The 87,700-nt window shown below is 55.6% G+C and carries 88 protein-coding genes and 4 pseudogenes; 77 read left to right on the top strand and 15 right to left on the bottom strand.

The window, feature by feature from the left end; translation table 11 throughout:
• Window positions 1-16: 16 nt before the first annotated feature.
• The 49 genes and pseudogenes from B3X29_RS21395 (at window position 17) to B3X29_RS21630 (ending at window position 39,142) form a co-directional block, all read left to right on the top strand.
• Window positions 17-250: a transcriptional regulator gene (locus B3X29_RS21395; RefSeq protein ID WP_290567444.1), complete on the top strand. Its 234-nt coding sequence runs from the start codon at window positions 17-19 to the stop codon at window positions 248-250.
• A 105-nt stretch (window positions 251-355) separates the two neighbouring features.
• Complete coding sequence (locus B3X29_RS21400) at window positions 356-895, top strand: toxin YdaT domain-containing protein (protein ID WP_290567446.1); 540 nt, start codon at window positions 356-358, stop codon at window positions 893-895.
• An 88-nt stretch (window positions 896-983) separates the two neighbouring features.
• On the top strand, window positions 984-1,130 hold the full coding sequence (locus B3X29_RS21405; protein ID WP_224213928.1) for a hypothetical protein: 147 nt from the start codon (window positions 984-986) through the stop codon (window positions 1,128-1,130).
• Entirely contained in the window at window positions 1,123-1,977 is an 855-nt protein-coding gene (locus tag B3X29_RS21410) for a replication protein (RefSeq protein WP_290567448.1), read from the top strand. Before B3X29_RS21405 ends, B3X29_RS21410 begins: the two co-directional genes overlap by 8 nt.
• Before the next feature lie 114 nt (window positions 1,978-2,091).
• A complete protein-coding gene (locus tag B3X29_RS21415) occupies window positions 2,092-3,975 on the top strand; it encodes a toprim domain-containing protein (protein WP_290567530.1) in 1,884 nt (627 codons plus the stop codon).
• Window positions 3,972-4,439 (top strand): transcriptional regulator, encoded by a 468-nt coding sequence (locus B3X29_RS21420; RefSeq protein ID WP_290567449.1) that lies wholly within the window; start codon window positions 3,972-3,974, stop codon window positions 4,437-4,439. The genes B3X29_RS21415 and B3X29_RS21420 overlap by 4 nt, the downstream gene beginning before the upstream one ends.
• The gene (locus B3X29_RS21425) at window positions 4,436-4,633 is read left to right on the top strand and encodes a hypothetical protein (protein WP_290567451.1); all 198 of its coding nucleotides are present in this window, start codon (window positions 4,436-4,438) and stop codon (window positions 4,631-4,633) included. Before B3X29_RS21420 ends, B3X29_RS21425 begins: the two co-directional genes overlap by 4 nt.
• Window positions 4,630-5,115, top strand: a complete 486-nt coding sequence (locus B3X29_RS21430; protein WP_290567453.1) for a hypothetical protein — start codon at window positions 4,630-4,632, stop codon at window positions 5,113-5,115. The genes B3X29_RS21425 and B3X29_RS21430 overlap by 4 nt, the downstream gene beginning before the upstream one ends.
• Complete coding sequence (locus B3X29_RS21435) at window positions 5,112-5,516, top strand: ead/Ea22-like family protein (protein WP_290567455.1); 405 nt, start codon at window positions 5,112-5,114, stop codon at window positions 5,514-5,516. The genes B3X29_RS21430 and B3X29_RS21435 overlap by 4 nt, the downstream gene beginning before the upstream one ends.
• A 4-nt stretch (window positions 5,517-5,520) precedes the next feature.
• Window positions 5,521-5,790, top strand: coding sequence for a hypothetical protein (locus B3X29_RS21440; protein WP_290567456.1), 270 nt, complete (start codon window positions 5,521-5,523; stop codon window positions 5,788-5,790).
• The gene (locus B3X29_RS21445; RefSeq protein ID WP_290567458.1) at window positions 5,787-6,581 is read left to right on the top strand and encodes a DUF3850 domain-containing protein; all 795 of its coding nucleotides are present in this window, start codon (window positions 5,787-5,789) and stop codon (window positions 6,579-6,581) included. Before B3X29_RS21440 ends, B3X29_RS21445 begins: the two co-directional genes overlap by 4 nt.
• 181 nt (window positions 6,582-6,762) lie before the next feature.
• The gene (locus B3X29_RS21450) at window positions 6,763-7,215 is read left to right on the top strand and encodes a recombination protein NinB (protein ID WP_250366115.1); all 453 of its coding nucleotides are present in this window, start codon (window positions 6,763-6,765) and stop codon (window positions 7,213-7,215) included.
• Complete coding sequence (locus B3X29_RS21455; RefSeq protein WP_290567460.1) at window positions 7,208-7,807, top strand: recombination protein NinG; 600 nt, start codon at window positions 7,208-7,210, stop codon at window positions 7,805-7,807. The genes B3X29_RS21450 and B3X29_RS21455 overlap by 8 nt, the downstream gene beginning before the upstream one ends.
• On the top strand, window positions 7,804-8,001 hold the full coding sequence (locus B3X29_RS22630) for a Lar family restriction alleviation protein (protein ID WP_261643148.1): 198 nt from the start codon (window positions 7,804-7,806) through the stop codon (window positions 7,999-8,001). The genes B3X29_RS21455 and B3X29_RS22630 overlap by 4 nt, the downstream gene beginning before the upstream one ends.
• Window positions 7,998-8,120 carry a hypothetical protein gene (locus tag B3X29_RS21460; RefSeq protein WP_290567461.1) on the top strand — a complete coding sequence of 41 codons (123 nt, stop codon included), beginning with the start codon at window positions 7,998-8,000 and terminating at the stop codon, window positions 8,118-8,120. Before B3X29_RS22630 ends, B3X29_RS21460 begins: the two co-directional genes overlap by 4 nt.
• On the top strand, window positions 8,117-8,806 hold the full coding sequence (locus tag B3X29_RS21465) for a bacteriophage antitermination protein Q (RefSeq protein ID WP_290567463.1): 690 nt from the start codon (window positions 8,117-8,119) through the stop codon (window positions 8,804-8,806). The genes B3X29_RS21460 and B3X29_RS21465 overlap by 4 nt, the downstream gene beginning before the upstream one ends.
• 279 nt (window positions 8,807-9,085) lie before the next feature.
• On the top strand, window positions 9,086-9,325 hold the full coding sequence (locus B3X29_RS21470) for a phage holin (RefSeq protein WP_277109247.1): 240 nt from the start codon (window positions 9,086-9,088) through the stop codon (window positions 9,323-9,325).
• Complete coding sequence (locus B3X29_RS21475; protein WP_290567467.1) at window positions 9,325-9,828, top strand: lysozyme; 504 nt, start codon at window positions 9,325-9,327, stop codon at window positions 9,826-9,828. Before B3X29_RS21470 ends, B3X29_RS21475 begins: the two co-directional genes overlap by 1 nt.
• Entirely contained in the window at window positions 9,818-10,270 is a 453-nt protein-coding gene (locus B3X29_RS21480; RefSeq protein ID WP_290567468.1) for a lysis protein, read from the top strand. The genes B3X29_RS21475 and B3X29_RS21480 overlap by 11 nt, the downstream gene beginning before the upstream one ends.
• Window positions 10,271-10,535: 265 nt before the next feature.
• Window positions 10,536-11,063 carry a KilA-N domain-containing protein gene (locus B3X29_RS21485; protein ID WP_290567469.1) on the top strand — a complete coding sequence of 176 codons (528 nt, stop codon included), beginning with the start codon at window positions 10,536-10,538 and terminating at the stop codon, window positions 11,061-11,063.
• A 158-nt stretch (window positions 11,064-11,221) separates the two neighbouring features.
• Window positions 11,222-11,500 carry a hypothetical protein gene (locus B3X29_RS21490; RefSeq protein ID WP_290567470.1) on the top strand — a complete coding sequence of 93 codons (279 nt, stop codon included), beginning with the start codon at window positions 11,222-11,224 and terminating at the stop codon, window positions 11,498-11,500.
• A gap of 105 nt (window positions 11,501-11,605) precedes the next feature.
• A complete protein-coding gene (locus B3X29_RS21495) occupies window positions 11,606-12,244 on the top strand; it encodes a putative metallopeptidase (RefSeq protein ID WP_290567471.1) in 639 nt (212 codons plus the stop codon).
• A 32-nt stretch (window positions 12,245-12,276) separates the two neighbouring features.
• Window positions 12,277-12,744 carry a DUF2280 domain-containing protein gene (locus B3X29_RS21500; RefSeq protein WP_290567472.1) on the top strand — a complete coding sequence of 156 codons (468 nt, stop codon included), beginning with the start codon at window positions 12,277-12,279 and terminating at the stop codon, window positions 12,742-12,744.
• Entirely contained in the window at window positions 12,728-14,026 is a 1,299-nt protein-coding gene (locus B3X29_RS21505; protein WP_023294173.1) for a PBSX family phage terminase large subunit, read from the top strand. Before B3X29_RS21500 ends, B3X29_RS21505 begins: the two co-directional genes overlap by 17 nt.
• Window positions 14,027-14,038: 12 nt before the next feature.
• Complete coding sequence (locus B3X29_RS21510; RefSeq protein WP_290567473.1) at window positions 14,039-15,508, top strand: DUF1073 domain-containing protein; 1,470 nt, start codon at window positions 14,039-14,041, stop codon at window positions 15,506-15,508.
• Window positions 15,435-16,436 carry a phage minor head protein gene (locus B3X29_RS21515; RefSeq protein ID WP_290567475.1) on the top strand — a complete coding sequence of 334 codons (1,002 nt, stop codon included), beginning with the start codon at window positions 15,435-15,437 and terminating at the stop codon, window positions 16,434-16,436. Before B3X29_RS21510 ends, B3X29_RS21515 begins: the two co-directional genes overlap by 74 nt.
• A gap of 37 nt (window positions 16,437-16,473) precedes the next feature.
• The gene (locus tag B3X29_RS21520; protein WP_290567477.1) at window positions 16,474-16,800 is read left to right on the top strand and encodes a hypothetical protein; all 327 of its coding nucleotides are present in this window, start codon (window positions 16,474-16,476) and stop codon (window positions 16,798-16,800) included.
• Between the two features lie 71 nt (window positions 16,801-16,871).
• A pseudogene (locus B3X29_RS21525) lies at window positions 16,872-17,931 on the top strand (DUF2213 domain-containing protein); the annotation flags it as partial.
• 350 nt (window positions 17,932-18,281) lie between these two features.
• The gene (locus tag B3X29_RS21530) at window positions 18,282-18,716 is read left to right on the top strand and encodes a hypothetical protein (protein ID WP_045332052.1); all 435 of its coding nucleotides are present in this window, start codon (window positions 18,282-18,284) and stop codon (window positions 18,714-18,716) included.
• A 9-nt stretch (window positions 18,717-18,725) separates the two neighbouring features.
• Window positions 18,726-19,823: a major capsid protein gene (locus B3X29_RS21535; protein WP_290567482.1), complete on the top strand. Its 1,098-nt coding sequence runs from the start codon at window positions 18,726-18,728 to the stop codon at window positions 19,821-19,823.
• A gap of 9 nt (window positions 19,824-19,832) precedes the next feature.
• Window positions 19,833-20,198 (top strand): hypothetical protein, encoded by a 366-nt coding sequence (locus B3X29_RS21540; protein WP_290567483.1) that lies wholly within the window; start codon window positions 19,833-19,835, stop codon window positions 20,196-20,198.
• Between the two features lie 76 nt (window positions 20,199-20,274).
• A complete protein-coding gene (locus tag B3X29_RS21545) occupies window positions 20,275-20,655 on the top strand; it encodes a DUF7370 family protein (protein WP_290567484.1) in 381 nt (126 codons plus the stop codon).
• A complete protein-coding gene (locus tag B3X29_RS21550; protein ID WP_290567485.1) occupies window positions 20,655-20,828 on the top strand; it encodes a hypothetical protein in 174 nt (57 codons plus the stop codon). The genes B3X29_RS21545 and B3X29_RS21550 overlap by 1 nt, the downstream gene beginning before the upstream one ends.
• Entirely contained in the window at window positions 20,828-21,184 is a 357-nt protein-coding gene (locus tag B3X29_RS21555; protein WP_290567486.1) for a hypothetical protein, read from the top strand. The genes B3X29_RS21550 and B3X29_RS21555 overlap by 1 nt, the downstream gene beginning before the upstream one ends.
• 396 nt (window positions 21,185-21,580) lie before the next feature.
• The gene (locus B3X29_RS21560; RefSeq protein WP_097290140.1) at window positions 21,581-22,021 is read left to right on the top strand and encodes a hypothetical protein; all 441 of its coding nucleotides are present in this window, start codon (window positions 21,581-21,583) and stop codon (window positions 22,019-22,021) included.
• Window positions 22,018-22,401, top strand: a complete 384-nt coding sequence (locus B3X29_RS21565; protein ID WP_151394758.1) for a phage tail termination protein — start codon at window positions 22,018-22,020, stop codon at window positions 22,399-22,401. Before B3X29_RS21560 ends, B3X29_RS21565 begins: the two co-directional genes overlap by 4 nt.
• A gap of 65 nt (window positions 22,402-22,466) precedes the next feature.
• Window positions 22,467-23,210: an Ig-like domain-containing protein gene (locus B3X29_RS21570; RefSeq protein ID WP_290567490.1), complete on the top strand. Its 744-nt coding sequence runs from the start codon at window positions 22,467-22,469 to the stop codon at window positions 23,208-23,210.
• A gap of 60 nt (window positions 23,211-23,270) precedes the next feature.
• The gene (locus B3X29_RS21575; RefSeq protein ID WP_290567491.1) at window positions 23,271-23,945 is read left to right on the top strand and encodes a DUF6246 family protein; all 675 of its coding nucleotides are present in this window, start codon (window positions 23,271-23,273) and stop codon (window positions 23,943-23,945) included.
• A gap of 107 nt (window positions 23,946-24,052) precedes the next feature.
• Entirely contained in the window at window positions 24,053-24,523 is a 471-nt protein-coding gene (locus tag B3X29_RS21580) for a hypothetical protein (protein ID WP_290567492.1), read from the top strand.
• A gap of 56 nt (window positions 24,524-24,579) precedes the next feature.
• Window positions 24,580-27,492, top strand: coding sequence for a tail protein (tape measure) (locus B3X29_RS21585; RefSeq protein WP_290567493.1), 2,913 nt, complete (start codon window positions 24,580-24,582; stop codon window positions 27,490-27,492).
• Complete coding sequence (locus B3X29_RS21590; RefSeq protein WP_057107442.1) at window positions 27,492-27,962, top strand: hypothetical protein; 471 nt, start codon at window positions 27,492-27,494, stop codon at window positions 27,960-27,962. The genes B3X29_RS21585 and B3X29_RS21590 overlap by 1 nt, the downstream gene beginning before the upstream one ends.
• Window positions 27,959-28,447 (top strand): DUF1833 family protein, encoded by a 489-nt coding sequence (locus tag B3X29_RS21595; protein ID WP_290567496.1) that lies wholly within the window; start codon window positions 27,959-27,961, stop codon window positions 28,445-28,447. The genes B3X29_RS21590 and B3X29_RS21595 overlap by 4 nt, the downstream gene beginning before the upstream one ends.
• Before the next feature lie 9 nt (window positions 28,448-28,456).
• Complete coding sequence (locus B3X29_RS21600; protein WP_155024038.1) at window positions 28,457-28,837, top strand: nitrite transporter; 381 nt, start codon at window positions 28,457-28,459, stop codon at window positions 28,835-28,837.
• Window positions 28,834-31,917, top strand: a complete 3,084-nt coding sequence (locus tag B3X29_RS21605; protein WP_290567499.1) for a host specificity factor TipJ family phage tail protein — start codon at window positions 28,834-28,836, stop codon at window positions 31,915-31,917. Before B3X29_RS21600 ends, B3X29_RS21605 begins: the two co-directional genes overlap by 4 nt.
• A gap of 57 nt (window positions 31,918-31,974) precedes the next feature.
• Window positions 31,975-34,593: a tail fiber domain-containing protein gene (locus tag B3X29_RS21610; RefSeq protein WP_290567500.1), complete on the top strand. Its 2,619-nt coding sequence runs from the start codon at window positions 31,975-31,977 to the stop codon at window positions 34,591-34,593.
• Between the two features lie 262 nt (window positions 34,594-34,855).
• A complete protein-coding gene (locus B3X29_RS21615; protein ID WP_290567501.1) occupies window positions 34,856-36,685 on the top strand; it encodes an asparagine synthase-related protein in 1,830 nt (609 codons plus the stop codon).
• A 91-nt stretch (window positions 36,686-36,776) separates the two neighbouring features.
• Entirely contained in the window at window positions 36,777-37,016 is a 240-nt protein-coding gene (locus B3X29_RS21620; RefSeq protein WP_148569313.1) for a hypothetical protein, read from the top strand.
• Entirely contained in the window at window positions 37,016-37,333 is a 318-nt protein-coding gene (locus tag B3X29_RS21625) for a hypothetical protein (RefSeq protein ID WP_290567504.1), read from the top strand. The genes B3X29_RS21620 and B3X29_RS21625 overlap by 1 nt, the downstream gene beginning before the upstream one ends.
• A gap of 360 nt (window positions 37,334-37,693) precedes the next feature.
• Complete coding sequence (locus B3X29_RS21630) at window positions 37,694-39,142, top strand: flagellin (protein ID WP_159339356.1); 1,449 nt, start codon at window positions 37,694-37,696, stop codon at window positions 39,140-39,142.
• Window positions 39,143-39,161: 19 nt separating this feature from the next.
• On the opposite strand, the gene B3X29_RS21635 is transcribed toward B3X29_RS21630, so the two are convergent.
• The 3 genes from B3X29_RS21635 to B3X29_RS21645 are packed head-to-tail and all read right to left on the bottom strand — an operon-like array spanning window position 39,162 to window position 40,054.
• Complete coding sequence (locus B3X29_RS21635) at window positions 39,162-39,344, bottom strand: DUF1869 domain-containing protein (RefSeq protein WP_159339355.1); 183 nt, start codon at window positions 39,342-39,344, stop codon at window positions 39,162-39,164.
• A 4-nt stretch (window positions 39,345-39,348) separates the two neighbouring features.
• Entirely contained in the window at window positions 39,349-39,702 is a 354-nt protein-coding gene (locus tag B3X29_RS21640; protein ID WP_103822051.1) for a DUF1971 domain-containing protein, read from the bottom strand.
• 10 nt (window positions 39,703-39,712) lie between these two features.
• Complete coding sequence (locus B3X29_RS21645) at window positions 39,713-40,054, bottom strand: DUF1971 domain-containing protein (RefSeq protein ID WP_159339354.1); 342 nt, start codon at window positions 40,052-40,054, stop codon at window positions 39,713-39,715.
• Between the two features lie 418 nt (window positions 40,055-40,472).
• Between B3X29_RS21645 and B3X29_RS21650 the strand changes: the two genes are divergently transcribed.
• Together B3X29_RS21650 and B3X29_RS21655 are read left to right on the top strand one after the other, a co-directional pair.
• Window positions 40,473-40,646, top strand: a complete 174-nt coding sequence (locus B3X29_RS21650) for a GhoT/OrtT family toxin (protein ID WP_032610845.1) — start codon at window positions 40,473-40,475, stop codon at window positions 40,644-40,646.
• Window positions 40,647-40,730: 84 nt separating this feature from the next.
• A pseudogene (locus B3X29_RS21655) lies at window positions 40,731-41,489 on the top strand (alpha/beta fold hydrolase).
• Window positions 41,490-41,995: 506 nt separating this feature from the next.
• On the opposite strand, the gene B3X29_RS21660 reads toward B3X29_RS21655, so the two are convergent.
• From B3X29_RS21660 to B3X29_RS21670, 3 genes are read right to left on the bottom strand one after another with little or no spacing between them, the layout of a single operon-like run.
• On the bottom strand, window positions 41,996-44,158 hold the full coding sequence (locus B3X29_RS21660) for a virulence factor SrfC family protein (protein WP_159339353.1): 2,163 nt from the start codon (window positions 44,156-44,158) through the stop codon (window positions 41,996-41,998).
• On the bottom strand, window positions 44,155-47,136 hold the full coding sequence (locus B3X29_RS21665; RefSeq protein ID WP_156655481.1) for a virulence factor SrfB: 2,982 nt from the start codon (window positions 47,134-47,136) through the stop codon (window positions 44,155-44,157). Before B3X29_RS21665 ends, B3X29_RS21660 begins: the two co-directional genes overlap by 4 nt.
• Before the next feature lie 4 nt (window positions 47,137-47,140).
• Window positions 47,141-48,487, bottom strand: coding sequence for an SrfA family protein (locus B3X29_RS21670; protein ID WP_159339352.1), 1,347 nt, complete (start codon window positions 48,485-48,487; stop codon window positions 47,141-47,143).
• 281 nt (window positions 48,488-48,768) lie between these two features.
• Here B3X29_RS21670 and B3X29_RS21675 point away from each other — a divergent pair, with 281 nt between their 5' ends.
• Both B3X29_RS21675 and B3X29_RS21680 read left to right on the top strand, forming a co-directional pair.
• Window positions 48,769-50,367 (top strand): ABC transporter substrate-binding protein, encoded by a 1,599-nt coding sequence (locus B3X29_RS21675; RefSeq protein ID WP_159339351.1) that lies wholly within the window; start codon window positions 48,769-48,771, stop codon window positions 50,365-50,367.
• A 98-nt stretch (window positions 50,368-50,465) separates the two neighbouring features.
• Window positions 50,466-50,699 carry a YdcY family protein gene (locus B3X29_RS21680; protein WP_156238843.1) on the top strand — a complete coding sequence of 78 codons (234 nt, stop codon included), beginning with the start codon at window positions 50,466-50,468 and terminating at the stop codon, window positions 50,697-50,699.
• Between the two features lies 1 nt (window position 50,700).
• Here the strand turns inward: B3X29_RS21680 and B3X29_RS21685 are convergent, their stop codons facing one another.
• Window positions 50,701-51,150, bottom strand: a complete 450-nt coding sequence (locus B3X29_RS21685; protein ID WP_103822045.1) for a DMT family transporter — start codon at window positions 51,148-51,150, stop codon at window positions 50,701-50,703.
• Window positions 51,147-51,665, bottom strand: a complete 519-nt coding sequence (locus tag B3X29_RS21690; protein ID WP_103179695.1) for a GNAT family N-acetyltransferase — start codon at window positions 51,663-51,665, stop codon at window positions 51,147-51,149. Before B3X29_RS21690 ends, B3X29_RS21685 begins: the two co-directional genes overlap by 4 nt.
• A 150-nt stretch (window positions 51,666-51,815) precedes the next feature.
• On the opposite strand from B3X29_RS21690, the gene B3X29_RS21695 reads away from it, so the two are divergent.
• The 4 genes from B3X29_RS21695 to B3X29_RS21710 all read left to right on the top strand — a co-directional run bounded on the left by B3X29_RS21695 (window position 51,816) and on the right by B3X29_RS21710 (window position 56,141).
• Window positions 51,816-52,391, top strand: a complete 576-nt coding sequence (locus tag B3X29_RS21695; protein WP_103822044.1) for a helix-turn-helix domain-containing protein — start codon at window positions 51,816-51,818, stop codon at window positions 52,389-52,391.
• 65 nt (window positions 52,392-52,456) lie between these two features.
• Entirely contained in the window at window positions 52,457-53,497 is a 1,041-nt protein-coding gene (locus B3X29_RS21700; RefSeq protein ID WP_103179693.1) for an NADP-dependent oxidoreductase, read from the top strand.
• A gap of 255 nt (window positions 53,498-53,752) precedes the next feature.
• Window positions 53,753-54,421, top strand: coding sequence for a GntR family transcriptional regulator (locus B3X29_RS21705; protein WP_103179692.1), 669 nt, complete (start codon window positions 53,753-53,755; stop codon window positions 54,419-54,421).
• A 181-nt stretch (window positions 54,422-54,602) separates the two neighbouring features.
• The gene (locus B3X29_RS21710) at window positions 54,603-56,141 is read left to right on the top strand and encodes a methyl-accepting chemotaxis protein (protein WP_159339350.1); all 1,539 of its coding nucleotides are present in this window, start codon (window positions 54,603-54,605) and stop codon (window positions 56,139-56,141) included.
• Window positions 56,142-56,174: 33 nt separating this feature from the next.
• Here B3X29_RS21710 and pqqU read toward each other — a convergent pair whose 3' ends face one another.
• Entirely contained in the window at window positions 56,175-58,289 is a 2,115-nt protein-coding gene (gene pqqU / locus B3X29_RS21715) for a TonB-dependent receptor PqqU (RefSeq protein WP_159339349.1), read from the bottom strand.
• Between the two features lie 264 nt (window positions 58,290-58,553).
• Here pqqU and B3X29_RS21720 point away from each other — a divergent pair, with 264 nt between their 5' ends.
• Entirely contained in the window at window positions 58,554-59,615 is a 1,062-nt protein-coding gene (locus B3X29_RS21720) for a YncE family protein (RefSeq protein WP_114314888.1), read from the top strand.
• A gap of 419 nt (window positions 59,616-60,034) precedes the next feature.
• On the opposite strand, the gene B3X29_RS21725 is transcribed toward B3X29_RS21720, so the two are convergent.
• Window positions 60,035-60,634, bottom strand: a complete 600-nt coding sequence (locus B3X29_RS21725; protein WP_156654544.1) for a TetR/AcrR family transcriptional regulator — start codon at window positions 60,632-60,634, stop codon at window positions 60,035-60,037.
• A 127-nt stretch (window positions 60,635-60,761) separates the two neighbouring features.
• Between B3X29_RS21725 and B3X29_RS21730 the strand changes: the two genes are divergently transcribed.
• Window positions 60,762-61,163 carry a RidA family protein gene (locus B3X29_RS21730; RefSeq protein WP_103179686.1) on the top strand — a complete coding sequence of 134 codons (402 nt, stop codon included), beginning with the start codon at window positions 60,762-60,764 and terminating at the stop codon, window positions 61,161-61,163.
• Between the two features lie 54 nt (window positions 61,164-61,217).
• On the opposite strand, the gene ansP is transcribed toward B3X29_RS21730, so the two are convergent.
• Window positions 61,218-62,714 carry an L-asparagine permease gene (gene ansP, locus B3X29_RS21735; RefSeq protein WP_159339348.1) on the bottom strand — a complete coding sequence of 499 codons (1,497 nt, stop codon included), beginning with the start codon at window positions 62,712-62,714 and terminating at the stop codon, window positions 61,218-61,220.
• Window positions 62,715-63,004: 290 nt separating this feature from the next.
• Between ansP and B3X29_RS21740 the strand changes: the two are divergent.
• A pseudogene (locus B3X29_RS21740) lies at window positions 63,005-63,103 on the top strand (cupin domain-containing protein); the annotation flags it as partial.
• Here the strand turns inward: B3X29_RS21740 and B3X29_RS21745 are convergent.
• The 4 genes from B3X29_RS21745 to B3X29_RS21760 form a co-directional block, all read right to left on the bottom strand.
• Entirely contained in the window at window positions 63,075-64,361 is a 1,287-nt protein-coding gene (locus B3X29_RS21745) for an HdeD family acid-resistance protein (protein WP_290567516.1), read from the bottom strand. The pseudogene B3X29_RS21740 and the gene B3X29_RS21745 sit on opposite strands and share 29 nt — an antisense overlap.
• Before the next feature lie 2 nt (window positions 64,362-64,363).
• Window positions 64,364-65,611 carry an MASE1 domain-containing protein gene (locus tag B3X29_RS21750; protein WP_159339347.1) on the bottom strand — a complete coding sequence of 416 codons (1,248 nt, stop codon included), beginning with the start codon at window positions 65,609-65,611 and terminating at the stop codon, window positions 64,364-64,366.
• 136 nt (window positions 65,612-65,747) lie between these two features.
• A complete protein-coding gene (locus B3X29_RS21755) occupies window positions 65,748-66,992 on the bottom strand; it encodes an MFS transporter (protein WP_159339346.1) in 1,245 nt (414 codons plus the stop codon).
• 147 nt (window positions 66,993-67,139) lie between these two features.
• Window positions 67,140-68,675, bottom strand: coding sequence for a methyl-accepting chemotaxis protein (locus B3X29_RS21760; protein WP_159339345.1), 1,536 nt, complete (start codon window positions 68,673-68,675; stop codon window positions 67,140-67,142).
• Between the two features lie 346 nt (window positions 68,676-69,021).
• Between B3X29_RS21760 and B3X29_RS21765 the strand changes: the two genes are divergently transcribed.
• The 17 genes and pseudogenes from B3X29_RS21765 to B3X29_RS21845 form a co-directional block, all read left to right on the top strand.
• Entirely contained in the window at window positions 69,022-69,561 is a 540-nt protein-coding gene (locus tag B3X29_RS21765; RefSeq protein ID WP_159339344.1) for an adenylate kinase, read from the top strand.
• A gap of 110 nt (window positions 69,562-69,671) precedes the next feature.
• Entirely contained in the window at window positions 69,672-70,667 is a 996-nt protein-coding gene (locus tag B3X29_RS21770) for an LLM class flavin-dependent oxidoreductase (RefSeq protein ID WP_159339343.1), read from the top strand.
• Window positions 70,664-71,785: an amidohydrolase gene (locus B3X29_RS21775; protein WP_103179679.1), complete on the top strand. Its 1,122-nt coding sequence runs from the start codon at window positions 70,664-70,666 to the stop codon at window positions 71,783-71,785. The genes B3X29_RS21770 and B3X29_RS21775 overlap by 4 nt, the downstream gene beginning before the upstream one ends.
• A 15-nt stretch (window positions 71,786-71,800) precedes the next feature.
• Window positions 71,801-74,061 (top strand): annotated as a pseudogene (locus B3X29_RS21780) (NtaA/DmoA family FMN-dependent monooxygenase).
• Between the two features lie 9 nt (window positions 74,062-74,070).
• On the top strand, window positions 74,071-74,580 hold the full coding sequence (locus B3X29_RS21785; protein WP_159339341.1) for a GNAT family N-acetyltransferase: 510 nt from the start codon (window positions 74,071-74,073) through the stop codon (window positions 74,578-74,580).
• Window positions 74,581-74,589: 9 nt separating this feature from the next.
• Window positions 74,590-75,513 carry an amino acid ABC transporter permease gene (locus B3X29_RS21790; protein ID WP_159339340.1) on the top strand — a complete coding sequence of 308 codons (924 nt, stop codon included), beginning with the start codon at window positions 74,590-74,592 and terminating at the stop codon, window positions 75,511-75,513.
• Window positions 75,497-76,270, top strand: a complete 774-nt coding sequence (locus B3X29_RS21795) for an amino acid ABC transporter ATP-binding protein (protein ID WP_290567520.1) — start codon at window positions 75,497-75,499, stop codon at window positions 76,268-76,270. The genes B3X29_RS21790 and B3X29_RS21795 overlap by 17 nt, the downstream gene beginning before the upstream one ends.
• A 9-nt stretch (window positions 76,271-76,279) precedes the next feature.
• Window positions 76,280-77,167, top strand: a complete 888-nt coding sequence (locus tag B3X29_RS21800) for a transporter substrate-binding domain-containing protein (RefSeq protein ID WP_159339339.1) — start codon at window positions 76,280-76,282, stop codon at window positions 77,165-77,167.
• A 43-nt stretch (window positions 77,168-77,210) separates the two neighbouring features.
• On the top strand, window positions 77,211-77,831 hold the full coding sequence (locus B3X29_RS21805; RefSeq protein ID WP_103179672.1) for a glutathione S-transferase family protein: 621 nt from the start codon (window positions 77,211-77,213) through the stop codon (window positions 77,829-77,831).
• 32 nt (window positions 77,832-77,863) lie between these two features.
• Complete coding sequence (gene pptA, locus B3X29_RS21810; RefSeq protein WP_156654533.1) at window positions 77,864-78,094, top strand: tautomerase PptA; 231 nt, start codon at window positions 77,864-77,866, stop codon at window positions 78,092-78,094.
• 300 nt (window positions 78,095-78,394) lie between these two features.
• Window positions 78,395-78,673, top strand: coding sequence for a hypothetical protein (locus tag B3X29_RS21815; RefSeq protein WP_231736635.1), 279 nt, complete (start codon window positions 78,395-78,397; stop codon window positions 78,671-78,673).
• Window positions 78,670-80,805, top strand: a complete 2,136-nt coding sequence (locus tag B3X29_RS21820) for a T6SS effector phospholipase Tle3 domain-containing protein (protein WP_414672019.1) — start codon at window positions 78,670-78,672, stop codon at window positions 80,803-80,805. Before B3X29_RS21815 ends, B3X29_RS21820 begins: the two co-directional genes overlap by 4 nt.
• A 9-nt stretch (window positions 80,806-80,814) precedes the next feature.
• Window positions 80,815-81,522 (top strand): T6SS immunity protein Tli3 family protein, encoded by a 708-nt coding sequence (locus B3X29_RS21825; protein WP_156654529.1) that lies wholly within the window; start codon window positions 80,815-80,817, stop codon window positions 81,520-81,522.
• Between the two features lie 3 nt (window positions 81,523-81,525).
• Entirely contained in the window at window positions 81,526-82,233 is a 708-nt protein-coding gene (locus B3X29_RS21830) for a T6SS immunity protein Tli3 family protein (RefSeq protein ID WP_156655480.1), read from the top strand.
• A gap of 323 nt (window positions 82,234-82,556) precedes the next feature.
• Window positions 82,557-85,067 carry a DUF2345 domain-containing protein gene (locus B3X29_RS21835; protein ID WP_290567525.1) on the top strand — a complete coding sequence of 837 codons (2,511 nt, stop codon included), beginning with the start codon at window positions 82,557-82,559 and terminating at the stop codon, window positions 85,065-85,067.
• On the top strand, window positions 85,064-87,199 hold the full coding sequence (locus B3X29_RS21840; protein ID WP_414672020.1) for a T6SS effector phospholipase Tle3 domain-containing protein: 2,136 nt from the start codon (window positions 85,064-85,066) through the stop codon (window positions 87,197-87,199). The genes B3X29_RS21835 and B3X29_RS21840 overlap by 4 nt, the downstream gene beginning before the upstream one ends.
• Window positions 87,200-87,208: 9 nt before the next feature.
• Window positions 87,209-87,700 (top strand): T6SS immunity protein Tli3 family protein (locus B3X29_RS21845; protein WP_290567528.1); only part of this gene is annotated, 492 nt, incomplete at its 3' end.

The raw sequence follows: 87,700 nt of genomic DNA on the forward strand, positions 1-87,700 counted from the left end.
TAACCCGGAGCATCCCATGAATAACGAATTACTCCGCTGGCGCAAAGGCGCAACAACTGAAGAGTGGTCACAGCTCGCTTTGCTAGCCAATACAACGGCGGGCTACTTAGACCAGATCGCCTACGGAAACCGCCGAGCATCACCAGAAAAGGCCAAGGCCATTGAGGATGCCAGCAAAAGGTTTAAGCGACAGAAACCTGTAACGAAAGAAAGTCTGGTTTTTGCAGTGATCCGTAACAACGCCGCATAAGCACCACCGCTCTTTAACAATGCGCTCGCCAGCCTGTTTCGGGATGGCAACAACATTTACGCATCCAACGATGCGCGCTAGTTAATTCAATTAAGGAGACTGCACATGCAATCACTTACTTATCAACAGAGTATCGGATTTTCTCCGGGCGTGATGATAAATCGCGCTCAGCAAAAACAGGAAGATAACCACGACGCGATCCGCAATGCGATCCGCTCATGGGCAGCTTCTCAGGGTCAGGACGTAGTGACGATGCTGATCGTCAATGAGTATCGGGAGCAGGGCGGGGTGGATATCACTTTCCCGAAAGATGTAAGCCGTCAGCGCCAGAAGCTGTTCCGCTTCCTGGATAACCGCTTCGACTCCGATCAGTACCGCGAGAACGTGCGCCAGCTGACACCGGCAATCATGGCCGTTCTGCCGATTGAGTACCGCACAAAGCTGGTTGGCGCTGACTGCAAGCTGGTCAGGCTTGCAGAAGCTGAGAAGGAAGTATCGGAAGCGAAGCAGGCCGTCATGCTGGACGCACCAGAGCATCAGAAGCTGAAAGAGGTTAGCGAGGGTATAGCTGCCATGTTCCGCCTCATGCCGGACCAGGTAGGCCCACTGATGACGATGGTGACTTCAATGCTGGGAGTTATGTGATGGGAGCTACCAAAAAAGCGAAAGCCCTTGAAGCGGTCACTTCAAAGGCCTTCTCAACACTGTGTTACGCCAAGTAACGGGAGTAATTATGCCAAAAAAACCTCGGTTGTACCAGGCGGCAGTACACAAAAATATTGCTCGTGACCGGTTCATCAAATCCTGTAACCCGGCTGTTGGCGTAAAGCTGAGAGCCATCATTGAAGAACTAAAGCGGAAGGAGAACGGTCATGAGTAGCCCTGCAACAGTAACACCAATCAGGCCGTCTCTGGCGGTCGTGGAGCGTCGTGTGGCAGAACTCGATGATGGGTACGCCAGGCTGTCAAATATGCTCCTTGAAGCTTATTCAGGCGCTGATCTGACCAAGCGACACTTCAAAGTGCTGCTCGCTATTCTGCGTAAAACCTACGGGTGGAATAAGCCGATGGACAGGATCAGCGATTCTCAGCTTAGCGAGATCACAAAGTTGCCGGTAAAGCGGTGCAATGAAGCGAAGTTAGAGCTCGTCAGAATGAACGTCATCAAGCAGCAAGGTGGCATGTTCGGGCCTAACAAAAACATCGATGAATGGTGCATCCCTCAAAACGAGGGGAAATCCCTCAAAACAGGGGATAAAACATCCCTCAAATTGAGGGAGTCGAATCCCTCAAAACAGGGGGACACAAAAGACACTAATACAAAAGACAATAAAGACATTAAAAACACTCTGCCCGAACAAGTTCGAGCGGAGGACGAAAAACCACCTCAGCCTTCAAACAAACACCAGGCAACCGATGAGGCATTCGAGAAGATTTTCTGGATTGCAGGAATGCGGAAAGACGGCAAGAAAAATGCAGCCTCAGCATTCAGAACTCAGTTCAAGGAATGGCGAGCCGTCACCAAAGGTACGGCAGAGCAATTCGCTTCCATGCTGGCAGAAGATATCGCGTGTCGGTTAGGAAAGCAGTTCGGGTTTGATCGCCTGCTTCCATCCAGTTACCTAAATGGGCAGCGATGGAATGACCAGAAGCCAGCTGCAGGACCAGAATCATCCGGCCAGAAGCCAGCCGTGACCGTCAGCAATAGCGGATACGTTTTCTTCTGAGGTGACGATGAAATCACGGTTCAAGGCATTGCTGATTGCCGGTTACAACCACGGCTTACTGAGCGATGGGTTTGTCCGGTACTGGTTCAACAAGTTTGATTTGAGGGCATCATGATGACGCCGAGCCAACTTAGTGACCTGCTATGGAATCAGGTCGAAAGGGTAGCGAAATACCTGCTGCCCAACGGTAAGCGAGAGAGCCACGAGTGGGTGGCCGGAAGTATTAACGGGGAGTCAGGTAAGAGCCTCAAGGTTAATCTGGCAGGGAAGAAAGTCTGGTCTGATTTTGCAGAGGGAACCGCTGGCGATCTGCTGGACCTCTGGGTAGCCGTCAGGGATTGCGGGTTACACCAGGCGATGACCGAAGCCAAAGAGTTTCTGGGCATCAAGGACGACGACCACCACTTCGCAGCAAAGCAGCAAAAGAAATTCTCCCGGCCAGATCGCAAGAAAATCTCCCGTTATCTCACCAAAACCGAAAAGCACATCGAATATCTTGCCACTCGCGGTATCTCCGCAGAGACGGCGAAGTTGTACGAGGTTGCCGCGGCTAAGGTCTGGAACGGAGAGAGAGAGCTGGATGCGCTGGCATTCCCCTACAAGCGTGACGGTGAGCTGTTGCAGGTTAAGCGCATCAGCACCGAACGGCCTGACGGGAAGAAGGTCATCATGGCTGAGGGTGATTGCGAGCCGTGTCTGTATGGCTGGCAGGCCATCCCAAAGAACATGCGGATCGTCATCCTGTGCGAAGGTGAAATCGACTGCATGAGTTACTACCAGTACGGTTTCCCGGCACTGTCCGTGCCGTTCGGTGGAGGGAAGGGAGCCAAGCAGCAGTGGATCGAGTTCGAGTATCACAACCTGGACCGGTTCGATGAAATCTGGATCAGCATGGACAGCGATGAAGTAGGCCAGACCGCCGCCAGAGAGATCGCAACCCGACTCGGTGAGCATCGCTGCCGCCTGGTAAAACTCCCTCACAAAGACATCAACGAATGCCTGATGGCTGGCATCTCTTCCGATGACATCGTTGGATATCTGGAGCGAGCGTCGTTCTTCGATCCGGAGGAGCTTTACAGCGCCAGGGAGTTTTATCAGGACACCATCAACGCCTTTTACGGCAAAGAACAAAGCCTGTTCTACAGCCCATGGGAATGCCTGAATCACAACTTCGCGTTCCGCCAGGCCGAGCTGACGCTGGTCAACGGTGTCAACGGCCACGGCAAGACCGAAGTGGTAGGGCATATGGCACTGGAAGCCATGCGACAGGGGGTAAAGACCTGCGTCGCCTCGCTGGAGATTAAGCCAGGCATCCTGCTGAAACGCCTGACCCGGCAATCAACCTGCCTGAAACTGCCGCCGCAGCTTGAAATCGAATCGGCCTTCAAGTTTTACGATGACCGGCTATGGCTATTCGGCCTGACGGGTACCGCCAAAGCTGATCGGCTGATCGAAATCTTCACCTACGCCTGGAAGCGCTACGGCATCGAGCTGTTCATCATCGATAGCCTGATGAAATGCGGAATAGGGGATGACGACTACAACGGCCAGAAAGCGTTCGTAGACGCGCTGTGTGACTTCAAGAACAAAACCAATACTCACGTCCTGCTCGTCACTCATAGCCGCAAGGGAGACAGCGAGGAGAAGCCTACCGGCAAGATGGACGTTAAGGGTTCAGGTTCGATCACCGACCTCACCGACAACCTGTTCATCATCTGGCGCAACAAGGTTCGTGAGAAGGCCATTCAGAAAGACCAGCAGGGTGAGGAACTGGACGACAAGGAACGCAAGGCGCTGGCCGCTCCCGCATCTGTCCTGATGCTTGAGAAACAGCGTAACGGCGAGGGCTGGGAAGGCGGGATCCCGCTTTACCTCGATGCAAACTCGCACCAGTTCTTACCCACCGAAACAGCATCCCCGTACAACTACATCGCCAACATGCCGGTCTCTGAATACAACGAGGTCTGGGCAGGCGATAACGTGAGGCAAGGCACATGAACACCCGAGAAAAAATACTTCACCACCTTGAAACCAACAAACCTACATCACCCAGAGAATTCCACACTTTAACCGGCGCACCAAAATCCCGCATTACCCAACTCCTCCGGGAACTCACAGAATCAGGCCAACTTGAAATCTACAGCGCCCATAACGGCATCAAGCGTTATCGGTTGACCGAGCTTCATGCGAACCGGCGTAAAGCGGTACTGGACTATCTGGAGGCTGGAAACGAAGGAGCTTCATCGGCTATTGCAGCCGCGACAGGTCTTGAGATGCAAGTCACCTCGCAGATTCTTGCATCACTAAGCAAGCAGGGTGAGGTGCACCGGCAATGGCTGGGCCGAGCGAAAGTGTGGCACTACAGCAAGAGCGCACCGTACATCTTTGGCATGGCCAACCCTCTTAACAACCTATTCAATCAGTGCCTGGCTTCAGTCAGGGGCGGGAGAGCATCAGTATGAAACTCGACGACGTACAGAACCTGGCAATGTTCTTCAACATCGACGGCAACACGCTGGCTTTGAAGATGACCGCCGAGCAGAAGAGAATCATCACTCTCTTCGCATTAAGCACTGTCGGTGAGTCCGTAAAAATGGTTGTGGTGCCACACATGACATTGCCGGCAGACCCGGCCATGAAGGAGCAATCAGTATGAGCAGAGAACAATTCGAAGCATGGTGGGAAATTAATTATCACAACGGAAAACCTCCAAGATTCGGCTGGGCGGCCTGGCGCGATGGCGATGGCTACAAGATTGACGATGACGAATCGGAGCTTGATGGCATGTGGAATGCATGGCAGGCGGCTACTAACGCACTCGAAGCCAAGTGCTCGGCGCTGGCTGCTGAGAATGCGAGGCTGAAAGATGCCATTAGCAGCCATGCCGCTGGATTTACTGTCTGCGAAGCTTGTGGGGAGGAAAACATATCCGGAAATGATGATGTCTGTCGTGCCCTGAATGAAACCCCGGCCACCGATGCCTTCCTGGCTGAAGTGCGGGCTCAGGGGGCAGAGGGTTTCATCGATTTCTGCGGTGAAGAAAACTCTGTGTTTGTTGAGTCAAAAGCTTATTACCGCTCGTTGTCGGATGCTGTTGCAGAGTTCGCCGCCCAGCTTCGCCAGGAGGCGGCCCAATGAGCAACATCGACAAACAGGCGCTGCGTGAAGCGGCGGAGAAGGCTAACCCAGAACAGTATGGATATTACCTGATTGACGCATTCACTGACCTGGCAACCCCCGCCACCGTGCTGGCGCTGCTGGATGAGTTGGAAGCCGCAGATGCGCTGAATAAACATTTGGAGTTAGCAATCCGAAAGGCTGAGGGTTGTAGCGAGGCGTTAAGGCGAGAAACAGAAGCCGCAGAGAGGCATATCGCTGAACTGGAGGCGCGGGAGGTTGTGCTGCCGAGTACGCAAGATGTTCACCCATTAGGGCCGCAGTCGGCGAAGATTTTTTGTGAGTTTCACAGAAATATCATCAACAGATGCGCCGATGAGATTCGCAAAGTTGGCGTTAACGTCATCATCAAGGGGGAGTAGGGATATGGCTGAATTTACGAAAGAGCAGCTTATTTCGCGGGCGAGGATAATGATTCGCAAGCACAGGGAGATGCTGGCAATCAATCCTGACTATGACGGCATCGCGCGTGACGTTGAACTGTTCGAAATCGCACTGGCAGCGCTGACGGCTGAGCCAGAGGCGTATGTAGTCGGCAGTTACAGCTTGCTGCATTACCAAAGCCCTAAACTTGATGAATACATCGGAAAGTCAACTCCACTCTACCGCCTGCCACTGCTGGAGGGATTGAAATGATCCATCACCTGAAGATTTACCCTGAACACTTCAGCGCTGTTTGCACGGGAATTAAGCGCGCAGAGCTGCGTAAAAATGACCGAGATTTTAAGGTTGGCGACACCCTTCACCTGATGGAAACGCCCAAAGTTAGCTGCAACCCCACAGGAGAATTCATCAACGCAGTCGTCACCCACATCGCTGATGTGGGAGAGTGGTTGCCTGGCTATGTCATGCTGAGCATTGAGCGAGAGTCTGGCTACGCAGCACCACAGTTACCGCAGCCATCAGTGGTGCCGTCAAACGAATTACTTTCCGCGATAGAGGAGGTGCTGCGCATATCCGATCGCGACCATGAGGCATGGCATCGGGCAAGAAAAGTGATTGCGGATTTCCGCGCCGTCATGCTTCAGGGTGCCGAACCTGTAAGTCAGCGTGAGGAGTTGCCTATGGACTATCTGCAGGGCCACAAAGACGGTCTGGAGTGGGCTGCACGACTGGCAGAAGCTAATCACCCACAAACCGGCGACTGGCTTTACGATGACCCGCTGGAGTTGGCTAAGGCGATCCGCAAAGGGCCAGATATGCCAACTGCGCCTGTGCAGGGCTGGATTCCGTGCAGCGAGCGGATGCCGGAAGAAATCGGGCGCTACTGGTGCTACGTCGAAGAGCAGAACAGCTTGGGCAAATCACACTACCAGTGGAACTGCTCATGGAATGGCGACCGGTGGTGGGTTGAAAGTGAAAATGGCGGTCGCGTAACCCACTGGATGCCGCTTCAAGAACCCCCGAAGCAAACCGCTGAAAGTTGATAATCATTTCTCAAAACTAGTGGTATAATCACTGTGCCGCCGGAGTTGAACGCCCGGAGGTACCCCTGCGCATATAATGGGGACGTTATATGCGACCACAATCTGAACATCTTCACCTGTCACCGATGCTTTCCGGCACCGGCGATTTTCTGCATTCTGCGTTACCTCTCGGAGGTGGCGTATGAAGGCCCAGCAATTCCACCTCGTTAACGACACCGTTAAGCAGAACGCCATCAACTTCATCCGTGAGTTGCCGGTCGATGCTAAGCGCCCGCTGATTCTCGATATCAAAGAGATGACCCGCACGCTTCAGCAGAATCGGAAGCTTTGGCCGTTGCTGAAAGACCTCTCCGACCAGGTTCTCTGGTTCGGCAACAAATACGATTCTGATGACTGGAAAGACCTGATCACCGCCATGGTCGCCAAATCCAAAAAACAGGAGCAGCGAATGGCTCCCGGAATTGATGGCGGCATTGTGATGTTCGGGCAGCGGACCAGCAAGATGACTGTGCGCCAGATGGTTGAAGTCATCGAGGCTATCTACTGGTTCGGCACTCAGCAGAACGTCAAATTCAGCGACAAATCCCGCCTCGAAATTGAGTGGGCCAAGCAGTGGGGTGAGCGCAATGCGTAAGCTATCCCACCCCAAGTGCAAAGTATGCGGAGAAAAGTTCATCCCTCAATACGACAACATCCGTTGGTGCTGTCCGGAACACGGCGCTATCTACGCGCTGGAGCTGCGAGCCAAGGAGAAGATTAAGGCTGAGGCTAAGCGCATCAGGGAGAAGCATCAGGCCGAGAAAGAGAGCAGGGATCGCCAGGCCAAAAAACGCCTTGAGGTTAAGCCGCTAAGTTACTTCGCAAAGCAGGCACAGCAGGCTTTCAACGAGTTTATCCGGTACCGGGATCGGCATCAGCCATGCATCAGCTGCGGTCGCTACCATGACGGGCAATACCACGCAGGACACTTCCGCACGACCGGCGCTAACCCGGAGTTGCGCTTTAACGAAGACAACTGCCATCGCCAGTGTGCCCCCTGTAATAACCACCTTTCAGGCAACCTGATCGCCTATCGGCCAGCGCTTATCGCCAAGATCGGCCAAGCCCGCTTTGATGCCCTGATGGGGCCGCACGAATTACCGAAATGGAAACGCGACGACTACATCCGGATCCGAGATGAGTACCGCGCCAAGCTCAAAGAACTGAAACAGCAGGAGGCAGCATGATTTACGACCTCAAACTGCCGCACTGGGCATCGCTGCTCAACTGCCCATTCTGCGGCGGTGAAGCGGAATTAGTATCTGATGGTGATGGTGTCTATGCGGGATGCGCGAACAAGCCATGCCTGATTAAGCCGATAACAGACACCTACCCAACTAAGCGAGATGCAATCCGCGCATGGAACCGGAGGCCAGCATGACCCGCGACCAGATAGCCCGATACCAGGCCGAAAGCGTTATGCGCGCAAAGATGCCGCCAGTAGCAAAGCACAGCCAGAACCAGACCAAAACCAAACAGCCAGAGAGGGCCGCAGCGTGAATACACAATACCTGGAATATGTACGCCAGCAGCTGATCGTTGCGACTGCCGATCTGAGTGGTGCAACTAAAGGCCAACTGGTCGCCTTTGCTGAAAACGCCATGTTCACTACTACCCCGCGCAGCTGTTCCCGCGTGAAGGTGATTAACCCGGCAAACGGGAAACTGGTTAACCCGAGCAACCCTCCGATCCCCGGGCAGCAGTCGCGCGCTAAAGGGTCGCATATCCCTCTGGTTCAGCCGGTCGAATACTCCACCGCGTCGTGGCGCCGGGCGGTCATGTCTCTCGATGAGCACCAGAAAGCATGGCTACTCTGGAATTACAGCGAGAACGTGCGCTGGGAGAACCAGGTGTCGATTACTCAGTGGGCATGGGCTGAGTTCAGGGCGCAGCTGGGCGTGAAGAAGGTGGCCGGCAAAACGATGGAGCGGCTGAGGGCGCTAATCTGGCTGGCGGCGCAGGATGTGAAAGCTGAACTGGCCGGTCGGGAGGCATACGAGTATAAGCAGCTGGCTGAACTGGTTGGCGTGACAGCAAAGAACTGGTCAGAGACGTTTACCGATCGCTGGGTGGAGATGAAACGCATCTTCCTGCGCCTGGATAGCGGCGCTTTATTGCAGGTAACGCGATCACGTTCACAACAAAAGGCAGCAAATTACGACATAAGTCTTGCAAAACTGGATTGAAACGCATATATTTCATGTAAATCTGATATCGTCGCCATAGCTTTGGTTGTCGACCGAATCACACAAAAGAGCCCGAGGTTAACACCTTGGGCTTTTTCGTGTCTGGAATACCCTACCTGGGACTATAAGCGCATAGCGCAACGCAGCACCCATCGATTGGCGGACCAGAACCCGCCTTTTTTACTCGCGCCCATCCATACAGCCAACCACTTACCCTCTAACGCCGTGGGTGAGGCGCACCCTACACACAGCACCCGCATAAAACGCGAGGTGAGAGAAATGTCCAATATGAGCAAATTAGCTTCTGGCGCTGCCTATGGCGCATCAGCCGGGACGGTAGCTAATGGCGTACTGACCCGGCTAAGCCCTGATGAATGGAGTGCCATTGGCGTAATTGCCGGTATTGTTGTGGCGCTTCTGACATTCGGGATCAACTGGTATTACAAGCGCAAAACCACGCTGGCGCAGATAGAAGCTTTCCAGCGCTGGCCTAACCCGCAAGCCTTCAAGGAGGAGTGATGCCATTCTCAACTCCTTTGCGAAGAAAGCTGATCGGGGCGGCAGGGGCTGGTGCCCTCGCTATAGCAACCATTTTCCTTGGTGGCCGTGATGGCGTGGAAGGCCGGAAGTATGAGGCCTACAAGGATGTCGCCGGGGTATGGACGGTTTGTGATGGTCATACAGGTCGGGACATTGTCATCGGGAAGAAATACACCGATCGCGAATGTGATGCTTTGCTCTGGAAAGACCTTCAGCCAGCGAAGAAGCAGGTAGACAGGCTGGTAAATGTGCCTCTCAACGAATACCAACGCGCAGCCCTCTACAGTTTCGTGTTCAACGTCGGAACGGATGCATTCTCCAAATCAACCCTTCTCCGCAAGCTGAATAAAGGCGACCAGGCCGGGGCATGTGAAGAGATGCGCCGGTGGGTATATGCAGGCGGCATGAAGTGGAAAGGCTTGCAGAATCGCCGGGAGATGGAGCGCTCTATGTGTCTGGCGGAGAGTAAAAATGACCTCTAAAGCCTGGCTGATAATCGGCATCGAGCTGATTTTATCCCTCCTGGTTATTTACGTTCTGCTCGGTCAGGTAAGCGATGCCAAGAAACGCGCTGATGACGCTGAGCAAAGCCTGTCACTGGCAAAAGCCACCATCACCGACATGCAAACCCGTCAGCGTGATGTAGCTGCACTGGATGCCAAATACACGAAGGAGTTAGCTAATGCGCAAGCTGAGAATGACAGGCTTCGTGCTGATGTTGTCGCTGGTAAACGTCGGCTGCAAATCGCCGCCACCTGCTCCAGAGACGAAACCACCGGAGCCACCGGCCTGGTTGATGGCTCAAGCCCTCGACTTACAGCAGATGCTGAACTCAATTATTGGCGTCTCAGAGACGGGATTGCCACCGTCACAAAGCAACTGACCGGCCTGCAGGCGTATGTGCGTGAGCAGTGCCTCAAATAATACGGAGGTGAGCATGTATTCGTATGGCGAAAGACCGCCTACGCATTCCCCACTGCAATGCCGGGGTCATGCATCCGTTACCACATGAATAATCAAGCCTCGCAATAGCGGGGCTTTTTATGCCTACAGCAAACCCGCGCATCTCACGCGCACTTCACAACGAGAGCCTTTCAGTAAGCGAGCCTGAGAAAAGCCGTTATAGGTGGCGACCTCTCTCGGGCGGCTTTTCTGTGAGACAGGCTCACTTTCTAAAAGGTAAATCGCAATGACATACCCAACAGTTGCAGTAAACGGCGTATCCGTTCGAGTAGATGACGATGGCCGTTATAACCTCAACGACCTGCATGCAGCAGCGGTCTCCAATGGAGAGGCCACTGAATCACAGCGTCCAAGTAACTTCATCAAAAGCGCGCAGATAAGACGCTTTGCTGACGAACTGACCGAAGCTACGAAAATAGCTTCGACTCGGGTAGTTAAGGGCGGCACTGAATCAGGCGTTTGGGGCCTCGAGTTGCTCGCGATTCGATATGCGGCGTGGCTGAGTCCGAAATTTGAAATCCGGGTATACAACACCTTCCGGGAAGCGGTACTCAGCGGCATCACCAATATGTCTCGCCTCAATCGGCTTGACCTTCTGATCGCCAATGAGACCAAAGAAGTCAGCTCCTGCGCCCGGGCAATGAATAAGTGGGGCGTCGGCGGTCGCAAGAAGCTTCTCAACTGCGCTCGTGAGCGGATCGTCAGCCAGATGGATCCTGACATGGTCACGCTGATGGAAGCGAAAGCAGGTTAGCCAACGCAGAATTGCGTCGGCGGAGTAGCCATTCCAAAGCGTCCTATCCCGGGCGCTTGATAATGGTGACAAATATCTCAATTTTTATTGTGGTTGACATAAAATCCTTTATTTTCATTGTGATATAATCATCAGGCATCAATGAAAAGGAGGTGCATATGTTTGAGGTGATAATGTTTGGCGGCGGGGAAAACGGTAACATTACGCATACAGAAAAGATTGAACGCGTAATTAAATTGTCCGACCCACGCTTTCAACACCACCCGATTGTAAATGGTGTAGCTACCGCTCCAGAGATCGAATACCGAGTTGTCGAGTTCCTGCTTGATGGCTCAATATATCTGGTTGGCTACCATGGGAATAAGCCAAGCGATGCTGTTATTAGTTCTCACATCAGGCATAGCGATCCCAAGCTCAAGCCATACAAAACACTGTAACCGCCTCCGGGCGGTTTTTATTGCCATCACCATGGGCAGACTCATCGTAATGGCTATAACGGTTAAATCGTAGTTAAGCCCCGTAGGGGATAAATGGAGCACCCCATGTCAATCGATGATGAGCGCAGGCCATATCCACCGGTTAACTTCATCAGCACCGATAACTGGCAGCCCTACACCAGACTGATCCCCGCAAACGAAGTGCATGAGTGGATAAACCGCCAAATCGTGAGCGATACCGGCAGCATCCATAATCCCGACCATGGGCACCTGTTAGAGGCTGACCTCTGCTTTATGTGGGCATCTGACTCATTCGCGAAGAAAGGGCGCTACGTTCTCGGCCAGGCTGAACAGTTAATGCTCCGCGCAGGTGGTTGGCAGAAAGCCAGAATGGAACAGCAGATGCATGAATGGTTCGGGCGCATCCCGAAGTTCATCATCACGCTGGCGGCCGATTACTGTTCACAGTGCAGTGACCTCGAATTCTGCGCATTGGTAGAGCATGAGCTTTACCACATCGCCCAGGCCACCGATGATTTCGGTGCGCCGAAGTTCAACAAAGAGACCGGGCAGCCAGTGCTAACACTGCGCGGCCACGACGTCGAAGAGTTCGTTGGTGTCGTACGCCGGTACGGTGCCAGCAAAGAGGTGCAGGAACTGGTGGACGCGGCCAATGCGCCAGCGGAAGTGGCTCAAATCGATATCGCCAGATCATGCGGAACGTGCATGCTGAAACTGGCTTAACTTTATGACTGATTATGACAGGCAGGTGATTTATGGCGGCACTGAAAGGTGAGGTCAAAGCCTTCATCGTTCAGTCTCTTGCCTGCTTTGATACCCCCTCTCAAGTGGTTGAGTCAGTCAAAAAAGAATTTGGCCTGGCGATACCCCGTCAGCAGGTCGAATCCCACGACCCGACAAAAGCAAACGGCAAAGGACTGGCGCAAAAATGGGTGGACATGTTCAACGCCACCCGCGAACGCTTCCAGACAGAATTAAGCGATATCCCGATCGCCAACAAAGCCTATCGTCTCCGTGCGCTTGATCGGATGATGACCCGCGCTGAAGGAATGAAAAACATGGCGCTGGCTGCCTCGCTGATGGAGCAGGCCGCCAAAGAGGTTGGCGACGCGTACAGCAACAAACAGAAGGTCGAGCACACCAGCCCGGACGGCAGCATGTCACCTAGACCGACGACAATTCGCCTGGTAGGAGTTGACCCAGCCAATGGAAAGCCAAGTTGACCTCCAGATACCCGCCAAATTAGTACCCGTATTCGCGACAGAAGGCATTCGTTATCGTGGGGCTCATGGTGGGCGCGGTTCCGCAAAGACGCGCACGTTTGCACTAATGACCGCCGTTAAAGCGTACCAGGCTGCAGAGGCCAATATCAGCGGCGTGATCCTCTGTGCACGCGAATACATGAACTCGCTTGAAGAGTCCTCCATGGAGGAGGTGAAGCAGGCCATTCGCTCCGTTCCATGGCTTGATGATTACTTCGACATCGGCGAGAAATACATCCGGACGAAGAACCGCAGAGTCAGCTACGTATTCTGTGGTCTTCGCCATAACCTAGACAGCATCAAATCCAAAGCGCGAATTCTTGTAGCCTGGGTTGATGAGGCCGAATCGGTATCCGCTACTGCATGGAAAAAGCTTCGCCCGACAGTTCGAGAAGAAGGCTCAGAGATTTGGGTCACCTGGAACCCGGAGAAGGACGGCAGCGCCACCGATAAGCTCTTCAGAAAGAACCCGCCAAAAAGCTCGATGATTGTCGAGATGAACTATGTGGACAATCCATGGTTCCCTGCGGTGCTCGAGGAGGAGAGGCAGGAAGACCTGGCAAACCTCGATTACGCAGACTATGCGTGGATCTGGGAAGGCGCTTACCTCGAAAACTCCGACAAGCAGGTGCTGGCAAACAAATACGTCGTGCAGAGCTTCGAAGACGATCTCTGGCAGAAATCAGAGCGCTTGTTGTTCGGCGCCGACTTCGGATTCGCAAAAGATCCCAGCACGCTTATTCGCATGTTTATCCTGGATAACAACCTCTACATCGAATACGAGGCTTACGGAAACGGCGTTGAGCTCGACGACATGTGGAAGTTCTACGCTGGGAAAACCGACGCCACGCCGAAGCAAATTGCCGATTGGAAGGTTACAGATGAGGCTAAATTCCCTGGCATCCCTGAAGCGCGTAAATGGCCTATCAAAGCCGACAACTCCCGCCCTGAGACCATCAGCCACATAAAAGGGCAGGGGTTCAATATCTCCGCCGCTCAGAAGTGGCAGGGTAGCGTAGAGGACGGCATCACCTGCCTGCGTGGGTTTAAGAAGATCATCATCCATCCTCGCTGCAAAGAAACAGCGAAAGAGGCGCGGCTTTACTCGTACAAAACAGACCGGATCACTGGTGAAGTTCTGCCGGTTATTGAAGACAAAAATAACCACTGCTGGGATGGCGTCCGGTACGGCCTCGATGGGTATATCAAGCACAAAGCGCAAGTCGGCGCAGTATTCTTCTAAGGAGCATCGCCAGTGAGCGAACAAGATAACGGCCTTAAACTGGCTGTGAACAACCTCGCCACTGAAATGAGGCGAGCGAATTACCTGAATGCCATCGGTATCGGTGGCGGAAATACGAAGCGCCCGACGCTTTACCAGGAATTTGGCTATCCGCGCACGATCACCTTCACCGACTTCTACAACATGTACCGCCGCAATGCCGCCGGGTTCGCTGTTGTGCACCGTCTGTTGGATGGGTGCTGGCAGGATTACCCGGTCATCATCGACGGTGACGAAGCGGAAGAGGCGAAAGAGACCAATCCGTGGGAAAAGAAAGTCACCAAATTCATGAAAAAGCTGTGGTCGAAGGTTAAAGACGCTGACCGCCGCAATATGGTGGGCCGTTATTCCGCGTTACTGCTGCAGGTGAAAGACAATAAACCCTGGAGCGAGCCAGTCGACATCAAGCTGGTGAAGTCCCTCGGTGAGTCTGCACTGGTGAAGCTGATCCCCGTATGGGAGCCGCAACTAACCGTCGCTGACTGGGATAACGACCGCCTCTCGGCCACCTTCGGCCAGCCGTTGATGTTCAACTTCAATGAGCAGCCGGTGGGCGATGAGCAATTTGTCGGGCCCATGCGCGGTGAGCCGGTGCACCCAAGCCGGGTGATCCTGTTCTGTGAAGGTTCAGAGGATGAAAATGTCCTGTCTGGCATCCCGCTGCTTGAGGCTGGCTATAACAAAGGCTTGGACCTCGAGAAAGTATCGGGTGGCGGTGCCGAAGGCTTCCTGAAGAATGCCAGTCGCCAGATTGCCGTTGAGTTCAGCAAAGAAACCGACATGGCTACGCTGGCTGACCAAGCTAAAGCAGCTGGCTATAGCGATCTCGGCGAGGCGATGGGTGATAAGGTCAACAAACTGAACCGCGGTACCGACGCAGCAGCCGTAATGCAGGCCGGGCAGATGCACGTTCTCAGCGTTACGCCTGGCGACCCGGGGCCGACGTGGGAAGTTACCGCGAACGAACTGGCCGCATCCGTGCAGATCCCGTTCACCATCCTGTTCGGGCAGCAGACCGGACGCCTGGCGAGCGACGAGGACAAAACCGACTGGGCCATTCGCCGCAACACGCGTCGCAACACTTTCCTGACCGACCGCATCACCGCGCTACTCGAGCGCTTCTGGACGCTGGGCATCATTGACCCGCCCATCAATGGCGAGGTCACTATCCAGTGGAGCGATCTGCTGGCGCCAGGCGAAAAAGAGAAAATCGAGAACATGTCAAAGCTGGCCGATGTGGTTCAGAAAACAACGGGCATGTATGGCGGTGAAGCACCGGTCACCATCAACGAACTGCGGCAGGTGGTCGGGCTTGAACCGCTGCCTGAGCCAAAAGAGCCGCCGAAACCGGACGATAAGGTAACAACCGATGATCCACTGGCCGATGACACCAGAACAGAAGGAGAAGGTGGGCCTGCCGATAGTTCCGCGCAGCAAAGTTGACCCGACGCGATCGGCAAAGCTGGTCACCGCGATGTTCCGGGATATCGAAGAGCGGTATCTCGGCATCAAGCGCGCGCTGAAAGCGCTGTTTGACCAGCGTCTGACCGGGCGTGAGCGCGAGGTTAACAGCCACACCTGGCACTTCCTGTGCCACGTCAACGGTGATGACCAGAGGCTCTACCAGGTCAATGCCGGGAAGTTCATCTACGACATGACCCCGCAGGAGCTGGCGGAGCTGCTCGAGGCTGTGCAGGGTATCCTGGATGACTACCTGCTGGACGGTGGCGAGAACAACCAGTGGGCGATGGATTACATCGTCGCTGAGGCGCAGCGCGGCACGCTGGAGGCGTTCAATAACCTCTCGCAGCAATCGCCTTACTACGCCAGCCAGACAACGCTACAGCAGCTTTTGAGCAGCCCCGGTTATCAAAACCAGATTGCCTCCGCCAGGCTGGCAACGTTCAGCGACTGGAAGGCGATCAGCGATGCCGCCCGGGCAGACCTGACAGGCATCATAACCGATGCGGTGGCGCGCGGGGTCAATCCGCGGGAAACGGCCAGCGTCATCAGCAAGCGCCTCGATGTGTCGATGAGCCGGGCCAAGGCGATTGCCCAGACCGAACAGGTCGGCGCGCTGCGGCGGGCGCAATGGAACGAAACGGACTGGGCCGCCGACCGGCTGGGGCTTAACACCGGCCTGCTGTGGCTATCAGCACTCAAGCCCACTACGCGCAGCTGGCACGCCAGCCGTCACGGCAGGGTCTACACCACCGAAGAGGTGCGCGACTTTTACGCTGTGAACGGGAACCGGTACAACTGCTACTGCAGCCAGATCCCGGTGCTGCTTAACGACGACGGCAGCATCTTCAATGAAGGGCTGGCGGGTAAGTTGGCGAAAGAACGCAAGCAGTGGTCCGTAACTTCATGATATAAAAAACATGAGCATTAACTAACAAGGAGAGCTCATGTTCTTTAATACTAATTTGCACCTTGGCGTCGAGGGAACTCGCAACCCGCAAGATGGCTCATGCCTCGGTATTATCACAGCATTTAAATCAGAAGAAACGGAAGATGGGAAGACCTTATCTTTCACTGCTAAATGGCATGAAGATGAAAATGCAGCAAAACTTTGCGTGGATTACCTTCGCCGCAACTTAGGTAAAACGTTCGTTTGCTGGCTGGGTGAATCTGAGGCATCAGCTTTCTCTGGCGTGCTTATTGGCCTCAAAACTCACTCAGATCTTCTGAACAATATTTACTTCAGCCAGATCGAAGTTGTTTTTAAAGTTTGACTGTAATTTTTTTCTAAAGGTCGCTTCGGCGGCCTTTTTTATTGCCTGAACCCCACCAATGAGGACCCAGCATGAAACGCAACCGCGTTAACGTGCTGACCGTCGTCAACTCCGCTTCAAACATCACCACTGAAACCATCGACGGCAAGCCACATATCGTGGTTCGCGGCATCACGCCTGTCGTGGACGATATCGTGATGAACCGGAAGTTGTACCCGGCAGCAGAAATCGAAAAGGCCTACAACACGCTCGAGCGTAACCCGATGCCGCTGGGTCACCCGAAAGTGGACGGCAGGCATGTGTCGGCGCGCGATGTCCGGGCGGTGAACGAGTACCACGTCGGGGCCTGGCTGCAGAACGTCAGCCATAAAGACGGGAAGGTGACGGGCGACATGTACGTTAATCGCCAGTACGCCGAATCCAGCGAGAAGGGCAAGCGCCTGATTAACCGCCTGGATGAGATGCTGGCTGGCACCAACGCCGACCCGATCCACATCTCCACCGGGCTGCTGTATTCCGGCATCGCCGCCAACGGCGAGTCGAAGGGCAAAAAGTACAACGAGATCGCCACCAACATGATGTTCGACCATGTTGCGGTCTTGCTCGATGAGCCTGGTGCTGGAACGCCGGATGAAGGTGTGGGCATCTTCGTGAATGCCGAAGGGGATGAGACTGAAATTGAAGTCTGTAACCTGCAAGACGCGATCGTCAGCGATAACCGCAAAGACGGTTGGCTGAACAAAATCAAATTCTTCGTGGCTAATGACGGCGGGATGTCTTTCGACGAGATCGCTGCATCACTGCGTGAGGCTATTCGCTCAAACACCTCAGATTCATGGCGTTACGTCGTCAGCATTTACCCGGACTATCTGATTTTCGAAGAAGAGAAGAAGAACACCTCTGGCCGGGCCCTATTCAAACAGAAGTACCTCATCTCTGACGGGGCCGTATCGCTCGTCGGCGAACCTGTAGAAGTCGTGCGCAAACCAACTGAGTACGAGATTAAAACCAACGGAGAGAACGATCCGATGAAAGAACTGATTATCAATGCGCTGCAAGCCGCTGGTAAGCCGACCGAAGGCAAGTCCGACGCCGAGCTGATGGACGCATACAACCAGCTGGCAGCAGAGAAGGCGGCCGCCAAAACCGAAACGCCTGAAGAGAAGGCTACTCGCGAAAAGGCAGAGAAAGAAGAGCGTGAGCGCGCCAACAACCAGGCGGAAGCCCCGGCATGGTTTAAGCCATTCGCCGACGATCTCGCCGCGGTTAAATCTGGCCTGACCGTTAACGCCGACAAAGAGAAGTCAGAGCAGCGAGCAGCGGTGAAAGCCAAGTTCCGCATGACCGATGTCGCAGTGAACGCGCTGGACGGCGAGCCGCTGAAAGAGCTGTTTGCTCAGTGCCAGACCTCAACCGGCCTGAATGGTACATTCCGCCAGGCTACCAATAACCAGTCAGTCAGCGAAATGCCGGAGTAAAAAATGGCTAAAGACGGAAAGCATATCATCCACGCCGGTGGCGTATTCCCTAATCCGCTGCTTAACCGTGAAGGCGCGGCCGCGGCATCTACTCCACCGGGCACCATTGGCTTCTTCAGCGCAACGGATAAATTCACTGCCTCTGTTGATGGCAATGAGGCTGCAATTCTCTACGTGGCCAACAAAGACTATCTGCGCTGCCTGTCTGTAGACGACGCTATTCCTGCTGGCGAGCTTGTCGTAGGTATTCAACCTCTGCCGGGCATGTTCCTTAACGTTCGCGCCGCAGCCGGTACCTACACCAAGGGACAGGCGCTCTCTATTGCAAACGGTCGAGTCAAAGTGGCTGCTGGCGATGAGTCAGTGCGCTGCTACGTCGAGGAAGACAAATCATACACAGCGGCAGCAGGCGATCTGCTTCGTGTCGTAATCAAATAAGGAACAGATATGTTTGTATTCTCCAAGTCTGTCGGTGAAAAGACCGGTAATCTCGCGGTAAACCAGGCGCAATGGCGCGCCCTTGAAATTGAACGAAACGCCAGTGCTCAGGCAGCAGCGGATTTTCTAGCGCGCACTCAGTTCCGTGGCGATGCAGAAAACGCTCCTTATCTCGACGCGGTGAACGCAGTTGACGATATCCGCCGCCTGTATCGCGCTTTCGACACAACTGTACTTCAGCAGTTCGAGCCGAATACCGAGTTCACCCTTCTGAACGATCTGATGCCGCTCTCTCGCTCAGTGCGAATTGAGCAGTCTCGTTATGATTACGCGCGTACTGGCGGCCGCGGCTGGGCTCATACTTCTATGTCTGGGCAGGTCGGCGCGGCGCTGGATGCTCGCAGCTATACCTTCGATGGCACCATGGTTCCTATCCACGATTCGGGCTTTAAGTTCGAATGGCGTGATCCAATCTTCAACAGCCCGCAGGCATTACAATCACAGTCGGATGCGCAGCGTGGTTCGGTTGAAGACGTTCGGCGGCGTTACGTTGACTACATCTTCAACGGCTTCCGCGACAAAGCTGGAAACTTTGCTGTGTTCGACGGTCTGACCTGGAAAGGGCTGCGTGACGATGAGCGCGTAGCGCAGATCGACCTTGGCGCTTCAGGTCTGAACATCGATTTTACCTCTGGCACCGCAACGTCTCAGGCTATCCGCGACGGGGCAATCGCGCTGCGTGATCAGATGCGTCGCGTGAACAACCAGTATGCGGAGCAGACCTGGTATGTATCCGGCGAAATCATCTCCAACCTGGAGCGCTACTTCTCCGACAATTTCCAGTCCGGCACGATCATGGATGAAATCCTGAAGCTGACCGGCGTTGCGGCGATTAAAGAAGACAGCCAGCTGTCAGGTAACGAAATCGTCATCGTTCCGCTGTCTGCTGGCGTCATTGCTCCAATCGTCGGCCAGGCTATCGGTACCGTTGCATCTCCGCGTCCGGAGTACAACAGCGACTACATCTGGCGCACATGGGGTGCGATGGGGTTGATGGTCAAGCAGGACATCAACAACAAATACTCCGTAATTCACGCATCAAGCTAAGGATAAATCATGGCACTGGTAGAAATCGTGGCAAGTAACCTGCACGCCGGTGCCAACCTCCGCAAACTGGAGGTTGGTTCGGTGGTGGATGTGGACGATGCAACAGCTGAGCGCTGGATCAGCACAGGCAAGGCGAAGGATACCGACAAGAAGAAAGGCGAGAAGCTTACCTTCGAAGTGGCTACTCCTTCCGCGCCTGCGGCAGATCTGACAGCTCTTCAAAAGCAACTCGCTGACGCTCTGGAGCAGAACCAAAAGCTAATCGCCGATGGTGAAGCAAAAGATAAGGCTCACGCCGACGCTCTGGCGGCAGAAACAAAACGCGCTGACGAAGCAGAAGCGGCGCTGATAGAAGCAACCAAGAAGGCGAAATAACCATGGCGCTTCGTGAGTTCGATAACCCATCTAAATCCCGCGACGAGCTGGATGAGCAGATCAAAGGTAAATAACCATGGCTGACCCAATCACGGCGGCAGACGTGCAGGCGTTCCTCGGTGAATTGGGTTACTCCATCCCGACGGTGCTGCTGGACCCGATCCTCTGCGTGGTGAACAAAATCATCCCGTGCCTCGACGGGGCCGGGTATGACGACTGCACCGCGAAGCTCATCCTGATGTACGCTGCCGCGCTGATGGCGACGTCGTCCGGCGCGCGCCGCATCAAATCGCAGGGTGCGCCGTCTGGCGCGTCACGCTCGTTTGAGTACGGCGACGACAGTATCACCTGGCTGCGCGATTCACTGGGCCGACTCGATACCAGCGGTTGCACCGGGGAGTTGCCAATCAGCGCCGGTAACAGCGTCGGAATGTTCATGGTTGTTGGGGGCTGCTGATGACGTGGACACCTGTAAGCGTCCGCCTGCCGCGTTCATTCACCCGCGTCTGGGTGCTGACTGATACCGGGCGGGAGACTACCGGCTACGTTAAATCGGACGGCGAGTGGTTCATCAACTGCCCGCGGATTCGCGCTACGGGCGCGATGGTGCTGCGCTGGAGGGAGGACTGATGTCATCAGCTGCAAACTGGTCCTACACTGCAAAAGCAACCATCTGGCGCAAAGGTGCAGGCGGCAGAGATGAGAACGGCGATCCCATAAACGGCTATGACGCGCCGGTAGTCATTATGGTCGATTATGAGGGTGGGCTGTCTAAGCGCATTGGTAACCTGGGCACTGAAATCGTCGTGAAGAATACCGTCTGGACGGAGTACGCGCTGGCTGACGCTGGTGATTACCTGCTGATTGGTGAATCTACCGACGCCGATCCGGTTGCTGCTGGCGCTGACGAGGTGCGGCAGGTTATCCGCTACGCCGACACTTTCGATCGAGTGGCGGATGATTTCGCCATCCTGACTGGAATTTGATAAACCTGTGTAATAATGGACCAAAGTATCAATGGGATGACAGGTAATGGGGTTTCAGTACTGGTTCACCGTATGCGCGGTCTTTTTGGTTGGTCCAATATCCTTGGCTCAATCATTTATCTACTGTCGTAGGGGCGTTTATACCAAAACATTCAAAGGAACGAGCCGAAAAGAGTACATTCACGTTGATGAAAAACCTATTGAATTTTGGTTCAGCATTATCTTTCACATGGTAATGGGCATGGCGATGATTATTTTAGGTTTCTGGCTCCTAGAGGACATCCCCGTGGTTAATCATTGGTATGCTGAAATCCGCGCAATGCTCCCTTTTTGATTAACCTATTGAATGTTACCAAACCTCGCAAATGCGGGGTTTTTTATTGCCTGGAGAAAACCATGGGCATCAAAGTTAAGGGCATCAGCCAGGCGAAAAAGCACCTCAACGACATCATCAACGACGTTCAGGGCCGGAAAGCTGTCCGCGCCATCCAGTCAGCGTTGATTCTTATTGGGGCCCGGGCCGCTTATTACACCCCCATCGATACCTCTACGCTGGTGAACAGCCAGTTTCGGGAAATTGATGCGGGTGGCGTGATTATTACCGGGCGCGTCGGCTATTCTGCCAACTACGCGGCGTATGTCCACGAGGCGTCCGGCAAGTTGAAAGGCCAGCCGCGTGCGCACTTCGGTACCACTCGGGCAGGGCAGGAGTTTGGCGGCGGAACCGGGACGGGGAACTATTGGGATCCGCACGGTGAACCTCAGTTCCTGACCAAAGGCGCAAACGAAGAGCGCGATGCTATCGATGCAGTGATGCGCAAGGAGCTTTCGCTATGACACCAATGATGCATGAGCGGGTGCGCAATATGTTCGGTGATGCTGGCCTGACAGCCGGATTCACGGTGCAGAAGTTGATGTACGACGACCCGGAAGATCTGACCCAGGCCGTGATGGTATTCCGGCCAAACGGTGGTTCGAACATCCGTCACGACCTTGGCTCTGAACATCACGTCCTCGTCGATGTGATCGGCGCGAAGGATAAGCGCGGCGACGCCGCCAATGCCGTTCAGCGCATCGTCGATTATGTTCAGGCCAATCCTATGGCCGATGAGTGTGTCGGCTACATCCAGAACATGGGCGCAATCCCTGCGCCAGTGCTTACGGCAGAAGGTCGGATAGTCTTTCGACTCCAGTTCGCCTGCACCTATGGCGAATAGCCATACCAACCAAATAGACCCGCTCCGGCGGGTTTTCTTTTTTTTACGTCAAAGAGGAAGTTTCTATGGCTAATTGCCAGAACTCGAACGAACGCCTGTTCGGTGGGGCTGTTGTTTTGGAAGTGAGTGACGGCTGCCCGGATGTCAAACCACTCGAAGCTGAGTGGAAGGCGCTGGCGGCCGGTACGTCGAAAGGCTTCGACTTTAACCCGAACTCGGTAACCTCAGATGCGGATGACGGCGGCGGCTATGTCGAAACCATCATCACCAACAGTGATTTTACCCTGAGCTTCGAGGGCGAGGTCCGCAAGAAGGATAAACTGGATCAGTACGGTGTCGGCAAATTCATCAAGTATTTCGCTGACGAGTTGAAGGCCAAGCGCCAGCCCGGTATCTGGGTGCGTATGGACTACGGCCCGGTAGAATTTATCGGCTACATGAACATCACGGCGCTGAGTTCTGACGGCGGTACCAACGATATCGTCACGTTCTCTACCGAGTTCAAAGTGGGCGATGCCAGCACCATCGAAGTTAACGAAGTGACGGCAGTGGCGGTGACCGGCGTAACGGTTACCCCAGCTACCAGCACCGGCGCGGCAGGCGGCACCAGCACCTTTACGGTGAACATCGCCCCGACCGACGCAACCAACAAAGACTTCACCGTAGCATCAACCGATCCAACCAAAGCCACTGCTACCGCCTCCGGTACCACTGTCACAGTGAACCGCGTCGCCGCCGGCAGCGCGCAGATCGTCATCAACACCGAAGACGGCAATTTTGTCGCAACCCATACCGTTACTGTCAGCTAACGGCCATTCCAAAGGGCGGCTGCGGCTGCCCTTGATAATGTTCGTTACCCGGGAAGGACCATGACAGCATTAATCGACATTGGCGAGTTTTCTGTCAGTGATGGCCGTGAAGGCGGAAAAGACTACCTGCTGCGACCGTCACTGATGGCTATGACGCGGATCGGCACTCCATCGGAGATTGTGCAGGCGTATGCCACGGTGCACGGTAGTGATGTTGCTGCCGTCATCCAGTTCTGCACTGACACGCTCGGCCGCTTTCCGGACTGGCTGTCGCCATCCATGAATCGCATCGCAGAACGGCTGCTATCGCTGAGCATGCACATCATGCAGGCCTGCTGTGATGACGACCTCACCCCGATGATAGGTGAATGGAAAGGCTGGAGCCGATACGTCGTTTACCGGCCCGGGCAGATGCCGAGGAACGACATCATCGTGCTGGCTCAGCACCTGATGCAGCATGGCATCGTAGGTAAGGCCAGCGTGCGCCGCCTGCAGCGGCATGAGTCAGGCGAAACGACGAACGAGTTTAAGGCCTTCGACTACATCAGCGCGGCGCGTAGCCACTTCGGCATGAACCGGGATGAAGCGGCGGCGCTGACCATGACCGAGTTCCAGTTGATGCTGGCGCAAAAATACCCTGACCAGAAGGGCTTCACACGGGAAGAATACGACGCGGTTGCTGACGATTACCTGGCGAAGCAGGCGGCGCGACGTGCGAAGGCGAATCAGAAGTAACCGGCATTCACTCCGGGCATCTATTGAGATCAATAAATCAGCAGTTGCCGTTGCGCCTGTGCTATTCCTGGGTAGGATGTTCATTTTTACCAATGGGGAATAGGGATATGAAGAAGTTATTATCGGCAGCGATTCTTATTTTTGCTGCGCCTAGTTTTGCAAATACTGACGCTGCTATTACATCAGCTAAAGCTGCGGTAACAAAGAAGTTAGAAGCTCGCTACAAGCCCGGCGAATGCGATAAATGGAAAGTAATGGCATCAGGCGGATCTATTGCGAAAGAGAATGCTATCGCAAAATGTGATAATGACTTCAATCCTGCGCATGGTCTTGAGTTTAGTTCATTAAATGTCAAAGGAGATGCTGAAGCAGAGACTGTTTGCGGCATTGTTAGCGGAAGAACGGACATCAGTAGGATCGGGGCACGATTTGTTTACGAAGTTAAATCAGGCTACGTAACACTAAAAACTTCCAAATACCCCTTAGCCTCACTTGCATCATCAGGTGAATTTGGTAAAAACCAAATTAAGATAGAAAATAAGCAATATGAATTATTGTCTAATTCTCATTGCAAGTAATTAATCAATATAAAAAACCTCGCTTCGGCGGGGTTTTTTATTGCCCGGAGATAGCAATGGCAAAAGAACAAAATGCTGGCAGCGTCGTCTATACGGTAAGCGCTGAGATCGAGCCCCTACTGATTGCTGGCAAGCAGGCCATTGATGTTCTGGATAAGCTGGATGCAGCCGCTCATCAATCTGGCAAGGGAATGGATAACCTGGACCAGAGTGCATCCCATACCGGATCAGCTTTCACCGAACTGGCTGGATATGCCAATTCAATGGATAACCAACTGCGCAAGCTGAATACCAATGTGAGCGGCATAGCTCGGGCAATGGAGGAAGCCCGGAGCGGTACTGAGGGATCTAACAGCGAGTTCAATCGCGCAGAATCCATCATCGAGGCACTGGGTAACCAGCTCGCAGTACTGGACGAGGCGCAAGAGAATGGTGCCCGTAGTGCCGCCGTCCTTGCTGCCCAGTTGCGTGCCGGGTCGAAAGCAACCGATGAAGAAAAGCAGAAGATCGGAGAACTAACCGGGCGACTGTATGACATGAAGACCGGCGCTGAAAATGGCGCAAAAGGCACTGGCAACTGGAAGTCCAGCATGCAGCAGGCAGGTTATCAGGTTCAGGACTTTATTATCCAGGTGCAGGGCGGGCAATCTGCTTTGGTAGCGTTCGCGCAGCAGGGGTCACAACTTGCTGGCGCATTCGGTCCTGGCGGTGCGATTGTGGGTTCTATCATTGCGCTGGGCTCGGTTCTCGCTGGCGTTCTGATCACTTCCCTTAATGGCGGCAAGAACGCCATGGATGCTTTGAAAGATGCGGCCGAGGCGATGGATAAAGTAATTACCATCTCTCAGAATGGTGTAGCTGCACTGTCAGATAAGTACGCGAACCTGGCAAGAACAAACGCCGAGGCAGCAACAATCCTGAGAAATCAGGCAATGATTGAGTACAACGCTGCCATAGCGAAGATCCCCAAATCAATCAACGATGCGTCAAGCTCTATTGTTGGTTTCACCGATAAACTGAAGACTTCATTTGTAGGCGGTATCGCCTCTATTGATGAATTCAACAAAAACCTTTCAACCGTCGGCGTAACAGCTGACACTTACTCAGTAGCCATGGAGCAGGCAAGGAACGCAGGGGCCAGGTTCACCGTTAACGCTAACGCGATCCAGAACACTGTAACCACGCTTGCGGATAAATTTGGCCTATCGGAACAGCGTGCATTCGAGCTAAGCAAGCAACTCTCTGATGTGGCTAACAACCCAACGCCTGAAGCGCTGCAAAGGCTGGTTCTTGAACTCCAGAGCACCGAGAGTTCGACAAAGTCAGGCGCTGATGCAATCAGGACCTTCCTCGGGCCACTTACGGAGCTTGTGCGAGTTGCTGGCGAGGCTCAGATCAATCTCTCCGGAATGAAAAAAGAGGTCGACAATCTCACCGCTGGCCAGAAAAACCTTATCAAGCAGACAGAACGCAACTTGGCACTGTCAAAATTGCAGGGTGAGGAGCGAGCGCGACTGCAGGCGCAATATGCAGCAGAGGATGCGGGATTTGCAAAAGATGATCCGCATGCCAAGCGCATGGAAGATGATGCCGCTGCCACGTACCGCAATACGCAGGCGCAAAAGACGCTTCAATCCGAGCAGAAGAAGGGCGCATCACAGGCTGAGTCCATTGCTCAGAAACTGGAAAATCTGAAACAGCAGGCAGAACTGGCCGCCGGTTCTGCGCAACAACTGAGCCGCGAACAGGCCATCCTCACTGCCCAGCAATCCCTGGGTGCAGCAGCAACTCAAAATGATCTCGAGCTTGCTGGTCAGTATGCCGCTGCAAAATGGGATACCGCAAACGCTCTCAAGGCTCAGGCCGCCGCTGAGAAACTCCTGCCGGAAGCGCGCGAAAACGCCAGCTATAAGCAGGATGTAGCGGATCTGAATACCGCTCTTGCTGCGAAGAAAATCAGTCAGGAGCAGTACAACGAGACCGCAGAACGCCTGGAGGCTACGCACCAGAATAACCTCGCCAAAATCCGTGCTCAGCAGGCAGTTACGCCCCAGCAGGAAGCGGCTGGCACTGTTGACCCGGTGCAGCAACTGGCAAACGAGAACGCGCGTAAGCTGGCGCTGATACAGCAATACGAGCAACAAGGCGTGTTAACCCATCAGAATGCGCTGGCGCTGCGAGCGGCCGCTGATACAGAGTACGAGCAGGCGCGTATCGCCGCCCAGTGGGAGATTTACCGTAATCAGAGCACTGCTAATGAACTGCTGGCTACCTCGCTGGAAGGCCTGCAGAGCGGGGCAACCAATGCCCTCACGGGATTAATCAACGGCACCCAGAGCCTGCAGGAGGCAATGGCTAACGTCGGCTCGACCATCATCAACAGCGTGATCGGAAGCCTCGTTGAAATGGGTATGCAGTGGGTTAAAAATCAGGTTATGGGGCAGGCAGCGGCGGCAGCCTCTCTGGCATCTACCATGGCGCAGGCAACTGCTGCAGCATCAGCCTGGGCGCCGGCAGCAATGAGTGCGTCGATCGCCACGTACGGCAGCGCCGCTGCTGTTGGTGAATCGGCCTACGCCGCTTCTCTTCTTTCCGCTAAGGGGTTAGCTGTCGCCGGTGCCCGCGAACACGGCGGCCCGGTATCGGCCAGCTCCATGTACCGTGTGGGCGAGGGCGGAAAGCCTGAGATTTTCAAAGCCAGCAATGGCAGCCAGTACATGATCCCCGGCGATAACGGTCGCGTCATCAGTAACCGGGATATGGGCGGTGGTGGTGGCGGGTTCAATTACAGCCCAACTATCCAGATCAACGGTAATCCGGATGAAAAAACCATTGCCCTGGTAGAAGCGGCAGTGGCTCGCGGTGGTAAGCAGGTATACCAGCAAATAAGCGGGGACCTTGCCTCAGGGAAAGGAAACGTTTCTAAAGGCCTGCAAAGCGGCTGGACCGCTAAAAGGAGGATCGGTTAATGGGTAAGCAAACCGACATCAATTACCCCCACGAGTACCTGCCAATGCCCCAACGCCCCGGGCATGGCTTCACCCCCGTCAGCCCCCTGCAGCGATCCACCATGACATCCGGCCGCACGCGCCAGCGTCGCAAATACACCTCTGTACCGACAGCGGCAAGTGTTTCGTGGGTGTTCACTGATGCCCAGGCGCAGCTGTTTGAGGTGTGGTATCGGGATGTTATTACGGACGGTGCCGCCTGGTTCAACATGCGCATACGCACGCCGCTGGGTGTTGGTGACTACGTGTGCCGGTTCGATGATATTTACGACGGACCGTTACTTTATGCGCTGGGATACTGGAAATTCACGGCAACACTCGAGCTGTGGGAACGTCCAATTCTGCCGCCTGGCTGGGGTAATTTCCCTGAGTTCATAGTCGGGCAGAGCATTATTGATTACGCGCTCAACAAGGAGTGGCCGGAAGCATGACAAGCCCAACACTCAACAGGCTGTATGCCAGCGGCGGCAGTGAGATCCTCTTCAACACGCTGCAAATTACCGTCGGCGGCCAGACTTACTGGCTGGTTGAGAACTTCGAGGATATCACTGCTGTAACGGAAACTGGCACATCGGTGAAGTTCGAAGCCGCGGCTATGGCCGTCGCGCTGCCAGCCAGAAATAAGGATGGCACGCAGGATCTGCAGTTCGTCATCAGCAACATTGACGGCATCGTTTCCACTGCAATACGTAACGCCCTGGCAAACCTCGATAGCGGCACGCTGATAATGCGGCAGTACATCTCAACCGATTTGAGCTTCCCTTCGGCACCGCCATTGGTATTCCAGATTAAAGACGGATACTGGAAAGCGACGGAGGTACAGATCAAAGCCGGTTTCCTGAATATTCTCGACACTGCATGGCCGCGCTACCGTTACACGCTCCCTGTCTTCCCGGGCCTCCGCTACCTCCAGTAGGAAATCACCATGTTCAATCCAGATAAATACCGTTCTGTCGAGTGGCAGAAGGGCGGGCGCGCTTACCCCGCGCTGGACTGCTTTGGCATCGTCAACGAAATCAGGCGCGATCTGGGTCTGGCTCCGTGGCCTGATTTCGCCGGAGTCACGAAGGATGATAACGGCCTTGACCGGGAGGCGCGCGGGCTGATGGCTGGCCTGACTCGATGTGAACCGGTCCCGGGCGCGGGTATTGCCTGTTATTCCGGTTCAGTGGTGACACACGTTGCCATCGTGGTCGAGATTGACGGCCAGCTGCGTGCCGCAGAGTGCAATCCCCGCACCAACGTAACTTTTCTGCCGCTGGCGCGGTTTGCGCGCCGCTTTGTCCGCGTGGAGTATTACCAGTGACGATCCGAATCTATCCGTCCCGCCTGCCGGGCGAACCGCTGGAAAAGCACGAACATGAAACGATGACCCTCAGCGCCTGGTTTGCGCAGAACGTGAAGGGCTGGACGCCGGATCAGCAGCACCCGGTCGCGGTTGAAATCGACGGCGTAACCGTCCCGGTGTCAGAGTGGCCACTGTGCGTTATCAAGCGAGAGACCGACGTCAGGATGTATCCGGTGCCCTACGGTACCGGCGCAGAAATCGCTATCTGGGTTGCCGTCAGCGTAGCCGTCGCCTCTGCTGCGTACAGCATCTACATGATGAGTACTATGTCGCAGGCAGGCGGCGGCGGTTCCCAGGCGGCCAGCGGTGACCAGATTGACCTCAACCCGGCCAAAGCCAACGCTGCGAAACTGGGTGATCCCATCCGGGAAATCTTCGGCAAGTATCGCGTCTGGCCTGATTATGTCGTGCAGCCGGTGAGCCGGTTCGTAAACGAGACCAGCATGGAAACCAGCATGTTCCTGTGCGTGGGTGTCGGCGACATGGTGATTAACCAGTCCGATATCCGGATCGGGAATACACCGATCTCCGCGTTTGGTACCGACGTTCGCTACACCCTCTACCCGCCTGGCGCCACGGTATCCGGCGACACGCGTACCGAAAACTGGTTCAACTCACCAGAGGTCGGGAATACGGGTTCCGGTACCGCCGGGCTGGATCTGGGCTCAAGCGGCCCCGAGACGGTCAGTATTATCGCTGATGCGCTGGTCGTGTCCGGGAACTCCATTACGCTCGTTGACGTATCGTCGTCTGGCGATGAGGAAATCCCGCCGTCTTGGACTGTCGGAACGGTGATAACCGTGCTGGCACCAAACTCCTATACGGTCGTTTCGTCCGGCGGTTACAGCGTGATTTATGGCGGGGTAGAGGAACTGGCTCCTTCCGTCGGTCTGCCGGTATCCCTCAACTATAACGGCAATGACTACGACCTGGTGATCGCCAGCTACGCCCCGGGCGTTCCGGCGGTGCCGGGCGTGGGCGGCAGTTCCGCGACTATTACCGCGAGCGCCGCGCCGACCACTTATGATTTCAGTGGGACGCCGGTGACATTCAGCCTGAGTTGGCAGGGCACGACTTACCCGGTATCGCTGGTGACCAACTACGTGACCATGTCGGGTCTGGTTTCCTCGATCACCTCCCAGCTCTCCGGCTCCGGACTGGTCGCGCGCGATAACAGCGGTCGGCTTGAAATCGGTGAGGCCAGCAGCCCGTTTGCTGGCGGGTCCATCACCAACAGCCCGTTGCCCGTTGCTGTGTTCGGTGATGCTCCGGTCAATACGGCTGGCGTGAAATCTACGGGCGGCACGGCGGAAGTCAGGGCACACATCACCCTGGCCTACAACAGCTCCACCGGCACGCCGTTTACCGGGCTGCCGGAAGGCATTCAGCGCTTTTCCCTGGGGCTGGCCGGGAATCAGTTCCGGATCACTGATGTGGACAGCCAGACAGTAACCGTTGAGCGGCTTACCGTCACCACCGGCCCGGGTGGTGAGACCATCACCACGCCGGATCCATCGTGGCCTGGATTCACTGAGCGTACGCTGCTGGATGCGACCGTGACGGGTGTCAGCGACGATTACGAATGGGTTGGACCGTTCCTGGCCTGCCCCGACGGTGAGACCTTGGACGCATTCGAGGTGAACATCAACTTTCAGAGCGGTCTGGTGCGTTACACCGACCAGGGGAATAAGCGCTCCATGCCGGTACGCCTGGTGATCCAGTATCGCAAAGTCGGCACCACTGCCTGGCAGCAGCAGTCTCCGTTTTATTCACGCAGCACCGAAAACCAGATCGGGTTTACGCATCGCTACAGCGTGTCGCCCGGTCAGTATGAGATCCGGATGCGCCGCACCGAACCGGTTAAGGGTGGCAGCACACGCGACCAGGTGTTTTGGCAGGCGCTGCGCTCACGGCTCAGCAAGCGCCCCACGAAGTACGACGGCGTCACCACCATGGCGCTGACCGTGCGCACAGGGAATCGCCTGGCGGCCATGTCCGATCGCCGGGTAAGCGTCACGCCAACCCGGATTTACAGCGGCGGCAGAACGGCGCGCAGCATCAGCGGGGCGCTTTACCATGTGCTCGAGTCGCTGGGGTTCACGGCCAGCCGGATTGATACGGCGGCGATTGATGCGCTGGAACAAACCTACTGGACGCCACGCGGTGAGAAGTTCGACTGGGCGAGCGGTGAGAGCAAATCAGCGCTCGAGGTGCTGCAGAAAATCACCAACGCCGGGATGGGCTATTTCCTGCTGTCTGATGGACTGGCGTCTGCCGGCAGGGAAGGGATTAAACCCTGGGTAGGCATGATCACCCCTCAGGAAACCACCGAGGAACTGCAGACCGCGTTTAAAGCCCCGTCACAGGACGATTACGACGGCGTGGATGTGACCTATATCAACGGCACCACCTGGGCAGAGGAAACCGTGCAGTGCCGGCAGCCAGGCAATCCAACACCGCTGAAAATCGAGAGCTATACGCTGGATGGTGTTCTGGATGAAGACCGCGCCTACCGCATCGGCATGCGCCGGTTGCTGGGCTACCAGCTGCAACGCCTGCAGCACACCACATCAACGGAAATGGATGCGCTCTGCTACGAGTTCATGGATCGCATTGTGCTGGCCGATGACATCCCCGGCAGCCAGACACTGAGCTGCCTGATTACCGACATGACGTATGACAGCAGCAAAATCACCATGACGCTCAGCGAGCCGCCGGACTGGTCGTTCCAAAGCCCGCGCGTGATTATCCGCCATCAGGATGGCAGAGCATCGCCAATGGTTGTGCCGACACGCATTGACGACTTCACCATCTCGGTGCCGTACAGCGCCGTGCTGGAGCCGGAATTGTGGGCGATGAACGACGCGTACATTGAGCCACCGCGTCTGCTGTTCTGCTCATCAGTTCGTGTGCCATATGACGCGCTGGTGGGGGAAATATCTCCGGGTAATGACGGTATCAGCCAGGTCACTGCCATCCAGTACCACCCAGGGAAGTACGCCTACGACGACGCCACCTACCCCGGCGACGCTGCTTAACACCAAATCAAAATTATCTGACCCGCTTCGGCGGGTTTTTTTATGCCCGGAGCGAGCATGACCACATACGCCACGAATAACCCGCTGGGGTCGATGGATCCGAAGGACCTTTTCGATAACGCCCAGAATCTGGACTTCGCGTTAAATTATATTACCAGGGCAATCTGGAAGGACCGGTTTGGCAGGGACAGAAAGACTTACTGGGGAATGGAGCAGGAGTTTTCAAACCAGCTCCTCACTCAGCAACTGCGTTTTAACCATTTCATCCAGAATTCAGGCTACCAGGTTATTGGCGAATATACCGCCGGGCCTCTGACCGTAACTGACTATAACCAGCTGATTCGCTATCAGAATGAGCTATATAAATTAACGGCCGACACAGCGATTCCATATACGACAACTGGAAATGATGCTGCGTCATGGGCCAATGACTCCTCTCACTTCATCAACGTTGGTGATGCGGCGCTACGCCAGGAGTTATCCCAGCCTGGCGGATCCTCATTAATCGGTGGCATTGAAATCACAGCAGAGTCGTTCGGCGTTGTGAGTGGTTTAGTATCGATCACCGTTGCTAAATCAAATGCCGATAAAATTATGCAGAAGGCCGCTGAAATTTATGCGGCCGGCGGCGGTAAAATCATCTTCACAAAGTCCCTGTATCAGGTGCACATGGATGAAGCTGATTACGATCCATCGAATGAGAACTTCCGCGTCGCCGCTCTGAAAATCCCGTATGACAATGTCATTCTTTGTGGGCAGGGCTGGTTCACCACCACGATTCAGGCCTGGGCCACTAATTCTGCATATGAAGTTATTCAGTGGACAAAATCTCCACTGGAAAATGGCGTAACGAAAGTTACCGGTGTTGGTCTGCACGATATCTGTATTGATGGTAACTATCATGGCGACTACACCCCGGGCAGTTACCTGCGCCAGTGCGCGGCAGTGCGCGGGGCTGGCATTAAGGGGCTGAGCATCTCCAGGCTCAGGGTAATCAATACCTCCCACTACGGAATGGGCCTCCAGAACGGTGGCTATATTGGCTGCGTCATTGATGGATACTTGGCGGAAAACACAGGTGCCGATGGTATTGATATCAAGGATAATGAGGGAGTTAGCCGGGCATTTAAGCTCAACAACATCATCGTGCGCAATTTTGGTCAGCTTGATGAGCCTGAACACCCATGGGCGGGACTGGACGTCATGTCATTCGCGCCGGAAATCTCTAACGTCTATATCTCTGACTTTGGGGATAAGGGTGCCATCGATGCCGGATTCCGCCTTAAAAATGGTACCGAAGGCCAGAGTGGAACCCGCGGCACAGGCGGCATCTTTGCCAATGTGTCAAACATTACGGTCATACAAAACCGTTTCAAAGCCACGCCTTCTGTTACCATTGGCGTGGACATCAGGGCATGTAACGTCAACTACGCCAATATTGTAGTGCGCGGAACGGCGGCAGGTAGAATCGGCGGCGGCATATCCCTGGAGGAGCGTTACTGCCAGGGGGTAAACGTCCAGATATCCAAGGTTATCACCGCGTATTCTGCGACAAATGGTTCCAATGGCAATGATCGTAACTATGGTGATGCAGAGGGCTGTTCAGTCACAAATATGTCGGTAGTTGATGCAACTACTGCCGTTGTAACAACCCGCAAACATCAGCGTTTTACCAGTCTGACCCTGAAAGATTGCACGAACGGGCTGACCAGTAATGGAGCAAACGCCGGGCCGGTCACAGTGATTGGCCTGTATCTCGAAAATGTCACCAACCCATTCGGTGGTCTCGCTACCAATCAGAACGTCATCTCGGGCATTCATGGTCCGGGATCCACAAACTTCCAGGCGGGTTTAGGGACATTCAAGGATAGTTCGGGTAACTGGGCAGCAACCACCGTCCTCAGTAAAAACGGAGTGCGGCTCTATGTTAATTCCACGGAAGTATCCGCCGGCACTGAGATAGCACGGTTTGGGCCCACAAGCAGCAGCATCCTCGCCCCGCTAATAATCACCGGATCAGTAACCCCTGCAGCAGGTAACACTTATAATGTGGGGTCATCTTCCGCTCCATGGGCTGGAGGCTATACCCAGACGACATTTACGGTTACGTCCGACGAGCGGCAAAAATCACGACCAGTGATGCTGGCGAGGGGCTCTCTTGATTTTGTTGTCACATCAGACGAGCGGCTGATGCAGATGCCTTATGCCGATGACATTCTCGATGCTTGGGCGGAAGTTGATTTTGTGCAATTCCAGTTTATCGACAGGATTGAGGCTAAAGGCGATGATGGCGCCCGGTGGCATGTCGGCATTATTGCTCAGCGTGCGCAGGAAGCCTTCATGCGGCACGGACTTGATCCCCGTCGGTTTGCTTTCTTCTGCTATGACCCTGAGGAAACAATTCCTGCAGTGTACGAGTCAGTCGCGCCAGTCTATGAGCGGGTTCCTGCTGTTTATGATGGTGATGGACGGGAAGTTAGTCCTGAACTGTGGCACATAAAGGAACCTGCGCATGAAAAAATGGTTGCAGAGTCGTATGTTGTCGGTGAGCGATATGGCATTCGCTATGAGGAAGCATTGGTGATGGAGGCCGCTCTTCATCGCCGTAATCATCAGAGATTATTAACGCAACTTGAAGCCCTTACTAATCGCGTCGTTGACCTCGAAACAAAGTAGTATTGCAACACCTCGATAGCCTTATTAAGACGAAAAAAGAGGATGCTTTCCATGCATCATTTTCACATCCTTTGCGGCATGGGAGCATCCTCAGTTTCGCATTTAAAAAAGCGTTACTGGTATAAAAATTAGTGGCTCGACCCCAAAACCAAACATAAATCATTGATCCGGCATACCAAGTATTGCACAATCGTAGTTGTTTAGTCTGTTATCAGATGGTTATCAACTTTAAATATTGTCAATTATCTTGCGCGGGAATTAAATGATAAACTTTATTGTTTTAAATGGAAAAAGCGAATCTGTCAAAAAGTTATATGAGACTGCGCAGGAAGCTCTGAAAGGGAATTTAACATTTAAGCCAGCAGAGTCGGTTAATAAAATCTCAGGAGGCGGATCCTGGGCTTATGTTGCTTGTGGTAATGCGGATGGTGAGATATCAAAAAGAATAACATCTAAGCAAAGCGGCGTATGCTTGATAAATGGCCCTGTTTTAAGGATGGGTGATAGCTATGATGTTTCAGATTCCGCACTTGATGCCTCCACAAAAAACGATGCGGAATACATGTTTGACAATATTTCCGGGTCTTACAACTTCGTTTCAATAACCTCCAAGAATGGCCTCCTTGCTTTCGGCGATTTCTCAGGCACCTGTCCTATTTATTACACAATAATTGATGGCGTAACTTGCGTAAGTAACCGGGCATCTGCATTGCATGAACTGCGCGGGAATAGTAAATATAATCTTTCTTCTTTGAGCTGGTTAATTGGGCATGCCAATATATTTGGCAATGAGTCACCTTTTGAAGGCGTGTATTCAATTACAGCGGGTAGCTATTTAAAGTCACCACTTGGTTCAACAACAGTAAACATCAATAAATTTAAGAATCAGATATGGCCTTCAAATGACGATACTCAGTATCTGAATGACCTCTCAGGTGATGATTGGGATTTGATAGTAGATGAGTTGGTGAAAAACTTTAAGGCTGCGAGTGAAAACATTCACGGCGAACTCCGTTTATCACTCACTGGTGGTAAGGACTCTCGCCTTGTCCTTGCGCTGGCATTGGGTGCAGGGTTCAAGGACAGGATCACCACATTTACGAACGGCCCGGAAGGCAGCCCGGAGATAAGCTGCGCACAGAACATCGCCAGCAAAATTGGCGTTAAGCACGTCGCTAACGTCAAGACCCCACAAGTTAAAGCTCAGGATTTTGCTAATTCATGGGAAAAACTGAACTGGCATTCCTACAGAATGGAAAGTTATATTTGCCCATGGGATGGGGCAACAGCTGAGCGCACCATCAAAAATATAACCTCTGACATGACTGGCTTTGGCGGCGAGCTATATCGCGGCCCGGGCGGACACGCCAAGCAGTTTAAGAATCTGTCCTTTATGGATAATAAAGATGTAATTCTTTCTAAGTTCATAAACTACCATCAGAAGATGGATCCATTAAACATCCTCTCCAGTTTGTATAAAAACGCTCAAATAGGTTGGTTCTACGGCTGGCTTGAGGAGAATGTTAAATCTGTAAGGTTTGATGTTTTACCTGAGAAGTTCTTCGTAGAAAACCGTCTTTCCAATTGGAACGGCCCTCTTGCTCAGAACGTCACAGGCAGAATTAAACTTATGCCACTTCTCTCTCCTAAAGTTGCGCGTTTGGTATTCAAGCTCAGCCCGGAGGCCAGGAACAAAGAATTGTTCCACTACAGCGTCATGGCAAAGCTGGCTCCTGAATTAGTTTCTCTGCCATTTTTGAATGCGACATGGGATAAATCATTGCAGGGTAGATTTGGCCTTGATATCGCAGATGCTCCTTATGATAGCGGGGTTAAATTCACGCCAAGGTCTGTGCAAGCATGGCAGGCTCAATTTGTCGAAGGTCAGCGAGAAGAAATCGTGCACTTGCTTGAAAGAGCCGCCGAATATACAAACATCAGAGAAATATTTGACGTCGATAAATTATGCGAGTACGTCCGGGAAAAGGAAGGGATGAACACCATAGAAATCAAAACCATCCTCTCCTCAATTGCTGTTGCCATTACCTTGCTGAATGATCAGGAAAGCGTAGAGGACCTTGGCCAGGTGTAACGCCAGCCGGGATTATTGATAGGTATCGCCTCATTGATCTGCACCCCCTTTAAAACTACTGTATATAAAAACAGTATAAGGAGTGCAGATCATGCCCCGCCGTCACGACATTCACGCCGCATTTGTGGCCGCAATACAGCTAAACCCCAAGGGCTACCGGTGCTTACGCACAGAAGACTTTATCCGCGAACTGGCAAAGGTCCACTGGCATTTCAGCCGGGCCGATGCCAACGAGTGGATAGAGCGCTACCAGCCAGATTTCACGGATAAGACGACCGACGGAACCGACAATCACTACTGGATCCTGCGCAACATGGGGAGGGTGCACTGATGGGCTTTCCTTCACCGGCAGGCGACTACGTAGAGCAGCGGTTAACGCCGGAACGTATCTGCGGCATAGGCATGGACAGCCGCATCCTGGAAACCTCGTCTGGCTTTGCGGTCATCGAGCCGTGCACCAGGTTGGTACAGAATCAGGTTCTGCTGATTTTGTCCGGCGGCCGGACTCAGTTTGCCCGGGTAATGGGTAGGGCATTGATCACAGATGATGGTGAAGCGATCGAGGGTGAGGCGGCGGAAGAGGTGGAAGTGTTGGGGCGGGTGACGTACTTCATTAACAGTGCGATCGAAGACGACAGGGTGGTGTGAATGGGGCATTGGGGCATGGTTGGGGCAAAAAATTAGCGCAAAACAACTCAAAACCGTCGAAGGCCGTGATTCGTCTTGCGCTAATGCTTTGGTTTGTGCCTGCTTTTACCTTACTTCAGCTCAGAACATAAAAAATATCCCGCACATCATGTTTAAGCACTGATCTGTGCCCAGCGCCGGTTACTGCACGGTAACCGGCGCGCAATAATATATTTTATTGAATACATTAACTTAGAAATATATTTTGCTGCCCCTTATCTCAGGGGGAAAATATATCGTTTGGTTTTATAAAATATTTCCTAAATAAAATTTTTAGCGGGCCGATAGAGTAGTCAGACCAGACAAACGGCCCTGTTCATCATGCTTGCAATTAATCATAACGAGATTGCCGGGCTCTCGCTTAAGTCCCGGAAAGCAAACACGACGATGCTTTCTCAAACCATTGAACGCCTGTCATCCGGCTTGCGTATCAATAGCGCGAAGGATGACGCGGCCGGGCAGGCCATTGCCAACCGGATGTTTTCAAATATCAATGCGGATAGCGTTATCTCCCGCGGGCTCGATGACGCCATAAGCCTGGCGCAGACGGCGGAAGGGAGCCTGAGCGATATCGGGAATATGCTGATTAAAGCCAAAAGCCTGGCGATCCAGGCGGCGAACGGCACCCTGTCGCCGTCTGACCGGGAGAGTATCAACCAGGAGTATCAGCAGATCCTGGCGACCATTATCCAGGTCTCGGAGCAGACTGAGATCTTCGGTCAATATCCGCTGGCGACCGATAAGCCGGTATTACCGCCGCAATTAATCGGCGACGTACCGCCGTTAAACAACAAATTCCCGCTAGCCGGAACCGATTATTCATTCAGTTCTGGAATTATTCCGCTGGCCTATATTCCGGCCGGGTCGACGAATATCACCATTACCATTGATTCGCTGGGTCTGGATGACGATCTACAGTTATTTACCCGGGATGGAAAACATCTCGCCGGGACACCTTTATCCGGCCCTGATGCGGATTATACCTGGGTCAGCCGCGGCATCACTGATGGCACCAAAGCCACCGCATCGGTACTGACGGCTAAAAACGGTTTTAGCAGCGGGGCGGTCTATGACGATAGCCAGCTAATTGAGGGCGGCCCGAGCTGGAGCCTCAGCGGGGAATCGCTTAACTATAACGGGATGACCATTACCTACAGCGGCGATGGCGATCGCTATGAAGATAAAGCGATTGGCGCTTGGAACGACGGGGCTAACGGTTCGAACCGCATCGAACGCATGACGCTGGATACCGTCACCGAAGATCTGCTGGTGATGGTAGTGGGGAGCGGCTCCTTTACCAGCAACATTACCTGGGGAACCTTGCCGACGCCGACAATGACCCCGGCGGTTCCGCCGAAGCAGAGCCGTCCCATAGAGGTGGTGACCAGCGCCAATTTTGGGGAGCAGATGCAAACCACCACCATCGAGCCGACCCCGACAGATTTAAAGACGCTGCAGCTGGAAAATAGTGATATGGCCTCCGAGGCGGGCGCCAGAAAATGTATGGGATTACTGGATGCCGCGCTGGAGAAAGTGAGCAGCTATCGTGGGCAGTACGGCGCGATGATGAACCGGTTTGAATCCAGCAAAGCGGTGCTTTCACAGCAGGGTGTGGCGATGCAGGCCGCCCGCAGCCGCATCCAGGATGCCGACTATGCCGCCGAGGCCAGCCAGCTTGCCCGGGCGCAGATCCTGGCGCAGAGCCAGAATGCGGCCCTGAAAATGGCGAATCAGGTGCCGCAAACGGTGCTTGAACTGCTCAAAATGTAAGAAGGGGCGGCGAGGTAATCTACCAGCCGCACACCTCGTGCTCGTTTTCCGTGTCGTAGGCGCGCACGGTGTTCACCAGCTCTTTCACCACGTCGGCAGCGACATCCGGGATGAGCAGCTCCATGGGGGCATCCGTCTCGTAATCCACCGACACCCCATTGCTGTTATTGGTGACGGTAACGGTATACGTTGCTTTGCCCATGACGTTACTCCTTGTGAGTATTAACGACTTTACCCAAGCCTGCGCCATTCAGCGTCACCTCAGGGTCGGCAAAAAAGTCGATATTGAACACGGTGTCCTCGGTCATGAGTTCGATGCGATGCCATTTTTGCGGCGGGGAAATACCGAAACTTCCGGCTTCAATCAACAGCTCCATATCAGGTTCGGTGGCGTCGCCGTCCGGAAATCCAAAATATTTTACGGCGCCCTGCATCACGGAGAGACGGCCATAGACGCCTGCTTTGGTGTTGTGATGGGTGAAAAGCGCGGCAGGTGCAGTCTCTTTAGTCCAGAAGGGAGTAGCACGGGTATGCACAAAATTGGCAGGAATACGTAACATCGTTAGCTCCTCAGGCGTGAGAACGCCCGGCAAATTTTAGAACCTCGGGTTCAACAAAAAAATCGATATTAAAGAGGGTATCGTCACTCATCAGCTCGATGTGATGCCAGCGTTCAGGCGGGAAAACAGCAAAATGGCCGCTTTCAATGATCAATGTGGTGTCCGGATCGGGTGACGTTTCATCGGTATAACCCAGATAACGCACGGCACCCTGCATCACGCTAAGACGCGGATAAACGCCGGGACGGGTGCCGGTATCCAGATGGCGCCTGAAAAGGGCCGGTGGGGCAGTCTCTTTGTTCCAGAACGGTGTGGAACGGGTGTGTATAGAGTGTTGCGGAATACGCAGCATAACGTCCTCCCTGTGGATGAGGTCATTACAGCTCGGGTGATGGCTATTTTGTATCATAAATTGCATTTAAAATGCAACTTTAAAGGGGGGTCTTTTTCCAGGCTATACTTATCTACGCCGAAGGCCACAAAGGAGAGTCTGATGCTACAAGTCGATAAAGACAAATCCCGCAAAGTACCCGATTCGGGTAACAAAAAGCCTCAACCGGTTAAGAAGTAGAACCGGACTTCCAGGGCCGCAAAATGCGGTCCTGGTCAGCGTTTGTCCCGCCAGCTCCCGCCAAAAAGTTGTAGCAAGATATACCTAACTGTTATTACCACGCATAAACTGTGGATAATGTGTAACAAAAATACTTGATCCATATCAACATATGTCGCATATTGCGCGCGGTTATTGAACAGCACATTGGGTATTTGAAATGACGTTGTATCAAAAGATGTTAATGTTTTACGCCGTCATGGCGGCCATCAGCGCGCTTATCACCTGGTTTCTCTCTAAAGATCGCAAACGTATCCGCTTCCTGAGCGCCTTTCTGGTGGGCTCCACCTGGCCGATGAGTTTTCCGGTTGCGCTGCTGATTTCGCTTTTCTGACAACGCCCCCCGTTTTACGTTACGGCGATAGCATTCCTCTTTGATGAGCTGTATAAAAACACAGTCGTCTGAAAAGGAGTGCTTATGAACAGCTTTTATTCGCAACAGGCCCGTTGCCTGGTGCGTTGGCAGGAACTGCCCGGGAAGGGGGAACCGCTGGTCTTCATCCACGGTCTCGGCTGCGCCTCTTCCTACGAGTATCCCCGGATAGTTTGCGACCCTCAGTTCGGCTCCCGCCGGGCTATTCTTATCGATCTCCCCGGTAGTGGTTACAGTGATAAACCGGAAGCTTATACCTATCAGACCTCAGCGCAGGCGCAGGTGGTCATCGAACTGCTCAACCATTTAGCCCTAACCTCATTCTGGTTATATGGCCACAGCATGGGCGGCAGCATAGCAATAGAAACGGCTGAACTGGCCGGGGATCGTCTGTCAGGGTTGATCGTGTCTGAACCCAATTTTCATGCTGGCGGAGGCATGTTCAGCCGGGGTATCGCTGCTCAGACGGGGGAGGAGTTTGTCAGTGCCGGTTATCAGGCCATCCTGTCGGCGGAAACCTCCCCCTGAAAGGGTTGCCTCCAAAGCACTGCCCCCTGGGCAGTGTGGCGCGGAGCAACGAGCCTGGTTAATGGGGTACAGCCCAGCTGGAGCGAGCGCTATTTGCAGCTGAGTTGCCCGATATGGCTGATTTTTGGCGAGCTTTCGCTGCCGGATACCGATCTGGATGAGATGCGCCAGCAGGGTGTCGCAGTGAAAATGATCCCTGATGCTGGACATTCGATGTCGTGGGAGAACCCGTCAGCGCTGGCGAAGGCGTTGTTCGACTGTATGCATCAGGAATAGCGATCCGTCTATGACGAGCCGCAGGGTAGCAGGGTAGCAGGGTAGTTCCATCAAACGTCTGTTTCAGACTAACAAGATCTGCAACGCTCTGCGATCGTCATGGGTAATATCATGCGGCTGCTCTCCCTGACGGGTTAAGCGTGGCGCAGGGCTGTTAACCACTGTTTGTAGGCCGGGCAAACGCAGTGCCGTCCGGCGCAACACTGCCGGGAGGCGGCTTCGCCTTACCCGGCCTACAAAACCGGACCCGAAAGCCTGAAGGAATAAGCTGAGGGCCACCGCGAAGCGGCGATTTTCTTGCCGGGAGCCGGGATTGTTAAGGGGGCGGCGATAGCCCCCTTAACACGTTCACGGGTGACGCGGTTTACAGAGAAGCAAGGAAAGTATGGTGAACGGAACCACCGCCACTGCCGCATATTCCCCTCAGCCCACCGAGAGAATGGTGGATTAGAGGGGTACAGACCGCTCCTGTACCGTGTCTTACCGGCTAAGATGCTTGCACCGTATCAGGCGAGCAAGGCCTGCAACGCTCTGCGATCGTCATGGGTAATATCATGCGGATGCTGATACCCGATGTTATCAATCGCCTGGGTATAGAGCGCCACCAGCCAGTCATAGACATAGGCCGTGGCTGCATGCACCGGCTGCTCTCCCAGACGGGTCAAGCGTGGCGCAGTGCTGTTAACCACAGGCGTGACAAACACCGGCTGCCCTTTGCGGATGCGGCTGGCCGGGCGGGCGGAAGCCGGGGTCTGAGCGTAGCCGACCCATCCCACAAAATTGCCGAGTGCGGCATGCAGCTGTGCAGCGCTGCTTTTATCGGTATCAACAATCTTTTTCAGCTGCGCCAGCAGATTCAGACGATAGCTGGCAATCACCAGCACATCGCCAATCTGCTGCAGGATCGCGGTATCCAGCCCCAGACGGCTGGCGACGGCTTCATCCCGGCTCCACTGGCGCAGATGGTTGATCCACACCTGATGGGCCAGACGCGCTTTGTCCGTCGGCTGCAACATTTCATCGCTATCCTGGGCGCTGTCGGCAAACAGGTCGATGGTATCGGTAAACAGGCCGTTAACCTGCTCTTCGCGCGGCTGCTGCACGGCGAGCAGCGTCTCAAAGGCGCGCAGCGGCGGGAGTAATCCCTCCAGCAGCTCGCCGTGACGGGCGGCGCTCCCCTGCAGGGCACGCACCATCGCTTCGGCGGTGCCGCGCTGGGCGTCAGGATCCTGAGTCAGCGGGGCCAGATACCCCCGCATCAGCTGATGCAGTTCCCGCTGATGCTGCTGGCGTAACCCCTGCAAACGCGTCTCGCGCTGGGCGGGCAGCGTCGCCTGGGATAACCACTCAATCACCCGCTGCATACTGCTGCTGTCCAGCGCCTGCAACGTTCCCCAGTGCTGGCCGGGTTTGCCGAGCAGCTGTTGCACCGCTTCGTCGAGATTGGAACGGCGGGTAAAGCGCGCATCCTGGGGCGTAATCGCCCACACCAGCCCTGGCAGGGCGGCATCGTCGCCCGGCTGGGTCGCTTTCACCCAGTTAAGCAACATTTTCGCGGTGCGGGCGGTCTGGCCGTGATGGGCGGTGGCATTGCAGATCACCAGGACATCTGGCTGCAGCTGCTGGCGATAGTGCTCCAGCAGCCACTGCAGTTTCGCCTGGGCCAGCGGTGAATCGGGCTGCGCTGACGGGGCCGGAATATCAATAATATCCACTCCGGCCAGCGCGCTATTTTCTACCGGCAGGATCAGCTCCCGGGTGAGCAGGGCCAGCACGTCCAGCGGGATGCTGATGGCGTTAAGCAGCTCGCCGTTGTGCAGCGGGTGCAGTACCGCCTGCTGGACCTCCGGCAGGGCGATATCACCCCGGGTGAGGAACCCTTCGGTCGGCAGGCCAAAATTATCCACCAGCAGGCTCAGCGGCGCGGCCAGCGCCTGGGCGTGGCTGGTCTGGTGCAGAATTTGCGCCAGCTTGAGCCACTGCTGGGTCAGCTCCTGCTGTTCGCCCCACAGTAAGGACCAGACGCTTGCGCGGGTACTCAAATCCAGCGACGGCAGCAGCAGGGCAAACTGATGCCACAGGGCATCGTCCATCTGCTGGGCGGCGGCGGGCACCGTGTCGCGCCAGTAGCGGGCGATAGTGCCGACGTCGGCGGCGGTGATCCCCGGTACGCTCTGAGGCTGGCGCAGGGCGCGCCATTTCTCCAGACGCGCCTCGATAACGGATTTATCCACCGCCGGGAGCGTGGCGCGGGCCAGAAACACCTGCACCAGTTCAGCTTCGGTGAGCAGGCTCAGGCGCAGCGGAAACGCGTCATCGGCCACCTCCGTTGCGGTGGGGGTAAAGCGCAACGCCATGTTGGTCAGGGCGTGGCCGGGATTGATGTGCGAAAAGTAGTCAAAGGTTCGCTGGCCGACAATCACGTTCATTCGCTGATTGTCGCTGCCGCACAGGGTGGCGAGCAGGTGGGCTTTCGCCGCCTGGGAGTGACCATATAACCCGATGGTGCTCCCGGCGCTCAGCGCCCGCTGAATAGCCTTTTCCCGCGCGTCGGCAACCGCCAGTCTCGCCAGCAGGGCATCGGCGTCATTGTCGAGGAGCGGGGCGTGCTGACGCGTTGCGTTGATCCACCCGATTAATGCCTGAGTCGTGGTCGTCGTGGCTCTCATTTCAGGTATACGCTCCCGCTGTCGATCCAGTAATGGCTACCGCTGTGTCGGCGATCGGCCAGAGTATTCAGTTTAAAGGTCAGGGCATCGGCCGGGACCGGCGTACCGTCCTGCAGCCAGGCATCGCTCAGCTCAAAGGCTTCCGGACCATCCTGTTTATTGCCGCCGCAGAGCTTCAGGCGCACGTTAAGCACCCCGTCTCCGGCAATGGATTTCGCCAGCTCCGCCGAGTTAATGCTCAGGGTATAGAGCGGGGTGGCAGGCCAGCGGGCGTTCGCCAGCTGACGGAAGCCCAGCGTCACATTGCCGCGCAGCGGGAAGTGCAGGCGTGTATCCAGCTTCGCCCCCGGCTTGTCGAGGTCGATATCCTGATACCAGACGTTCTCCTCGCGCAGGGTATTTACCGTGTTATCCAGTACCCCGAGGTAGCGCACCGTGGAGTAAGCGCCGATATCGGCCGCCTTAAAGTTAAAGCGCGGCAGGCGCAGATCCAGCGCCAGGCTACAGAGCATCGCCCCAACCGCCGCGGTGGATTTCGGATTGCCAATGCGCCCCTGCTGGCTGAACGGATACCACTCATGTACCCGGTATTTGTCCAGCCACACCATCCGGCTGACCGGCACCGGCTGCAGATGGCGGATCAGCGCCTGAACGCCAGGCAGACAGCCAGGACGCCCGGTGATCAGCAGAATATCGCAGGCATAGTGGGAGATCGCCTCTGCCACCGCATGCAGCGGTGCTGCCAGGGTAAAGTGTCCGGCCAGCATCGCGTCCTGCATTTCGCGGAAATTAACGTGCAGCGGGACGGCAAACAGGTCGAACGGTGCCGACCCGGCTGGCAGGGCGTGCTCGATGGCCTGTTGCAGGTAGTTCATCACGTTGCGCGTCGGCTTGCGGGTCAGCAGATCGCCAAAGGTGGCGTGCAGTCCGTCGAGGGGATCGTCAACGTCGCTGGCTTCCCAGGCGGCGAGGATCGCATGACCAATCGGCATAAACAGCTGTAAAGCCGTCTGCTGGCGCAGCACTGCCTGGGTGTCGATGCGCCCGGAGTCGCCAAACAGCGAGGCCATCAGCAGAGACGCGTCGGCAATGCCCGATTTCTGCAGCTGGGTTTGCAGGGCGGGCAGCACGTAGCGCTGGATCACATCCAGCAGCGTGTCATCCCCTGCGATCTTAAAGCCTTCGCGGAACAGCAGCTGCGGGGTGATCTTGACGTTACTGCCCGAACCGTCGTCGAGCTGGTAATGGGTGATGGCCATATCGGTGGTGCCACCGCCGATATCAATCGAGGCGACGCGCAGGGCCCGGCCCGGCTGACAGCCCGGCTCCGGCTCGCGATCCGGGCGGGCAAGGGCGGCGAAAAAGGCTTCGGTCTGACCGTTGTAATGGGAGATGGCCTCGTTATAGAGCCACACTAACTGGCCGCAGCTGGCCTCATCCCACTCCATCTGGATTTCCGGCACCGGCACCACGCTTTTCTCCTGCTGTTTACGGCTGGAGAAGTCCTCATCCTGCGGGTGCCAGCCCATCGCTTTCCAGACGATGGCGATGGCTTCAAACATACGGCGGCGGAAAATCTCGCGCTCCTGCTTCGGCATCGCCGACGGCAGGGTGAGGATCAGGGTGCGCAGCTGGCGCGGTGACGCCGGGAAGCCCAGACGCAGACGGGTGGCGACGCTGTTGATCTGCCCCAGCGCCTGCGCCAGCAGCTCGCAGAGCATGTGGGTCATCAGGGTGCTACGGCTGTACTGCGGGGAGAAGACCGGCAGACGTTCATCCTGCGGCAGGGTGAACAGCGGCTGGCCGTCATCGTTCATCAGGTTCATCAGCGGGAAGGCGGTCGCCAGCGGTTCGCGCTGGGTTTTGCTGTTCATCTGGCTGAAACGCCAGTCCTGTACCACCGGGGTTTCATCCCACAGATAGCGGCGCGGGCTGGAGATACCGCTGTTGCCTTCGGTGCCCAGCCGCTGGGTCGCCAGCTTGCGCGCCTCGTCGCCGACGCGCACGATAGAGGGCCAGACAAAGGCGTCTTCGCGGCCGCTCTCCACCGAGAAGTGCTGCTTGCCGAAGCGGGCTTCGGAAAACTCCAGGCGGCTGGTAAACAGCGGTTCGTTGAGGAACTGCGGCTCGCTTAACGAGCGCACCTGTAGCTCGGCGGTCTGGCGCAGTCCGTCGTTGGCGTCGCCGTGATCTTCAATGATCACCCCGCAGGTATGGGTGTTGCCGACATCGAGGATCAGATCCACCGGGATAGCCGGGGTGCTGAGAGTGTGGGTGACAAATTTGACTTCCGGCACCGTGAGCTGTTCCCCCAGCATCGCCAGAATGTTCAGCCAGTGCGCCTGGTATTCAAAATTGCGCATCGCCAGCTGTAAATCGCGCTCGGCGCGGTTCTCCACGCCGGTGGCGTACTGGGTGAAGGCTTCCCGCAGCCAGCCGTCAATCCAGGTCTGGTCGAGGAAGTTCGCCACCTCGTCGTCGCGCCAGGCCAACGCGAAACGGGTGCCGTTGAGAATGTCGTTCTCCACCGGCGACAGGGCGCTGGTGGCGTGGGCGGCGATCTGGCTGTCCAGCGCCAGGGTCACGCGGTGGCTGTTTCCGGCGTTGTCCGGGGTCTCCAGCTTACGCACCTGCACGCGGGCCCAGTTGTCCGGGCCTTCAACGAAGGTGCGCGGTGGGTTAAAGCGCAGGAACGGCACCGGCAGCCAGACACCGTCGAGCACCGCCAGCGACTGCTGAAGCGGAATGGTGCTTTCGGGTTTCACCACTTCTGGCTGTCCGCCGTTGGTGGCGGGCAGGGTATAGCGGCCATTCACCAGATCAAAATCGAGGCGCAGCAGGGGGCCGTTTGCGGTTTTACGCACAAACCGCCCGCTCTGGGCGGAGTCCTGCGGCGTCAGGCCAAAATCAAGAAACTGTACGCCGCTGTTCGCAATCAGCGTCACGCTCTGTTTGTAGTCGCAAAGGTTTACCAGCATAGGATCACGCACCTGCCTTCCTGAATGTCAATGGAACCACGGTCTTCGCGTCGTAGCGCGCGCTGCATTCCGCCACATCACTGGTGCCGGCCTTACAGGTAATTTCCGGCATCGGGTAGCGCGAGCCGTCAGCGCAGCGGGCATGGCCCCGGGTTTTGATCAGCAGCTCGCCGTTGCTGTGCAGCCCGGAGAAGACCTCCACGCGGCAGACCACGTTGTCGCCGTGCACCACGCGGGCAGTGCCTTTGTTGTTCTGGATTTGATAGCGCAGTGAAGGCGGCTTGCCGGTGATCGGATCGGTGACATCCAGCATGACCCGCCAGCTACCGTTGAGAAAACGGGTTGAACCGGCTTTCACCTGCCCGGCGTCCATGACCAGCGCATCTTTCGGGATGGCGGCAATCACCACCGGTTCCGCAGGGGCTGGCTCTTCGGCTTTAACGGCCACCACTTCAGCCTGATGCAGCGGCAGATTCAGTGGCAGAGGCTCAACCGCGGCAACGGGTTTGGGCTCAATCGCCACCGGGGCAGCAACAGCGGTTTTGACCGGCTCGGCGACAGGTGCCTGTTTCGGCCACAGCAGCGGGGCGGCAACGGCGGCCACCACCACGGCGGCAACCGGCAGCGGCCACAGCGGAACGCGACGTTTTTTCGCCTGCACCACCGGCGCGGCAGGCTCCGGTTTTGGCTCTGGCTCGCTGGCGCTCATTACCGGCGCGGACTGCGCTTCGTAGAGGTCATTGGCGGTGATCTTCACCGTCGCCGGGGCGGCAACCAGCGGTTCATCGGCTTTTTCGAAAACGATGGCCGGGGCCGTTTCAGGCTCGGGGTCGGGCTCAGCCACCGGCGCGGGCATCGGGTCCGGCAGCAGCGAGGCGCGCAGGCAGTCGAGAATATCCTCCCGCGCGTTTTCATTGAGGTTCACAAAACCCCAGAAGGTGATCACCGGCTTGCCATCAACCAGGAAGAGGAAGTTTTCACCGGGGAACTGAAATGCTTTGGAAAGCAGGGAACCAAACAGCTGCTGGGCGGTTTTTGGCGACTGAAGCGATTTTTTGCTCAGGGATTCGACACTCGACAGGGTGCCTTCCAGCAGGCGCAGCGCCCGAAAACGCGCATCTTCATCGGCGGCTTTCCAGCTTTTAACGGCGCCCTCAACCGGTGAGTACCAGTCCACCCGGTCGCCCTCGTCATTGACCTGCGGAATGGCAAGGCAATCGACAATGGCTTGCTGTTTGCGCAGACGCAGCGCCTCACGGATTTGCAATGCTGATTCAAAAACGGCCTGTCCGCCGCCGCCAACGGCCTGAAAATCATCCAGATTGCCGCTGCGTAAAAGGGTTTTTGCCACGATTTGGTCCCATAGACTTTTTCACGCGTCTACTTTACGAAATCTGCCGGCAAACAAACGGCAGAAGAGACGGCAAAAGGGGCGATTTCTTGCAGCATTGCGGCGGTCGAAAGTGCTTGACGTTGAATGTACCTTAAGGCAAATCGCCGTCTGGCGATTGGCGGGAAAATCAGCGGAAATAACTGCTTTAGAATAACCTGATAGTGTTTCGTTATTTGCCTGTGGGCAGGTGCTGTGCTGTTATTATCGTTCTATATAATAAAACCAAACAGGTAATTAACATGTCTACAGGGAAAACTCTTCTTGCGCTGGCGTTAAGCGCATTACTGCCAGCGGGTGCCGCATGGGCGGCCAATAACGATACCATTATCTACTGCTCTGAAGCGTCACCGGAGTCGTTTAACCCGCAGATCGCCAGCTCCGGCCCGAGCTTCGTTGCCAGCTCACAGGTGCTCTATAACCGCCTGATTAACTTCGATCCGGTCAAAAATACCCCGGTGCCTTCACTGGCTGAATCCTGGACCATTTCGCCGGATGGCAAAACCTATACTTTTACCCTGCGCAAAGGGGTGAAGTTCAACAGCAACAAATTCTTTAAACCGACCCGCGATTTTAACGCCGATGACGTTATTTTCTCGGTAATGCGTCAGAAAGACCCTAACCATCCATACCACAACGTCTCTCAGGGCAACTACGAATACTTTAACGACGTCGGCCTGGATAAGCTGATCCAGGAGGTGAAGAAGATCGACGACAACCACGTGCAGTTTGTGCTGAGCGAACCGAACGCCGCCTTCCTCGCCGACTGGGGGATGGACTTCGCCTCGATCCTGTCGGCGGAATATGCCGACGCGATGCTGAAAAAAGGCACCCCGGAAAATGTCGATACCTGGCCGATCGGCACCGGACCGTACGTGCTCCAGCAGTATAAGGTTGACTCCCTTATCCGCTATATCGCCAATCCGAACTACTGGGATGGCGCGGTGCCGACCAAACACCTGATCTTCTCCATCACCCCGAACGTCGAAACCCGCCTCGCCAAGCTGCAAACCAACGAGTGCCAGATTATTCCTGCCCCATCGCCGGTGCAGTTTGAGGTGATCAAGAAGAACAAAGACCTGACCCTGCACAGCGTCGATGCGCTGAACGTCGGCTATCTGGCGTTTAACACCGAGAAAAAACCGTTTGATAACGTGCTGGTGCGCCAGGCCCTGAACTACGCCACCGACAAAAAGGCCATTATCAACGCGGTATTTATGGGCTCCGGCACGGTGGCAAAATCGCCGATCCCGCCGAATATGATGGGCTTTAATAAAGATGTGCAGGACTACAGCTACGATCCGGAAAAAGCGAAAGCGCTGCTGAAACAGGCGGGGCTGGAGCAGGGCGCGGAAGTGACCCTCTGGTCGATGCCGGTACAACGCCCTTACAACCCAAACTCGCGCCGCATTGCGGAGATGATCCAGAGCGACTGGGCGAAGGTGGGTGTTAAAGCGAAAATCGTCTCCTATGAGTGGGGCGAATACCTCTCCGGCATGCGTAAAGGCGAGCACGACAGCGCCCTGTTTGGCTGGATGTCGGATAACGGCGACCCGGATAACTTTGCCGACGTGCTGCTGGGGTGCGACAGCATCAAAACCGGCTCCAATGCTGCACGCTGGTGCGACAAGGGCTATGATGACCTGGTGCAGAAGGCGAAGCTCACCAGCGATCCCGCCGCGCGTGCGAAGCTCTACAACCAGGCGCAGGAGATCTTCTATCAGCAGGCACCGTGGATTGCGCTGGCCAACGGCAAAACCTTCTTTGCTACCCGCAGCAATATTAGCGGATACAGCGTGAGCCTGATGGGAAGTGATTTCTCGAAGGCGAAAGTAAACTGACAGAGCGCCCGGTGGCGGCTGCGCCTTACCCGGCCTGCTTATGGCACCCGTAGGCCCGGCAAGCGTAGCGCCGCCGGGCAAGCTGAGAAGGAGTGACAATGTCACATTTAGAGGATGTTACCGCCCGCGTTGACGCGACGATAGCCGAAAGCGTGATTGCACATATGAATGAACTGCTGATCGAGCTTAGCGAGGATAGCGAGTTAACCCGTGAAGATCGCTATACCCAGCAGCAGCGCCTGCGTAACGCCATCGCTCACCACGGTAAACAGTACAAAGAGGACCAGGAGGCCCGCCATGACAGCCTGACCAAAGGCGGGGTGATCCTCTGATTCAGAACTGGCGTCTGGCCACCAGCCAGGCGCCAACCACCAGCAGCACCGCGCCGCATACCGGGCCGATCAGGGCCTTGAGCGGCACCCCCTGACTGCGCACCACATCCATCACCAGACCCCCGATTAACTGGCTGGCAACCAGCACGGCGATGGTCGTCGCGGCCCCGACATACTGATAGCCGCTGATGCTGGCGAAGACAAAAAATGAGCCCAGCAGGCCGGGAATTAAGGTCCACCAGCGCACGGTGTGAACCAGCTCGCTGAACCCGGCGACGCCGTTTTTAATCAGCAAAATCGAGACAAACAAGACGATCCCCACCAGCGAGTTGAGCAGCATGGCGATAAGAATAGTGCTTGAGGTCTGGGTGATGCGTACCATCAGGGTATTCTGCACCACCAACCCAATGCCCGCCGCCACCAGAAATACCAGCGTCAGGGTCTGGTTCATCCGATGTTATCCGGTTCGCTGCGCTCATCGAGCTGAAGCTGCATAAAGGTCAGATCCAGCCAGCGGCCAAACTTAGTCCCCACCTGCGGCATCTGGCCAGTGGTGACAAAACCTAACGTCTCATGCAGATGAACAGAGGCATGATTCTGCGCTTCGATCCCGGCCACCATCACGTGCTTGCCGATGCGTCGGGCCTCAACAATCAGCTGTTCCATCAGCGCCCGCCCGATGCCTTTGCCCTGATGATCCGGATGCACATACACCGAATGCTCAACCGTATGACGGAACCCGTCAAAGGCGCGCCAGTCGCCGAAAGAGGCATATCCCGTGACCACGCCATCATGCTCGCTGACCAGCACCGGATAGCCCATCAGCTGGCGCGCCTCGAACCAGGCGATGCGGTTATCGGTGTCCACGGTGGTGTCGTTCCAGATGGCGGCGGTATGCAGTACGGCGTGGTTATAGATCTCGCCGATAGCGGCGCAATCCTCTTTAGTGGCGTGACGAATAAGCATCTGAAACCTCGGGGTGTGTTGTTCACTATAGTGGTACGCAGTGTCACAATATTACACAAACAGTCGCTGAAAACGCTACGGCATAACACATATCTTTTCGTTATGAGAAATGCCGGTTGTAATCCATTACTTTGTCTATAGTATGGCGTGATGAATATTCTGTCAGACAATATGAATCAACGGATCAGCGCGCGCATTCGGCTTGAACGCGAGTCGCGCGGATGGTCCCTGAGCGAGCTTGCCGAGCGGGCGGGCGTGTCGCGGGCGATGATCCATAAAATCGAACGCGGCGACAGCAGCCCGACCGCCACCTTGCTGGCCCGTCTCTCTGGCGCGTTTGGCATTAGCATGTCGACCCTTATCGCCCGCGCCGAGATGCAGGAGGGCAAGCTGCTGCGCTTTGAAAGCCAGCCTGTCTGGCGCGACCCACAAACCCACTATCTGCGTCGACACGTCTCGCCGCGTACCGATCTGCCTATCGACCTGGTGCAGGTTGAATTGCCCGGCAACAGCGATGTACCGATGCCCGCCTCCTCTTATGCCCTTGCGCGCCAGCTTATCTGGCTTCAGTCGGGGGAGCTGGTGTTTCAGGAGGGGGATACCCGCCATGAAATGCGGGCCGGAGATTGTCTGGAATTAGGCCCGCCGAACGACTGCCGGTTTATTAACGAAAGCGGCGAGCCGTGCGTCTACCTTGTCGTCAGGCTTAACCAGTCCGGCTCATAATGTTAAAGCGGGCAGGGGAAGATGAGGCTAGGCTCTAAGGACGTTTCTATAAAAAGGAGTGAGGTATGAGTCAATCTTCAACGCAAAATCGTCAATGGGTTCTGGCTTCTCGTCCCCATGGTGCCCCCACCGCTGATAACTTTCGTTTAGAAACCACCGACATCCCTCAGCCCGCCGACGGCCAGCTTCTGCTGCGCACGATGTGGCTCTCTCTTGACCCTTATATGCGTGGCCGCATGAGCGATGCGCCATCTTATTCGCCGCCGGTAGAGATCGGTGCCGTAATGGTGGGCGGCACCGTCAGCCGCGTTGAGGCCTCGAACCACCCTGACTATCAGCCGGGTGAATGGGTGCTCGGCTACAGCGGCTGGCAGGAGTATGAACTCTCCGACGGCAACGGGCTGGTGAAACTGGGTGAGAACCCGGAGCACCCTTCATGGTCGTTAGGTATTCTGGGCATGCCAGGTTTTACCGCCTACATGGGACTGCTGGATATCGGCCAACCGAAAGCGGGTGAGACCCTGGTAGTGGCCGCGGCGACCGGCCCGGTAGGTTCCACCGTTGGGCAGATTGGCAAGCTGAAAGGTTGCCGGGTGGTAGGCGTTGCCGGTGGGGCGGAGAAGTGCCGTCACGCCACCGAGGTGCTGGGCTTCGACCAGTGCCTGGATCATCACGCTGACGACTTTGCCGAACAGCTTAAACAGGCGTGTCCGCAGGGGATTGATATTTACTACGAAAATGTCGGCGGTAAAGTGTTTGACGCGGTGCTGCCGCTGCTAAATACCGCCGCGCGCGTGCCGGTGTGCGGTCTGGTGAGCGGATATAACGCCACCGACCTGCCGCCAGGGCCGGATCGTCTCGGGTTGCTGATGGGCACCATCCTGAAAAAACGCATCCGCATGCAGGGGTTCATCATCAACCAGGATTACGGCCACCGCATCGAAGAGTTTCAGCAGCAGATGGGGCAGTGGGTCAAAGAGGGCAACATCCACTATCGCGAACAGGTGACGGATGGCCTGGAAAATGCGCCCGATGCGCTGATTGGCCTGCTGGAGGGAAAAAACTTCGGTAAAGTCGTGATACGTGTCGCGAACAATAACGAATAGTACCAGGTATGGCGGATTATTCCGCCATACTAAACTGTGCAAATTCCAAAATAACGTCTTTAATTATACAGGCATAGAATAAACGAAACGCGGTATACAAATCGGGGTCTATTATTTTTTCAATCACACAAAGTTATGATTGAAGGTTATCTTTTGACGTAAATCAGGCATGCGATACAGGATATATCAAATACTCAGCGGTCCTTATTTAACCGTCTGTGAAATATAGTTAAGTGTGGGTAACAGGAATAGAACATGCTGGATTTGGATAATTTAGAAAAAGCTCAACGAATGAGTCTGACGATGCAGGTTGAGGTGAGTCTGAAAAGCGCGCTGATTGCCGGCGCGTTAAAGCCAGGCGCACGGCTCGTCACCAAAGATATTGCGGATAAACTCGGTACCAGTATTACTCCTGTTCGTGAAGCGCTGCTGCGGTTGGTCTCCGCGGGCGCGCTGCACGCGACCCCGGCGCAGGCTTTTCTGGTGCCGGAAGTCAGTTTAGAGCGTTATAGCGAAGTCAATGCCATCCGTAAGGAGCTGGAATGCATGGCTGTCGCGGCGGCATGCAATCAAATGTCCGACGAGAAGTTAGAGACGCTGCGCGATCTTTCAGAAAAATTTCACGAGGCGATGAGCAATGGTGAGGTGGAGCGGGCGCTTCACACCAACCGTGCTTTTCGTTTTACGCTCTATCATTATGCCGATATGCCCACGCTGATGTCGCTTATCGAACAGCTTTGGGTGCGCATAGGGCCTTGCTTCAACTGTCTGTACAATCCAGACATTGTGCTGCCGAGCCGCTCCTATCGTTATGATGAACTGCTTGATGCCCTTGCGAAGGGCGATCAGGAGGCCAGCCGTGCGGCGATTGATAAAGTGATCGACGAAGCGAATGAGATATTAATCAGGCAGTTTGTGAACTAACCGCGCCATAAATAAACGAAGCGGTAATTTCACTAAATATGACCTGTTCTTTTTTCCGGCAGACGTGCTGCTGCCGGAAAGTTTATTTATTAGCCTACTGATAAGACCAGCTTAACTATGAAATAACCCTGACCTCTGCCGATAACCTTAAAAGGCACATTCGCCTTTTAAGGAGCCAGGAATGAGTGTCAGTCAACGATTACGTAATATAAAAATGAGCAGAAAGCTCGCGGCGGGTTTTGGTCTGGTACTGCTGCTGGTTGCAGTATCGACCCTGCTCAGCGTGATGCGCTTTAAAGAAATTCGCGACGTTTACCAGCAAACCAACCTGATCTACAACATTAATATCGAAGTCTTCCAGGCCAAGATCAACCGCCTTAAATTCCTCTATACCGGTGATGAAAAATCTGGCCAGCTGATGGCGAATTATGTCAAACACGCCGTGGAACTGACCGAAGAGGCCCGTGAGCTGGAGTGGACGGCGAAAGAGAAGGCCATCGTTGACGCCATTGCCGGGCACCTGGCCCGTTTTGGCAGCAGCGTGACCGAAATGCAGAGCGCGATGATAGCCTGGAACGCCAACAAAAACGACCCGGCGGCCACCGCGGCGCTGAAAGCTGCGGAAGACAAAGTCAAAACCGCTGGCGACGACAGCAGCGCTTCAATCCGCGAGATCATTGCCCTGGTCAAGACCCATAACGATTCGCTGGCCTACAGCTCCAGTACCATCACCGCTATTATTGGCGTGGCGGCGATCCTCTTCGGCATTCTGGTCTCCTGGTGGGTGACCCGCCAGATCACCCGTCCGGTAAAACAGAACCTGCAATTGGCTGAGCGTATCGCCAGCGGCGATCTCAGCTCCGATATCCGCCCGCAGGGAGAAGACGAACTGGGCAAACTGACCGGAGCGATGGGACGGATGAACGATAAACTGCGCTTAATGATTGGCGAGGTGCGCAGCAGCGTGGCGCAGGTGTCGCTGGCCGCCAGCGAAATTGCCGAAGGGAATACCGATCTCTCCTCGCGCACCGAGCAGCAGGCTGCGGCAGTCGTGCAGACCGCCGCCAGCATGGAAGAGCTCACCGCCACGGTGAAGAACAACGCCGATAACGCCCGTCATGCCAGCCAGCTGGCGGCAGAGGCCTCGCAGACTGCGACCCAGGGCGGACGGGTGATGCGTGACGTGGTCAGCACCATGAGCGATATCAACACCAGCTCGCAAAAAATCGCCGATATCACCGCGGTGATCAACAGCATCGCCTTCCAGACCAATATTCTGGCCCTCAACGCAGCCGTGGAAGCGGCGCGGGCGGGAGAACAGGGGCGGGGCTTTGCAGTGGTGGCCAGCGAAGTACGCAGCCTCTCCCAGCGCAGCTCTCAGGCGGCGAAGGATATCGAGCAGCTGATCAGCGAGTCGGTCTCCCGCATCTCTACCGGCAGCGAGCTGGTGGCGAAAGCCGGACAGACCATGGAGCAGGTGGTGGATTCCGTCACCCGCGTAAATGACATCATGGGCGAGATCTCTTCGGCTTCGGAAGAGCAGAGCCGTGGTATTGAGCAGATCTCCCGGGCGGTGATGGAGCTGGATACCACTACCCAGCAGAACGCCTCGCTGGTAGGCGCCTCGTCGACGGCGGCAGGAGCGCTGGAAGATCAGGCCCGTCTGCTGGAGTCGCTGGTGGCGGCGTTCCGTCTGGAACAGCGCGCACAGATGGCGTAAAAAAAACCGGCAGCCTCGGCTGCCGGTTTTTTATCACTCGAAGCGGTACGAGACGGAAAGGCCCACCCCGTAGTTACGCCCCGGTGCCGGTTCGTAGTAACGCCCGTTGGATTCGTTCACAATCACCGAGCCGACATACTCTTTGTCGAACAGGTTATCCACGCGACCAAAGAGGTCCATGCCCCAGTTGCCCATATTCAGCTTATAGCCGGTGTTCAGACCCACAACGGTATAAGAGGGCGCTTTGGCGGTGTTTTCGTCATCGGCTTCGATGTCGCTCATATAGCGTACATCCGATCCCGCATACCACCCCTCGACAGGCTGCCAGCCAAAGGAGGCATAGCCCATGTTGCCGGCAATGCCCGGCATCCGGTTGCCGTTACAGTCGCCATCGCCACAGACGTTGGTGCGGTAGGTGGCATCCAGATAGGTCCACGCCATTTTCAGCTTCCAGTTTTCAGCAAACTGCTGATCCAGAGAGAGCTCCACCCCCTGACGGCGGGTTTTACCGGCGTTCTTGTAGCTGGTGCGGCCGCCCGCGCTGGCGTCAACGACGATCTCATCGTCGGTATCGGTGCGGAACAGCGCCGCGGTGAACAGACCATTGCCGATGCGCGTTTTGCTTCCCACCTCGTAGGTGTTGTTGGTGGATGGCTTGAGACCGAAGTTCAGGCCGCTCTGGTTATCGGAACGGTAGGAGAGCTCGTTGATGGTCGGGGTCTCAAACCCGCGGCCTGCGGCTGCATAGAGGTTCCAGGCGTCGGTCACGCGGTACTTCAGCGCCCCGGCCGGAAGCCATTTGTGGTAGCTGGCCTCGCCGCTGTCGTCGCCGTTAGCGCCCTGCACATAGTGGTCGTTCGAGTCGAACCAGACGGAGCTGTAGCGCACGCCCGCATCGAGAGAGAGCTTCTGCGTCAGCTGCCAGTTAGTTTGCAGATAAGGGTCAACGTTCCACATCAGGTTACGTTCATCGCGGCGTTTCGCCCCTTTGACGCCGTAGTCCGGCACCCCGTTGTTCATCACGAAGTTTTCATATCCGCGACGATCTTCGCTCAGGTTTTCGTAGTTCAGGCCGGTGGTAAAGGTCATCGGCACCAGCAGCTCCCCGCGGTGGGTCCAGCGGGTATCGATGCCCTGGTAGTGACGCTGCATGTCGATCACGCCGCCAGCGTGAGTAGGGCGCAGCTGCGGCTGGTAGGGAATCGACTGGTACTGGGTCATCTCGCGTTCACCGGCGTAGGCCATCACGCTGAGGTCGTCCTGGGCGCTGAGCTGGCGCTCATAGCGCAGGCCGGCCTGGGTCTGCTTGATGGTCTTACGGGTGTTGTACTGATCGCCACGCGGTGACTGGCGCGGGTTGTCCCGCCACTCCTGATAGTCCAGCCCGCCGGGATCGTTGGCTTTCATATCCACGCTGTTGAAAATCAGGCTCAGCTTGCTGACGTCGTCGATGCGCACGCCCAGCTTGGCGTTGGCGAGATTTTTACGCGCCCCGCTGTGGTCGCGATAGCCATGGGTGGTGAAGCGGGTGGTGGAGACGGTGTAATCCACATCCCCCGGCTGGGTGCCGTCGCCCATCGCGCCGGTGGCCTTCAGCCCGTAGCGCCAGCTGCCGTAGCTGCCGTAATAGCTGCTGGCCTCGACGGTGTTCGGCTCACGCCCGGTTTCGGTGGTCATGTTAACCACCCCGCCGGAGGCGTTGCCATAGAGGGCGGAAAACGGCCCGCGCAACACTTCTACGCTCTCAATGCTGTTGAGATCGATATTCGAGGTTTGCCCCTGACCATCCGGCATCGTCGCCGGGATACCGTCCACATAGAGGCGAATGCCGCGCACCCCGAAGGTGGAGCGGGCGCCAAAACCACGGGTTGAAAGCTGCAGATCCTGGGCGTAGTTCTGTCGGTTCTGGATCTGTAATCCCGGCACGCTGCCGAGGGATTCAGAGAGGTTAATCCGCGGGGTCGCATGACGTATATCCTCGCCGTTAACCACGCTGACCGCTGCGGGGGTATCTAACTCAGAGAGCGATTGTGGGGACGCGCTGACGATCATGGTCTGTTCGTCGGCCGCCATCGCCGCGACAGGGGTTAAAACAGCAGGAACCAACAGCAGGGGGAGCGTTGCCCTGCGGGCAGAAAAGATTTTCATGAATTAAAAAACCGCTTAAAAGAGAGACGAACCAAATGGAACATGTGCGGGTATGGTAAATCTTTTGTAAATATTTTGAAAACCAAAACAGCACATAGCGTTAACCCAAGTGTAGGTTAAATCAGCGAATAAGCTTGATGCGATCAAGAATTACTCCACATTGAGATAAATAATGATTACTATTCTCATCCATAATCAGGCGAAGCGATGACTTTGCCAGCCGGAAGCGATGTCAGCGGTACCATTTACTCGAAGGGAGTTGTTATGAATTTACGTCACCTGTGCTCGCCGCGTCTGCGTAGCTCACTGCTGTTGGGGTCTTTGCTGGTAGCCGGTTCTTTTAATGTTCATGCCGCAGAAGAGATGCTGCGTAAAGCGGTGGGCAAAGGCGCATATGAAATGGCCGTCAGCCAGCAGGAAAATGCTCTATGGGTTGCCACCACCCAGAGCCGCAAAATGGATAAAGGTGGGGTGGTCTACCGCCTCGATCCGCTGACGCTGGAAGTGACGCAGGCCATTCATAGCGACCTGAAGCCGTTTGGCGCCACCATCAATAACGCCACCCAGACCCTGTGGTTTGGCAATACCACCAACAGCGCGGTAACGGCTATTGATGCCAAAACCGGTGACGTGAAGGGCCGTCTGGTGCTTGACGATCGTAAGCGCAGCGAGACTGTGAAACCGCTGCAACCGCGTGAGCTGGTGGCGGATGACACCACGAACACTGTCTATATCACCGGTATCGGCAAAGAGAGCGTGATTTGGGTGGTGGACGGCGAAACGCTGAAGCTGAAAGAGACCATTACCGGCACCGGCAAATTCAGCACCGGCCTGGCGCTGGATGCCCAGGCGAAACGTCTCTACACCACCAACGGCGACGGCGAGCTGGTGACCATCGACACCGCGACCCACAAAATCATCGCGCGTAAGAAGCTGCAGGACGACGGGAAAGAGCACTTCTACCTGAACCTGAGCCTGGATGTTAAGGGCCAGCGTGCGTTCATCACCGATTCTAAGCAGCCGGAAGTGCTGGTTGTCTCCCTGAAAGATGGCAGCATCATCAGCAAGGTGGCAGCCCCGGAATCCCTGGCGGTGCTGTTTAACCCGGCCCGGGACGAAGCCTACGTCACCCACCGTGAAGCGGGCAAGGTGAGCGTGATTGACGCCAAAACCTACAAAGTGACCAAAACGCACGACACGCCGACCTTCCCGAACAGCCTGGCGCTCTCCGCCGACGGCAAAACCCTGTACGTGACGGTGAAGCAGAAGTCGACCCGCCAGCAGGAAGCGACCCAGCCGGATGATGTGATCCGTATCGCGCTGTAAGGTTGGTTATGCCGCCCGATGGATGTTAAACCCCAGGCCCGCGCAAGCGCAGCGCCGCCGGTCAACGAGGACGAGTGCGGTCTTTATGCCGGGTGGCGGCTGCGCCTTACCCGGCCTACCAACAGCCAAACCGTAGGCCCGCGCAAGCGCAGCGCCGCCGGGCAACGAGGACGGGTACGGTCTTTATGCCGGGTGGCGGCTGCGCCTTACCCGGCCTACCAACGGCCAAACCGTAGGCCCGCGCAAGCGCAGCGCCGCCGGGCAACGAGGACGGGTGCGGTCTTTATGCCGGGTGGCGGCTGCGCCTTACCCGGCCTACGAATGTATGCGGGTTTTGTAGGCCCGCGCAAGCGCAGCGCCGCCGGGCAACGAGGACGCGTACGGTCTTTATGCCGGGTGGCGGCTGCGCCTTACCCGGCCTACGGAGCAGGACGCTGGCACAGGCCGCTTGCCAGGTGCGTAAACACCTTAATAATGTCCGGCAGCGCCTTCTGCGGGTCCTGGCTGGCGGCGATCCACAGCGCGGCATTCATGGCGGCGCTGTTTAACATATAGGCTGCACTGCCCGCATCCACAGGCTTAATCACGCCGCGTTCGAGCATCTTGAGGATGCTCTGGCGCGTGGATTCAAGGCAGCTCAACTGACCGGGCCACTGGGCGGGATCGCCGAGAAAAGCAGGGCCATCAAGCAGCACGATGCGTCGCACCTCCGGATCAAGCGCCATTTTGATATAGGCGATCCCCTCCGCCAGCAGTCTTTCCCAGTCATCTTCCACCCCGGCGGCCTCAGCCTTCGCACGCTGCGCCATATCTCGATCTATCTGGTCGACAACGGCGGCGAGCAGCCCCTTTTTATCACCAAAATTGTGGTACAGCGCCCCGCGGGTAAGGCCGACGCTTGCGGTTAATTCATCCATGGATGCGGCGGCAAAGCCGTTTTCCGCAAAGGCTTTTCGTGCAGCCATCAGCAGTTTTGCACGGTTCTCTTCCATCGTTTCGCTGCGGCGTCTGGCAACCATAAGCTCTCCAATTTCATTTGACATACGCGGCGTATGTGATATTAATTTGACATACGCCGCGTATATTAAATCATCTTTACGCGCTGCGCGTTGCCTTTTCCAACGTTAATACAATACAGGATACCTTATGATCCAGCGCGAACCGGTTTTCCCCGCCAACCGTCATGCTCTTTATGAAGCACACGGTTATTCTGCCGCCATCCGTTCCGGCGATTTGCTGTTTGTTTCGGGTCAGGTGGGAAGCCGCGCCGATGGCACCCCCGAGCCCGATTTCGCCGCTCAGGTGCAGCTTGCGTTTGATAATCTGAAAGCGACCCTTGCCGCGGCGGGGTGTACCTTTGACGATCTGATTGATGTGACAACCTTCCACACCGATCCTGAGAATCAGTTCCCAACGATCATGCAGGTCAAACAGGCGATTTTCCCGCAGGCCCCTTATCCGAACTGGACCGCCGTTGGTGTCACCTGGCTTGCCGGATTTGATTTCGAAATTAAGGTCATCGCGCGCATTCCTGCTCCGGTTGCGTAGGTTCCGGGGCAAAAAAAAGGGAAGGCATCTGCCTTCCCTTTTTTATTGAAGCGATTAACGCGCGGTCTCTTCCACCAGCGGAGCGTCATGCTTCTCTTCATCCGGGTGCTTTGGCGCGGTGCTGTGGACCGCATGCACGCGCTTGCGCACACCAAACCAGCCCGCAACCAGCAGAACCGCCAGCAGCGGGATGGTGGCGATGGTGTAGGTGCCGTTCGGGTAGTCAAACGCCATCAGCACCAGCACGCTGAACAGGAACAGCAGGGTCAGCCAGGAGGTGACCGGCGCGCCCGGCATTCTGAAGCTTACCGGGGCGGCGGTGCCTTCTTTGATCGCCTTACGCAGACGCATCTGGCACACCACGATGAAGGCCCAGGAGGCGATAATGCCCAGCGCCGCAACGTTTAAGACGATCTCAAAGACCTGGGACGGCACCAGATAGTTCAGGAATACGCCGAAGACGTAGACCACCAGCGTCGCCAGAATGCCCGCATAGGGCACCTGCTGTTTGCTCATTTTCGACATAAACTGCGGCGCAGAGCCGCCCATCGACATGGAGCGCAGAATACGCCCGGTGGAGTAAAGGCCGGAGTTCAGGCTGGAGAGCGCCGCGGTCAGCACCACGATATTCATGATGCTGCCCACGTACGGCACGCCGAGCTTCGAGAAGAAGGTCACGAACGGGCTCTGGCCCGCCTGATAGGCGTTCCATGGCAGGAGCAGAACCAGCAGCACCACGGAGCCGACATAGAAGAGGCCGATACGCCAGATCACGCTGTTGATCGCTTTGGGTACCGTTTTCTCCGGCTCTTTACATTCGCCCGCCGCGGTGCCCACCAGTTCAATGGAGGCAAAGGCGAACACCACGCCCTGGACCAGCACCAGGGCAGGCAGCAGGCCGTGCGGGAAGAAGCCGCCGTTATCGGTGATCAGGTGGAAGCCGGTCATGTTGCCATCCAGCGTTTTACCGCTGCCGAGGAACACGGTGCCCACTACCAGGAAGATGACGATCGCCAGCACTTTTACCAGTGCAAACCAGAACTCCATCTCAGCGAACCACTTCACGCCGATCATGTTCATGGTGCCGACAATCGCCAGCGCGCCAAGGGCAAACACCCACTGCGGCACATCGCCAAACGCGCCCCAGTAGTGCATATAGAGGGCCACGGCGGTGATATCCACGATCCCGGTCATCGCCCAGTTTACAAAGTACATCCAGCCCGCCACGTAAGCGGCTTTCTCACCGAGAAACTCGCGAGCGTAAGAGACAAAGCTGCCGCTGGACGGACGGTGTAACACCAGCTCGCCAAGCGCACGCAGAATAAAGAAGGAGAAGATACCGCACACCAGATAGACCAGTGCCAGAGCCGGGCCAGCCATCTGCAGACGTGCGCCTGCACCTAAAAACAGCCCGGTACCGATAGCGCCGCCGATGGCAATCATCTGCACCTGACGGTTGCCCATCGCCTTGTGATAGCCCTCTTCGTGGGCGTTCAACCAGCGACGTTTCGCAGCGTGATGATCGGCTGCGCTTTTATTGCTTGTTTTCATTGAGTTACCTGTTTGCCTGTCTGAATCAAGAACATCGTGTCCATAACCGGCGCTCGGCAATACAAACGATTGCTCTCGCGCGGAAATATTCTGCCTTTCCAGTCATTCTGCGTATGGATAAGGCAAAACATGGCGAAGCATCCTACCTGCAATTAATAAACGACGCAAAAAATAACGGCGTGAAAGTGATGCAGATGGAATGATTATTTGCGTCCAACTGGATGCGGATTACCTGTTCCTGAACGATAAACGCCCAGGCATACAGACCACATGTGTGGCAGGCGCATAATGAGGCCGCGATGACCCATATCGCCATCGTCGAAGCGGTGAACGGCAGCCCGGTGGACTGGCTGGAGAAAGTCACCGACGAGCACTATCCGCAGATGTAGAAAATCTGTTTTTGATAAAGGCGATCAGCGAAACGCCATTGGGATGCACGATGGCGTGCAGCGCCCGGGTATAGTCCAGCACCAGCCCGGGCGTCCAGGCCATATTGGTGGCGCGTTTGCGCAGCTGCGCGGCGATCCACAGCTCCGGAATGAGCAGCAGCCGCAAAAAACCGCCCCGGGTACAGCGCTCTTTCAACACGCCATCCAGAGCCGCTTCAAGGGCATACGCCACGCTGCTGGAGCAGTTGCGCCAGGTGAGGTTATAGGTTTCGGTCTGGCGGTACTGCGCCCAGAAACTGTTAAGCGACGCCGCATTAAAAATGGAGAAGTGGATTTTGCGGTTAGACTCGCACCAGATCCCCGCCTCATAGCGATAGTCAGGTTGGTATTTCCCCGCCACGGTATTCGCTTCAACCGCTTTGAGCAGATTAAAAAACTCGGAGGGGGAACGGTCGATCTCCGCTGCCGGATAGAGGCTGATGTAGAGGTGGGGAGGGCACTCCAGCGCCGCATGGCCGGTGGATATCACCCCGTTGGCATCCACGGCGGCGATATAGCGGTTAATGACCGGGCGCGGCAGGGGCTGCTGTTTTGCCGATCCTTCCGGGGTCCAGACATGGACAATCAGCTGATTGCCCGGCGTGTTTGTCACGGTGGGGGGCAGCGCCTCGCGCGGGGCGAGAATATCAAACACCGAGCGGCCATGACGGACCTGCCGCATCCGCAGGGAGAGGAGCACCGACTGCACCCCGCCGGTGAGCATGACCATGCCGATAAACTGCGAGACGGTGCCATCATGCTGCGTTGGAAAGGGCAGGAACAGAAAAATGGCGAACAGGATCTGTGCCACCCCGGCGAGCAGCGCTCGCCGCCAGTGGGTAAAGCGCACCACCACGGCAGAGGCGATGGTGAACAGGCCGGTAATGAAGTACGCCAGCCCAAAGACGATGGCCAGCGCCAGCGTGCCGTCGTGGCGTCCGGATAGAATCAACATGGCGATGAGCAGGAACAGGCCGCCCTTGAAGTAAAAGATGCCGCGCTGGGTTCCTTTCGCCGACGACCCCAATGTCAGGGATACCAGACTGTCGAGCAGCAGAAACAGACCAAAGATATGCAGCGGAAAGTGCAGCCCGCCCTGCAAGCCATCGATAAAAATGGCCAGCCCAAGCCCGCCCCAGAGCACGCCTGCCAGCATAAAGTAAGGTGCCGCTTTACGGACAAATGTCGCACCGGCGAGCAAAAAGGCGATCTGCAGCATCGTTAAACCTCCTCCTGCGGCGTGGTCTGGAACAGGCTTCCTCTCTCGCCGGACCAGAAGGCGACAATTACCGGGCGATCCTTATCCGCCATCAGCAGCATATTGCGCTCTGTTATCGATAGCGGTGGGCGGTCCGCCAGCGCCAGGCTGAAACGAAAGGGCTCGGTTACGGGCTGACCCTGCGCCACCGCCTGCCAGCGGGCAACCATCTGTTGCTTCTGCTTTGCATCGGGAACCCGGGCGAGCAGGGCTTCCCGGCTGGTGAGAGGGGCTAATACGGCACTGAGGCGCGGGTCGGCATGAGACTCCCAGACCAGACGACCGCTTTCAGGATCCAAAGAGTACGCCACGCCCTGAAAACGGCCATCCCCTGGACGGTGTGTTTTCTGGGCGCGGATAAAGACCAGCAGCAGGGCGGCCGCGGAAAGGTAGCACTGTGCCAGCAATATCGACTCTTCCGGCATCAGGCGGGCAAAATAGAAGGGACCGGTCTCCCGCCATGAGGCGTAGATAACCACCGCGCTAAAGAGAATGAAGGCCAGCGACGCCAGACGATTACCGCACACCACGGTGGTAGCGGTCAGCAGGATCAACGGCAGGCAGGCGAGGGAGTAAATCAGGGCGATATTGTCGCCGCGATCGGGCACGTCGCTAAAGATGAACAGGGTCGCCAGCAGTATTGCGAACACTAAACAGACCCCGAACAGCGACTCGCGCCGCGCCGCTTTATCCCCCGGGGCCAGCAGGCCCATCAGCGGCGGGGTGACAAACAGCGTGCCGGTGACGTTGGCGCCCCAGGCGAGCCAGAACCAGCTCATCTGAAGGGTGCCGGCAAGAGAAGAGAGCCAGATCGCCCCTGCGAGCGCGTTCAGGGTACTGAAGACGACCGTGGCAATCGTCCAGGTGACGATCTTATGCAGCCGATCGTAATGCCGTGAAAAGTAATGCACCGACCAGGCAATCCCCAGATGGCTGGTCAGTGAAAACGCCCCCAGCGCCAGGGAGACGTGAAAAGTATGGTGAAAGGTGAGCCCCAGCACCAGACGGGCAATAAACAGAACCAGCCACAGCGCGAGCCATTGCTTTTTTGGACTCAGCAGAAAGGCGGTGACGGCAACACCTGAAGGTAGCCAGATAAAAGCCGTCCGGATGTCGGGGCCGTCGAGACAGAGCGACAGCCATCCCAGGAGATAGTAGAGGGCACCCCAGGCGAGTAAGGAATACGCTGACGTCAGTTTCGCTGCTTTCATCCAGGCTCCCGGCGGCGGTTATCGCTTTAAAAAGATATGACCTTTTCGCCGGGTTAGCCATTTTTGCGGTGATCGGTAAGGCGTATTAGTCAAACCCCCGATCTCATGTCATGCACCCGATATTCACGCGTGTTGTTCAAATATCTGAGTGCTGTTCTGCCTTTTTGGGGGATGGGTGTCGGAGAGACAGCAATACGGCAGCTAATGTCAGTAACGGAATACCATGAAAAAGGACAATAACCAGCGCGGGGGTAAACCAGATATAGAATGGCGCGACAATTAACATACCCACGCCAAATCCGGTCATCTGCAGCAGCGTCATCAGGCTAAAAACAGGCAATCGTAATGATTCAGGCTCGCGTTGAATACGCGAGATCAGACTGACGTCCGCCAGACCATCTCCCACTCCGGCCACTGCGATAAACAGCAGTGCCAGCGGAAGGGCTGTCTGTTGAAAGGTAAAGATAAAGCCAAGGGACATAAACGCCACGCCATAAAAAAACAGCCGATCTGTACGCATCTCGCAGCGCACTAACAGGTAGTTTGCCAGACGCGCCCCGGCGAATTTTCCACTGGCCCAGACAGCCAGCAAAAGCCCCATTGTTTTCCCGGCTGATGCGGGTGTAAAAAGCGCAGAAATGATGGGAAAGCCTACGTTATGGGCAGCACTGCCCAGGGTATCGGCCATGGTTACCAGCAACATGCCTGCTAACAGCGGAGCCGTCCGCAGCCCTGTGACCAGATTACGCCACTCTTTACGCTGCTGTGTTGACTCATCAGCAACAGGCTGCACCAAAAAGCGTAACGGCAGTACGCACAAACCCGCCACCAGATAAGTCACAATATTCGCAGCAAACACAATCTCGTAGCCGCTGGTCGCCAGAAGAATACCGGATACAAGGCTTCCCGTCACCGCCCCCGTCGCAGAGGCAGAGGTTAACCAGGCGTTTGTGGATACACGTCGGGACTCATCAATCCACAAGGGCAGCTGACTGTTAAGCCCGATAGCGAACATCGAATTTCCCAGTCCAATACCCAGTGCAATCAAAGGCAAGATATAAAGCTGAGTCGCCGCAGGCAAAATTAACAGCGAGGCTAACAGCGCAGCGCGTATTACATCAAAAGCCACTAAAGGCAGACGGCCATGAAAGCGGCGAAAAAAAGGCACACCGACAGCACTTGCAATGATGCCTCCTGTCACCCGGCAGGCCAGAAAGATACTCACATGCGTTACGCTCTGGCTCAGCAAATAGACATAGGTGGACAGCACCACCATATTCAGGAAAGCACCAAAATCAGAGATAAACCTGGCCGTAATGATTAAGCCGCTATTTCTGGCGGAACGGGTATTCACTCTTTCGTCTGGCAGTCTATCACTCATTCAGGTTGCCCTTGTGGAAAACAGCGACAGGTATCTGTCTGATTATGCATGGTTTAACATATTCTTAACCCAGATGCGCTTTCCATCAAGTCATCTTCAGTTGGCGTGCAACCACCGTCTGTTTTTTATCGTCTTACCCCATCACTTTTAGCCGCCAAACACCGCAATCGCCTGTTGCAGGCGGGTGGTGCGCTGGGTGAGGTGGTTGGCCGCCTGGGTGACATGCTCGACCATCCCGGTATTGTTATGGGTCATTACCCCGATACGGGAGATGGACTCATTAATCAGGCTCAGGGCCTGGGTCTGCTCCTGGGTAGCATGTCCTATCTCCTTAATAAGCGATGACATATTCAGTACGTTGCCAATCATGGTGGTCAGCTGCGCTTCGGTCTGCGCTACCATATCCACCCCGGCATTGACGCTGGCGACGTTTTTCTCGATAAGCGCGGCGATCTCCTTTGCCGCTGACGCCGAGTGCTGGGCCAGATTGCGTACCTCGGCAGCCACCACCGCAAAACCGCGTCCGGCTTCTCCGGCGCGGGCCGCTTCCACCGCAGCATTGAGCGCCAGAATATTGGTCTGGAAGGCGATCCGGTCGATCACTGCGATGATATCGACGATCTGGCGGTTATCCTTTGATACCGACTGCATCACGCCGATGGTTTGCTTCATCACGGCTTCGCCACGGTACGCGCTGGCGCTGGTCTGGTCCGCCATCTGGATAGCCTGTTCTGCCGTATCTGCGGTCTGCTGAACCGCGCTGGCTATCTCTTCCACCGCCGCGGCCGTCTGCTGGAGATCGTCCGCCGTCTCTTCGGATCGCGCCTGCAGGGCATCGCCTTCCTTCGCCACCTGCTGGCTGATAGCGCGGATGCCGCTGATTTGCGTTCCCACATCATCCACCAGCGAATTGAGGTTTAAGCCGGACTGGTTAACCAGCCGCATCATTAAGCCTATTTCGTCGACACGTTCAAAATGGGTAGAGTCCGTTTTGCGCCCGGAAACCACGCACTGCATCTTTTTGACGATGGTTTTTAACGGGCGACAAATCTGGGCATTAAGAAACAACCCCAGCAAAATAAAGAGGAGCCCCAGCGCCGCAATTTGAATTAAGCCGCCGGGGAGAGATAAAGAAACAGCAAAGGCGAGCAGGGCGGTTATCCCAAGGGAGTAATTAATCCGTTTTGCTGTGCTGAGACGTTTGAAAAGCGAGAGAAAGGAAAATAGTCCCCGGCGAACCAGCACCCCTTTATAAAAGCGGTGGCCTTTTACCTGATTATTACGCACCCGCTTATAGAGCGCTTCACTGGCATCAATCTCATGGCGCGCGGGAATATTGCGCACCGAGATATAGCCGGTAAGCATGTCATTCTGATAAACCGGCGTCACGTTGGCGCGCACCCAGTAGTGATCCCCGTTGTGACGGCGGTTCTTCACCAGTCCCGTCCAGCTTTCACCCGCTTGCAGGGTAAACCACATATCGGCAAACGCCTCCGCGGGCATATCCGGATGGCGGATCACATTATGAGGTTCACCAATAAGATGTTCTTCTTTATAACCGCTGGCATCAATAAAGGCCGAGTTCGCGTAAGTAATATGGCTCTGGATATCGGTGGTCGACATTAAGGTCGAGCCTTCGTTAAGCAAATACTCGTTTTGTGTAACGTAATTGTTACGCCTCATAAATTACTCCAGGCTGATGTCTGCGTAAATAAAAGCCACCCGAAAAAGATTCAGGTAAGGTTGTATATTATTTTAAATAGTCCGGACGGCGTATTCTCCACAAATTCCCGATAATTAGAAAGTATCGCCATTAACTATTTTTTATTGGTTATGGGTGGCGCGCGTAATAAAAATGTCATCAACAAGGAGAAAAGGTTGGGGGTGGCGGGGAATAAATTGACTTAAGCTAAATATAAAGAAAGTAATGGATACCTGACCGAAACCGGACTCTTCGAAATAGCGTTTCATTAACAATGATAAAACATTATCATGGTTGACCACGGTTATCCGCTTAACAGGTAAGACGATGAAAATTAATATTATTGGCACCAGCGGCAGCGGCAAGAGCACGCTCGCCCGCCGGATCGCCACTGAACTGGCGCTGCCCTGTATCGAAATGGATACCCTCTACTGGCTCCCGGAGTGGCAGGGCACCCCGGACGATGTTCTCTTTGCGAAACTGGAAGCCGCCCTCAGCGCGACACCTGGCTGGGTGCTGGACGGCAACTATAACCGCACCCGGCCCATAAAATGGCGCGACGTGGATCTGGTGGTATGGGTGGATTACGGTCTGGCCCGCACCCTGCGTCAGGCGGTGACGCGGGCGGTAAAACGCGCCTGGACGCAGCAGGAGCTGTGGCCCGGCACCGGCAACCGGGAGAGCTTTCGCCGCTCCTTTTTCAGCCGCGAGTCGATCCTGCTCTGGACGCTTAAAACCTGGCGCAGCAACCGGGCGCGCTACGAGGCGGATATGCGCAACCCCTCTTATGCCCATATCCGCTTCGTCCGTATTACCACCCGACAACAGGCCGAAGCGCTGCTCGCGGAGCTACGTGCAGCGCGCTAACCCGCCGCGGTATTTCTGAAATATGGCAAACCAAATGTAAATTAATTGTTTCTCAGCGGTGAAATCGCCCCTTAATAATGGCGACATGTTTAGTCAAACGAGATTGCAACATGTCCTGGCGAATCAGCATTCTGGATAAAAGTCCTGTCGCAGAACACGAAACGGCCGCCGATGCGCTGGCCCGCACCCTGAGCCTGGCGCAGCAGGCGGAGACGCTGGGTTATCACCGCTTCTGGATTGCCGAACACCACAACACCCCGCAACTGGCGAGTCCGTCCCCGGAGCTGCTGATTGCCTGGATCCTCGGGCAGACCCGGCGCATTCGCGTCGGCTCCGGCGGGGTCATGCTGCAACACTACAGCCCCTACAAAGTGGCGGAAAACTTCAACCTGCTGGCGGCGATTGCCCCGGGGCGTGTGGATCTGGGCGTCGGCAAGGCGCCCGGCGGGCTGCCGCTCTCGACAAAGGCGCTCCAGCTCGGCCTCAACTCGCAGGAGAAGGGCGATTTCGCCGCACAGCTGGCGCAGCTGGATGGCTGGATCAACCCAGGTTCAGAGGAGGAGGCGGTGCGTGCCACCCCGCGGCCGCAGGTGCCTGCCGCCGGTTTTCTGCTCGGTGCCAGCGTGGAGAGCGCGCGTCTCGCCGCCCGCCTCAACTGGGACTTTGTCTTTGCCGCCCATCTGAATGGTGACCCCGAACTTTTGCGTGAGGTCATTGAGACCTGGCGCGCCCACAGCGCCCGCGAGGTCATTGTCGCGGTGCAGGCCATCGTTGCCCCCACACAGGCGCAGGCCGGGGCGCTGGCAAGCGCAGTAGAGGTGTGGGGCGTTGAGCTGGCCAACGGCCAGCGGGTGACCGTCGCCAGCGAAGAGCAGGCCTACGCCTTTGCCCGCCAGGCGAACAGTGAGCCGCTGCGCATCGCCCGTCGCGCCCAGTCCCTGCTGGTGGGCACTGCGGAGTCGGTGCTGGAACAGCTGGAGGCGTTGCATCAGCAGTGGGGCATTCACGAGTTCATCATTGATACCCCGGTGGCTGACGGCGCTGCGCGGGTGCAGTCCCTGCGTCTGCTGGCCCAGGCCCGACAGCAACGGGAGGTGGCGGTATGAGCCTGGAGCAACAGCTGATCGCCTGGCGCCGCGAGCTGCACCAGAACCCGGAGCTTTCCGGCGAGGAGGTAGAAACCACCGCGCGCCTGCGCCAGTGGCTGGGGGATGCCGGGATCGCCATCCTTCCCTATGACCTGCAAACCGGCGTGGTCGCCGAGGTGGGGAGGGGTGAAAAACAGATTGCCCTGCGCGCGGATATCGACGCCCTGCCGATTGAGGAGCGCAGCGGGGTGGCGTTCACCTCTCAGCGTGCCGGGGTGATGCACGCCTGCGGCCACGACATACACACCAGCGTCATCCTCGGCGCCGCCTTGCAGCTGAAAGCGCGGGAAGAGGCGCTCAATGGCCGGGTGCGGATCCTGTTCCAGCCCGCGGAGGAGAACTTTGGCGGCGCCAAAAGCCTGGTGCGCGCCGGGGCCCTGCGCGACGTCAGCGCCATCTTCGGCATGCATAACGAACCCGGTTTACCGGTCGGACACTTTGCCACCCGCGGCGGCCCGTTTTACGCCAACGTTGATCGCTTCGTGTTGCGCATTACCGGTAAAGGCGCTCACGCCGCCCGTCCTCATGAAGGTCACGACGCCATCGTGACCGCCAGTCAGCTGGTGACGGCCCTGCAAAGCGTTGCCAGCCGCAACGTCAACACCCTCGACTCGGTGGTACTGAGCGTGACGCGCATTACCGGGGGAAATACCTGGAACGTGCTGCCGGAGCACGTCGAGCTGGAAGGAACCCTGCGCACCCATCGCACCGAAGTGCAGCAGAACGTGAAGGCCCGGGTAGCTGAGATCGCCGCCGGATTCGCCAGCGCCTTTAATGCGCAGATCGATATCACCTGGTATGCCGGGCCTACCGCGCTGGTCAACGACGCCACCTGGGCCGAGTTTGCCACCTCGGTGGCGCGGGAAACTGGCTACGAGACGCAGCAGGCGGAGCTACACATGGGCGGGGAGGATTTCGCCGTCTACCTCCAGCAGATCCCCGGCGCCTTCGTCAGCATTGGCAGCGCCAGCCCCTATGGATTGCATCATCCGGCTTTTAACCCGGACGAAGCCCTCATCGCACCCGCCGCGCGCTATTTCGCCCGGCTTGCAGAAAAAGCACTGAATCAACTTTAAGGGGAAGGAGTCACTATGACCGCAACACGACAGCTGCGTCTGGGCACGATATTGCATGGCGCGTCGGGGAATATGTCGGCCTGGCGCCACCCGGCAGCAATCGCCGATGCCAGCATCAATTTTGATTTCGTCAAAGAGACGGCCCTGAAGGCCGAAGCGGGCAAGCTCGACTTTATCTTTGTCGCCGATGGCCTCTACATCAACGAGAAGTCGATCCCGCATTTTCTCAACCGCTTTGAGCCCCTGACCGTGCTGTCGGCGCTGGCGACCGTCACCTCCCGGCTGGGGCTGGTGGGGACATTATCCACCTCCTACAGCGAGCCGTTCACCGTGGCGCGCCAGTTCGCCAGCCTCGATCACCTGAGCCATGGCCGGGCGGGCTGGAATGTGGTCACCTCGCCGCTGGAGGGGTCAGCAAAAAATTTCTCCCGGGATAAGCACCCGGAGCACGCCCTGCGTTACCGGATTGCCGACGAATATCTCGACGTGGTGAAAGGGCTGTGGGACTCCTGGGAGGGCGACGCCTTTGTGCGTAACAAAGAGACCGGGCAGTTCTTCGATCCGCAAAAGCTGCACACCCTCGATCACCACGGGGATTTCTTTAAGGTGGCCGGGCCGCTGAATATTGGCCGCACACCGCAGGGCAGGCCGATTGTCTTCCAGGCCGGCGCCTCGGACGATGGCAAAAGGCTGGCGGCGAAACATGCCGACGCCATCTTTACCCACCATGACACCTTTGATGAGGCCCGGGCGTTCTGGCACGACGTGAAAAGCCAGCTTAAACAGCATGGCCGTCGGGAGGACGAACTGCACATCTTCCAGGGGGTAAGCGTCATCGTCGGGAAAGACAGTGACGATGTGGAGCAGCAGTACCAGACCACCGCCGCGCTGGTCTCCATCAAAGATGCCCTGAACTATCTTGGCCGCTACTTTGAGCATCACGATTTCAGCCAGTATCCGCTGGACGAGGCCTTCCCGGACATTGGCGAGCTGGGTAAAAACAGCTTCCGCAGCACCACCGATGAGATCAAACGCAACGCCCGTGAGCGCAACTTAACCCTGCGTCAGGTGGCGCTGGAAGCCGCCTCGCCGCGCCCGCGTTTTTCCGGCACCCCGGAGCAGGTGGCCGATGGGTTACAGCAGTGGTTTGAAGGCCATGCGGCGGATGGCTTCATTATTCAGGGCGGCACGCCGGACACCTTCCCGCGCTTTGTTGACCAGGTGGTGCCGCTGTTGCAGGCGCGCGGCCTGTTCCGCACTGAATACCCCGGCACCACCCTGCGCGAGAGCCTGGGTTTAGCGCAGCCCGTTAATCAGTTCACAAAACAATAAGAGAACCTGCCATGAAAAAATCATCGCTTATTCTGGCGCTCGCGCTGGCCTTTACCCCTGCCGTCTGGGCAGAGAACGTCACAATTAACGGCACCGGGGTGAGCCTCGAGGCCAATAAAACGCCGATCAACACGGCAAAAAATCCGCAGGCCATCGCCCAGTTGCCCGCCAGTTTTAAACCGGTGGTGCCGGGAAAATTCACCGTAGCGATTGCCGGCCTGAGCCAGCCGCCGCTGACGGTCTTCGCCGATGACAACAAAACCCTGATTGGCAGCGAGGCGGATATCGCCCGTCTGGTGGCCGACAGCCTCGGTCTGGAGCTGAACGTGGTGCCTACCTCCTGGGAAGACTGGCCGCTGGGGGTCTCCTCCGGGAAATACGACGCGGCGATCAGCAACATCACCGTGACTAAAGCGCGCAAAGAGAAGTTCGATTTCGCCACCTACCGGAAAGATTCGCTGGGCTTCTACGTCAAATCCACCAGCCCGATCAAGAAACTTGAGCAGGCTGAGGATATCGCCGGGCTGCGGATCATTGTGGGCTCCGGCACCAACCAGGAGGCGATCCTGCTGGCGTGGGATGCGGAGAACCAGAAGAAGGGGCTGAAGCCGTTCACCCCCATCTACACCAAAGACGAAGCCGCCCAGACCCTGGCGTTACAGTCCGGTCGCGCGGACGCTTACTTTGGCCCGAACGTGATCGGCGCATGGAAAGCGGCCCTGAACGGGAAAACCAAACTCGTGGGCAGCGTGGACGGCGGCTGGCCGAAAGCGGCGCACATCGCCGTCACCCTGAAAAAAGGCAGTGGCCTGGCAGAGCCGGTGCAGACCGCGCTCAACGGCGTGATCAAGAACGGCGACTACGACAAGGTACTGAACCGCTGGGGTGAAGGGGTGGAGCGCATCCCGTACTCCGAAGTTAACCCGGCTGGTCTTGGCGACTAAGGAGATCCTATGAGCGACCTTTTTCGTGACGTTTCACCGGAGGATGCCGATCTTCAGCCCATTATTAACGGGCTGTTCGGTGAATACGCGGCGCGCTACGGGGACTACTTCTCTAAAGATGCCGAGGTGGAACTGACCGAGTGGTATCTGCCGCCCCAGGGTCTGTTTATCGTGCTGGAGCGCGACGGAAAGATTATCGCCACCGGGGCCTACAAGCCTTTCGATGCCCGAACCGCCGAGATCAAACGTATCTGGACCGACAAATCCCTGCGCCAGCAGGGGCTTGCCGCCCGGGTGGTGCAGGAGCTGGAGCGCCGGGCGCGGCTTGCCGGTTACAGCCAGATCTATCTCACCACCGGCTTCCGCCAGCCGGAAGCGGTGCGGCTCTACCTGAGCCAGGGCTACGCGGCGCAGTTCGATCTTAACCGCGACCCGGAAGAGTACAGCCAGCCGCCGTTTGACGGACGGCTGCGCTTCACCAAAACGCTGGTACGCGAAGCGTTCAGCAAATCAGCTTGAGGAACGACGATGAACAACGTTGAAACCATCAAAGTGGTCCCGGCGCGCTATCCGCTGCGCACGGTGGGGGCGATTGTGGCGCTGTTTGTGCTGGCGGTGGTCATTCAGTCGGTGGCCTTTAACCCCCGCTGGGAGTGGAGCGTGTTTGCCCGCTGGTTCTTCGACCCGGTGATCCTCGAGGGCGTTGGGCAGACATTGCTCCTGACGCTGATCGGCACCCTCCTTAGCGTGGTGTTTGGCGGCGTGCTGGCCCTGGCGCGGCTCTCCTCGTCGTGGCTGTTGAGCAGCCTCGCCTGGGGGTACATCTGGCTCTTCCGCTCCCTGCCGCTGATTGTGGTGCTGATCGTTCTCTACAACTTCTCCTATCTCTACGACAGGCTGTCGCTCGGCGTGCCGTTTACCGGCATCACCTGGGGCAGCTTTGAAACTATCAACGTGCTGGGGCAGTTCTCTACGGCGGTGGTCGGGCTGACGCTGGTGCAGAGCGCCTATACCGCGGAGATCATTCGCGGCGGCTTTTTAGGGGTCGATCACGGCCAGTATGAAGCGGCAGCGGCGCTGGGCTTACCGGCCTCACGCCGTACCCTGCGTATCATTCTGCCGCAGGCGCTGCGCACCATTTTGCCTTCCGGGTTCAACGAAATCATCAGCCTCGCCAAGGGCACAGCGATGGTTTATGTCCTGGCGATGCCGGAGCTGTTCTACACCATCCAGATGATCTACAACCGCACCCAGGAGGTGATCCCGCTGCTGATGGTCGGTGCCGTCTGGTATCTGGCGATCACCACCGTGCTGTCTGCCATTCAGCACCTGGTTGAGCGAGGCCTGGCCCGCAGCGAGCGCCGCTCGGCAGTGAACAGCTCCCGCGCCACCCGCACCCGTTCAGTCACCACTCCAACCACACAGGAGCCCATCCATGCCAGCCTCTCCTGAAGGACATATTTCGATTACCGGTGTGAGCAAGTTCTTTGGCCGCCACAAGGCGCTGGATAACGTCTCGCTGGAGATCCCGCCCGGCTCGGTAACGGTGATCCTCGGCCCATCTGGCTCGGGCAAATCGACGCTGCTGCGCACCATTAACCACCTGGAGCGGGTCGATGAGGGCTTTATTCAGATTGACGGGGATTACATCGGCTATCGTCGGGAGGGCAACACGCTGTACGAGCTGAAAGAGAAGGCGATCCTCAAACAGCGGGTCAATGTCGGCTACGTGTTCCAGAACTTCAACCTGTTCCCGCATCTGACGGTGCTGGAGAACCTGATCGAAGCGCCCATCGCCCACAGACAGCTGTGCCGTAAAGAGGCCATCGAGCGGGCTTACGAACTGCTGGACGTGGTGGGGCTGCGGGATAAAGCCGACGCCTGGTCGCGTCATCTTTCTGGCGGGCAGCAGCAGCGCATCGCCATTGCCCGGGCGCTGGCGTTGCGTCCGCGGGTGATCCTGTTTGATGAACCCACCTCGGCGCTGGACCCCGAACTCGTTGGCGAGGTGCTGGATGTGATCAAAAAGCTGGCCCGCTCCGGCACTACGCTGGTGGTGGTGACCCATGAGATCGGCTTCGCCCGGGAAGTGGCGGACCAGGTGGTGTTTATGGTCGACGGCAAAATCGTGGAGCAGGGCAGCAGCGACGAGGTACTGAACCGACCGTCCCACGCCCGAACGCGGCAGTTCCTGTCCAAAGTGCTGTAAGGAGTGAAGATGAAAAAGGGCGTACTGGCGTTACTCATGGTGGCATCCACAAGCCACGCCGCGATTGATTTACAGGCCAACGAACAGCCACTGCCGGTGACGGTGGACAAGCAGGCGGTGGCGAAGATCCCGGCTAACTATAAATTTGTCGAACCGGGCACCCTGACGGTGGCCATTTCGGCGCTCAACTCCCCGCCGCTGGCGCTGCTGGCCAGCGACAACCGCACCCGCATCGGCAGCGACCCGGATATCGCCCGATTGCTGGCGGGCAGCCTCGGGCTGAAATTAAAGCTGGTACCGACGGCGTGGGAGGACTGGCCGCTGGGCATCACCTCCGGGCGTTACGACGTGGCGCTGGTGAACATTGCGGTGACCGAGCAGCGTAAAGAGAAGTTTGATTTTGCCACCTATCGCGTCGATAACCTGGCCTTCTCGGTAAAATTCACCAGCGAGGTGCAATCGATTAAAAGCGCCGCCGATCTCTCAGGCAAAAAGGTGATTGTCGGCTCCGGCACTAACCAGGAGCGCATTCTGCTGGGCTGGAACGAGGAGAACAAAAGCGCCGGGCGAGAGCCTGCGCTGCCGGTCTATCTGACCGACGACGCCTCCGGCAATCTCTATATCCAGTCCGGCAGGGCGGATGTCTTCTTCGGCCCGCAGTCGGTCTCGGCTTACAAAGCGGCGCTGACCGGCAAAACCCGGGTGGTGGGCTTAGGGCCGAAGAAGGCGTATGTGGCGACCACGACTAAAAAGGGGAACGGGCTGGTGTATGCCTTACAGGCCGCCCTCGACGGGGCGATCCAGCGGGGAGAGTACCAGAAAGTGCTGGCGCGCTGGGCGGAGCAGGGCGAAGCGGTAACGCAGTCGGAGGTCAATCCGCCAGGCATCACCTACTGATGCTGCTCTACACTTAGGGTTTTGACCCTGAAGTGGAGCGATCATGATCAAAGTGTATGGCGTACCGGGCTGGGGTTCAGCCATCAGTGAGGTGATGCTGACCCTCGCCGACATTCCGTATCAGTTTATCAACGTCGACGGGTTCGATAAGCCGGGGGCAACCCGTGAGCTGCTGGAAAAACTCAACCCGCTCTGTCAGGTGCCAACCCTCGAGCTGGAAAATGGCGAAATCATAACGGAGACGGCGGCGATTGCGCTGATGATCCTCGATCGTTGCCCGGAACTTGCGCCTCCGGTTGGACGCGCGGAGCGCCAGCAGTTTCAGCGCCTGCTGATCTGGCTGGTAGCCAACGTCTATCCCACCTTTACCTTTGCCGACTACCCGGAGCGCTGGGCACCGGACGCCCCGGAACAGCTACAGCAAAACTGCCGTGAATACCGGAAATCGCTCTACCTGTGGCTGGATAATCACCTCAAAGCCACCCCATACGCCTTTGGCGAGCAAATCACGCTGGTGGACTGCTACCTGTGCGTGATGCGTACCTGGGGACCACGTCCGGACTGGTTCGCTGCCAATACCCCGAAGATCACGGCCATCGCCGATAGCGTGTGCAAGCTCCCGAAACTGCACAAGGTGCTAAAAGACAACACTATTCTCTGCTAGTCTGGAATGCTCATTCAAAAGGAGCCCTGCACATGCCACACGTTGATATCAAATGTTTCCCGCGCGACCTGAACGACGAGCAAAAAACCGCCCTGGCGGCGGATATCGCCGAGGTGATTACCCGTCATCTGAACAGTAAAGATCGCGCCATTTCCGTAGCCCTGAACGAGGTCGCAGAAGCGGACTGGAAAGCGCAGGTCTGGGACAGGGAGATTGAGCCGAAGCTGGATGAGTTGATTAAGAAACCGGGTTATTCGATGTAAATCTTTTGCCCGGCCTGCGTGTACTGTACCCGTGTAGGCCGGGTAAGGCGCAGCCGCCACCGCAACCCGGCAAATAAGGTTGCCGGTTAAAATAACGTATTCGTCATTTTGATATTTAAAACTGGATGAACGGTATTTATTTTATATTTGCGTGGTGATTTTTTAAAGAGTATAGATTTATTTTGTGAATAACCTGATAATTATCATATCTGGTTTCATATAGCCAGGTCATATTTTGATAACGGGTTTGGGTGTGTTATTTAAAAATACACCCACCGTTTATTAAAAGGATGTTTAACTATGCCAGGGAATTCCGCGGCGGTCCAACAACAGGACACCTTGAATCGTTATTTGTTGTATTTTCCCCGAAGTAAAAGCGTTATTCCGGATGTTCACTCGTTTACCGGAACAGAGGGGTTAAGCGAGCCCTGGCTACCAACACAACAGATTAACGGCTCGACTACGCAATTTTCCCGCCTTAAGTCATACGTTGTTGAAGCGCTGTATGAGTGCGTGCTGGAGCATGAGCTGGCACTGCTGGTCAGACGCTATCGTTACAAAAAGGGGCTGATGGAATGAGGGAGACGAAGACAAAACCGTACGCCCCGCGGGTGGTCTCGGATGGCGATATTCCGGTACACAAAAGCCTGGGCGAAGTGGCCCAGACGCGCAACGTGGGCGTGCCGCGCCCGATGCCGTGCATTGTGATTCTGGTCCACGGGGTGAACGACGTGGGTGAGTCCTACCAGAACCAGGAGAAGGGCATTCTTGCAGGATTGGGGAAACGGCTTAACCGGCAGGATTTTTATGCCCATACCTGGAAAGACTACAGGATCACCGCTCCCGGCCGTTCGCCCGTCATCCCGTTTTACTGGGGATATAAACCGGTGACCTGTGACGACTACCGGGCAGACCAGAAGCGCTACCGGGAGGAAGTCAGCAAGCTGAGTGAGAAAGCCCATCTGCCGTATGACGCCTATCAGGAAAATAACGAGAAGAATAAAGCGGCGCTGGGTAATGACGGCAAAGGACCCTTTAAATTCCAGAGCGATAACTTGAAAAACGCGCTTGATATGCATTTTGCCAAAGGAGGCGGAACCTTTGCTAATGCGACGACCACTATTCCCGACATGTTAGGGCCGGGTGCCGGTGGCTTTGGTGTGGCCGCAGCGGGATTTGCTTCTCTGCACCTGAATGGCGGCGATTTCACCCATCCTGTTTATGAAAACCCGCACCGCATTTATCAGTTTTTTGCTGCGCAACGGCTGGCGGATTTGATTATTCAGATTCGAAGTGAGCCTGTCACTGAAAAGGATGTGATTAATGTGGTCGCCCATAGCCAGGGAACTATCATCACCATGCTGGCAAATATGCTGGTCAAACAGGCCGGTTATGACCCGGTTAACTGCGTCATTCTTAACCACTCTCCCTATTCGCTGGAGTCGCGCGCATTTGAAAATATTCAGCCCGGATATCAACAGACCAACGCGGCCAGGCAGAACACCTTCAAAAACTTCTGTCGCCTGATGTACACGCAGTGGAAAGGGGGCGGAAAAATAACAGAGGGTGAACTGCAGGCGATGGAGGCCTCCTGCACCCTGCGTAAACCTTCCGATAATCCGCTGCGGACCGATGACCGGTATTGCCGGAGCAACGACGGCAAGGTGTACAACTACTTTTGTCCGAACGACGGTGTCGTGTCGCTGGAAAATGTGCAGGGGATGGGCTGGCGGGGCATCCCTCAGAAAATAGCCCGTGATATTCCTAATCTGTATCAGCGCGTTTTTTATCAGCACGGCGAGGTAGGGAAAGAGCCGGACGGTGCGCCTTTTACGTTACCGCCGCGAAAGGAGGGAGATGCAGAATATGCCTTCCTGACGAACAGCAGTTATAACTTTCGTGATGTAATCATTAACGGCGAGGAATTACCGGAGCCGTTTATTTTCAAGCTCCAGGGGCAGGATAACCATCCTGATAACGATCCAAAAACCAGTGACAAACCCTATACCTATTATATCGATCCGGAAAGTCCGGACGCTTACATCTCCTATTCCGCCAAAGCCAGCGCTATTAAGCGCACGGACTCTGCAATGTATATGCTCAACAGCTATCAGCGAGTTAGCTGGAAACCAGGGCATGTCTTAACGCGCGATGAACTTGAGATTGAAAGTATTGCCCGGAAACACACAGTCATTGAAGGGAAGGTTACGGGTTCAAAAGAGTACCCGGTACTGTCCATAACCTGGCTGAAAACCCGTGAAGAGCTGGAAGCAGAATGGCAGAAAACGGATCCGGTTGGTTACAGCCAGCACTCTTCCATTGTGATGAGCGAGTTTGCGCCGTCTCAGGCAATGGCCTTTGACCTGGCGATTGGACAGTGTAAATCGTTTGATTTCAAAGCGGGGAAATTCTGGGAAGAGCTATTGCATCGTGCAGACTGGCGGGATCCATTAAATGGTTTTCCTGCTGCTAAAGAATATTATTGTTCCGGAAGATTACCAGCGGGTACGACTAAAAACTTTATGAATAAACCTGACAATGTGCTACCACAAGGTGATTACGGTGTAAAGAATGATTATGCCGGCATCCGACCTCGGTCACGTCATCCGAAAGATATTGATATGGGTATTGTCAGGTTGGAAGACTTCAAGGAAATGAAGTTATTGCAATGGGAAATGCCAAAACCTAAAAGTGACAGCCAGTTGGCTTAAGGACAGAGCATGAAGGGACTTTGTGTTGTTTTCGCATTCGCTACTATTTTACTGACTGCGAATAGTTTGGCGAAAACGCCACCGACGCAGGTTGTTTATCGGTTCGATGACCATCGCTACCTTGAGTTAAAAGGTTGGGATTGCCAGGGGGAACTCTGGTATACGGATATAAAGCGAGGCATTCATTCACAGCCATATTTTCAGTTTTACCGAATATTCACCCGCAAATTTATTCATCCTTCAGAGCGTTATATTTCTATCCCAAACTGGGAGGTGGATGGATTTCTTGTTTCGAAAGATTATGGCGAAACATGGAAGGCTGTTGGCTTTGCTCCCGGGCATAATGAACCTAATGGTGATGACTACGCGCCTGCTGAAGACGTATTATCCTTCACCGTCGTCAACGATCAGGGTTTTTTACAGACCAAACACCGTCTGTATATGTCGTCAAAGCCGTTTGAAGATCCGCGTATTCTGCCTGGTGGCCCAGGCATTGAATTTACCGTGGAGGACGGTATGGGAGGCATAGTTAACGGGAAGCTGGAACCCCGTTCTCCGGGCTGGGCCTGGGGGATGATTTATATGACTAAGCAAGGGCTTGAAAACAGCACTCAACAATTTAAAACGAACTGGCAGGGTTTACCCGACAAAGTCCCCGAAGTGAAGGGGTACACCGGCTGGGATCATATGCGCTGTGACATGGATGCGGGGCGATAAATGATGAAAGGATTATGTACTATTCTCGCAGTCGTCACCGTTGTGCTGGCTTCTGAGTGCCAGGCGAAAGAGTCACCGACACAAGTTATTTATCGGTTTGATGAACATCGTTACCTCGAGTTGAAAGGATGGGATTGTGAAGGAGAACTCTGGTATACGGATACCAAACGGGGTATTCACACAATGCCAGCCAGTCAGTTTTATCGAATTTTTACGCGAAAGTTTATTCACCCCTCTGAGAAATATATAGCAATTACCAACTGGCAAGTGGATGGATTCCTTGTTTCAAAAGATTATGGCGAAACATGGAAGGCTGTTGGCTTTGCTCCCGGGCATAATGAACCTAATGGTGATGACTACGCGCCTGCTGAAGACGTATTATCCTTCACCGTTGTCAACGATCAGGGTTTTCTGCAGACCAGACACCGGCTGTATATGTCGTCAAAGCCGTTTGAAGATCCGCGTATTCTGCCGGGTGGTCCAGGCATTGAATATACCGTCGATGACGGTATGGGAAGCAAAGTAAATGGGAAAATAGAACCCCGTTTCCCAGGGCCAGCCTGGGGGATGGATTACATCACCAAACAAGCACTGAAAGATAATACAGCCCAATTTAAAGCAAACTATCAGGGCTTACCCGACAAGGTACCTGAAGTGAAGGACTATACCGGTTGGGATCGGATGCGCTGTGACATGGATGCGGGGCGATAGGTGATGAAAGGATTATGCCGGGCGGCGCTGCGTTTGCCCGGCCTACAGTTTCCGTGCCCTTCCAGGCCGGGTAAGGCGCAGCCGCCACCCGCAAATGAGGCCGCCGGATAAAAAAACGTGTTCGTCATTTTGTTATTTAAATCTGATTAAAAGGTGTGTGCTTTATATTTGTGTGGTGATTTTTTTTTATGCCTATGAATTTATTTAGTGAATATCCTTGTATCTATAACGCCTGATTTTACATGGCTAAATCATATTTTAATAATAGCGTTGGGTGTATTATTTAAAAGCAGGTCCACCGTTTATTAAAAGGATGTTTATCTATGGCAGGGAACAACGAAGTTGTCCAGCAGGCTACCTTAAATCGTTATTTGTTGTATTTTCCCCGTAGTAAAAACGTTATTCCTGATGTTCACTCGTTTACCGGAACAGAGGGATTAAGTGAGCCCTGGCGCTATACCATTCGTTTTACCAGTCCGGATCAAAACATTGCTATTGATGCTGTCCTTAACCAGATGGCCGAATTTATTCTGCGAGCCCCAAACCCAAAAGCCTCCTGGCAGGGACAAACGCCCTGGCTACCGTTACGACAGATAAACGGTACGATCACAAAATTTTCCCGCCTTAAGTCATCCGGTGATGAAGCCCTGTATGAATGCGTGCTGGAGCATGAGCTGGCGCTGCTTGACAGATACTACCGCTCCGCCGTGTACATGAATATCACAGTACCGGAACTCGTCACGAAGCTGATGAAGGAGAGTAGTCATTTTGATGGCTACAACATCGATTTTGACCAGCTGAGCCACAGCTACCCTCGCCGGGAGATGATTATCCAGTGGAAAGAAACCGATCTGCAGTTCATCCGCCGTTTGCTGGCGGAGGTGGGGATCTGGTTCCGCTTAGAGAATCACGACAAAGTGAAGGCTGAAACCGTCGTTATATTTGGCGATTCTGAACGTCGCTATATCTTCAGCGACAAACCGGTGCCCTATGTGCGCCATTCTGGCATGACCAGTTACGCCGATTACATTACCGATCTGGAGGAACAGCACGATTTAATCCCCCAAAACGCGTTGGTACGCACCTATAACTACCGCGACCCGCACTCGCCTCAGGCCGACAAAACTATCGACATAAGTGATATCCCTCAGGGTGTCACCACAGGACAACATTATCACTATGCCGATCCTTACCTGACTAACGGTGATTATTATGGCGAAGAGGCGGAAACGGCCACGTTTTACGCCCGGCTTCGTTATGAGCGTCTGCTGAACGGCCAGAGTATTCTGGGCGCAACGACCAGCGATCCCGAACTTCAGCCGGGTATCATATTTCACCCCACGGGGCCCATTCCAGACGGTTTTAAACCCGGCTTTCTGATAACGAAAATGACCATCCGCAGCAGTCGCGCGGAACATTACCGCGCCGTGCTGACGGGTATCCCCTACATCCACGGCTACAGCTTCCGCCCTGAATATATACCCCGGCCAGTGATAGCCGGAACCGTGCCTGCAAGAGTGGCGGCTATCGGGGGAGATAAAACTTATGCCGGGCTTGATGCGCACGGGCGCTACCGGGTGAAGTTTGATTTTGACCTGGATGAGAAGCGTGACGGGTTTGAAAGCGCTCTGGTACGTCTTGGAAGAGCCTATGCCGGTGACACCTTTGGCATTCACTTTCCGCTGCTGGACGGCACCGAGGTGGCCATTGGTTTTGAAGGCGGCGATCCGGACCGACCTTTTATTGCCCACGCTATGCATGATGGCAGCCGCCCGGATTTAGTCACCAACCGCAACGATACCCGCAATGTGATCCGCACGGCTGCGTTCAACAAGATTCGTCTTGAGGACCGCCGCGGCCAGGAGCATATCAAGATTTCTACGGAGTACGGCAAGGGGCAATTCAGCGTGGGACATCTGGTCGATGCTGAAGGGAAAAAACGTGGCGAAGGCCTTGAGGCCCGTACCGATGACTGGATGTCACTGCGTGCCGCCAAAGGGGTGATGATCACTACTGAAGCCCAGCCACGCGCCGCAGGGAAACAGCTGGATATGGCAGCAGCCATCGCGCAGCTTGAGAAAGCTTTATCGCTGGCGATGACCCTGCAACAAAGTGCGCTGACGGCGGGGGCCTGTAATGTCGAAACCGACCAGCAGAATGCGCTCAGTCAGGCGTTAAGTCATCTCACGGAACCCGGCATTCTGGCCTATGGCAAAAACGGGATTGCTCAAATCACACCGGACAGTCTGCAACTGTCTGCCGGGAAGGACCTGATCGCCACGGCGGGCAATGATACCAGCGTGAATGTGGTGAAAAAATTCTCACTGGCCGTGGGGGAGAAAATTTCGCTGTTTGCCCGCAAGCTCGGTATTCAGATGATTGCCGGTGCAGGGGATATCACGACCCAGGCGCAGCGCGGTGAAATGCACATGCTGTCACAGCAGGATTTCACGCTGACCAGTACCGCCGGGAAGATGAACGGCAGTGCCAGAGAGGGGATGCAGTTTGTCTGCGGTGGGGGCGGGATCCGCATCAGTCCGAACGGGCTGGTCACCATTTTCTCGCCAACCGGCATTGAGCTTAAAGCACCGAACCTGAAATACGACGGTCCGGAAAGTGCGTCAGTTCAATCGCCATCCTTCGAGAAAGGTGCTTTTAAGCTCCGCTATAAGCTGCACGCGGGCGATGACCCGGAGCAAATTCTGGCAAACAAAAAATTCAGACTGACGAATTCGTCCGGCCAGATTGTAGAAGGCGTGACGGACAGCAATGGTCATTCACCGCTGCTTGATGCTGACGATCTCGATAGTTACAAAATGGAGTTGATGGAATGACGGAGTCGAAGACAAAACCATATGCCCCACGGGTGATCTCTGAAGGCGATATTCCGGTACACAAAAGTCTGGGAGAAGCCGCCCAGACGCGCAACGTGGGCGTGCCGCGCCCGATGCCGGGGATCGTGATCCTGGTCCACGGCGTAAACGACGTGGGTGAGGCCTACCAGAATCAGGAGAAGGGCATTCTTGCAGGACTGGGAAAACGGCTTAACCGGCAGGATTTTTATGCCCATACCTGGAAAGACTACAGGATCACCGCTCCCGGCCGTTCGCCCGTCATCCCGTTTTACTGGGGATATAAACCGGTGACCTGTGACGACTACCGGGCAGACCAGAAGCGCTACCGGGAGGAAGTCAGCAAGCTGAGTGAGAAAGCCCATCTGCCGTATGACGCCTATCAGGAAAATAACGAGAAGAATAAAGCGGCGCTGGGTAATGACGGCAAAGGACCCTTTAAATTCCAGAGCGATAACTTTAAAAACGCGCTTGATATGCATTTTGCCAAAGGGGGCGGAACCTTTGCTAATGCGACGACCACTATTCCCGACATGTTAGGGCCGGGTGCCGGTGGCTTTGGTGTGGCCGCAGCGGGATTTGCCTCATTGCACTTTAATGACGGGGACTATACGCATCCAATATATGAAAATCCTCACCGTATTTATCAATTTTTTGCCGCTCAGCGGCTGGCGGATTTGATTATTCAGGTCAGGGCAGAGGATATAACAAGGAATGATATTATGAACGTGGTAGCTCATAGCCAGGGAACTATCATCACCATGCTGGCAAATATGCTGGTGAAACAGGCTGGATATGCTCCGGTTAACTGCGTCATTCTTAACCACTCCCCGTATTCGCTGGAGTCGCGCGTATTTGAAAATATTCAGCCCGGATATCAACAGACCAACGCGGCCAGACAGAACACCTTCAAAAACTTCTGTCGCCTGATGTACACGCAGTGGAAAGGTGGCAGAAAAATAACAGAGGGTGAACTGCAGGCGATGGAGGCCTCCTGCACCCTGCGTAAACCTTCCGATAATCCGCTGCGAACCGATGACCGGTATTGCCGGAGCAACGACGGCAAGGTGTACAACTACTTTTGTCCTAACGACGGCGTCGTGTCGCTGGAAAATGTACAGGGGATGGGCTGGCGGGGTATCCCTCAGGAAATAGCCCGGGATATTCCTAATCTCTTTCAGCGCGTCTTTTATCAGCACGGCGAGGTAGGGAAAGCGCCGGACGCAAAGCCTTTTGCGTTGCCGCCGCGAAAGGAGGGGGATGCAGAATACGCCTTCCTGACCAACAGCAGCTACAGCTACCGCGATGTGGTGGTGAACGGAGAGGAATTACCGGAGCCGTTTACGTTTAAACTCCAGGGACAGGATAACAGACCTGATGACGATCCAAAAACCAGTGACAAACCCTATACCTATTATATCGATCCCGACAGTCCGGACGCTTACATCTCCTATTCCGCCAAAGCCAGCGCTATCAAGCGCACGGACTCTGCAATGTATATGCTCAACAGCTATCAGCGTATCAGCTGGAAACCGGGGCATGTCTTAACGCGCGATGAACTAGAGATTGAAAGTATTGCCCGGAAACACACAGTCATTGCAGGGAAGGTTACGGGTTCAAAAGAGTACCCGGTACTGTCCATAACCTGGCTGAAAACCCGTGAAGAGCTGGAAGCGGAGTGGCAAAAAATCGATCCGGTTAGTTATAGCCAGCACTCATCTATTGTCATGAGTGAGTTTGCGCCGTCACACGCGATGGCGTTCGATCTGGCTATTGGGCAGTGTAAAGCGTTTGATTATAAGGCAGGAAAGTTCTGGGAGGAGCTGTTACATCGTGCAGACTGGCGCGATCCAATGAATGGTTTTCCTGCTGCTAAAGAATATTATCGTTCCGGACGACTGCCAGATGTCTCGACAAAGAACGTAATGAATAAACCAGATGAAGTGCTGCCTAAGGGTAATTACGGTGTGGATAATGATTATGCCGGTATCCGACCAAATGTTCGTAACCCGAAAAATATCGATATGGGCTTTTTCAAAGCAGAAGACTTTCAGGAAAGGAAGTTATTGCAATGGGAAATGCCAAAACCTAAAAGTGACGGCCAGCTGGCTTAAGGACTGAGCATGAAGGGACTTTGTGTTGTTTTCGCATTCGCCACTATTTTACTGACTGCGAATAGTTTGGCGAATGAGCCGCCGACGCAGGTGATTTATCGGTTTGATGATCATCGATTTCTGGAGCTTAAAGGCTGGGACTGCGAAGGAGAACTCTGGTATACGGACACTAAACGAGGTATTCACACAATACCAGCCAGTCAGTTTTATCGAATTTTCACGCGAAAATTTATCCATCCTTCTGAGAAATATATAGCAATTACCAACTGGCAAGTGGATGGATTTCTTGTTGCAAACGATTATGGCCAAACCTGGAGAGCGGTTGGCTTTGCGCCCGGACATCATGAACCTAATGGAGATAACAGAGCGCCCGCAGAAGACGTGGTGTCTTTTACTGTCGTCAGCGATCAGGGTTTTCTACAGCACAAACACCGGCTGTATATGTCTTCAAAACGGTTAGGATCTCCGCGCAATGTGCCGGGGAGCACAGGGGTAGAATAT

Origin of the sequence: Leclercia sp. UBA5076 (genome assembly GCF_002416465.1) — a bacterium.
Taxonomy (GTDB): domain Bacteria; phylum Pseudomonadota; class Gammaproteobacteria; order Enterobacterales; family Enterobacteriaceae; genus Enterobacter.

Excerpts from the sequence above, each read along its gene's own strand:
- B3X29_RS21395 (WP_290567444.1), top strand. The coding sequence starts at position 17 with ATGAATAACGAATTACTCCGCTGGCGCAAAGGCGCAACAACTGAAGAG.
- B3X29_RS21400 (WP_290567446.1), top strand. The coding sequence starts at position 356 with ATGCAATCACTTACTTATCAACAGAGTATCGGATTTTCTCCGGGCGTG.
- B3X29_RS21405 (WP_224213928.1), top strand. The coding sequence starts at position 984 with ATGCCAAAAAAACCTCGGTTGTACCAGGCGGCAGTACACAAAAATATT.
- B3X29_RS21410 (WP_290567448.1), top strand. The coding sequence starts at position 1,123 with ATGAGTAGCCCTGCAACAGTAACACCAATCAGGCCGTCTCTGGCGGTC.
- B3X29_RS21415 (WP_290567530.1), top strand. The coding sequence starts at position 2,092 with ATGACGCCGAGCCAACTTAGTGACCTGCTATGGAATCAGGTCGAAAGG.
- B3X29_RS21420 (WP_290567449.1), top strand. The coding sequence starts at position 3,972 with ATGAACACCCGAGAAAAAATACTTCACCACCTTGAAACCAACAAACCT.
- B3X29_RS21425 (WP_290567451.1), top strand. The coding sequence starts at position 4,436 with ATGAAACTCGACGACGTACAGAACCTGGCAATGTTCTTCAACATCGAC.
- B3X29_RS21430 (WP_290567453.1), top strand. The coding sequence starts at position 4,630 with ATGAGCAGAGAACAATTCGAAGCATGGTGGGAAATTAATTATCACAAC.
- B3X29_RS21435 (WP_290567455.1), top strand. The coding sequence starts at position 5,112 with ATGAGCAACATCGACAAACAGGCGCTGCGTGAAGCGGCGGAGAAGGCT.
- B3X29_RS21440 (WP_290567456.1), top strand. The coding sequence starts at position 5,521 with ATGGCTGAATTTACGAAAGAGCAGCTTATTTCGCGGGCGAGGATAATG.
- B3X29_RS21445 (WP_290567458.1), top strand. The coding sequence starts at position 5,787 with ATGATCCATCACCTGAAGATTTACCCTGAACACTTCAGCGCTGTTTGC.
- B3X29_RS21450 (WP_250366115.1), top strand. The coding sequence starts at position 6,763 with ATGAAGGCCCAGCAATTCCACCTCGTTAACGACACCGTTAAGCAGAAC.
- B3X29_RS21455 (WP_290567460.1), top strand. The coding sequence starts at position 7,208 with ATGCGTAAGCTATCCCACCCCAAGTGCAAAGTATGCGGAGAAAAGTTC.
- B3X29_RS22630 (WP_261643148.1), top strand. The coding sequence starts at position 7,804 with ATGATTTACGACCTCAAACTGCCGCACTGGGCATCGCTGCTCAACTGC.
- B3X29_RS21460 (WP_290567461.1), top strand. The coding sequence starts at position 7,998 with ATGACCCGCGACCAGATAGCCCGATACCAGGCCGAAAGCGTTATGCGC.
- B3X29_RS21470 (WP_277109247.1), top strand. The coding sequence starts at position 9,086 with ATGTCCAATATGAGCAAATTAGCTTCTGGCGCTGCCTATGGCGCATCA.
- B3X29_RS21475 (WP_290567467.1), top strand. The coding sequence starts at position 9,325 with ATGCCATTCTCAACTCCTTTGCGAAGAAAGCTGATCGGGGCGGCAGGG.
- B3X29_RS21480 (WP_290567468.1), top strand. The coding sequence starts at position 9,818 with ATGACCTCTAAAGCCTGGCTGATAATCGGCATCGAGCTGATTTTATCC.
- B3X29_RS21485 (WP_290567469.1), top strand. The coding sequence starts at position 10,536 with ATGACATACCCAACAGTTGCAGTAAACGGCGTATCCGTTCGAGTAGAT.
- B3X29_RS21490 (WP_290567470.1), top strand. The coding sequence starts at position 11,222 with ATGTTTGAGGTGATAATGTTTGGCGGCGGGGAAAACGGTAACATTACG.
- B3X29_RS21495 (WP_290567471.1), top strand. The coding sequence starts at position 11,606 with ATGTCAATCGATGATGAGCGCAGGCCATATCCACCGGTTAACTTCATC.
- B3X29_RS21500 (WP_290567472.1), top strand. The coding sequence starts at position 12,277 with ATGGCGGCACTGAAAGGTGAGGTCAAAGCCTTCATCGTTCAGTCTCTT.
- B3X29_RS21505 (WP_023294173.1), top strand. The coding sequence starts at position 12,728 with ATGGAAAGCCAAGTTGACCTCCAGATACCCGCCAAATTAGTACCCGTA.
- B3X29_RS21515 (WP_290567475.1), top strand. The coding sequence starts at position 15,435 with ATGATCCACTGGCCGATGACACCAGAACAGAAGGAGAAGGTGGGCCTG.
- B3X29_RS21520 (WP_290567477.1), top strand. The coding sequence starts at position 16,474 with ATGTTCTTTAATACTAATTTGCACCTTGGCGTCGAGGGAACTCGCAAC.
- B3X29_RS21530 (WP_045332052.1), top strand. The coding sequence starts at position 18,282 with ATGGCTAAAGACGGAAAGCATATCATCCACGCCGGTGGCGTATTCCCT.
- B3X29_RS21535 (WP_290567482.1), top strand. The coding sequence starts at position 18,726 with ATGTTTGTATTCTCCAAGTCTGTCGGTGAAAAGACCGGTAATCTCGCG.
- B3X29_RS21540 (WP_290567483.1), top strand. The coding sequence starts at position 19,833 with ATGGCACTGGTAGAAATCGTGGCAAGTAACCTGCACGCCGGTGCCAAC.
- B3X29_RS21545 (WP_290567484.1), top strand. The coding sequence starts at position 20,275 with ATGGCTGACCCAATCACGGCGGCAGACGTGCAGGCGTTCCTCGGTGAA.
- B3X29_RS21550 (WP_290567485.1), top strand. The coding sequence starts at position 20,655 with ATGACGTGGACACCTGTAAGCGTCCGCCTGCCGCGTTCATTCACCCGC.
- B3X29_RS21555 (WP_290567486.1), top strand. The coding sequence starts at position 20,828 with ATGTCATCAGCTGCAAACTGGTCCTACACTGCAAAAGCAACCATCTGG.
- B3X29_RS21560 (WP_097290140.1), top strand. The coding sequence starts at position 21,581 with ATGGGCATCAAAGTTAAGGGCATCAGCCAGGCGAAAAAGCACCTCAAC.
- B3X29_RS21565 (WP_151394758.1), top strand. The coding sequence starts at position 22,018 with ATGACACCAATGATGCATGAGCGGGTGCGCAATATGTTCGGTGATGCT.
- B3X29_RS21570 (WP_290567490.1), top strand. The coding sequence starts at position 22,467 with ATGGCTAATTGCCAGAACTCGAACGAACGCCTGTTCGGTGGGGCTGTT.
- B3X29_RS21575 (WP_290567491.1), top strand. The coding sequence starts at position 23,271 with ATGACAGCATTAATCGACATTGGCGAGTTTTCTGTCAGTGATGGCCGT.
- B3X29_RS21580 (WP_290567492.1), top strand. The coding sequence starts at position 24,053 with ATGAAGAAGTTATTATCGGCAGCGATTCTTATTTTTGCTGCGCCTAGT.
- B3X29_RS21585 (WP_290567493.1), top strand. The coding sequence starts at position 24,580 with ATGGCAAAAGAACAAAATGCTGGCAGCGTCGTCTATACGGTAAGCGCT.
- B3X29_RS21590 (WP_057107442.1), top strand. The coding sequence starts at position 27,492 with ATGGGTAAGCAAACCGACATCAATTACCCCCACGAGTACCTGCCAATG.
- B3X29_RS21595 (WP_290567496.1), top strand. The coding sequence starts at position 27,959 with ATGACAAGCCCAACACTCAACAGGCTGTATGCCAGCGGCGGCAGTGAG.
- B3X29_RS21600 (WP_155024038.1), top strand. The coding sequence starts at position 28,457 with ATGTTCAATCCAGATAAATACCGTTCTGTCGAGTGGCAGAAGGGCGGG.
- B3X29_RS21610 (WP_290567500.1), top strand. The coding sequence starts at position 31,975 with ATGACCACATACGCCACGAATAACCCGCTGGGGTCGATGGATCCGAAG.
- B3X29_RS21615 (WP_290567501.1), top strand. The coding sequence starts at position 34,856 with ATGATAAACTTTATTGTTTTAAATGGAAAAAGCGAATCTGTCAAAAAG.
- B3X29_RS21620 (WP_148569313.1), top strand. The coding sequence starts at position 36,777 with ATGCCCCGCCGTCACGACATTCACGCCGCATTTGTGGCCGCAATACAG.
- B3X29_RS21625 (WP_290567504.1), top strand. The coding sequence starts at position 37,016 with ATGGGCTTTCCTTCACCGGCAGGCGACTACGTAGAGCAGCGGTTAACG.
- B3X29_RS21630 (WP_159339356.1), top strand. The coding sequence starts at position 37,694 with ATGCTTGCAATTAATCATAACGAGATTGCCGGGCTCTCGCTTAAGTCC.
- B3X29_RS21635 (WP_159339355.1), bottom strand. The coding sequence starts at position 39,344 with ATGGGCAAAGCAACGTATACCGTTACCGTCACCAATAACAGCAATGGG.
- B3X29_RS21640 (WP_103822051.1), bottom strand. The coding sequence starts at position 39,702 with ATGTTACGTATTCCTGCCAATTTTGTGCATACCCGTGCTACTCCCTTC.
- B3X29_RS21645 (WP_159339354.1), bottom strand. The coding sequence starts at position 40,054 with ATGCTGCGTATTCCGCAACACTCTATACACACCCGTTCCACACCGTTC.
- B3X29_RS21650 (WP_032610845.1), top strand. The coding sequence starts at position 40,473 with ATGACGTTGTATCAAAAGATGTTAATGTTTTACGCCGTCATGGCGGCC.
- B3X29_RS21660 (WP_159339353.1), bottom strand. The coding sequence starts at position 44,158 with ATGAGAGCCACGACGACCACGACTCAGGCATTAATCGGGTGGATCAAC.
- B3X29_RS21665 (WP_156655481.1), bottom strand. The coding sequence starts at position 47,136 with ATGCTGGTAAACCTTTGCGACTACAAACAGAGCGTGACGCTGATTGCG.
- B3X29_RS21675 (WP_159339351.1), top strand. The coding sequence starts at position 48,769 with ATGTCTACAGGGAAAACTCTTCTTGCGCTGGCGTTAAGCGCATTACTG.
- B3X29_RS21680 (WP_156238843.1), top strand. The coding sequence starts at position 50,466 with ATGTCACATTTAGAGGATGTTACCGCCCGCGTTGACGCGACGATAGCC.
- B3X29_RS21685 (WP_103822045.1), bottom strand. The coding sequence starts at position 51,150 with ATGAACCAGACCCTGACGCTGGTATTTCTGGTGGCGGCGGGCATTGGG.
- B3X29_RS21690 (WP_103179695.1), bottom strand. The coding sequence starts at position 51,665 with ATGCTTATTCGTCACGCCACTAAAGAGGATTGCGCCGCTATCGGCGAG.
- B3X29_RS21695 (WP_103822044.1), top strand. The coding sequence starts at position 51,816 with ATGAATATTCTGTCAGACAATATGAATCAACGGATCAGCGCGCGCATT.
- B3X29_RS21700 (WP_103179693.1), top strand. The coding sequence starts at position 52,457 with ATGAGTCAATCTTCAACGCAAAATCGTCAATGGGTTCTGGCTTCTCGT.
- B3X29_RS21705 (WP_103179692.1), top strand. The coding sequence starts at position 53,753 with ATGCTGGATTTGGATAATTTAGAAAAAGCTCAACGAATGAGTCTGACG.
- B3X29_RS21710 (WP_159339350.1), top strand. The coding sequence starts at position 54,603 with ATGAGTGTCAGTCAACGATTACGTAATATAAAAATGAGCAGAAAGCTC.
- pqqU (WP_159339349.1), bottom strand. The coding sequence starts at position 58,289 with ATGAAAATCTTTTCTGCCCGCAGGGCAACGCTCCCCCTGCTGTTGGTT.
- B3X29_RS21720 (WP_114314888.1), top strand. The coding sequence starts at position 58,554 with ATGAATTTACGTCACCTGTGCTCGCCGCGTCTGCGTAGCTCACTGCTG.
- B3X29_RS21725 (WP_156654544.1), bottom strand. The coding sequence starts at position 60,634 with ATGGTTGCCAGACGCCGCAGCGAAACGATGGAAGAGAACCGTGCAAAA.
- B3X29_RS21730 (WP_103179686.1), top strand. The coding sequence starts at position 60,762 with ATGATCCAGCGCGAACCGGTTTTCCCCGCCAACCGTCATGCTCTTTAT.
- ansP (WP_159339348.1), bottom strand. The coding sequence starts at position 62,714 with ATGAAAACAAGCAATAAAAGCGCAGCCGATCATCACGCTGCGAAACGT.
- B3X29_RS21745 (WP_290567516.1), bottom strand. The coding sequence starts at position 64,361 with ATGCTGCAGATCGCCTTTTTGCTCGCCGGTGCGACATTTGTCCGTAAA.
- B3X29_RS21750 (WP_159339347.1), bottom strand. The coding sequence starts at position 65,611 with ATGAAAGCAGCGAAACTGACGTCAGCGTATTCCTTACTCGCCTGGGGT.
- B3X29_RS21755 (WP_159339346.1), bottom strand. The coding sequence starts at position 66,992 with ATGAGTGATAGACTGCCAGACGAAAGAGTGAATACCCGTTCCGCCAGA.
- B3X29_RS21760 (WP_159339345.1), bottom strand. The coding sequence starts at position 68,675 with ATGAGGCGTAACAATTACGTTACACAAAACGAGTATTTGCTTAACGAA.
- B3X29_RS21765 (WP_159339344.1), top strand. The coding sequence starts at position 69,022 with ATGAAAATTAATATTATTGGCACCAGCGGCAGCGGCAAGAGCACGCTC.
- B3X29_RS21770 (WP_159339343.1), top strand. The coding sequence starts at position 69,672 with ATGTCCTGGCGAATCAGCATTCTGGATAAAAGTCCTGTCGCAGAACAC.
- B3X29_RS21775 (WP_103179679.1), top strand. The coding sequence starts at position 70,664 with ATGAGCCTGGAGCAACAGCTGATCGCCTGGCGCCGCGAGCTGCACCAG.
- B3X29_RS21785 (WP_159339341.1), top strand. The coding sequence starts at position 74,071 with ATGAGCGACCTTTTTCGTGACGTTTCACCGGAGGATGCCGATCTTCAG.
- B3X29_RS21790 (WP_159339340.1), top strand. The coding sequence starts at position 74,590 with ATGAACAACGTTGAAACCATCAAAGTGGTCCCGGCGCGCTATCCGCTG.
- B3X29_RS21795 (WP_290567520.1), top strand. The coding sequence starts at position 75,497 with ATGCCAGCCTCTCCTGAAGGACATATTTCGATTACCGGTGTGAGCAAG.
- B3X29_RS21800 (WP_159339339.1), top strand. The coding sequence starts at position 76,280 with ATGAAAAAGGGCGTACTGGCGTTACTCATGGTGGCATCCACAAGCCAC.
- B3X29_RS21805 (WP_103179672.1), top strand. The coding sequence starts at position 77,211 with ATGATCAAAGTGTATGGCGTACCGGGCTGGGGTTCAGCCATCAGTGAG.
- pptA (WP_156654533.1), top strand. The coding sequence starts at position 77,864 with ATGCCACACGTTGATATCAAATGTTTCCCGCGCGACCTGAACGACGAG.
- B3X29_RS21815 (WP_231736635.1), top strand. The coding sequence starts at position 78,395 with ATGCCAGGGAATTCCGCGGCGGTCCAACAACAGGACACCTTGAATCGT.
- B3X29_RS21820 (WP_414672019.1), top strand. The coding sequence starts at position 78,670 with ATGAGGGAGACGAAGACAAAACCGTACGCCCCGCGGGTGGTCTCGGAT.
- B3X29_RS21825 (WP_156654529.1), top strand. The coding sequence starts at position 80,815 with ATGAAGGGACTTTGTGTTGTTTTCGCATTCGCTACTATTTTACTGACT.
- B3X29_RS21830 (WP_156655480.1), top strand. The coding sequence starts at position 81,526 with ATGAAAGGATTATGTACTATTCTCGCAGTCGTCACCGTTGTGCTGGCT.
- B3X29_RS21835 (WP_290567525.1), top strand. The coding sequence starts at position 82,557 with ATGGCAGGGAACAACGAAGTTGTCCAGCAGGCTACCTTAAATCGTTAT.
- B3X29_RS21840 (WP_414672020.1), top strand. The coding sequence starts at position 85,064 with ATGACGGAGTCGAAGACAAAACCATATGCCCCACGGGTGATCTCTGAA.